The 114,480-nt window shown below is 57.4% G+C and carries 107 protein-coding genes (1 of these 107 cut by a window edge); 78 read left to right on the top strand and 29 right to left on the bottom strand.

What is annotated here, in order from left to right; genetic code table 11:
• The first annotated feature begins 99 nt into the window (after nt 1-99).
• Together GFN93_RS13625 and nqrM are read left to right on the top strand one after the other, a co-directional pair.
• Complete coding sequence (locus GFN93_RS13625) at nt 100-1,110, top strand: FAD:protein FMN transferase (RefSeq protein ID WP_153501575.1); 1,011 nt, start codon at nt 100-102, stop codon at nt 1,108-1,110.
• A 1-nt stretch (nt 1,111) separates the two neighbouring features.
• On the top strand, nt 1,112-1,348 hold the full coding sequence (gene nqrM, locus GFN93_RS13620) for a (Na+)-NQR maturation NqrM (protein ID WP_194285804.1): 237 nt from the start codon (nt 1,112-1,114) through the stop codon (nt 1,346-1,348).
• Between the two features lie 192 nt (nt 1,349-1,540).
• On the opposite strand, the gene GFN93_RS13615 is transcribed toward nqrM, so the two are convergent.
• Nucleotides 1,541-2,638, bottom strand: a complete 1,098-nt coding sequence (locus tag GFN93_RS13615; protein ID WP_153501574.1) for a GNAT family N-acetyltransferase/peptidase C39 family protein — start codon at nt 2,636-2,638, stop codon at nt 1,541-1,543.
• A 224-nt stretch (nt 2,639-2,862) separates the two neighbouring features.
• On the opposite strand from GFN93_RS13615, the gene GFN93_RS13610 reads away from it, so the two are divergent.
• Entirely contained in the window at nt 2,863-4,071 is a 1,209-nt protein-coding gene (locus tag GFN93_RS13610) for a patatin-like phospholipase family protein (RefSeq protein ID WP_153501573.1), read from the top strand.
• Here the strand turns inward: GFN93_RS13610 and GFN93_RS13605 are convergent.
• On the bottom strand, nt 4,041-4,850 hold the full coding sequence (locus GFN93_RS13605) for a glycerophosphodiester phosphodiesterase (protein ID WP_235901848.1): 810 nt from the start codon (nt 4,848-4,850) through the stop codon (nt 4,041-4,043). The two genes, GFN93_RS13610 and GFN93_RS13605, sit on opposite strands and share 31 nt — an antisense overlap.
• A 147-nt stretch (nt 4,851-4,997) precedes the next feature.
• On the opposite strand from GFN93_RS13605, the gene GFN93_RS13600 reads away from it, so the two are divergent.
• From GFN93_RS13600 to GFN93_RS13585, 4 genes are all read left to right on the top strand, one after another.
• On the top strand, nt 4,998-6,158 hold the full coding sequence (locus GFN93_RS13600) for a sulfotransferase (protein ID WP_328594663.1): 1,161 nt from the start codon (nt 4,998-5,000) through the stop codon (nt 6,156-6,158).
• 86 nt (nt 6,159-6,244) lie between these two features.
• Nucleotides 6,245-7,408 carry a glycosyltransferase gene (locus tag GFN93_RS13595; protein WP_153501571.1) on the top strand — a complete coding sequence of 388 codons (1,164 nt, stop codon included), beginning with the start codon at nt 6,245-6,247 and terminating at the stop codon, nt 7,406-7,408.
• A complete protein-coding gene (locus GFN93_RS13590; protein WP_235901846.1) occupies nt 7,401-8,147 on the top strand; it encodes a polysaccharide deacetylase family protein in 747 nt (248 codons plus the stop codon). Before GFN93_RS13595 ends, GFN93_RS13590 begins: the two co-directional genes overlap by 8 nt.
• A 213-nt stretch (nt 8,148-8,360) precedes the next feature.
• Nucleotides 8,361-9,617 (top strand): hypothetical protein, encoded by a 1,257-nt coding sequence (locus GFN93_RS13585; RefSeq protein WP_153501570.1) that lies wholly within the window; start codon nt 8,361-8,363, stop codon nt 9,615-9,617.
• 112 nt (nt 9,618-9,729) lie between these two features.
• Here the strand turns inward: GFN93_RS13585 and yecR are convergent, their stop codons facing one another.
• The 4 genes from yecR to GFN93_RS13565 are packed head-to-tail and all read right to left on the bottom strand — an operon-like array spanning nt 9,730 to nt 13,046.
• Nucleotides 9,730-10,053, bottom strand: coding sequence for a YecR family lipoprotein (gene yecR / locus GFN93_RS13580; protein WP_153501569.1), 324 nt, complete (start codon nt 10,051-10,053; stop codon nt 9,730-9,732).
• A 41-nt stretch (nt 10,054-10,094) separates the two neighbouring features.
• Nucleotides 10,095-10,988, bottom strand: a complete 894-nt coding sequence (locus GFN93_RS13575) for a carbon-nitrogen hydrolase (RefSeq protein WP_153501568.1) — start codon at nt 10,986-10,988, stop codon at nt 10,095-10,097.
• 35 nt (nt 10,989-11,023) lie between these two features.
• Nucleotides 11,024-12,031, bottom strand: a complete 1,008-nt coding sequence (locus GFN93_RS13570) for an agmatine deiminase family protein (protein WP_153501567.1) — start codon at nt 12,029-12,031, stop codon at nt 11,024-11,026.
• A 43-nt stretch (nt 12,032-12,074) separates the two neighbouring features.
• Nucleotides 12,075-13,046: a hypothetical protein gene (locus GFN93_RS13565; protein ID WP_153501566.1), complete on the bottom strand. Its 972-nt coding sequence runs from the start codon at nt 13,044-13,046 to the stop codon at nt 12,075-12,077.
• A 180-nt stretch (nt 13,047-13,226) separates the two neighbouring features.
• Here GFN93_RS13565 and GFN93_RS13560 point away from each other — a divergent pair, with 180 nt between their 5' ends.
• Entirely contained in the window at nt 13,227-14,462 is a 1,236-nt protein-coding gene (locus tag GFN93_RS13560; RefSeq protein ID WP_153501565.1) for a lipoprotein-releasing ABC transporter permease subunit, read from the top strand.
• The gene (gene lolD, locus GFN93_RS13555; RefSeq protein WP_153501564.1) at nt 14,455-15,144 is read left to right on the top strand and encodes a lipoprotein-releasing ABC transporter ATP-binding protein LolD; all 690 of its coding nucleotides are present in this window, start codon (nt 14,455-14,457) and stop codon (nt 15,142-15,144) included. The genes GFN93_RS13560 and lolD overlap by 8 nt, the downstream gene beginning before the upstream one ends.
• Before the next feature lie 10 nt (nt 15,145-15,154).
• On the opposite strand, the gene GFN93_RS13550 is transcribed toward lolD, so the two are convergent.
• Nucleotides 15,155-15,757 (bottom strand): DUF2062 domain-containing protein, encoded by a 603-nt coding sequence (locus GFN93_RS13550; RefSeq protein ID WP_153501563.1) that lies wholly within the window; start codon nt 15,755-15,757, stop codon nt 15,155-15,157.
• A gap of 249 nt (nt 15,758-16,006) precedes the next feature.
• Here GFN93_RS13550 and GFN93_RS13545 point away from each other — a divergent pair, with 249 nt between their 5' ends.
• From GFN93_RS13545 to GFN93_RS13505, 9 genes are all read left to right on the top strand, one after another.
• A complete protein-coding gene (locus GFN93_RS13545) occupies nt 16,007-18,238 on the top strand; it encodes a DNA internalization-related competence protein ComEC/Rec2 (protein ID WP_153501562.1) in 2,232 nt (743 codons plus the stop codon).
• A gap of 48 nt (nt 18,239-18,286) precedes the next feature.
• The gene (locus tag GFN93_RS13540; protein WP_328594660.1) at nt 18,287-18,916 is read left to right on the top strand and encodes a MotA/TolQ/ExbB proton channel family protein; all 630 of its coding nucleotides are present in this window, start codon (nt 18,287-18,289) and stop codon (nt 18,914-18,916) included.
• Nucleotides 18,913-19,338 (top strand): ExbD/TolR family protein, encoded by a 426-nt coding sequence (locus GFN93_RS13535; RefSeq protein WP_328594658.1) that lies wholly within the window; start codon nt 18,913-18,915, stop codon nt 19,336-19,338. The genes GFN93_RS13540 and GFN93_RS13535 overlap by 4 nt, the downstream gene beginning before the upstream one ends.
• On the top strand, nt 19,335-21,077 hold the full coding sequence (msbA, locus tag GFN93_RS13530) for a lipid A export permease/ATP-binding protein MsbA (RefSeq protein WP_153501561.1): 1,743 nt from the start codon (nt 19,335-19,337) through the stop codon (nt 21,075-21,077). The genes GFN93_RS13535 and msbA overlap by 4 nt, the downstream gene beginning before the upstream one ends.
• 39 nt (nt 21,078-21,116) lie before the next feature.
• A complete protein-coding gene (lpxK, locus tag GFN93_RS13525; RefSeq protein WP_153501560.1) occupies nt 21,117-22,115 on the top strand; it encodes a tetraacyldisaccharide 4'-kinase in 999 nt (332 codons plus the stop codon).
• 156 nt (nt 22,116-22,271) lie between these two features.
• Nucleotides 22,272-23,036, top strand: coding sequence for a 3-deoxy-manno-octulosonate cytidylyltransferase (kdsB, locus tag GFN93_RS13520; RefSeq protein ID WP_194285803.1), 765 nt, complete (start codon nt 22,272-22,274; stop codon nt 23,034-23,036).
• Nucleotides 23,037-23,040: 4 nt separating this feature from the next.
• Nucleotides 23,041-23,514 carry a low molecular weight protein-tyrosine-phosphatase gene (locus GFN93_RS13515; RefSeq protein ID WP_328594657.1) on the top strand — a complete coding sequence of 158 codons (474 nt, stop codon included), beginning with the start codon at nt 23,041-23,043 and terminating at the stop codon, nt 23,512-23,514.
• On the top strand, nt 23,511-24,533 hold the full coding sequence (gene murB / locus GFN93_RS13510; RefSeq protein ID WP_328594656.1) for a UDP-N-acetylmuramate dehydrogenase: 1,023 nt from the start codon (nt 23,511-23,513) through the stop codon (nt 24,531-24,533). Before GFN93_RS13515 ends, murB begins: the two co-directional genes overlap by 4 nt.
• A gap of 32 nt (nt 24,534-24,565) precedes the next feature.
• On the top strand, nt 24,566-24,763 hold the full coding sequence (locus tag GFN93_RS13505; RefSeq protein WP_153501558.1) for a hypothetical protein: 198 nt from the start codon (nt 24,566-24,568) through the stop codon (nt 24,761-24,763).
• A gap of 150 nt (nt 24,764-24,913) precedes the next feature.
• Here GFN93_RS13505 and rne read toward each other — a convergent pair whose 3' ends face one another.
• Entirely contained in the window at nt 24,914-27,997 is a 3,084-nt protein-coding gene (rne, locus tag GFN93_RS13500; protein ID WP_153501557.1) for a ribonuclease E, read from the bottom strand.
• A gap of 766 nt (nt 27,998-28,763) precedes the next feature.
• Here rne and GFN93_RS13495 point away from each other — a divergent pair.
• The 3 genes from GFN93_RS13495 to sppA are packed head-to-tail and all read left to right on the top strand — an operon-like array spanning nt 28,764 to nt 31,380.
• Nucleotides 28,764-29,720 (top strand): RluA family pseudouridine synthase, encoded by a 957-nt coding sequence (locus GFN93_RS13495; protein ID WP_153501556.1) that lies wholly within the window; start codon nt 28,764-28,766, stop codon nt 29,718-29,720.
• Nucleotides 29,721-29,727: 7 nt separating this feature from the next.
• On the top strand, nt 29,728-30,399 hold the full coding sequence (locus GFN93_RS13490; protein WP_153501555.1) for an HAD family hydrolase: 672 nt from the start codon (nt 29,728-29,730) through the stop codon (nt 30,397-30,399).
• Nucleotides 30,400-31,380 carry a signal peptide peptidase SppA gene (gene sppA, locus GFN93_RS13485; RefSeq protein WP_153501554.1) on the top strand — a complete coding sequence of 327 codons (981 nt, stop codon included), beginning with the start codon at nt 30,400-30,402 and terminating at the stop codon, nt 31,378-31,380.
• A gap of 125 nt (nt 31,381-31,505) precedes the next feature.
• Here the strand turns inward: sppA and GFN93_RS13480 are convergent, their stop codons facing one another.
• On the bottom strand, nt 31,506-32,096 hold the full coding sequence (locus GFN93_RS13480) for a Maf family protein (protein ID WP_153501553.1): 591 nt from the start codon (nt 32,094-32,096) through the stop codon (nt 31,506-31,508).
• Between the two features lie 221 nt (nt 32,097-32,317).
• Here GFN93_RS13480 and GFN93_RS13475 point away from each other — a divergent pair, with 221 nt between their 5' ends.
• From GFN93_RS13475 to GFN93_RS13405, 15 genes are all read left to right on the top strand, one after another.
• A complete protein-coding gene (locus tag GFN93_RS13475) occupies nt 32,318-32,833 on the top strand; it encodes a YceD family protein (RefSeq protein ID WP_153501552.1) in 516 nt (171 codons plus the stop codon).
• Between the two features lie 33 nt (nt 32,834-32,866).
• Nucleotides 32,867-33,058 (top strand): 50S ribosomal protein L32, encoded by a 192-nt coding sequence (rpmF, locus tag GFN93_RS13470; RefSeq protein WP_153501551.1) that lies wholly within the window; start codon nt 32,867-32,869, stop codon nt 33,056-33,058.
• Between the two features lie 175 nt (nt 33,059-33,233).
• Entirely contained in the window at nt 33,234-34,265 is a 1,032-nt protein-coding gene (gene plsX / locus GFN93_RS13465) for a phosphate acyltransferase PlsX (RefSeq protein ID WP_153501550.1), read from the top strand.
• An 83-nt stretch (nt 34,266-34,348) separates the two neighbouring features.
• Complete coding sequence (fabD, locus tag GFN93_RS13460) at nt 34,349-35,275, top strand: ACP S-malonyltransferase (RefSeq protein ID WP_153501549.1); 927 nt, start codon at nt 34,349-34,351, stop codon at nt 35,273-35,275.
• A 24-nt stretch (nt 35,276-35,299) separates the two neighbouring features.
• Nucleotides 35,300-36,031, top strand: coding sequence for a 3-oxoacyl-ACP reductase FabG (gene fabG, locus GFN93_RS13455; RefSeq protein ID WP_153501548.1), 732 nt, complete (start codon nt 35,300-35,302; stop codon nt 36,029-36,031).
• Between the two features lie 187 nt (nt 36,032-36,218).
• Nucleotides 36,219-36,452: an acyl carrier protein gene (gene acpP, locus GFN93_RS13450; protein ID WP_035233967.1), complete on the top strand. Its 234-nt coding sequence runs from the start codon at nt 36,219-36,221 to the stop codon at nt 36,450-36,452.
• A gap of 200 nt (nt 36,453-36,652) precedes the next feature.
• Complete coding sequence (gene fabF, locus GFN93_RS13445; RefSeq protein WP_328594652.1) at nt 36,653-37,891, top strand: beta-ketoacyl-ACP synthase II; 1,239 nt, start codon at nt 36,653-36,655, stop codon at nt 37,889-37,891.
• A 29-nt stretch (nt 37,892-37,920) separates the two neighbouring features.
• The gene (pabC, locus tag GFN93_RS13440) at nt 37,921-38,736 is read left to right on the top strand and encodes an aminodeoxychorismate lyase (protein WP_235901844.1); all 816 of its coding nucleotides are present in this window, start codon (nt 37,921-37,923) and stop codon (nt 38,734-38,736) included.
• 264 nt (nt 38,737-39,000) lie between these two features.
• Nucleotides 39,001-40,059, top strand: a complete 1,059-nt coding sequence (mltG, locus tag GFN93_RS13435) for an endolytic transglycosylase MltG (RefSeq protein ID WP_153501546.1) — start codon at nt 39,001-39,003, stop codon at nt 40,057-40,059.
• On the top strand, nt 40,056-40,682 hold the full coding sequence (gene tmk / locus GFN93_RS13430) for a dTMP kinase (RefSeq protein ID WP_153501545.1): 627 nt from the start codon (nt 40,056-40,058) through the stop codon (nt 40,680-40,682). The genes mltG and tmk overlap by 4 nt, the downstream gene beginning before the upstream one ends.
• A complete protein-coding gene (locus GFN93_RS13425; RefSeq protein ID WP_153501544.1) occupies nt 40,673-41,674 on the top strand; it encodes a DNA polymerase III subunit delta' in 1,002 nt (333 codons plus the stop codon). Before tmk ends, GFN93_RS13425 begins: the two co-directional genes overlap by 10 nt.
• Before the next feature lie 78 nt (nt 41,675-41,752).
• Complete coding sequence (locus GFN93_RS13420; RefSeq protein ID WP_035233973.1) at nt 41,753-42,100, top strand: PilZ domain-containing protein; 348 nt, start codon at nt 41,753-41,755, stop codon at nt 42,098-42,100.
• A 225-nt stretch (nt 42,101-42,325) separates the two neighbouring features.
• Nucleotides 42,326-43,117 carry a TatD family hydrolase gene (locus GFN93_RS13415; RefSeq protein ID WP_153501543.1) on the top strand — a complete coding sequence of 264 codons (792 nt, stop codon included), beginning with the start codon at nt 42,326-42,328 and terminating at the stop codon, nt 43,115-43,117.
• Nucleotides 43,114-44,427, top strand: coding sequence for a DNA recombination protein RmuC (gene rmuC / locus GFN93_RS13410; protein ID WP_153501542.1), 1,314 nt, complete (start codon nt 43,114-43,116; stop codon nt 44,425-44,427). The genes GFN93_RS13415 and rmuC overlap by 4 nt, the downstream gene beginning before the upstream one ends.
• Before the next feature lie 491 nt (nt 44,428-44,918).
• A complete protein-coding gene (locus GFN93_RS13405) occupies nt 44,919-46,565 on the top strand; it encodes a S1 family peptidase (RefSeq protein WP_328594651.1) in 1,647 nt (548 codons plus the stop codon).
• Here GFN93_RS13405 and GFN93_RS13400 read toward each other — a convergent pair.
• Nucleotides 46,524-47,372 carry a hypothetical protein gene (locus tag GFN93_RS13400; RefSeq protein WP_153501541.1) on the bottom strand — a complete coding sequence of 283 codons (849 nt, stop codon included), beginning with the start codon at nt 47,370-47,372 and terminating at the stop codon, nt 46,524-46,526. The genes GFN93_RS13405 and GFN93_RS13400 overlap by 42 nt on opposite strands.
• Before the next feature lie 40 nt (nt 47,373-47,412).
• On the bottom strand, nt 47,413-48,534 hold the full coding sequence (locus tag GFN93_RS13395; protein ID WP_153501540.1) for an aminotransferase class V-fold PLP-dependent enzyme: 1,122 nt from the start codon (nt 48,532-48,534) through the stop codon (nt 47,413-47,415).
• Between the two features lie 218 nt (nt 48,535-48,752).
• On the opposite strand from GFN93_RS13395, the gene GFN93_RS13390 reads away from it, so the two are divergent.
• Together GFN93_RS13390 and GFN93_RS13385 are read left to right on the top strand one after the other, a co-directional pair.
• Nucleotides 48,753-49,388, top strand: a complete 636-nt coding sequence (locus GFN93_RS13390; RefSeq protein WP_153501539.1) for a TetR/AcrR family transcriptional regulator — start codon at nt 48,753-48,755, stop codon at nt 49,386-49,388.
• Entirely contained in the window at nt 49,385-49,927 is a 543-nt protein-coding gene (locus tag GFN93_RS13385; protein ID WP_153501538.1) for a DUF1285 domain-containing protein, read from the top strand. Before GFN93_RS13390 ends, GFN93_RS13385 begins: the two co-directional genes overlap by 4 nt.
• Before the next feature lie 166 nt (nt 49,928-50,093).
• Here the strand turns inward: GFN93_RS13385 and GFN93_RS13380 are convergent, their stop codons facing one another.
• Entirely contained in the window at nt 50,094-51,818 is a 1,725-nt protein-coding gene (locus tag GFN93_RS13380) for a bifunctional protein-serine/threonine kinase/phosphatase (RefSeq protein ID WP_153501537.1), read from the bottom strand.
• 59 nt (nt 51,819-51,877) lie between these two features.
• A complete protein-coding gene (locus GFN93_RS13375) occupies nt 51,878-53,347 on the bottom strand; it encodes a NarK family nitrate/nitrite MFS transporter (RefSeq protein WP_153501536.1) in 1,470 nt (489 codons plus the stop codon).
• Nucleotides 53,348-53,957: 610 nt separating this feature from the next.
• On the opposite strand from GFN93_RS13375, the gene nirB reads away from it, so the two are divergent.
• Genes nirB through GFN93_RS13350 form a run of 5 tightly spaced genes read left to right on the top strand, consistent with a single transcriptional unit; the run spans nt 53,958 to nt 61,601 of the window.
• A complete protein-coding gene (nirB, locus tag GFN93_RS13370; RefSeq protein ID WP_153501535.1) occupies nt 53,958-56,486 on the top strand; it encodes a nitrite reductase large subunit NirB in 2,529 nt (842 codons plus the stop codon).
• Nucleotides 56,487-56,488: 2 nt separating this feature from the next.
• Complete coding sequence (gene nirD / locus GFN93_RS13365; RefSeq protein WP_153501534.1) at nt 56,489-56,839, top strand: nitrite reductase small subunit NirD; 351 nt, start codon at nt 56,489-56,491, stop codon at nt 56,837-56,839.
• Nucleotides 56,840-56,858: 19 nt separating this feature from the next.
• The gene (locus GFN93_RS13360) at nt 56,859-58,091 is read left to right on the top strand and encodes an NAD(P)/FAD-dependent oxidoreductase (protein WP_153501533.1); all 1,233 of its coding nucleotides are present in this window, start codon (nt 56,859-56,861) and stop codon (nt 58,089-58,091) included.
• Complete coding sequence (locus GFN93_RS13355; RefSeq protein ID WP_153501532.1) at nt 58,088-60,703, top strand: nitrate reductase; 2,616 nt, start codon at nt 58,088-58,090, stop codon at nt 60,701-60,703. The genes GFN93_RS13360 and GFN93_RS13355 overlap by 4 nt, the downstream gene beginning before the upstream one ends.
• A gap of 55 nt (nt 60,704-60,758) precedes the next feature.
• Nucleotides 60,759-61,601, top strand: coding sequence for a peroxiredoxin family protein (locus tag GFN93_RS13350; RefSeq protein ID WP_153501531.1), 843 nt, complete (start codon nt 60,759-60,761; stop codon nt 61,599-61,601).
• Nucleotides 61,602-61,866: 265 nt separating this feature from the next.
• On the opposite strand, the gene GFN93_RS13345 is transcribed toward GFN93_RS13350, so the two are convergent.
• On the bottom strand, nt 61,867-62,694 hold the full coding sequence (locus tag GFN93_RS13345; protein WP_153501530.1) for an ion transporter: 828 nt from the start codon (nt 62,692-62,694) through the stop codon (nt 61,867-61,869).
• A gap of 107 nt (nt 62,695-62,801) precedes the next feature.
• On the opposite strand from GFN93_RS13345, the gene GFN93_RS13340 reads away from it, so the two are divergent.
• Together GFN93_RS13340 and GFN93_RS13335 are read left to right on the top strand one after the other, a co-directional pair.
• Complete coding sequence (locus tag GFN93_RS13340; protein WP_153501529.1) at nt 62,802-63,803, top strand: alpha/beta hydrolase; 1,002 nt, start codon at nt 62,802-62,804, stop codon at nt 63,801-63,803.
• 335 nt (nt 63,804-64,138) lie between these two features.
• Nucleotides 64,139-67,051, top strand: a complete 2,913-nt coding sequence (locus GFN93_RS13335; protein WP_194285802.1) for a hypothetical protein — start codon at nt 64,139-64,141, stop codon at nt 67,049-67,051.
• A gap of 356 nt (nt 67,052-67,407) precedes the next feature.
• Here GFN93_RS13335 and GFN93_RS13330 read toward each other — a convergent pair whose 3' ends face one another.
• Together GFN93_RS13330 and cobB are read right to left on the bottom strand one after the other, a co-directional pair.
• A complete protein-coding gene (locus tag GFN93_RS13330; RefSeq protein ID WP_153501528.1) occupies nt 67,408-68,481 on the bottom strand; it encodes a 3-deoxy-7-phosphoheptulonate synthase in 1,074 nt (357 codons plus the stop codon).
• A 277-nt stretch (nt 68,482-68,758) separates the two neighbouring features.
• Nucleotides 68,759-69,469: a Sir2 family NAD+-dependent deacetylase gene (gene cobB / locus GFN93_RS13325; protein ID WP_153501527.1), complete on the bottom strand. Its 711-nt coding sequence runs from the start codon at nt 69,467-69,469 to the stop codon at nt 68,759-68,761.
• A 27-nt stretch (nt 69,470-69,496) separates the two neighbouring features.
• Between cobB and GFN93_RS13320 the strand changes: the two genes are divergently transcribed.
• The 7 genes from GFN93_RS13320 to GFN93_RS13290 all read left to right on the top strand — a co-directional run bounded on the left by GFN93_RS13320 (nt 69,497) and on the right by GFN93_RS13290 (nt 74,280).
• Nucleotides 69,497-69,871: an NUDIX hydrolase gene (locus tag GFN93_RS13320; protein ID WP_153501526.1), complete on the top strand. Its 375-nt coding sequence runs from the start codon at nt 69,497-69,499 to the stop codon at nt 69,869-69,871.
• 156 nt (nt 69,872-70,027) lie between these two features.
• Nucleotides 70,028-71,554 carry a bifunctional GNAT family N-acetyltransferase/carbon-nitrogen hydrolase family protein gene (locus GFN93_RS13315; RefSeq protein ID WP_153501525.1) on the top strand — a complete coding sequence of 509 codons (1,527 nt, stop codon included), beginning with the start codon at nt 70,028-70,030 and terminating at the stop codon, nt 71,552-71,554.
• Nucleotides 71,555-71,570: 16 nt separating this feature from the next.
• The gene (locus tag GFN93_RS13310; RefSeq protein WP_153501524.1) at nt 71,571-72,116 is read left to right on the top strand and encodes a hypothetical protein; all 546 of its coding nucleotides are present in this window, start codon (nt 71,571-71,573) and stop codon (nt 72,114-72,116) included.
• Nucleotides 72,117-72,141: 25 nt separating this feature from the next.
• Nucleotides 72,142-72,534 carry an MAPEG family protein gene (locus GFN93_RS13305; RefSeq protein ID WP_153501523.1) on the top strand — a complete coding sequence of 131 codons (393 nt, stop codon included), beginning with the start codon at nt 72,142-72,144 and terminating at the stop codon, nt 72,532-72,534.
• Between the two features lie 15 nt (nt 72,535-72,549).
• Nucleotides 72,550-73,161, top strand: a complete 612-nt coding sequence (locus GFN93_RS13300) for a DUF2442 domain-containing protein (RefSeq protein ID WP_153501522.1) — start codon at nt 72,550-72,552, stop codon at nt 73,159-73,161.
• A gap of 25 nt (nt 73,162-73,186) precedes the next feature.
• On the top strand, nt 73,187-73,804 hold the full coding sequence (locus tag GFN93_RS13295) for a DUF1287 domain-containing protein (protein WP_235901840.1): 618 nt from the start codon (nt 73,187-73,189) through the stop codon (nt 73,802-73,804).
• A gap of 59 nt (nt 73,805-73,863) precedes the next feature.
• Nucleotides 73,864-74,280: a GFA family protein gene (locus GFN93_RS13290; protein WP_153501521.1), complete on the top strand. Its 417-nt coding sequence runs from the start codon at nt 73,864-73,866 to the stop codon at nt 74,278-74,280.
• A gap of 77 nt (nt 74,281-74,357) precedes the next feature.
• Here the strand turns inward: GFN93_RS13290 and GFN93_RS13285 are convergent, their stop codons facing one another.
• Nucleotides 74,358-74,798 (bottom strand): hypothetical protein, encoded by a 441-nt coding sequence (locus tag GFN93_RS13285; RefSeq protein ID WP_153501520.1) that lies wholly within the window; start codon nt 74,796-74,798, stop codon nt 74,358-74,360.
• A 12-nt stretch (nt 74,799-74,810) separates the two neighbouring features.
• Between GFN93_RS13285 and GFN93_RS13280 the strand changes: the two genes are divergently transcribed.
• The 7 genes from GFN93_RS13280 to GFN93_RS13250 all read left to right on the top strand — a co-directional run bounded on the left by GFN93_RS13280 (nt 74,811) and on the right by GFN93_RS13250 (nt 80,545).
• Nucleotides 74,811-75,662 carry a metal-dependent hydrolase gene (locus GFN93_RS13280; RefSeq protein WP_153501519.1) on the top strand — a complete coding sequence of 284 codons (852 nt, stop codon included), beginning with the start codon at nt 74,811-74,813 and terminating at the stop codon, nt 75,660-75,662.
• A gap of 14 nt (nt 75,663-75,676) precedes the next feature.
• Entirely contained in the window at nt 75,677-77,197 is a 1,521-nt protein-coding gene (locus GFN93_RS13275) for a flavin-containing monooxygenase (protein WP_153501518.1), read from the top strand.
• 132 nt (nt 77,198-77,329) lie between these two features.
• Nucleotides 77,330-77,833: a hypothetical protein gene (locus GFN93_RS13270; RefSeq protein ID WP_153501517.1), complete on the top strand. Its 504-nt coding sequence runs from the start codon at nt 77,330-77,332 to the stop codon at nt 77,831-77,833.
• Nucleotides 77,809-78,795, top strand: a complete 987-nt coding sequence (locus tag GFN93_RS13265; protein WP_153501516.1) for a metallophosphoesterase family protein — start codon at nt 77,809-77,811, stop codon at nt 78,793-78,795. The genes GFN93_RS13270 and GFN93_RS13265 overlap by 25 nt, the downstream gene beginning before the upstream one ends.
• Nucleotides 78,796-78,815: 20 nt before the next feature.
• Nucleotides 78,816-79,208 (top strand): DUF4345 domain-containing protein, encoded by a 393-nt coding sequence (locus GFN93_RS13260; protein WP_153501515.1) that lies wholly within the window; start codon nt 78,816-78,818, stop codon nt 79,206-79,208.
• 153 nt (nt 79,209-79,361) lie between these two features.
• The gene (locus GFN93_RS13255) at nt 79,362-79,838 is read left to right on the top strand and encodes a hypothetical protein (RefSeq protein WP_153501514.1); all 477 of its coding nucleotides are present in this window, start codon (nt 79,362-79,364) and stop codon (nt 79,836-79,838) included.
• Nucleotides 79,835-80,545: a pseudouridine synthase gene (locus GFN93_RS13250; RefSeq protein ID WP_153501513.1), complete on the top strand. Its 711-nt coding sequence runs from the start codon at nt 79,835-79,837 to the stop codon at nt 80,543-80,545. The genes GFN93_RS13255 and GFN93_RS13250 overlap by 4 nt, the downstream gene beginning before the upstream one ends.
• Here GFN93_RS13250 and GFN93_RS13245 read toward each other — a convergent pair.
• Nucleotides 80,542-81,426 carry an oxygenase MpaB family protein gene (locus GFN93_RS13245; protein ID WP_153501512.1) on the bottom strand — a complete coding sequence of 295 codons (885 nt, stop codon included), beginning with the start codon at nt 81,424-81,426 and terminating at the stop codon, nt 80,542-80,544. The genes GFN93_RS13250 and GFN93_RS13245 overlap by 4 nt on opposite strands.
• Before the next feature lie 347 nt (nt 81,427-81,773).
• Nucleotides 81,774-83,429 carry an electron transfer flavoprotein-ubiquinone oxidoreductase gene (locus tag GFN93_RS13240; protein ID WP_328594647.1) on the bottom strand — a complete coding sequence of 552 codons (1,656 nt, stop codon included), beginning with the start codon at nt 83,427-83,429 and terminating at the stop codon, nt 81,774-81,776.
• A gap of 517 nt (nt 83,430-83,946) precedes the next feature.
• Here GFN93_RS13240 and GFN93_RS13235 point away from each other — a divergent pair.
• From GFN93_RS13235 to GFN93_RS13225, 3 genes are all read left to right on the top strand, one after another.
• On the top strand, nt 83,947-84,696 hold the full coding sequence (locus GFN93_RS13235) for an electron transfer flavoprotein subunit beta/FixA family protein (protein WP_153501511.1): 750 nt from the start codon (nt 83,947-83,949) through the stop codon (nt 84,694-84,696).
• On the top strand, nt 84,696-85,625 hold the full coding sequence (locus GFN93_RS13230) for an electron transfer flavoprotein subunit alpha/FixB family protein (protein ID WP_153501510.1): 930 nt from the start codon (nt 84,696-84,698) through the stop codon (nt 85,623-85,625). Before GFN93_RS13235 ends, GFN93_RS13230 begins: the two co-directional genes overlap by 1 nt.
• A 370-nt stretch (nt 85,626-85,995) precedes the next feature.
• Complete coding sequence (locus tag GFN93_RS13225) at nt 85,996-86,787, top strand: SDR family NAD(P)-dependent oxidoreductase (RefSeq protein WP_153501509.1); 792 nt, start codon at nt 85,996-85,998, stop codon at nt 86,785-86,787.
• 103 nt (nt 86,788-86,890) lie between these two features.
• Here GFN93_RS13225 and GFN93_RS13220 read toward each other — a convergent pair whose 3' ends face one another.
• Complete coding sequence (locus GFN93_RS13220; RefSeq protein ID WP_153501508.1) at nt 86,891-88,000, bottom strand: NAD(P)/FAD-dependent oxidoreductase; 1,110 nt, start codon at nt 87,998-88,000, stop codon at nt 86,891-86,893.
• Between the two features lie 190 nt (nt 88,001-88,190).
• On the opposite strand from GFN93_RS13220, the gene GFN93_RS13215 reads away from it, so the two are divergent.
• From GFN93_RS13215 to GFN93_RS13200, 4 genes are read left to right on the top strand one after another with little or no spacing between them, the layout of a single operon-like run.
• Complete coding sequence (locus GFN93_RS13215; RefSeq protein ID WP_153501507.1) at nt 88,191-89,636, top strand: circularly permuted type 2 ATP-grasp protein; 1,446 nt, start codon at nt 88,191-88,193, stop codon at nt 89,634-89,636.
• A complete protein-coding gene (locus GFN93_RS13210) occupies nt 89,630-90,559 on the top strand; it encodes an alpha-E domain-containing protein (RefSeq protein WP_153501506.1) in 930 nt (309 codons plus the stop codon). The genes GFN93_RS13215 and GFN93_RS13210 overlap by 7 nt, the downstream gene beginning before the upstream one ends.
• Nucleotides 90,556-91,353, top strand: a complete 798-nt coding sequence (locus GFN93_RS13205) for a transglutaminase family protein (protein ID WP_153501505.1) — start codon at nt 90,556-90,558, stop codon at nt 91,351-91,353. The genes GFN93_RS13210 and GFN93_RS13205 overlap by 4 nt, the downstream gene beginning before the upstream one ends.
• 32 nt (nt 91,354-91,385) lie before the next feature.
• Nucleotides 91,386-92,108: a peptidase gene (locus GFN93_RS13200; protein ID WP_153501504.1), complete on the top strand. Its 723-nt coding sequence runs from the start codon at nt 91,386-91,388 to the stop codon at nt 92,106-92,108.
• Between the two features lie 265 nt (nt 92,109-92,373).
• Here GFN93_RS13200 and GFN93_RS13195 read toward each other — a convergent pair whose 3' ends face one another.
• Nucleotides 92,374-94,413, bottom strand: coding sequence for an LTA synthase family protein (locus tag GFN93_RS13195; RefSeq protein ID WP_153501503.1), 2,040 nt, complete (start codon nt 94,411-94,413; stop codon nt 92,374-92,376).
• Nucleotides 94,414-94,602: 189 nt separating this feature from the next.
• Between GFN93_RS13195 and GFN93_RS13190 the strand changes: the two genes are divergently transcribed.
• The 3 genes from GFN93_RS13190 (at nt 94,603) to GFN93_RS13180 (ending at nt 96,447) form a co-directional block, all read left to right on the top strand.
• The gene (locus GFN93_RS13190; protein WP_153501502.1) at nt 94,603-95,388 is read left to right on the top strand and encodes a thioesterase family protein; all 786 of its coding nucleotides are present in this window, start codon (nt 94,603-94,605) and stop codon (nt 95,386-95,388) included.
• A gap of 10 nt (nt 95,389-95,398) precedes the next feature.
• Nucleotides 95,399-96,040, top strand: a complete 642-nt coding sequence (locus tag GFN93_RS13185; RefSeq protein WP_153501501.1) for a 1-acyl-sn-glycerol-3-phosphate acyltransferase — start codon at nt 95,399-95,401, stop codon at nt 96,038-96,040.
• A 140-nt stretch (nt 96,041-96,180) separates the two neighbouring features.
• Nucleotides 96,181-96,447, top strand: a complete 267-nt coding sequence (locus GFN93_RS13180) for an acyl-CoA-binding protein (protein ID WP_153501500.1) — start codon at nt 96,181-96,183, stop codon at nt 96,445-96,447.
• Here the strand turns inward: GFN93_RS13180 and GFN93_RS13175 are convergent.
• Both GFN93_RS13175 and GFN93_RS13170 read right to left on the bottom strand, forming a co-directional pair.
• Entirely contained in the window at nt 96,424-97,623 is a 1,200-nt protein-coding gene (locus GFN93_RS13175) for a tetratricopeptide repeat protein (RefSeq protein ID WP_194285801.1), read from the bottom strand. The genes GFN93_RS13180 and GFN93_RS13175 overlap by 24 nt on opposite strands.
• A gap of 209 nt (nt 97,624-97,832) precedes the next feature.
• A complete protein-coding gene (locus GFN93_RS13170) occupies nt 97,833-98,768 on the bottom strand; it encodes a DMT family transporter (protein ID WP_328594645.1) in 936 nt (311 codons plus the stop codon).
• A 139-nt stretch (nt 98,769-98,907) separates the two neighbouring features.
• On the opposite strand from GFN93_RS13170, the gene GFN93_RS13165 reads away from it, so the two are divergent.
• Together GFN93_RS13165 and GFN93_RS13160 are read left to right on the top strand one after the other, a co-directional pair.
• Nucleotides 98,908-99,663 (top strand): M90 family metallopeptidase, encoded by a 756-nt coding sequence (locus GFN93_RS13165; protein ID WP_153501499.1) that lies wholly within the window; start codon nt 98,908-98,910, stop codon nt 99,661-99,663.
• Entirely contained in the window at nt 99,660-99,968 is a 309-nt protein-coding gene (locus GFN93_RS13160; protein ID WP_153501498.1) for an antibiotic biosynthesis monooxygenase family protein, read from the top strand. Before GFN93_RS13165 ends, GFN93_RS13160 begins: the two co-directional genes overlap by 4 nt.
• Here GFN93_RS13160 and GFN93_RS13155 read toward each other — a convergent pair.
• A complete protein-coding gene (locus tag GFN93_RS13155) occupies nt 99,965-102,322 on the bottom strand; it encodes a hybrid sensor histidine kinase/response regulator (protein WP_153501497.1) in 2,358 nt (785 codons plus the stop codon). The genes GFN93_RS13160 and GFN93_RS13155 overlap by 4 nt on opposite strands.
• A gap of 84 nt (nt 102,323-102,406) precedes the next feature.
• On the opposite strand from GFN93_RS13155, the gene GFN93_RS13150 reads away from it, so the two are divergent.
• The gene (locus tag GFN93_RS13150) at nt 102,407-102,574 is read left to right on the top strand and encodes a hypothetical protein (protein WP_153501496.1); all 168 of its coding nucleotides are present in this window, start codon (nt 102,407-102,409) and stop codon (nt 102,572-102,574) included.
• A gap of 70 nt (nt 102,575-102,644) precedes the next feature.
• On the opposite strand, the gene minE is transcribed toward GFN93_RS13150, so the two are convergent.
• The 4 genes from minE to GFN93_RS13130 all read right to left on the bottom strand — a co-directional run bounded on the left by minE (nt 102,645) and on the right by GFN93_RS13130 (nt 107,337).
• Nucleotides 102,645-102,902 (bottom strand): cell division topological specificity factor MinE, encoded by a 258-nt coding sequence (gene minE / locus GFN93_RS13145; protein WP_153501495.1) that lies wholly within the window; start codon nt 102,900-102,902, stop codon nt 102,645-102,647.
• 2 nt (nt 102,903-102,904) lie between these two features.
• On the bottom strand, nt 102,905-103,720 hold the full coding sequence (gene minD, locus GFN93_RS13140; RefSeq protein WP_328594643.1) for a septum site-determining protein MinD: 816 nt from the start codon (nt 103,718-103,720) through the stop codon (nt 102,905-102,907).
• 32 nt (nt 103,721-103,752) lie between these two features.
• On the bottom strand, nt 103,753-104,484 hold the full coding sequence (gene minC, locus GFN93_RS13135; RefSeq protein WP_153501494.1) for a septum site-determining protein MinC: 732 nt from the start codon (nt 104,482-104,484) through the stop codon (nt 103,753-103,755).
• 396 nt (nt 104,485-104,880) lie between these two features.
• The gene (locus GFN93_RS13130) at nt 104,881-107,337 is read right to left on the bottom strand and encodes an acyl-CoA dehydrogenase (protein ID WP_153501493.1); all 2,457 of its coding nucleotides are present in this window, start codon (nt 107,335-107,337) and stop codon (nt 104,881-104,883) included.
• A 242-nt stretch (nt 107,338-107,579) separates the two neighbouring features.
• Here GFN93_RS13130 and GFN93_RS13125 point away from each other — a divergent pair, with 242 nt between their 5' ends.
• From GFN93_RS13125 to GFN93_RS13110, 4 genes are all read left to right on the top strand, one after another.
• Nucleotides 107,580-108,449, top strand: a complete 870-nt coding sequence (locus tag GFN93_RS13125; RefSeq protein ID WP_328594642.1) for a tetratricopeptide repeat protein — start codon at nt 107,580-107,582, stop codon at nt 108,447-108,449.
• Between the two features lie 347 nt (nt 108,450-108,796).
• The gene (locus tag GFN93_RS13120; protein ID WP_153501491.1) at nt 108,797-109,135 is read left to right on the top strand and encodes a P-II family nitrogen regulator; all 339 of its coding nucleotides are present in this window, start codon (nt 108,797-108,799) and stop codon (nt 109,133-109,135) included.
• A 10-nt stretch (nt 109,136-109,145) separates the two neighbouring features.
• Nucleotides 109,146-110,432, top strand: coding sequence for an ammonium transporter (locus tag GFN93_RS13115; RefSeq protein ID WP_153501490.1), 1,287 nt, complete (start codon nt 109,146-109,148; stop codon nt 110,430-110,432).
• A 194-nt stretch (nt 110,433-110,626) separates the two neighbouring features.
• Nucleotides 110,627-111,013, top strand: coding sequence for an SCP2 sterol-binding domain-containing protein (locus tag GFN93_RS13110; protein WP_153501489.1), 387 nt, complete (start codon nt 110,627-110,629; stop codon nt 111,011-111,013).
• Nucleotides 111,014-111,380: 367 nt separating this feature from the next.
• Here the strand turns inward: GFN93_RS13110 and GFN93_RS13105 are convergent, their stop codons facing one another.
• Nucleotides 111,381-111,938, bottom strand: coding sequence for a molybdenum cofactor guanylyltransferase (locus tag GFN93_RS13105; protein ID WP_153501488.1), 558 nt, complete (start codon nt 111,936-111,938; stop codon nt 111,381-111,383).
• Nucleotides 111,939-112,025: 87 nt separating this feature from the next.
• Between GFN93_RS13105 and GFN93_RS13100 the strand changes: the two genes are divergently transcribed.
• Together GFN93_RS13100 and tsaB are read left to right on the top strand one after the other, a co-directional pair.
• Nucleotides 112,026-114,053 (top strand): ATP-dependent DNA helicase, encoded by a 2,028-nt coding sequence (locus GFN93_RS13100; RefSeq protein WP_328594641.1) that lies wholly within the window; start codon nt 112,026-112,028, stop codon nt 114,051-114,053.
• On the top strand, nt 114,050-114,480 hold the 5' portion of the coding sequence (tsaB, locus tag GFN93_RS13095) for a tRNA (adenosine(37)-N6)-threonylcarbamoyltransferase complex dimerization subunit type 1 TsaB (protein ID WP_153501486.1). Its footprint extends 256 nt past the window's final position; 431 of the gene's 687 nt are visible here — the first part of the coding sequence; it begins with the start codon at nt 114,050-114,052; its stop codon lies beyond the right edge, outside the window. The genes GFN93_RS13100 and tsaB overlap by 4 nt, the downstream gene beginning before the upstream one ends.

Here is a 114,480-nt window from a genome sequence, read left to right as displayed (position 1 = left end):
AGCCCGGAGGCGCGGGCACTGACTCCCAAAACCGGATATCTCATCCCGTGTTGCAGCTTTAAGCTTGTAGCTTGATTCTCCCACATACCGGACCGAACCATGACCCGCATCCTTTCCCTGTTGGTGCTTTCCCTGACATTGCTGTTGAGCGCTTGTGACGACAGCAAAAACCGGCTGTCAGTGCTCAGCGGTCCGACCATGGGTACCACCTGGAGTGTCAAATACACCGGCACACCGGATGAGAGCATTGATTCGCTCAAGGCCGATATCGAGGCGGCGTTGGAGCAGGTGAATGCAGAAATGAGCACTTATCGTGCGGATTCCGTCCTCAGCCAGTTTAATCAGGCTGCGGCGGGCACGTTAGTGGATTTGCCGGCAGATACCCAAAAGGTATTGAAGGCCGCTTTCTCTCTCTCGGAAATGACCGGTGGGGCCTATGACGTTACGGTTGGCCCGTTGGTGAATTTGTGGGGCTTCGGCCCGGAGTCTGATCGTTTTGAACCACCTCAGGCAGACGAAATTGAGGCGGCTCGCCGTCGGGTCGGATGGCAATCCCTGCTTCTCGATGGGCCACGGCTGCTGCAGCCTGGGGAGGTGTACGTTGACCTGTCCTCTATTGCGAAAGGGTTTGCAGTAGACAAGGTTGCCGAGCTTATGGACAAACATGGTCTGAAGTCCTGGCTGGTGGAAGTGGGTGGCGAATTACGTGCCCGGGGTACCAAACCCTATGGTCAGCCCTGGCGTATTGCCGTTGAGCGTCCCATTCCGGGCGTTCGTGAAGTGGAGCAGGTGGTCGCCCTCAAGGACATGGCGGTGGCGACCAGCGGGGATTACCGGAATTTCTTCGAGTCGGATGGTAAACTGTACTCACACACTATTGATCCACGCACGGGGTACCCTGTGCAACATGCCCTGGCGTCGGTGTCCGTGTTGCACAAGAGTGCCATGATGGCCGATGGTCTGGCCACGGCGATGACAGTGCTCGGACCCAAGGAAGGCATGGCGTTCGCCAAGGCGAATGAACTGGCGGTGTTTTTTATTGTCAGAACAGATGAAGGCGTAAAAGAGTTGTCGACTCCTGCCTTCGATGCAATCGTAGAGGACAAGTGACATGTTGATGACCATTATCTTTGCTGTGGTGTTTATGGGGCTGCTGTTCGCCGGCATGGCCATTGGCGTGATCATGTCCAACAAACCGCTACAGGGCTCCTGCGGTGGCCTTGCCAATCTGGGCCTGAAAGAAGGCTGCGAAATCTGTGGTGGTGATCGCGGTAAATGCGAAGAGAACAGCAAGAAGATCGACAGCGAGAAGGCTGCGGCCCTCGGAAAGGATGTAATGAAGATGTAATGCCAGGCCTTCGGCGTTACAGAAAGAAGCCCGCCTCGTGCGGGCTTTTTTACGCCCGTTGGGTGACATTCTAGTTACGGGTTTCGAGGAGCGAGTGACGAAAGGCAAGACCTTTGCCAGCTTTCGGGGTTAGGTTTTGTTCTTCGAAACTCGCCAGGTTTTCTGGATAGGGGCGCAGAGTTTGCAGACTGTTTACGGACCCAACACCACCGCCGTGCGCAGTTTGGCCTGACCGTACTTACGCATCTTCTCAAATTTTTCCCTGGTGATAGGCACATGCTGGCAGTCCAGCGGAACCTGATCTTCGCCCGGGTCAGGGTCGTGGATGTAGAAGCATTCCTCATCACTGCCGCTGATCGCGATCCAGTGCGGAGCCTTGCGCCCATCCAGGCGCCAGGTGCTGATCATTACCAGCACAATCTTGCCGGCGGCGATGGCCCTGTCCAGGTCGTTTGCCGTGAAATCCTGATAGTTCACCTTGATGCCATCCTTCTTGCAGGTATCGACAAAATACTGGTGCAGGGTGGTGATCACGGTCTTCTTGTCCGGATCGCGCACAGAATCCACAAACAACGGGCCTTTCTGGTTACACCAGACGGAGGCGGATAGCCCGCGGCGTTGGGCGGCTATCGCCAGCCCCATGGGATGACAGCCTCCGTGGCCTGCGGTCATGTAGATGGTGGTCGCTTCTCGCCACAGCAACAGCTCTTCGGTGGTGTCTGGTGTTCTGTCTTTCAAGGCAGCCAATGCCATCAACAGACAGGCCGGCCCACAGGTAAAGGGTGTGCTCTGTTGTACCCAGGGTAAATGCAGACGCGCGTCGTTGGCGGGCTGGTAGTGGAGACGCTTCTGATAGCGGAGGGCGTCTTGATGGTCTTCGTAGTAATCCGGTGTCAGGCCGAACAGCCGGTAGCCTCGCTTTTCATAGAGTGCGATGGCGCAGTGGTTGTCCTTGCGCACCTCCAGGCGAAGATAAAGACGGCGCTCTTCATGGGCATAACGTTCTGCAGCATCCATCAGCTTTTCCCCCAGTTTCTGACCGCGCAGTGAAGGGTCCACGGCGATGGAATACAGGCGCGCCAGCCGGGTACCCGGTTGCAGTAGCACCAGCGCGTAGCCGGCCAGTGTCCGGTCCGCAGTTTCGGCGATGATGAAGCCCTCATGCCTGCGCTTGATCCATTTCTGGAAGCTACGGCGGGACAGTCGATCCAAATCAAAGCAGCGGTGTTCGAGCGCTGTGAGCGCGTCAAGATCAGCAGGCAGGGCAGGGCGGAGGGTGACGGAGCACATGGTCCTTGTTCCTTGAGAGTAGCCCAGCATAAGGCAACTGAGGCACAGGGAACCAGTGGAATATGAAGCGGGCGAGGAATGAGTTTTCAACGACGAAAACATTCCAGATGGCGAGTTTTGAATTATGGAAGCTGCCGAAGCCGGCCAGGGGGCCGTTGGTGTATCGCCGGTGGCAGTTATCTGAACCCCACGGCATACTGAACTTATCAAAAAGGAGGGATGTAATGCCGCAACAGGATCCGGTCAGGGGGCTGGTGCTTTCCGGGGGTGGAGCCCGTGGGGCTTATCAGGTTGGTGTGCTGTCGGCCATTGCCGAGTTACTGGATCGCGGTACTCCCAACCCTTTTCCAATTATCTGTGGTACCTCTGCAGGCGCTATCAATGCGGCGGCCCTGTCTGCCAATGCAGGGAATTATCGCACTGCGGTGCGCGGGCTGGAGCGTGTGTGGTCCAACCTGACTGCGGAGCAGGTATACCGGACAGATCTTTATGCCTGCCTCAAGGGGATTGTGCGTTGGCTGTTCTCCGGTTTCACCACAGGGCGTACCCCGGATCGCAGTGCCTTGCTGGACAATCTTCCCTTGCAGCGCCTGCTGACACTGGTGGTCAATTTTCAGCGCATTCAACAGAATATTGAGCTGGGCCACCTTCGCGCGCTGTCCATTACCGCATCCAACTATGCGACCGGTGAATCGGAAAGTTTCTTTCAGGGGGCCCCGGATCTGGCGGATTGGGTGCGTGCTCGGCGCAAGGGCAAGCGTTCCCGGATTGGCGTAGAGCATCTGTTGGCCTCGGCAGCCATTCCGATCCTGTTCCCTGCCGGTAAAGTCGATGGCGGCTACTACGGTGATGGCGCCTTGCGCCAGCTGGCGCCACTCAGCCCTGCGGTGCACCTTGGTGCTTCAAGGCTGCTGGTGATTGGTGTCTCTGGTAACGCTTCAGCGACCCGGCAAAGGGTGCTCGCTGGCTACCCTTCAATGGCTCAGGTGCTGGGTCATGTACTCAACAGCGTTTTTGTCGATACCCTTGAAGGGGATGTGGAGCGTTTGGAACGTATCAATCATACCCTCTCCGCTCTGGGAGAGCGGGCGCGACGAAAGCATGGCATCAGCCTGAGAGAGGTGGATGTGCTGAAGATCTATCCTTCGCGTCCGATTGATGAGATTGCTGCGGAGCACCTGAAGGAGCTGCCGCGTACCTTGCGTTTCTTCCTGCGCGGTTCCGGTGCTACCCGTTCGCCGGGCGCCAGTGCCATGAGTTACCTGCTTTTTGAGCCCGGGTTTACCCGCGCCCTGATCGAGATGGGGTACAAGGACGCCATGGGGCGCAAGGATGAAATCCATGCGTTCTTCAGCCCTGAGCCCCTACTGGCCAGGGGGAGGGCAGGCGCGGAAAGTGATGATCAGCTCGATGCTCCGCCAAGATCCGCATAACGGTGCTTGCGGCGAAAATGGCTGACAAAGCTGGTGGGGTAGTCAGTGATGATGCTGTCCACTTTCAGCCGCGTCAGTCGATCCGCTTCGGTCAGGTCGTTGACTGTCCAGACAGAGACTCTTAGCCCACGCTTGTTGGCCCGACGCATCAGTGACGGGCTCACCAGTGAAAAATGGGCAATTAGCCAGGTGCATCCCAGCGCCTGAGCCCGTCGAGTGGGTTGCAGGTAGCGATACTGACATACATAGCCCCGTTCGATGTCCGGTGCCATGGTGCCCATCATGCGCAGGAAGCCGGTGTGGCTGGACGTGACCACCACACGAGACTGGAGCTGTTGCTCGTGAATCATATGTGTGAGGTGGTGGGCCAGTTGGTGGAGAATAATCCTGTCGGCGCCTTTGACCTCAAACTGAAAGCGCATTTCAGGCCCGCACAGATCCACCACTTCCTGTAGTGAGGGAATACCGGTAGGGCTATGCCAGCCTGGTGTGTTGCGACGGGCATCCATGACCCCCAGTTGCGCCCGGGTGTATTGCCGCACACTGCCTTTCATGCCCGTGGTACGGGTGATGTCGCTATCGTGCAGGACAATCAGCTGGCCATCTGACGACAAACGAACATCCAGCTCCATTTCCGTCACCCCGGCTTCGATCGCCACCTGAAAACTGGCCAGCGTGTTCTCCGGCGCTTCGCCACGGGCGCCACGATGTCCCACCAGCGCTGGGGCTGAGGGGGTGAGGGGGATGGCTGTAACGGGTTGAGTCATCGCAATATTCATACGAGTAATTCTTTGCCAGAAAGATGACAGCGCTGTGACCCACAGGCAATAGGGGAGGTGTCATTTTTATGACTTGTTGCACTTGTAACCTGCCTGTCATGGCTTCGGGGCTTGGTCAGCAGGGTCGAATACGAGCAGGAGGTTTGGGTGTCGGTGCTATTGCGTTATGTGCAGTGCCTCCTGGTGGGGTGGCTGCCAGACTATCAGGGCACGACCCGTGGTGTGTCGCTGCAGCGTCTGGCGGTGCTGCTGTTGTTCTGGCCCTTGTTTCTACTCGTGCAGGGTATTAATGGAATTGGGTTGTTGCTGGATCATGTTCTGTTTCCTGATTTCCGCCGGGTGCAGATTCGTGAGCCTCTGTTTGTGGTAGGCGTGCCCCGTAGCGGCACCACCTTTCTGCATCGACTGCTGGCGCTCGATGAGCGCTTTACTACCACGGCGCTCTGGGAGCTGCTGTTTGCGCCTTCCATTACCCAGCGCTATTTCTGGACTGCGTTGGCCTGCCTGGATCAGAAGATTGGCCGCCCGTTGGGCAGGCTGTTGTCATGGAGCGAACGCCGCTTGCTGGGTGGGCTGGATGGTATCCACAAGACCGGCCTGCTTGACCCGGAAGAAGATTATCTCGGGTTGATTCCCGTATGGGGCTGTTTCCTGTTGGTGCTGGTGGTGCCGGCTCCAGCGCTGTGGCGCCTGACGTTTCTGGACCGTGATGGCAGTGACAGAGAAAAAGCCCGATTGATGAAGGCTTACCGTCGATTCGTGCAACGCCATCTGTATTTTCATGGCCAGCACAAGCAGCTGCTCTCGAAGAACCCGTCGTTCACGCCCTGGTTGCAGACGCTTTCACATACCTTTCCCGATGCGCGCTTTATCGGCTGCCTGCGTAACCCCAGTCAATCGGTGCCTTCACAGATCAACTCGATCCTGATCGGTGCGCAGATCTTTGATGGGCGGGACACCACCGCCTACTGGCGTCAGGGTTTCCTCGCCATGCTGGATTACTACTATCGGCATCTTCTTTCTGCTCTGGTCGCAATGCAGCCTGAGCGCCAGGCCATTTCGGTGATGGAGGTGCTGGCAGTAGAGCCTGCGGAGACGGTGCTGAGGTTTTATCAGCAGTTTGGCTGGGAGGCGGATTCGGCTTTCCGGGAGCGGTTGGAAATGCAGGACCGCCAGGCCAGGCAGTACCAGAGCGGGCATCGCTATTCCCTTGAAAACCTAGGGGTGGATGCCGACACACTGAACGAGACGTTCGGGTGGGTCTACGACCGCTTTGATTTCCCCCGCCCACGGGACAGTGTGGCCTGAGCGGCTGTTACATTCTGTCGCACATTCAATTCTGGCCACCCAGGAAGTGTCACAATTTGGACATCCTGCGCGTTGATACTCGCCCCATGGATACCAAAACGCTTCGTGTACTGTTTGTGGTGGATGCGATCAAGGGCCGGAATGGCGTCGGTGCCTATTTCCAGGATCTGGTCTCGCATCTGGAAAGTCAGGTGGAACGGGTTGAACTGGTCCAGCCGTGTCTGCAGGATCCACACCCTTGCCAGGGGGCTTCCATGCCGATTCCAGGCGATCCTACCCAGCGACTGTTCTTTCCAAAAGTCAGAGAGCTCAGTGCGCTGGTCTGGGAGATGAAGCCCCATGTGATCGTGATCCCGGGGCCGGGCATTTTCTCCATGATTGGCTACTGGATCGCCAGGAAATGGGGTATCCCGGTGTGTGTGACATTCCAGACCGACTATAACCGGCTGGTAGAGCTTTACTGGGGCAGACGGCTGGCAAAATGGGCGGGGGGCTTCCTTAACTGGGTGAACCGTACCCTGTTCCAGGGCAGTGAAACTGCCGCCACCATCTGCGAATCCATGATTGCCCAGGCTCGGGCTGCGGGCGCCCGTAATCCTCAGCTGGTAGGCACCCCGCTGGCGCGGGAGTTTGTACAGACTCCGGTCGCGCCGCTGGCAGAAAACGTTTCACGGGTCTGCTATGTGGGACGTTTGGCTGCAGAAAAGAACATCGAATCCTTTCTGGAGCTGGCCGCAACTCGTCCGGACTTGCAGTTCGAAATTGCCGGTGATGGCCCCTTGCGTGGCAAGGTAGAGGAGGCATGCAAACGCCACGGGAATCTGACCTTGCTGGGCTGGTGCAGTCGTCAGCAGGTTGTAGAGCTGATTGATCGCAGTGAGGTGCTGGTGTTGCCGTCAGCTGTGGAGGCTTTTGGTACCGTGGCTCTCGAAGCCATGGCAAGGCAGCGCCTGGTCATCACTACACCTGCCTGTGGCATCAACGAGTGGCCCGGGCTAGCCAGAGGGCTGTGGGTCATGGAACAGGGCGAGAGCCTGGCTGCGACCCTGGACCGGCTCATCGCTCTGGCGGCACCGCAACGATTTGCCAAGGCGGTGGACGCCCGTGAGGCTGCACTGACTATGAATAGCGATGCCATTGGTCACTGGGGGGCGGTGTTGGCCCATTGTGCTGCCATGAAGCCCATGGGGGCGAATCTGCCGTCACCCACCCTGGCGCTGCTGCGTCGCCTGAGCAGTCATCATGTCTGAACTGGTGGTTCGCAAGCCCGGTGCTCTGCAGGCACTGGTCAGCATTCATGATGTGATGCCGGACACTCGACCACAGGTGACGGGCATGCTGGAAAGGCTGTCGTTGCCTGCAGAGGTGGTGACCCTGCTGGTGGTGCCGGGCAAGCACTGGTCCAGTGATGATCTGGACTGGCTGCGCCGTTTGCAGCAGGCCGGGCACCCGCTGGCTGGGCATGGGTGGTCTCATCGTTGCCAACCGCCTGTCACGCTCTATCACCAGTTGCACAGCGCCTTGCTGTCCCGTCAGGTGGCTGAACACCTGTCTTTTACTGGTGCGGGAATTGTTCAGCTTGTGCAGCGGTCTCACCGCTGGTTTGACGAGCAAGGGCTGGCTGTGTCCTCTCTTTACGTCCCTCCCGCCTGGGCGCTGGGCAAGGTGAGCAAGGCTCAGTGTGCTGAACTTCCCTTTGAGCAGGTTGAAGTGCTGGGCGGGTTGCTGAATACCCGAAATGGGGCGCTGACCCGTCTGCCGCTGGTGGGTTTCGAAGCCGACACGGTCATACGGGCGCTGTTCCTGGCCGTGTTCAATCGGATGAATGTGAACCGTGCGCGCAAGCAGAGCTTGCCCCTGAGGATTGGCCTGCATCCGTTCGACTTCTCCTGGCGACTATCCAGCCAGATTGATGAACTGCTGAAGCAGGTTGACGTTTTTCGACGTTACGATGGCGTCATGAATGCGGCTGCGGGGGTGGCTGTGTGATTCGAATGCTCAGCCTTCGGCCACACGAAGTTCCTTTTGACCCGGTCTAAAAACAAGAAAGATGTTTACTTGAGCTGCCCGGAGACCAATTTGCAGGGCCGTCTGGTCGATGATGTCATTCTGAGATAATTCCGAACATTCATTCTCTTCTGTGGACGCGCTACTTTTGCCGCGGTGTCACCCATCACCATAACAATAATGCGGAAAGGGATTATGAAGCGTCATGTTGGGATTACTCTGCTGGCCTTTGCCGGGGTCGTCATCTCGGGTCAGGTGCTGGCGAAAAAGGATTACGAGGATTACAGCCGCAGTGAGCTGCGAGCGATGGCAGAACAAAGCCGCAAGTCTGTTGAGGAAACGGATGGTTGGCAGACCGACAAGGTCGCGGTAGATGAAGGCGCCATCAAGGGTGCCTGGAGTCCGGTGCCATTCCAGCCCCGTTATTTTGATTACCCTCCGGAGAAGCTCAAGGCCAAATGGGGCGAGTTGACCCGGGCGATTCGGGTTCCCTTTCCCTCGGCTGACTATCTGCAAGAGCGCATTGAGCGATTCCCATTGCTCAAAGAAGAGTTGGGGCCGGACTTCGATGGAGACTACGAAGCCCTGTCGCAACAGATCCTGCATACCTGGCGATTGTTTTTCCGGGGAGATTTCCGGGATGCCAAGGACTACGGTGCTCAATTGGGTGCCTTTGGCAAACTCCCCGCCTACCTGGCACAGAGTATCCAGGCGCTTTACCTCACTGAGAGCCGTGAGAAGAAACTGGATATGCTTCAGGACGTGGCTAACCAGATTGCTGACTATGTGGATGTCCTCAAGGAGATGAAGGAGGAACCCAGGTTCAAGGAAGACTATATGGTGTTGCGCCTTGGGTATGCCTTTGCCATCGGTCGTCTGGCAGAGGAGGCCACACCGTTGGAGGCGCTGAGAAAGAACTACTTGTTCAAGGTCAGCAATGCGCTGGACGATGCGGTGGACATTGATCCCGATCATCCCGTGGCGCTGGCCATGCAGGCAGCCAAGGATGCGAACATTATTCGTGTGGTGGGCAAGTTGCTCGGACGTCTGACTTTCGGGGCGAGACTAAGCCGGGTGGAAGATGGCTTTGCGGCTTCCTTCCAGCAGGTGGACGATCTGGCCATTGTCCACTATGAGTATGCCAATTCATTGATTTACGTGAACCGTAACCGTGATATCTATCGGGCCTTTGATCAGTTCAACACTGCCATTGGTATTCACCCCAAGTCGGCCATGGAAGCGCTGGACTCCATGTATGCGGCCAAGCGTTTCAAGGAGATTCAGGATTATTACCTGAACTACAAGCAGAGCTTCCGCTCTTTTGAGCGTGAGCGTCGTGAGTACATGGAGGTCAAAGATGAAAACCTCTACAACGTTCTCAAGCCGCCCTTCCTGGTGAGCGAATACATCAAGCGCAAGGAAGAGGGGCATGAGTTCAGCATGGTGGATTGATGATAGAACCGCTTCACGCGAATCGCATCTTGCAGCGCACGTAAAAAAGCCCGCCCGGGTTACCGGGCGGGCTTTTTCGTATCAGGCTTCATGCCTCTGACGTCAGGCAGCCTTACTGCTGCTGTGCCGGTGCCGTGCACTGGAAATCGGCACTAATGGTCCAGCCGATGCAGTCGCCGTCCTGGGTTTCAGTCTTGCAGGACTGACTGGGTTTGCCGGCAGGAATGGCGCCATTGTAACCCCAGCGCTGGCACTGGCCGGAAGCGGCCTGCAGGCCTTGCTGCCAATCTACTTTCGGGCTTTGCATCAGGCTGTAGTCATAGGCCATGACCACGGTGCCCTGGGACTGGTCTCCACCGGCGACGCGGACGGTGGACGGGGTGGCGCAGGCGGTCATCAGGGCCGCACTAGCAACGAGTAGCAACGTAGAACGCATGGTTCTGGCTCCGGTTGGTTTATCGGTATGAGTTACCGGGATCAATCCCGGTAGCGTTTGGTCAGGTCCCGGTAGGCGTCTACGCGACGGTCGCGAAGGTAGGGCCAGATGCGGCGCACGGATTCACTGCGGTCCATGTCCACATCGGCAAGCAATACCTGTTCACTATCGCTGTCAGCCTGGGCAAGGAACTCACCCTGAGGGCCACAGACAAAGCTGTTACCCCAGAACAGGATACCGCTTTCATCGGCAGGGCTCTGTTCGAAACCTGTACGGTTGGCGACCAGAACCGGTAACCCATTGGCCACCGCATGGGCGCGCTGGATGGTGATCCAGGCGTCCAGCTGGCGCTGTTGCTCGCTCTGGTCATCACTGGGGTCCCAGCCAATTGCTGTGGGGTAGAGCAGCAAGTCTGCCCCTGCGAGGGCCATCAGGCGAGCGGCTTCCGGGTACCATTGATCCCAGCATACCAGCAGCCCGAGTTTTCCCACGCTGGTGGGGATTGGGCTGAAGCCGCTGCGGCCGTCATTGAAATCCGCATCGCCGGGTGTGAAGTAAAACTTCTCATAGAACCCTGGATCATCCGGAATATGCATCTTGCGGTAGATGCCGGCCAGACTGCCGTCCTTTTCCAGCACCACTGCTGTGTTGTGATACAAGCCCGTGGCGCGTTTTTCGAACAGGCTGCCGACAATCACAATGCCCAGCTCTTTGGCCAACGCACCCAGTCGCTCGGTGCTTGGGCCGGGAATGCTCTCGGCCAGATCAAACACCGAAGTGTCTTCGGTCTGGCAAAAATACAGGCTGCGATGCAGTTCTTGCAGCAGCACCAGTTCAGCGCCTTTATCGGCAGCCTGGCGCACCAGGGACAGGGAGTGATCCAGGTTGGCGGCAAGATCCGCACTGTTGGACTGCTGGATAACGGCAACTCGCATTGGCGATCCTTCCTGAAGGAATTGTGGCAGGGCGCCTAGAGTGCGCCCTGGGGCAGCTGCATGGTGACACAATGCAGGCTGCCATGTTGTTCGATCAATACCCGGCAATTCACCGGTGTCACTGTGCGCTCCCCGGATACCGCCTTTAACGCATCAATGGCGGCCTGGTCCGTCTCGCAGCCGTACACGGGCAGCAGAATCTTCTCATTGGTAATGAGGAAGTTGGCATAGGTGGCAGGGAGGCGTTCACCCTCGCGGCTGTACTGCGGGGTGGGCAGCGGTAGCGGCACCAGTGTCAGGTGGTGGGTGTGGGCAAGCACCTGAAGTTCTTGCTCCATACGTTGAAGCGACGGGTAATGACTGTCGCTGCTATCCAGGCATTGCACATAGGCTATGGTACGGGCATCCACAAAGCGGGCCAGGGTGTCCACGTGGGCATCGGTATCATCGCCCTCGAGTTCACCGTGATCCAGCCACCAGATCTCTTTCACGCCGAGCTGCTCCTTGAGCAGATCACTGAGTTCCTGTTCGGAAAGGGACGGGTTGCGATTGGGATTACGCAGGCAGTGACGAGTGGTCAGCAGGTGGCCGAGACCATCAGTATCCACTGCCCCCCCTTCCAGAACCAGGTCATGGGTCTGTAAAGGGAGAGACCAGGGTAGAGAGGCATTCAGGGCATTGTCCCTGTCGGCGTCGAATTTGCCGCCCCAGCCGGTAAAGGTGTAATTGAGCAGCTCGACAGCGTTGTTTTGCTCTACCGCCAGTGGGCCGAAGTCCCGTGCCCAGGTGTCGTTATAGTCTGCAACTTCCAGGCGCAGTCGTTCAGCAGGGATGCCGCGTTGGGCGACCAGTCGCTGAATACGATTTTGCAGAGTGTCATTACGGCAGACCAACAGAACATGCTCGTGGTCCAGCAGTGCAGCAAGAAGATCCAGGTAGCATTGTTCGGCTTCGGCGAGGTGGTCAGCCCAGTCTGTATCCGGGTCTGGCCAAGCCAGTAGCACCCCCCATTGGGGGTGCCATTCAGGAAGAAATCGGCGCATGGGCGGGCGGTTCCATCAGGGCAGTCACATGCGCGCGAGTGTGCTACTGACTGGCGCCCCAGTCAATATAGAAACCACCGCCTTCTTCGGCCTCGCTGCTTGCATCCTCGGCTGCCTTTGAGGTGGCTTCAGCAGCGTCTTTAACTTCTTCTTCTGCCTCATCCATTGCCTCTTCGGCGGCGGCTTTGCTGTCCGCTGCGGCTTCTTCAGCTGAGGCTTTTGCTGCCTCTTCCTTTGCCTTGGCAATGGTGGCTTCGGCTTCGGCCTTGGCGGCAGCTTCTTCCGGAGTTTCTTCCCCTGCAATGATGATACGGCCGGTGATCGGGTCGAAGCGGAATTCGCTGTCATCGGCGGGTGCGGCAGGCTCCGCCGGGGCAGGGGCCGGGGCCGCTACAGGTTCCGGAGCCGGCTGGGGAGCGGGCTCTGGCTCCGGTTCCGGTTCCGGAGCTGGCTCTGGCGCGGGGGGTTCTTCTGCTGCTGTTGATGTAGTTGTGGTTTCTTCGGGCGCAGCTTCTTCAGCGACAGGTTCAGCCGGGGCCGCTTCTGCGGCGGGCTCAGGTGCAGGCTCCGCTTCCACGGAGCTTTCTGCGGCTGCAGCCTCTTCGGCGGGTAAGAAACGACCGCTAATGGGGTCAAAGGCCATATCGCCCTGAGCGGCGGGCGCACTGTCGGTCTGTGACGCGGCTTCACTCGGAGCGGATTGTGTGCTGGCCTCCTCTTTGGTTTCGATCGGGGGCAGGGCTTCAGTACCGGAAATCACATTGGGGGCCTGCTGGACCGGACGATCGACCACAGTATGCAAACTGACACCATTCTCGAAATAAACGGTGAAACCGTTGTAGTTCCAGCGGGTAATTGCAGGGGAGCCGACCGGGCCGCGGGTAGAGCTGGGCGCGCCAAATTGACTACGGACCTGTGATTCTGTCAGGCCCCGTTGGGGGACCTCAGCCGACAGGGCTGCAGCGGGCATCACCAGCGCTGCAAGGGCCAGCAGCGGCATTATTCTCGTTTTCATTCTTTCCCCCGGTGATAGGTATTTTCTTTCGATATTAGAAAGTTAGGCTCACTTATTCAACCATTTTGCCAGAAGGCGGACGCAGACCGGGTTCACAAAGACGAATGCGCTAGCCATTCTGGCCTGCAAGCCACTGTCAGGGCGTAGTATTTGTGTCGGGATTCGGGTTAAATGCGCTCCATGTTCAGACCTCTATCTCTATACATCGGACTGCGCTATACCGGCGCCAAAGCCCGAAACAACTTCATTTCGGTGATTACACTGATCTCCGCCCTTGGCCTGATGCTGGGGGTGGCGGTACTGATCACCGTGCTGTCCGTCATGAATGGTTTCGATCGGGAGTTGCAGACGCGCATTCTCGGTATGGTGACCCACCTGACAGTCCATGGCCGGGAGCCGGTGCAGGACTGGTCTGCGCTTGCCCAGCGGCTGGATCACCATGATGAGATCAAAGCCATCTCTCCTTTTGTCCAGTTGGAAGGCATGCTGACCCATCGTGGCGAGGTGGCCGGTGCCCTGATTCACGGCATTGACCCGGCAGCGGAACGCAAGGTTTCCATTGTGGGTGACTACATGGACCAGGGCGAGTTGGAGTCGCTGCTGCCCGGTGAGTTTGGCATGGTCATTGGCTATGGTCTTGCCCGTCGCCTGGGGCTGGAGATGGGCGACAAGGTGACACTGGTGCTGCCTGAGGCCACGATTTCACCGGCTGGCGTGATGCCGCGTTTCAAGCGCTTCACCATTACCGGGATTTTTCGTGTACGTGCTGAAGTGGATTCCCTTTATGCCTATGTAAACGTGGATGATGCCGCCAAGCTGGCGCGTCAGTCTGGCAGCGTCCAGGGTCTGCGTCTGCGTCTGGACGATCTGTTCTCCGCACCGTCAGTGGGCTGGAAACTGCAGCGTGAGCTTGGGCCTGGCTATTACACCAGCGACTGGACCCGCACCCATGGCAACCTGTTCCAGGCAATCAAGATGGAAAAGACCATGATGACGCTGCTGCTCAGTTTTATCGTGGCGGTGGCTGCTTTCAATATTATTTCCAGTCAGGTGATGCTGGTGACGGAGAAGCGCGGCAATATTGCCGTGCTGCGTACTCTTGGCGCTTCGCCGGGTGCAATCATGCGTATTTTCATGGTGCAGGGCACCTTGATCGGCGTGGTGGGCACCCTGTCGGGGACCCTGCTTGGCGTGTTGCTGGCCACCAATGTCAGTAATCTGGCCGAATGGATAGAGAAGACCTTCAATACTCGTTTGTTCGATGCCTACTTCGTCAATTATCTACCGTCGGAATTGCAGTGGGGCGATGTCACGACCATCGTTTCCATCGCGCTCTTCATCAGCTTTGCGGCGACCCTTTATCCTTCCTGGCGTGCCAGCCGGGTGCAGCCTGCGGAGGCCCTGCGTTATGAGTAATGCCGTCGAGCCGGTGCTGCAGGCAGTGCAGCTGGTCAAGTGTTACGAGGAAGGGCCCAGCGAACTGGAAGTGCTGCGAGGGGTGAATCTCACGGTAGAGAAAGGGGACATTCTGGCGATCATCGGTGCATCAGGTTCAGGCAAGTCCACGTTGCTGAATTTACTGGGTGGGCTGGACAGTGCAACCCGCGGCAAGGTGATGATTGCGGGAAATGACCTGAGCACATTGAATGATCGTGGCACGGGTCGCCTACGCAATCGCTACCTTGGGTTCGTTTACCAGTTTCATCATTTGTTGCCTGAGTTTACTGCGCTGGAAAATGTGGCCATGCCGCTGTTGATCCGCGGCGACAAGCCGGCGGACTGTCAGGCGCGTTCAGCTGCCATGCTGGAGAAAGTGGGGCTGGGTCATCGCTTGACCCACAAGCCTTCTGCGTTGAGTGGTGGTGAGCGTCAGCGTGTGGCTATCGCACGTGCATTGGTAACTGAGCCGGCCCTTGTTATGGCTGATGAGCCCACAGGGAATCTGGATGAGCGCACTGCAGAACAGGTTCAGGCGTTGATGCTGGAACTGAATGCATCACTTGATACGGCATTCATGATTGTCACCCACGACCGTGAGTTCGCCGCACGTTGTCCCCAGCAGTATGAATTACACGATGGGTTGCTGAATCGTCTCTAACAGGGGCGTTTCAGTACTTGTCGGATGGGTTTTCCCGAGCGGCAGCTTTCTCTTGTTCTGCCCTGATTTTCTGCTGTTCCTTCTCTGCTTTTTTCGCTTCCCTTCGCAGCAGTCGCGCGCGATTGCGTGCACGCAGATTCCAGCTGCGAATGACCGCCAGCCGCCAGGCAACTTTTACGGTGAGGTACGCTGCACCGCCAAAAACCACAGCACACACCACTGAACCCAGCCACAGCGGCACCAGCTGCTCGACAAACCAGGCAACGGTAATGGCATCGCCGCTGTGGGGAGGCATGCCCAGCATCCATGCCCCGATACGGTAGTTGAAATAAAAGATCGGCACATAAGTGACGGGGTTGGAAATCCACACCAGCACGATGGAAAGGGGCAAGTTGCAGTGAAAGCGCACGGCCAGCAGGGCTGCGAGCCCCATTTGCAGAGGAATAGGCAGCAGACCAGCAAAGATGCCAATAAAGGCAGCACCCGCCAACGACCGGCGGTTGATGTGCCAGAGATTGGGATCAGAGAGAACCTCACCCAAAAAACTTAACGACTTATGCTCGCGCAGCCGTTCCGGTTTGGGCAGGTATTTACGAAAAATCCTTCTAGGCATGAATTCGCATCTGCTGGCCGTCACTGTCGGGTGTCGGCGTTCCGGTTTGTGGGTCCAGACTGTCAGAGAATCTCTCTTTAGCCTATCAGACCTTCGTTGTGTTGCCGTGAGGATGTCGCGGCGTTGTAGCGAAAGGCTGGCATAGATCGGGGAAGGAAGCTTACCCGGCGGATGCCTGCGGCTGGCTATTATGCCCACTCGAAATGAAAAGGCATACACCTGCAGAGGGATTCGTTTCCGGGAGTGATAATGCAACGATGGGGCATGGCGCTCGCCATCATGGCGGGGTGCTGGTGGGGCGTGCTGTGGCCAGTGCTGGTTTGCCTGCTGCTGGCTCTGGCGGCGGGCCGGGGGAGGGCCAGTGCATGGCTCTGGATGCCAGTGGCGTGTCTTTATGGTGTATGGCAAATGCAGACGGGCCTCGCGCAGCGACTTCCCGACGATTTGCAGGGCAAGTCGCTGACCTTCACAGGACAGGTGATTTCTGTGCCTGAAAACCAGGCTCGAATTCGATTTGGCCGCCGGCAGCAGGAGCAGCATTTCACCTTTGAGACCGACGACCACCCGGATTGGCCAGGCTCTCACCGGATTCGTGTCAGTAGTTATGACCCGCCGCGGGCGGTTAACGGCGGTGAGCGATTGCAGGTTCAGCTCAAGCTAAAGGCGGGAAGGGGGCTTTATAACGCCACCGGGCTGGATCTTGCCCGTCATGATCTGGCGCAAGGGGTGGCTGCCCGGGCGACGTTGAAAGGCGTCGAACTGCTGGAGCCTGGCGCAGGGCTGAGCCATTGGCGTCAACGCTTTGCCGGTGCAGTGCAGGACGCCGTGGCCTCGTCTCCCATTGCAAAGGGGGTGCTGCCTGCATTGGTGGTCGGTGACCGGTCCGGTCTGGACAACAGACTGCTGGCTGATTTTCAGGCCACGGGGGCGGCTCATCTGTTGGCCATCTCCGGCTTGCACGTGGCAATTGTGGCGGGGGCAATCTGGTGGTTGGGCCGGCTCCTGTTGGTGCCTTTGTGCCAGTGGCTCTGGCCTTTTACCCGCCGCTTCACCCAGCAGCAGTTGGCCTGGTTACCTGCGCTGTTCGTTGCCGCAGGTTACAGCGCCCTGGCGGGCTTCAGTCTGCCAACGCAACGAGCTTTGGTCATGCTGTTGGTTTTGGCCGTGGCCAGTTTGCGCAGACGTGAGGTGAGTGTATGGAACAGCCTTGGCTGGGCGTTACTGGCGGTCTTGCTGACCCAGCCCTTGTCTGCCCTGTCGCAAAGCCTGTGGTTGTCTTTTGCTGCCGTGGCGGTGATTGCTGCATTGATGATGGGGCACAGTGGGCGCCGTCTCATGTTGTTGCTGCCGGTCCAGATCATGCTGTTGTCGGCAGCATTGTTCTCCCAGTGGTCATTGCTGGCGCCGGTGGCCAACCTGGTGCTGATCCCGCTTTATTCATTACTGATTATTCCGCTGACGTTGTTAGGTGTCCTCTCTGGCCTGGACGGGCTGTTGGAAGGGGCGGGAGCGGCGGTCGAGCTGTCGGTGCTGATCATGCGTTGGCTGGCAGAGCTGTCCGCCCCGATGGGGGCCAATCTCCCCTTGCCGACGGTGACCAGTGCGCTTTGCCTGATGGCGGGGCTGTTCCTTTGGCTGCTGCCCGCGGTGCCATTTCCAAAGCGATTGCTGCCTTTCTGGCTGTTACCCTGGCTGACGCAGTCTCTTGCGCCATTGGAGGAAGGCCAGTGGGAGCTGACGGCGTTTGATGTGGGGCAGGGGCTGGCATTGGCGGTACGGACACGGGATCACCTGCTGCTGTATGACACCGGGGCTTCCTGGTCGGAAGGGAGTATGGCGCGCTCGATAATCCTGCCCTGGCTCTCAAGAAACGGGGTGGTCCCGGATCGTATGGTGATCAGTCATGGCGACAATGATCACGCCGGCGGCAACCGGGATTTTGCCGGATCGATTCCGCGACTCAGCGGTGAGCCGGACCGGGTGCCAGGTAGTGCAGCCTGTGTCGCCGGTGATGCGTGGAACTGGGACGGTGTTCGTTTCTCTGTATTATGGCCGCCTGAAGACCGCCCCGCAGGAAATGATGCCAGCTGTGTGGTGTTGGTGGAGGGTAAGGACTGGCGCCTGTTGTTGCCGGGTGATATCAGCCGGGATGTGGAATATCGCATGCTTGGACAATGGCCCGAAGTGGATCTGCTGGTGTTGGCGCATCATGGGAGTCAATCCAGTACTTCGGCGGCACTGTTGCGGGAGGTGAGGCCGGACTGGGCGCTGGCCAGTGCGGGGTATCAACACTATTTCGGCCACCCGCATCGGGCTGTTTTGTCCCGGTTGGCGTCGTCGGGCGTCACAGTTCTGCGTACAGACGAGGACGGCATGATTGTGTTTCGCGGGGACGGCCACGATAATGTCCCGCTTATAACAAAATGGCGCCAACAGCATGCCCGGCCCTGGCAACAACCGGCCGGTTGGCGTTTCTGGTAACCCGACTGTGCCCAAACGGGCAGCGTAGTGAGTAAGGGGAGAGTCAAGGTGCAGGATCTTTTGCAGTCCGGGGGCTGGATGATGTTCCCGATCCTGATCTGTTCAGTGGTGGCGCTGGCCATCGTGGTGGAACGTTTCTGGACATTGCGTCCCAGCAAGCTGGCACCGGCGGATACGGTTCCGCAAGTCCAGACACTGCTCAAGCGAGGTTTGTTGAACAGCGGCAACCTGATCAAGCTGCGTGACAGTTCTCCGCTGGGGCGAATTCTGGCCACGGGCCTGGCCAACGCCAAACATGGTCGTGAGATCATGAAGGAAAGCATTCAGGAGTCCGCCACCGGTGTGATTCATGAGCTGGAAAAATTCCTCAGTACCCTGGGGTCGATTGCTGCGATCACACCATTGCTGGGTCTGCTGGGAACGGTGGTGGGCATGATTGATGTGTTTGCCGCGATCATGATTCACGGTACCGGTGATGCGGCTCAACTGGCGGGAGGGATTTCCCAGGCGCTGTTGACCACGGCGGCGGGCCTGGTAGTGGCGATCCCGGCCATCTTCTTTCATCGTTTCTTCGTGCGCCGTGTGGAAGAAATCACGGTGGAGCTGGAGCAGAGCGCGGTACACGTCGTCGATCTGGTGCATGGTGATCGTGAAGCCGAGCCGGGAGAGCAGGCGTGAAGTTCCCGCGGCCCAGTCAGGAGGAGATCAGCGTCAATCTGACGCCTCTGATTGATGTGGTGTTCCTGCTGCTGATCTTTTTCATGGTGTCCACCACCTTTAATGACAAGACGCAGCTGTCCATCACTTTGCCGGAAGCCGATGGGGCGGCTCTGGCCCAGTCAGCGGATCAGGTGACAGTCACGGTAACGTCCACCGGCGATTACCTGGTTAACGGGGAGAAGCTGGCGGCGTCAGACAGCAAGACCCTGCGTACCGCCTTGATGGCGCTAGGGCAGGAAAAGGCAGACTTGCCGTTGCAAATCTATGCGGATGCCAACGTGGCTTACCAGTCCGTTGTCCGCGTCTATGATGTGGCGGGGCAGCTGGGTTTTGTTAAGCTGTCGCTCACCACCCGCGAATCCCCCAACGAGGCACAATGAGTCAATCCAACGATGACGTCTGGCCAACCTACAAACGGTTGTTGTCCTACGTCCGCCCTTACTGGTTAATGCTTGTGATCAGTGTGCTGGGCTACGCCCTGTATGCGGCTACCCAGGCCGGGGGGGCACAACTTGCCGGTTACCTCGGTGATACCATCGTCAACCCAACGGATTTCCGGGTCATGGTAGTGGCCATTGCGCCACTGGTGCTGGTGTTCTTCCAGGGGCTGGGCCAGTTCATGGGCAGCTACAGTATGAACTGGGTCGCGCAGCAGCTGGTGTATGTGCTGCGCAATGATGTGTTTGGCCATGTCCTGAAGCTGCCGCAGTCGGAATATCATCGCAATGCGTCAGGTCGGATCATGTCCAAGATCATCTTCGATGCGCAGCAGGTGACCAGCGCGGGCACGGACGCGATTATTGTGATCGTGCGCGAGGGGCTCACTGTCATCGGGCTTTTCAGTTTCCTGCTCTGGCAAAACTGGAAACTGACCCTGATTCTGGTGGCTGTGGCCCCGCTAATTGCGCTGGTGGTGAATATCACCAGCAAGCGCTTCCGCAAGATCAGCCGCCGCATCCAGTCCTCCATGTCGAACATTACACACTTTCTGGGCGAGGCCATTGAGGGGAGTGGTGAGGTGAAGATCTTTGGTGGCCAGCACCAGGAGGCTAGCCGCTTCCACACGGTCAGTCGCAGCTTTGCCAAACAGAACGTGAAGCTCAATGCCAGCAAGATTGCCAGCACAGTTATCGTGCAGTTGTTTGTGGCGGTGGGGATTGGCGCGATCACCTATCTGTACATTCATCTGATGGGCGAAGACCTGACGGTGGGTGGTTTCCTTTCCTATATTGCGGCTGCCGGCATGATCCAGAAGCCACTCAAGCAGCTTACTGATGTGAATGTGAAGGTACAGCGTGGCGTTACCGGTGCCTCAAGCCTGTTCGAGCTGCTCGATACGCCTGAAGAAGTGGATACCGGCAGCTATGTTCCGGCCCAGCGAGTGCGCGGGGATGTGGAGTTTGCCGGTGTGACCTTCGGGTATGAACCGGAATCTCCGGTGCTACGCAACCTGTCATTCTCGATCAAGGCCGGTGAAACAGTGGCCTTGGTGGGGCGCTCGGGTGCAGGCAAGAGCACGATCAGTGCCATGCTGCCGCGCTTCTTCGATCCCGATCAGGGCCGCATTCTTCTTGATGGTGTTCCCCTGACGGAGTACAGCCTGACTGAACTGCGCCACCAGATTGCCATGGTCAGCCAGCGTGTGGTGCTGTTCAACGATACCGTGCGCAATAACATCGCCTACGGTGAGCTGCGCACTGCGGACGATGCCACCATTGAGGCTGCCGCTCGCGATGCTCATGCCTGGCGGTTCATCGAGCAACTGGAACACGGACTGGATACCCGGCTTGGCCAGGATGGTGTTCAGTTGTCCGGTGGTCAGCGTCAGCGTATCGCGATCGCCCGTGCCTTGCTGAAGGATTCGCCACTGCTGATCCTGGATGAGGCCACCAGTGCGCTGGACACTGAGTCTGAGCATCACATTCAGCAGGCGCTGGAGCGGGTGATGGCGGGGCGGACAACGCTGGTGATTGCGCACCGCTTGTCCACCATCGAAAAAGCGGACCGGATTCTGGTGCTCGATCAGGGGCAGCTGATGGAGCAGGGTACCCACGAAGAGCTATTGGCCCAAAACGGCATCTACACCCAGCTCTATCGAATGGATTTTGCCGAAGAGTGATCGATTCAGGCGAACATGGCAGTAGAGGCAGACAAGCCCATGAGCAAGGTTAGCGACTGGATTCAACGGGGCTGGTACAAGGGTAGCCCCTGGCTCTTGCCGTTGCGGCCCCTCTCCATGCTGGTGTCATTGGAGGCGAGTCGTCGCCTCAATCACTTTAACCGGTCGCGGCCGAAGCCTCCGGTGCCGGTGCTGGTAGTCGGCAATATTACGGTGGGCGGTACTGGCAAGACGCCCCTGGTCATCGCTCTGGTGCAAGCCGCACAGAAGCGCGGCCTGAAGGTGGCGGTGGTATCCCGCGGTTACGGTGGCAAGGCGGGTCAGTACCCGGTTACGGTAACGGCAGAAAGCGCGGCTCTTGAGGTGGGCGATGAGCCGGTACTGATTGCACGTCGCACCGGCGCGCCAGTGATTCTCGATCCGGATCGCCGTAACGCCCTGGACGTGGCGATCAACACCTGCAACCCGGATCTGGTCATCAGTGATGATGGTTTGCAGCATTATGCCTTGCCGCGCAGTGCCGAGGTCGTGGTGGTGGATGGCCAACGTGGCCTTGGCAATGGCCGTTGTTTGCCTGAGGGCCCGCTGCGAGAACCGGCTTCTCGTCTCAAGGAAGTGGATTTTGTGGTAAGTACGGGTGGGGGCTGGAGTGGCGCGCACCCGATGGTCATGCGCCCCGGGGCCATCGAGAATCTTGCCGATGGTCGCACCCTGGATGTCCATGCTTTTCTCCGTGAATATCCCGATGTCCATGCTGTTGCCGGTATCGGTAACCCTCGTCGTTACTTCAATCTGCTGAGCATTATTGGGCTGAATACCCAGCCCCATGTGTTTCCGGATCACCATGCCTACCAGCCTGCCGATCTGGCTTTTTCTGATGGGCTGCCGGTGTTGATGACGGAAAAGGATGCAGTGAAGTGTGCTGCCTTCGCCGAGCCGAACTGGTGGTACTTGCCGGTGACTGCTGATTTGCCCGAGGGCCTGCTGGATCGGATGCTGGATCGTGCGCTTGGGGCTGACGGCAATGAGAGCAGTTGAAGGTCAACGTTGAAAACGCGGGAAAGGACGATTGTTAAGGCTGTACCGTGCCTGCAAGTAGCCCCGCGCATTCCCACTTTGGACTTTCAACCCGCTCGGGATTGGCATTACTGAATGCACCGTGGTGTGTGAGGCGTTTCATTAACGAGGTTGTTCATGAGTTTTTATGTGGTGGTGCCGGCGCGCTATGCGTCAACCCGTCTGCCCGGCAAGCCTCTGGCGGATCTGGCTGGCAAGCCCATGGTGGCGCGGGTGGCGGAGCGATGTCAGCGGAGTGAGGCAGGCAGCGTTTATGTAGCTACTGATGACCAGCGGATTGCCGATGCGCTGCAAGGGCTGGTGCCCGTGGTAATGACCCGTGATGATCATCCTTCCGGGACCGATCGTCTTCAGGAAGTGGCGGCCAATCTCGGGCTCGCCGATGACGACATTATCGTTAATGTCCAGGGGGATGAACCCCTGATTCCCGCGGCAGTAATCAATCAGGTAGCAGCTAACCTGGCGGCAAATCCTGATTGTCAGATGGCCACCTTGTGTGAACCCATTGAGCACGTTGAGGGTGTTTTTAATCCCAATGTGGTAAAGGCGGTTTTTGATGCCAATGGCAAGGCGTTGTATTTCTCGCGTGCTCCTATTCCCTGGCATCGTGATGCTTTCGCTGAAGGCGGACGGGATACGTCCGGTGGACAGTGGTGGCGTCATATTGGTATCTATGCCTATCGGGTGTCCTTTCTGCATCGCTATGTGACCTGGGCGCCGGCAGCCCTTGAAAAGCTGGAGTCACTGGAACAGTTACGTGCCATGGCTAATGGTGTATCCATTCATATCGCGCCGTCCTGTGAGCCTGTGCCCGGCGGCATCGATACCCCGGAAGACCTGCAGCGGGTTCAGGCCTTGCTGGCATCAGGACAACAGGAGTGACGGCGTGACGGTATCAGTGCTGTTTGTTTGTCTTGGCAATATCTGCCGCTCACCGACGGCGGAAGTGGTATTTCGTGACAGGGTGAAAGCAGCGGGCCTGGAGGATCATATCCTGATCGATAGCGCCGGCACCGGAGACTGGCATATTGGTCGTGCTCCGGATCCTCGCACCCAGGATGCCGCGGCCGGGCGAGGCTATGACATGAGCCGTCTGCGCGCGCGTCAGGTGACCGTGGCTGACTTCGACAAGTTCGATGTGGTGCTGGCTATGGATGATGCCAACCTGGCGGATCTGCAGGCCATGCAACCGGCCAATTCTTCGGTCACACTCAAGCGCTTTCTGGATTACGCGGCCCACCGCCCGGAGCGTGAGGTGCCTGACCCCTATTACGGTGGCGAAGACGGTTTTGCCGAAGTGCTGAATCTGGTGGAGGAGGGCGCAGAGGCTCTTCTTGAAGCCCTGCAGGAGCGTCTGTGAGTTTCCCCCTGGCCGAGCGTAATGCTGATTTAACGGCGTTTAATACGTTGGCACTGCCTGCAAGAGCGCATTGTCTGGTGCGACCGACCACGCTGGACGAGCTGGAGCAGGTGCTGGCCGGGCACGACCCGCAAGAGCCCATTCATGTGATCGGAGAAGGCAGTAACCTGGTTATCGAGGATGATCTTCCCGGTCTGACCGTGGTGCTGGCACTGGATGGCATGATGAAGGTGCGCGAGACCAGTGAGCATGTCTGGGTGGCAGCGGGTGCCGGGGTGCACTGGGATGACCTGGTGGCCTGGACGGTAGAGCAGGGCTGGCAAGGGCTGGAAAACCTGTCCCTGATTCCCGGAACCGCCGGTGCCGCCCCGTACCAGAATATTGGTGCTTACGGTGTTGAGCTGGCCCAGGTTCTGGAACAGGTCACGGTTATGGAGTTGGCTACGGGTACAGTAAGTCACTTCAGCGCTGAAAATTGTGACTTTGGCTATCGCGACAGTCGTTTCAAGAGCCGGGACAAGGGGCGGTATGTCATCACCGGTATTGAGCTGAAACTGAACCGGCAGCCCCACTGCAATATCAGCTATGGGCCGCTCAAGCAGCACTTCGCCGGCCAGGATGCTGACGCGGTGACTGCAGCGGCTGTTCGCAAGCAGGTCATTGCCATTCGTCAGAGCAAGTTACCGGACCCTGCGGTTCTGGCCAACGCGGGCAGCTTTTTCAAGAACCCGGTGGTGGATGTGCAGAAAGCCGAGTCGCTAAAAGCCGCTTATCCGCAGTTGGTCTCATATCCGCAGCAGGATGGCGTCAAACTGGCTGCAGGCTGGCTGATCGAAGCGGCAGGCTGGAAAGGTAAGCGTCTTGGACCTGTGGGTATGCACAGCGAGCAAGCCCTAGTGTTGGTGAACCACGGTGGCGCGACCTCCGCCGATGTGCTGGCGCTGGCAGCGGCCGTGCGAGCCGATGTGTGGCAGCGCTTCGGTGTACAGCTGGAGCAGGAACCGGTTGTGCTACCCTGAAATTAGTCAGATTGCTGAAGTCGGAGAGTGCCATGAGCGAGCGTGATCGGGTCTTTCAGGTGTCCAGCAACCGTGGTGGTAGCCGCCACAGTGTTCGTTATGTGGAAGGCTCGGCACCAGAGGCGGGTGAGTGTCGGCTCTGTGTCGGCAGTCTGGCTGATCAGCCCGAGATTCTCTTCACCCGATTGCCCCAGAATCATGATCCGCGCCCGCTTCTGATGCAGGTTTAAGGCGGCCCTCGCAAATCACCATCTCTATTCTGGCCATTTACAGGCGCGCTTGGCGAAATGTTCCCACAGCCTTTCCCTTGTATTTGACTTGAGCAGGCACAAAAAAAGCCCCGCATAAGCGGGGCTTTTTTTGTGCTCGTCAGCTTGCGATCAGCTGTCTGAGGACACGTCCTCGGACGGGCTGTCTGCAGCTTGCTCAGCTGCCTTGGCGGCAGCCTCTGCCTGCTGCTGGCGGCGGCGAGCGCGCGGGTCATTGGACGCGCGGCCTTGCTCGGCGGCAGCGGGCTGAGCCTGGGCAGTTGTCGGCTTCACCTCCACCGCGCGGCTTGGCAGCGCATTGGCTTCTGGTGCCGGCTTCGGCTTTTCCGCTTTCTGGCGCGGTGCATGCTGCTGCGGCTTGTAGTTCGGTGAGCGTGGGTCATTGCTCGCCCGGACGGGCTCCGCCGGGTTGGCTGGCACTGGAGCGGGTTGCTCTTCAATCTTGACCTGCTGCGGCGCTGCTTCAACGGGTTGCGACGTCTGCTGAGGTTCTGGCTTGGCTTCAGCCTGAACCTCAGCTTTCGCTTCAGTCGGGGCTTCGGTTTTGGCCTCGGCTTTCACTTCCGCTGGCTGTGGCTGGGCTTCTTGCGCTGCGGCAGCTGGCTTCTCGACAGCAGGCTGGGCGACCGGTGTGGTGTCGGCTTGCACCGGTTGCTCGGCTTTCTCTACCGGGGCTGTCTTGGCAGAAGGCTGTTCCTTCACTTCCGCCTTGGCCGGTGCAGGGGTGGCCTGTTGCTGGCTAGCTGCAGGTTTCTGCTCTGCACCCGCTACCGGCTCTTGCTCAGGGACCAGCTTGGCAGGCGGATGACTCTCGGCTCCCTGCATCTGGTGGTTGTCTGCGACAGGTGCGGCCGGTGGTTTTTCCGCTTGCGGTTTGTCCTGCTTCGCGGGGGATTCGGCAGCGCCTTGGTCGCCAGCCTGCTGCTTGTTCGGGCGCTTGCGCTCACGCAGCGGACGGTCGTCCTTGGCGTCAGTGCGACGCGGAGCCTTGGGCCCCTTGTCATTGCTCTTGTCGCTGTTGCCACCCTTGTTACCGCTCTCGGACTTGTCTGACTTGTTGCCGTCAGACTTGTTGTCCTGGGGCTTGCGGTTGCGGTTGTTGCGGTTATCCCGGTTGTCGTTCCGGTTATCACTGCCGTCGCCGCCCTTGTTGCCGTCCTGCTTGTTGCGACGGTTGTCGTTGCGGCCGCGACGTTGCTCATTACCGCTGTCATCGCGGGCATCGTTGCGTCTGTTGTCGGACTGACGCTCATCCTTGCGGTTATCGTCTCTGTCCTGCTGTGGCTTGCGGTTGCGAGTGTTGCGGTTGTCCTTGTCGCCCGCCTTGTTGCCGTTACGGCCACCGTCCTGTTTGTTACGGTTGTCGTTACGGCCGCCACGATTTTCGCTACGGTTACGGGTGTTGCCGCCGCGGTTACGATTGTTCTGCTGGCCTTTGTTGCCTTTCTGTTGAGGCTTGGCTTTCTTTGCCGGCTTGGGCTGAGCGGTGAACACCTGAGCCAGCCAGGTGAAGAAGCGCGCCAGCAGGCCCAGGTTCTGGACCGTGGCCGGGCTGGCTGCTACCGGAGCTGCAGGCTTGGGTGCAGGCGCTGCGGTATCCGGGGCCATCAGCTTCACGGCCGGTTCCTGCGGCTTGGCACCAAGGTCCTGGCTGTTCGGCGCTTCGGCTTCAGCGGCGCCTTCCATCAGATCCATCTCGTGGCTCAGCTGGGATACCACCTGGTCGTCACGGATGCGCTCCACTTCGAAGTGCGGGGTTTCCAGGTTCGGGTTGGGGATGATGACCACACGAACCTTGTGGTTCTGCTCGATGGCGCGCAGCGGTTCACGCTTCTCGTTCAGCAGGTAGGTGCCTACGGCAACCGGTACCTGGGCCTGGATTTCACCGGTACGCTCTTTCATCACCTCTTCTTCGATGAGGCGCAGGATGCTCAGCGCAAGGGATTTCACATCGCGGATATGGCCCTGGCCGTCGCAGCGCGGGCACACGATGCTGGACGTTTCACCGAGGCTCGGGCGCAGGCGCTGACGGGACAGCTCCAGCAGGCCAAAGCGGGAAATGCGGCCCAGCTGGATGCGTGCTCGGTCGGCTTCGAGAGCGTCACGCATGCGGTTTTCAACTTCACGCTGGTTACGTGCCGGACCCATGTCGATGAAATCGACCACAATCAGGCCGCCGATATCGCGCAGACGCAGCTGGCGGGCAATTTCTTCGGCCGCTTCCAGGTTGGTTTGCAGGGCTGTTTCCTCGATATCCGCACCCTTGGTGGCACGGGAGGAGTTGATGTCGATGGACACCAGCGCTTCCGTGGGATCGATCACGATGGAGCCGCCTGAGGGCAGTTTCACTTCGCGCTCGAATGCGGTCTCTATCTGGGATTCGATCTGGAAACGAGAGAACAGTGGGGTTTCATCGTTGTACAGCTTGATCTTGCTCTGGAAGTCCTGCATCACCTGCTGGACAAAGCCCTGGGCTTCCGCGAACACCTTCTCGGAGTCAATCAGGACTTCGCCGATGTCCTTGCGCAGGTAGTCCCGAATCGCACGGATGATGACATTGGATTCCTGATAGATCAGGAAAGGCGCCTTGCGCTGCTGAGCCGCTTCGTCAATCGAGCTCCACTGCTTAAGCAGGAAGTCCAGATCCCATTGCAGCTCTTCTGCACTGCGACCAAGGCCGGCAGTGCGGACGATCACGCCCATCTCATCCGGGACCGTGAGAGCGCCCAGGGCCTCTTTCAGCTGGGCGCGTTCCTCACCTTCAATGCGACGGGAAATGCCGCCGGCGCGGGGGTTATTGGGCATCAGCACCAGATAACGACCCGCCAGGCTGATGAAGGTCGTCAGGGCGGCACCCTTGTTGCCACGCTCTTCCTTGGCAACCTGGATGATGACTTCCTGACCTTCCTTGATGACTTCCTTGATGTTGATGCGACCCTGGATATCTTTCGGGTCTTTCTGGAAGTACTGACGGGAGATCTCTTTCAGGGGGAGGAAACCGTGACGCTCGGCGCCAAAGTCCACAAAGGCGGCTTCCAGAGAGGGCTCTACGCGGGTGATCTTGCCTTTGTAGATGTTGGATTTTTTCTGAATGCGTGTTCTGTGCTCGATATCCAGGTCATACAGACGCTGGCCATCCACAAGTGCCACCCGAACCTCTTCAGGGTGAGTGGCGTTGATAAGCATACGTTTCATGGTGCTACCACACGTTAGTGGTGGCACTGGGCAGGGCCGGGTTATAACCGGTAGCAGACCAGGGGGAGGGCTGGAGGCCTGTCACGGCCAGGGCGCACGCGGTGCGTGGGTTTTCGCATTCCTGGGTGATGTCAGTGCCTGAGCAGCTTCTCTCCGAGTTGTTTTGCAATGTTTAGTGCGTAATTGTGGCTGGCAATGTGGCCAGCGGGTAATACTTCACGCGATTGCTGTGGCGGTGGGAGACTGTGTTCGCTCCAGGGCTGCACAACAATATGTAAACTCTTGTCTGTCTGTTTTCCAGGTCATTTGACCGGCGCTGCAGGCCACCATTGTTAATGTTCAGGGTCCAAATCAGGACGCTGTTTAAATGGGTTTCTCTGCAGCGTTTCAGCCTGGCTCTTGCCCTTGTGGGGAGAGGGGCAGGCGGGTAACGCTATCTGTCAGACCTTGATGAGGCGGGGCCCATGTCGTTCTCGGCTGTGCCGGAGCGGGCCACACGGCGAATGTTCGCTGCGCGTCGCCGTTGCCTTACTTCAGATCCACGCTTGACTATAGCAACAAAAGGTTTGCGGGATCAATTAGTTGTGGCAGTGAACAGTTAGCAGTGAATCGTGAACAGTTCGCGGGGGTGACGGGACGGCTTCGGGTATTCAGTGCCTGCGTCACTGGTCTAACAGGTTATGCTTGGGTTTATTTTTATTTCTTTTGGCTATTAGCTGTTCACTGTTAACTATTCACTGTCTGACGCTTTCTATAGAATCGCCGCATGCCAAATGATGCCCCTGCGGCGGATCGTGTCAGCTTTGTCACTATTGATGAGGGCCGCCACGGTCAACGCCTAGACAACTTTCTGTTTACCCATCTCAAAGGGGTGCCCAAATCCCGTATCTACCGGATTATCCGCTCCGGTGAGGTGCGGGTGAACAAGGGGCGCGCCAAGCAGACTACCCGTCTGGCCACCGGCGATGTGGTCCGAATTCCGCCGATCCGCACCAGTGAATCCGATGCGCCCCCCAAGGTCAGTGATGGACTGACTGAGCGCCTGTCCCGTGCCTGTGTCTATGAAGATGCCAATCTTTTCATCTTCAACAAGCCGGCGGGTCTGGCTGTGCATGGGGGGAGCGGGGTCAGCCTCGGCCTGATCGAGGCCCTGCGGGTGATCTACCCGGAAGAGCGCGAGCTTGAGCTGGTGCATCGTCTGGACCGGGATACCAGTGGGCTGATCATGGTGGCCCGGCGCCGCTCGTTCCTGCGCAAGCTGCAGCGGCTGATGCAAAGCGGCAAAGTAGAGAAGCGCTACTGGCTGATCTGTCAGGGCTTCAAGGGGAATGAGCGCACGATGGAGGCGCCCCTGCTGAAGATGCAGAACGGTAATGAGCGTGTCGTAAGGGTTTCCCGCGAGGGCAAACCCTCCGTGACCCATTTCCGCATGCTCGAGCGTTTGCAGGATGCCCAGCTGGTGGAGGCGTTGCTGGAAACTGGCCGAACCCACCAGATCAGGGTGCATAGCCAGTTTGGTGGTTTCCCGCTGCTGGGAGATGACAAGTACGGCACGGCCAAGGGTGCTGCCCTGCTGGAAAAGATCGGTCATCGCCGGCTCTGCCTGCATGCTCGAAGCCTGAGCTTCCCCCATCCGGATACCCAAAAGCGGATATCGGTGACGGCCCCCCTTGATGAGGATTTCGACGCTATTTTGGCTGCTTTGAGAAAGAAAGGAGCATAGGGCCAGGATGAACTATGACCTGGTAATTTTCGATTGGGATGGCACGGTGATGGATTCCACCGGGCGTATTGTCAGCTGTATGCACCTGGCGGCCGACGATCTGGCGTTACCTTCACTCCCTGATCAGACCGTGCGAGACATTATCGGGTTGGGCTTGCCTGAAGCGATTGCGACCTTATATCCGGTACTGGGTGCAGCTGATATTGACCGGATGCGAGATCGTTATGCTTTTCACTTCATTGAAGCGGAAAGCACCCCCAGTGCCCTTTACCCCGGTGCGGAGACCGTGCTGTGCCGGTTGCTGGAGCTGGATATGAAACTGGCTGTGGCAACGGGCAAGAGTCGCAAGGGGCTCCAACGGGTCTGGAGTAATACAGGATTGGACCGGTATTTTCATGCCTCCCGGTGTGCGGATGAAAGCCGTTCCAAGCCTGAGCCGCACATGGTTCTGGAGCTGCTGGATGAAATGGCCATACCCGCGTCACGGGCCATCGTAGTGGGAGATACTACCTTCGACCTGGAGATGGCCCGTAATGCCGGAGTGGATAGGGTGGCGGTCAGCTACGGGGCGCACCCGGTAGACCGGCTGTTGCCTTGTGAACCCTTGGCAGTGATTGATAAATTGAACGACTTGCTGCCGCTTTTAGGGGTGGATGAATTGATCATGGAGAGTCAGTAGATGGAAAACCAGAGTCCTTCTCAGCGTCCTTCTAGCGATAAAGAGTGGAAGCTCATTGAGAAGCTGCTGGGCCAGGCCCAGGAAGAACACCGCAAGTCTCGGCGCTGGGGCATTTTTTTCAAGGCCCTGACGTTTGTGTACCTGTTTGCCTTGTTGAGCATGATGGTGGCGGGTCGCACCGCTTCAACGGGTCTGTCTGCTGTGGAAGATCATGTGGCTGTGGTGGTAGTGAATGGTGTGATCGCCCCGGACCAGGATGCCAGTGCGGACCTGATCGTGACCGGCCTGGCACGTGCGTTTGAGGCCGAAAACAGCAAGGCCGTGCTGCTCAAAATCAATAGCCCCGGTGGATCCCCGGTACAGTCCAATCAGGTGTACAACGCCATCAAGCGTTTGCGTGCCGAGCACCCGGACAAGAAGCTTTATGCTGCGATCACCGACGTGGGTGCATCCGGTGCTTATTATATTGCGTCTGCCGCTGATGAAATCTATGCCGACCCGGCCAGCATTGTCGGTTCTATAGGTGTGATCATGGCAGGCTTCGGCCTGGAAGAAGCCGCTGACAAGCTGGGAGTGGAGCGGCGCGTGCTGACCGCAGGCAGCAACAAGGCGATCATGGATCCGTTCTCTCCGGTACGTCCTTCTGACCGTGAGCATATGAAAGCTATGCTCAACGAAATCCATCAGCAGTTCATCACCGCCGTGCGTAACGGCCGGGGAGAGCGTCTGAAGGAAGCCGAGAATCCAGAAATTTTCACTGGCTTGTTCTGGACTGGCGAGCGCGCCGAAACAATGGGGCTGGTTGATGGTCTGAAGAGCCCCGGCGATGTGGCTCGGGATGTGGTGGGTATCGAAGATATGGTCAACTACAGTGTCGGCCGCTCACCTTTTGAAGAGTTTGTGCGCCGGTTTGGGGTGTCCATTGGCGAAGGCGTTGCCAGCCAGATCGGGCTGGATGCGTTGGTGCCAAGTATTCGGTGAGTAAGCTGCCAGCCGAGCGCTTCGAGAAATAGCAAAACCCGGGTAACCGGGTTTTTGCTATTCAAGGGTTGCACCTTGTGCTGGCCGTGCCTTTACCCTGCAGGCTCGTAGCTCGTAGCTCGTAGCTAGAGAGGCAACTGGATTCCTTCTGCTGCCAGAAATTCCGTTAACACAATCAGCGGCAGCCCGACCAAGCTGTTCGGGTCGCGGCCTTCCAGTGCTTTGAACAGAACAATGCCCAGGCCCTCAGACTTGAAACTGCCAGCACAGTTCAGCGGCTGCTCCAGATCCACGTAGCGCTCGATCTGCGCAGGCTGCAGGGTGCGAAACTGCACATGAAACGGCTCGCATGCGGTCTGGGTTCTGCCGGTGGCGGTATTCAGCAGACACAAGCCGGTGAGAAAGGTAACCCGTTGACCGCTGGCGACACTCAATTGCTCAATGGCCTTTTCCCGTGTGCCGGGTTTACCCAGGACAGTGTCGCCGAGAACAGCAACCTGATCGGACCCAATGATCAGGGTGTTGGGGTGCTGTTCCGCCAGGGCGGTGGCTTTTTCCTGAGCCAGGCGGATGACCAGCTCGGTGGGTGTTTCACCGTCCAGTCTGGATTCATCAATGTCCGGGCTCTGGTGGGTGAATTCCAGTCTGAGTTTGCCCAGCAGTTCACGACGAAACGGTGAGGATGAGGCGAGTAGCAGGGCAGGATTGGCTGTCATGATTCTGTCTCCGGTCTGAGCGGGCAGAGTGTAGTGATTTTCTGGTGCAGTAAGAAGGTTAATGGGGCCGGATTTCAGGTAAAATACCCGCCGCCGGGCAAAAAATGCCCAAGCAAGCCAAAGAGTTTTTCGCGTTTTGGGAAAAGTCTTTATTGTTCAATTGGTTAACCACTTACATTAACTTTGACAGATGGGCCTCTCAGCCCTAGAATTGCGCGCTTATGTTTTCAGGGCAACTGCCACAGTTCCTCGACCCCCGCAAATACGCGGATCAGGGTCGCGTCGTTGAAGGCCAGCTTACTGTCCGAGACCTGCCACGCCTGCAGGATTACGAGGAGAGTCTGGACCAGCCGGTAGCAATATCGCTGGCGTTCGGCCGTGACGAAGAGGGGCATCGGCGTATTGAGGGCGAGGTCAGCACGACATTGGTGCTGCCATGTCAGCGCTGCCTGGAGCCGGTGACTTGTGAGGTCAAGGCCACGATCGATGTGGCACTGGTCTGGAATGAGGAACAGGCCAAGGCGCTGCCGGAGCGACTGGACCCCTGGCTGATTGATGATGAACCCATGGTTCTCACCGATCTGCTTGAAGAGGAGCTCTTGCTGGCCATGCCGTTGGTGGCACTGCATGACCCTTGCCCGACAGCTTTACCGCATGACAGCGGTAAACCTGAGAAACAGGAAAACGCGGATAATCCTTTTGCCGTGCTGGCCCAATTAAAGGGTCAAGGCAAGTAAATTCAGGCTGATTTAACGCCCGAGGAGCTCGAGATGGCTGTTCAACAGAACCGTAAAACCCGTTCCAAGCGCGGCATGCGCCGTTCACACGATGCGCTGACTGCAACTGCGCTGACCGAAGACACCAACACTGGTGAAGTGCATCGTCGTCACCACATTTCTCCGGATGGCATGTACCGCGGCCGTCAGGTGATTCGTCAGGTTGAGACTGACGACGAAGAGTAAGATCTTCATGCAAACGGGAGCCTAGGCTCCCGTTTTGCTATGGCCCCTGTGGCCAGCAGAAATCCTCCTTCGGGAGGATTTTTTGTAAGCGGATACGAGGAATCCTGTTTCCCCGCGTTTTTTTTGTCAGAATGTCGGCCTCGAATTCACTAATCGCATAATAAGGAAGCAGCCCATGTCGGTTGTGACGCTGGCGGTTGACGCCATGGGGGGCGACCACGGTTTGTCCGTGACAGTGCCCGCCGTAGCGCGGATGCTTTCCCGCCATGATCATCTCAACATTATTCTTGTAGGCCAGCCGCAAGCACTGGCTGAGGCCATGCAGAAGCATGGCCTGCAGGACCATGCCCGCATTATTGTTCAGCCTGCTGCCGAAGTGGTCGAGATGGACGATTCTGTGGCTGTTGCCATGCGGCAGAAGAAAGACTCGTCCATGCGTGTGGCGATTAACCAGGTCAAGGAAGGCAAAGCCCAGGCTGCGATCAGCGCAGGGAATACCGGCGCATTGATGGCGGTCAGCCGCTTTGTCCTGAAGACGCTTCCTGGCGTGGATCGCCCTGCGATCTGTACAGCCATCCCGACCTCCACGGGCCATTGCCACATGCTTGATCTGGGCGCCAATGTGGATTCCGAACCGGAACACCTGGTGCAGTTTGCCTTGATGGGGCAGGCGCTGGTGCGCGCGGTGGACGGCATTAAGAGCCCCCGTGTTGCCTTGCTGAATATTGGTGAGGAAGACATCAAGGGGAATGAACAGATCAAGGAAGCTGCGGCGCTGCTGCGAGAAACCGGAGACATGAACTACGTCGGTTTCGTGGAGGGCAACGGTATCTTCGCCGGTGAGGCGGATGTAGTGGTCTGTGATGGCTTTGTGGGTAATGTGTCGCTGAAAACCATGGAAGGCGTGGCCAAGATGATTGGCAACATGATCCGGGAGGAAATCGCTCATTCCTGGTTGCGCAAACTGAGTGGTTTGCTGGCTCTGCCGGTGATCATGGGCCTCAAGAAGCGTATGGATCCGGACCGTTATAACGGTGCCAGTCTGGTGGGCCTGAAAGGGGTCGTGGTGAAGAGTCATGGTGGCACCAGCATTGAAGGCTTCATCAGTGCGCTTGAGGTGGCGGAGCTGGAGGCTCGGCGTAATGTGCCGGCTCTGATCCGCGATGCACTGGCCCCGACAGATTCCCCCGAAGCGGCTGACGCCTGATTTTGGCAATACTTTGTTGCAGCCTTGCCCGGACAGTGTTGGCTAAACCGGGCATACTGCGGCGCGTGAAAAGAGGATAAGAGATGTCCAAAACTGCTTTTATTTTCCCCGGTCAGGGTTCTCAGTCACTGGGAATGCTGGCGGACTTCGCTGATCGCCCTGCGGTCAAGCAAACCTTTCAGGAAGCCTCCGGCGCTCTGGATCTGGACCTCTGGGCCATGAGCCAGGATGGTCCGCAGGAATTGATGAACCAGACCGAAAATACCCAGCCGTTGCTGCTGACCGCCGGTGTCGCCTTGTGGCGTCTGTGGGAACAGAGTGGCGGGCCGCGCCCGCATTATCTGGCCGGCCACAGCCTGGGTGAGTACACCGCACTGACCTGTGCCGGTGTAATCAACCTGGGCGTTGCCGTGCGTCTGGTGCGCACCCGAGGCCAGCTTATGCAGCAGGCGGTTGCGGAAGGTGAGGGCAAGATGGCAGCAGTGTTGGGGCTGGATGACGAGCAAGTGCGTGCTGCTTGTGAAAAGGCCGCCGATGGTTCTGTGGTTGAAGCTGTGAATTTCAATGCGCCGGGTCAGGTGGTCATTGCCGGTGCCGCTGATGCGGTCGAGCGTGCCATCGCGGCCTGTAAGGAAGCGGGCGCCAAGCGTGCCATGCCGCTGCCGGTCAGCGTGCCTTCGCACTGCGCCTTGATGAAGCCTGCGGCCGACAAGCTGGCAGAAGCGCTCAATGCCACTAATTTCCATGCCGCTGAAATTCCGGTCATCAACAATGTGGACGTGGTGGCAGAAAGCGCACCGGAGCAAATCCGTGATGCACTGGTGCGTCAGTTGTATTCCCCGGTTCGCTGGGTAGAGACCATTCAGGCGCTGGGCGCGGAAGGGGTCACCAGTGTTTACGAGTGTGGTCCGGGTAAGGTGCTGTGCGGCTTGATCAAGCGTATTGATCGCGAAATGGTTGCCAGCCCGCTTGAAAGCGGCGACGCCTTTGAAAAGGCGTTGGGCCTGTAAAGATTTCTGTCAGGAGAAAACAGAATGACTGATAAAAAAGTAGCGCTGGTGACCGGTGCCAGCCGCGGTATTGGCCGGGCAATTGCCAACAAGCTGATCGAAGACGGTTTTTTTGTTGTGGGTACGGCCACCTCTGAAGCCGGCGCCGCTGCTATCGGCGAGGCGCTGGGTGCCAACGGTGCTGGCAAGGTGCTGAATGTGGCAGATCGCGAATCCGTTGAAACCACGCTGAAAAGTGTGGCGGAAGAGTTCGGAGCGCCGCTGGTGCTGGTGAATAATGCTGGCATCACCCGTGACAACATCATGCTGCGTATGAAGGATGATGAGTGGGATGATGTGATTAACACCAACCTCAATTCCCTATACCGTGTCAGCAAGGGCTGCCTGAAAGGCATGACCAAGGCTCGCTGGGGACGGATTATCAATATCAGTTCTGTGGTGGGCACCATGGGGAATGCGGGCCAGGCCAACTATGCGGCCGCAAAAGGGGGGGTAGAAGGATTTACCCGCGCACTGGCCCGTGAGGTGGGTTCGCGTAACATCACGGTTAACTCTGTGGCTCCTGGCTTTATTCAGACAGACATGACGGATGCTCTGCCGGAGGCGCAAAAAGCGTCCCTGTTGTCAGGGATTCCTTTGGGCCGTCTGGGGCAGCCGGAAGAGATTGCCAGTGCCGTTGCCTGGCTGGCCAGCGACGGTGGCGGCTATGTAACTGGCACGACTTTGCACGTGAATGGCGGTATGTTTACCGGCTAGCGCCAAAAGCGGGCACAAGAGTGAATCTCTGTGGTGCAGTGTAATTGACTGTTTTTACAGAGAAAAATATTTGGAAAAACTTGAAGAAACCGCACCGGGTCAGTTCGCTTGCAAGCGCAAACGGCGTTCACCTAGAATAGCCGCTGACAGGTGCTAGCACACCATCAATCAGGAGAGTTATAGGATCATGAGCAGCATCGAAGAACGCGTACAAAAAATCATCGTGGAACAACTGGGTGTTAAGCCGGAAGACGTAAAATCTGAAGCGTCCTTCGTTGAAGATCTGGGTGCAGACTCCCTGGATACCGTTGAGCTGGTGATGGCTCTCGAAGAGGAATTCGAGACCGAGATTCCGGACGAAGAAGCTGAGAAAATCAGCACTGTTCAGTCCGCTGTAGACTACATCAAAGCCCACAGCTAAGTTTTAGTTGTTGAGCACTACAAAAGGGCCGCAGGTTCCTCGAGCTTGCGGCTTTTTTGTGGCTGGATTTCAGGTAATCTCACTGCTGAAATCCTAACAGCCGCTTACATAATCGCGGCGTGATATGCGCGGCTTTGTAGTAATCTTGTCGCATTCAATAGAGTTAATGCTCCACATTTGAGCGTACTGGAGGAATTCGGGTGACCTTACGGCGAGTTGTAATCACAGGGATGGGAATGCTTACCCCGCTGGGTACTGATGTGGCCTCCACCTGGGAGGGCATCAAGGCAGGCAAGAGCGGTATTCGCAATATCGAGCATTTTGATACCGAGGCCTTTTCGACTCGATTCGCCGGCCTGGTGCCGGAGTTTGATATCTCTGAATACCTCTCTCCGAAAGATGCTCGCAAAATGGACATCTTTATCCAGTACGGTCTGATTGCAGCCATTCAGGCAGTTCGTGATAGTGGCCTGGATATGGAGAAAGAGAACGCTGAGCGTGTGGGGGCGGCTTTCGGTTCCGGTATTGGTGGTCTGACCAATATCGAAGAAAACCACGTGAAACTACTCGATAGCGGTCCTCGCAAGCTCACTCCTTTCTTCGTGCCCGGCACGATCATCAACATGATCGCCGGTAACCTGGCCATCATGTATGGCATGAAAGGGCCGAACTTTGCCACGGTGACCGCCTGTACAACCGGGACTCACAACATCGGCTTTGCTGCCCAGCAGATCCAGTTGGGGCAGGCGGATGTGATGGTCGCAGGTGGTGCCGAGAAAGGCTCTACTCCGTTGGGTATGGCCGGTTTCTCTGCGGCTCGTGCGCTTTCAACCCGTAATGACGACCCACAGGCGGCCAGTCGTCCCTGGGACAAGGACCGTGACGGTTTCGTGCTGGCCGATGGCGCCGGTGCCGTTGTGCTGGAAGAGTATGAACACGCCGTCGCCCGTGGCGCGACCATTTATGCTGAAGTAGCAGGTTATGGCATGAGCGATGATGCTTTTCACATCACCGCGCCTGCAGAAGGCGGCGATGGCGCCATGCGCGCCATGCGTAATGCCCTGCAGAACGCGGGGGTGGCGCCGGAGCAGGTGGATTACATCAATGCGCACGGTACTTCTACCCAGATGGGGGACCTTGCCGAGGTGGCCGCAGTGAAAACCCTGTTTGGCGATCATGCTCATTCGCTTTGTATGAGTTCCACCAAGTCCATGATCGGCCATTTGCTTGGGGCAGCCGGTGCGGTAGAAGCGATTTTCTCTATTCTTGCCATCCGTGACTCCATTGCGCCGCCTACCATCAATCTGGAAAACCCGGATGAAGGCTGCGATCTGAATCTGGTAGCCAACGTGGCGCAAGAGCGCAATATCGACTATGCGCTGTCAAACTCCTTCGGTTTTGGCGGAACCAACGGTTCATTGCTGTTCAAGAAGCTGTAAACCCATGCGCCTGGATCAAGGATGAAGGGATGAGCCAACGGCAACCTGCCATGCTCGATAGCCGTGACAGGGGCCTTGCCTACGGTGACGGCCTCTTCGAAACGATGCGTGTCGCTGCTGATGGCACCATTCCCTTGCAGGCGCTGCACCTTCAGCGCCTGGGCCGCGGCGCCCGAGCGTTGGCCATTCCTTTGCCGAATCAGGCCCAACTGCAACAGGCGCTGAATCAGGCAACGTCCTCCCTTGCTGGCCCGGGCCTGATCAAGCTGATCCTCACCCGTGGCACCGGCGGAAGGGGGTATTTGCCTCCCGCCAGTGCGACCCCTTCCTTGCTTTGGCAGACAGCGGATCTGCCTGCCTGGAGCGACAACGATCGTTGTTATGGGATTGAGATGGGGGTCTGTTCTCAGCCGCTTTTCCCGGATCCGTTTGCCGGGCAAAAACATTTGAACCGTCTTGCCCAGGTGCAGTCCCGGGCCGAGGTGGCTCGTCAGGGTTGGCAGGAAGGTTTGATGCTCTCTGCTCGTCGCCAGCCCCTGGAAGCTACCGCCATGAATCTGTTCGCCCGATTTAAAACCGGTTGGTGGACACCGGATCTGGCCTTGGCCAATGCCGGCGTGGCCGGGGTAATGCGCGAGTGGCTGCTGACACAACTGCGCTCCCGTGGCGAATCAGTCCACTGCGATTTGCGGCCGCTGTCACAGCTTCGCGATGCTGAGACGGTGTTTCTCACCAACAGTGTTGTCGGTGTGCTCCCCGTGCGTAAACTGGCTCAGTGGCGATGGGGGGTGCCGGATACGGTATTGGCCCTGCAAGCCGAGGTGGATTCACTGTTTGACGCCTGACGCCGAAACTGGGCCATTCCTTTCTGGAATCTCCTTTGCAAACTTTGGGTTTAAATGGATTAAATCCGGGAGGCAGGGTGGGCTGGCTGTCACAGGCAGGCCCATCAGAAATGGGCCTGGGGGGCATCATGCATCCGGCGTCTGGCAAGGCGTGCCCGGTGGCGACAATATCGCCAAACGGTGGGAGCGTGGTTTTCACGCTAACCTGCGAAGAACCCTAACATTCCCGGTAGCTTTCCTGTTAACAGGCCCTACAATTCCCTTATGCGAAAAAAAATTCGAGTGTTTGGACTACTGGTCCTTCTCCTTGTGGCGGGTGTTCCCCTGGCGGGTGCCTGGGTCAGTAGCTATCTTCATCGTCCCCTGGGGGTCACCGAACCCAAGGTTGTGGTGGTCGAGCAGGGCGCTGGCCTGAGCCGTGTGCTTTACAACCTTCAGCGGGAGGGGCTGCTGGGCGATGGGCACAATGCCACGCTCCGTCGGCTTGGTGCGCGCCTGTACAGCGGCTTTACTGGCATGGATGGCCGTCTGCATGTGGGTGAGTATCAGCTTGAAGAGGGCGACTCCCTGCTCGCACTGCTGGAAAAAATGGACCGTGGCGAAGTGTTGCAGCGCAGCGTCACGCTGGTGGAGGGCTGGAACTTCCGTGAGCTGCGCGCGCGACTGGCGGCGCAGGAAACCCTGACGCATACCCTCGATGGTCTGACCGATCAGCAGATCATGGAGAAGCTGGGCCATCCGGATCGCCACCCTGAGGGCTGGTTTGCACCCGAAACTTATTTCTATACCCGCGGCACCTCTGACCTGACCTTGCTGCAGCGCGCCATGGCCCGTCAGCAGCAGGTACTGGATGATGCCTGGGCTGATCGGGCGGACGACCTTCCCTATGATGAGCCCTATGAGGCGCTGATCATGGCATCCATTGTGGAGAAGGAAACCGGTGTCCCTGAAGAGCGTGGCGAGATCGCAGGTGTGTTCGTCAATCGCCTGCGCAAGGGTATGCGCCTGCAGACCGACCCCACGGTTATTTATGGCATGGGAGACAGTTATCAGGGCAATATTCGCCGTTCGGATCTTCGCCGGCCCACGCCCTACAATACCTACACGATTTTTGGCCTCCCTCCCACGCCGATTGCCATGCCCGGCAAGGAAGCTATTCTTGCTGCGGTGAACCCGCAGAGCACCGAAGCACTGTATTTTGTGGCCCGCGGTGATGGCAGCCATTATTTTTCCAAGACGCTTGCCCAGCATGAGAAAGCCGTACGTGAGTATCAGCTGCGTCGGCGCAACGGCTACCGATCTTCGCCGGGTGCCGCTCAATGAGTGGACGCTTCATCACTCTGGAAGGGGGCGAAGGTGCCGGCAAATCCAGCAACATGGAATGGTTAGCGGAACGGCTGAGGGCCGCGGGAAAGACGGTTTTGCTTACCCGTGAACCGGGTGGAACCCCGTTGGCTGAGTCCATCCGTGAGGTACTACTGGCACCCTCTGAAGAGACCATGGCGGACGATACCGAGCTGTTGCTGGTTTTTGCGGCCCGAGCCCAGCACCTGGCCGAAAAGATCCGCCCGGCGCTGGCGCGCGGGGAATGGGTGTTGTGTGATCGCTTTGTGGATGCCACCTGGGCCTATCAAGGGGCAGGGCGTGGGCTGGACCGGCAAGCCATCGGATCCCTTGAGCAATGGGTAGTGGCCAACAGTCAGCCGGACATGACGATTCTCTTCGATATTCCTGTGGAGGCCGGCATGGCCCGGGCAGGCAAGCGTGCGGCGCTGGATCGAATTGAACAGGAAGACATGGCTTTCTTTGAGCGGATCCGCGAGTGTTATCTGCAACGGGCGAATCAGCAGCCCGGGCGATTCCGGGTGGTGGATGCCTTGCAGCCGCTGGAGGCAGTGCGCGACCAGATTGCGCCTTTGATCGAGGAGATGCTGTCATGGCCGTAACCGCAGCCCGTGTGCAGGTGCCGTTGCCCTGGCATCAGGACGAAATGGCGCGCCTGCTGGATCAGCACCGTCAGGACAGATTGCCCCATGCGCTGTTAATCAGCGGTCCCAGAGGCATTGGCAAGCTTCGCCTGGCTGAATCCCTTGCCCAGACGCTGCTGTGTAACAGCGGTAGCGACTTCCCCTGCGGAAAATGCCAGGGGTGTCAGCTGAGTACAGCGGGTACGCACCCGGATTACCATCGCCTGAGCCCGGAAGAGGGCAGTAAGGTCATCAAGATTGATCAGGTGCGTCAACTGGTCAACTTTGCCACCCGCACCGCCCAGTATGACGGTTACCGGATCGCTATCCTCTCGCCAGCGGAAGCGCTTAACCGTAACGCCCAGAATGCCCTGCTCAAAACCCTGGAAGAGCCAGGTAACAAGACCCTGCTGATGCTGATCAGTGATCAGCCAACCCTGCTGCTGCCGACCATTCGCAGCCGTTGCCAGCAGCGCACGCTGGGGCTGCCTCCCCGCGAGCAGGCGCTGGAGTGGCTGCAAGGGCAGGCCAGTGACCCTTCGTCACTGCTTGATGCTGCTCAGGGCGCGCCGCTGCAGGCGCTGGCGCTGGAACAGGCAGACTGGTTCGCTGACCGGGCCCGATTGCTTGAGACGGTGGTGTCGGTGGCGGAAGGGCGGCAAACGTCTGCCCAGGCCTCCTCGGTACTGGCCAAGCATGACCCTATTGAGATGGCCGCAGTGATCTATGGCTGGCTGGGGCGTAGTCTCAAACAGTCTGTGGCTGAGGAAGAGATTGCGGATCCGCAGCTGGCACCGCTCTTGAAACGACTGGCGGCGGCGGTGCCCGCGGCACGGCTATTACGGGCCGCGCAACGGGTGCTGGAGGGGCGCCGGGCACTGTTGTCAGGAGCCAACCCCAACAAGGAGCTGCTCTACGAGCAGTGGTTACTGGTACTGGTAGGCGTTGACGCTGTGCCGGTGGGCTACTAACCTTTATACAACTTTAATAATAAAGTCGTACTGGCTGGCGTTCCGATGACGCGCCAAATCGACCATGAGGCAAACCCTATGAAGATGCCCGGCGGACGTAGCGGGATTCTTTCTCTGTCCATCAAGGACAAGGCGGTACTGTACTCGGCCTATATGCCCTTTATTACCAACGGCGGCCTGTTCATCCCGACTGACAAGCAGTACAAGCTGGGTGAGGAGATTTTCCTGCTGCTCAACATCATGGATGAGGCGGACAAGATTCCGGTGGCCGGTAAGGTTGTCTGGATCACTCCCAAAGGTGCCCAGGGCAACCGCAGTGCCGGTATCGGCGTGCAGTTCTCGGATCAGGATGATACCGCCAGGGTGACCATCGAGAATCATCTGGCCGGCTCGCTGGAATCAGATCGACCTACGCATACGATGTGAGGCGCCTGACGCCTGACGCCTGACGCCTGACGCCTGACGCTAAAAGCTAAAAGCTAAAAGCTGGAAGAAATAAACAATGCCGAAACAGAGCTGATGCGTTTCGGACACGAAAGCGGCAATTTCCGGGAGGAGGTTGCCGTTTTTTGCGTCTGGCATCCGGCGTCAGGCGTGTGGCCCACCGCATATCTGCTACACTTGCCACCGTTTCATGCTTTGGAGCTATTCATGTCTGTTGCCACTTTTGTGGATTCTCATTGTCACCTTGATCGTCTGAACCTGGATGCCCATGACGGTGATTTTGCGGCCATGATGGCGGCCTCTGAGGAGGCGGGCGTCAGTCATATGCTGTGTATTGGCGTGGACCTTGAGACCTTCCCGAATGTGCAGGCGTTGGCCGAGCAGTATCCGCATGTCTTTGCCAGTGTGGGCGTGCACCCGCTCTACAAGGAATCCCGTGAGCCGTCGGTGGCAGAGCTGCTGGAACGGGCTGCTCATCCCAAGGTGATTGCCATCGGTGAGACCGGGCTGGATTACTTCTATGCCAAGGAAGAGCGGGATTGGCAGAAACGCTATTTCATTGCACACATTCAGGCGGCAAGGGAAACCGGGCTGCCGCTCGTGGTGCACACCCGGGGCGCTAAAGACGATACCCTCAATCTGCTCCGAGAACACGGCGGGGGGGAAGTGAAGGGAGTCTTGCACTGCTTTACCGAAGATCTGGATATGGCGCTGCAGGCCATTGATCTGGGGTTTTATATTTCCATTTCCGGCATCGTCACTTTCCGCAACGCGCAATCACTGCGTGACACGGTCAAGGCGCTGCCCATTGAAAAGCTGTTGATTGAAACCGATTCTCCCTGGCTGGCGCCGGTACCCTTTCGCGGCAAACCTAATGAGCCCCGCTTTGTCGCCAATGTGGCCGAGTGTGTTGCTGAGCTGAAAGGCGTCACAGTGGAACAGCTTGGCCAGATTACCGCCGACAATTTCTTTACTCTCTTCGAGAAGGCACAACGATGAATCAGTTCCTGATCCCGGGTCTGGCTGCTCTGGCGGGCGCGATCCTGGCAGCATTGCTTGTATGGCTGTTGGAGCGCCGCCGCCAGAGCCATCTCGCCTTGCAGTGGCAGGAAGAGAAACACCAGCTTCGCGAGCCGCTGGCTCAGTTACCGTTGCTCAAGGAGCAGCTTCAGGTCGCCGTACAGCAGCATCGTGATGCTGAGTCCCGTGCCCAGCAGCTCGCCGCTGAAAAGGCGCGCCTGGAAGAGCGCCTGGCAGGGCAGGAAGAGAAGCTGGCGTTTGCGGAGAAAAGCCGTGAGCTACTGAAGCAGGAATTCGAGCACCTTTCGGCAAAGATCTTCGAGCAGCGCAGCAAGCAGTTGCAAGAACAGCAGCATCAGGGGCTGGACGGGGTGTTGAAGCCTTTCCGGGAGCAGCTGAACGACTTCCGGCGTCGGGTGGATCAGATCCACAGTGATGAAACCCGTACCCAGGCTACCTTGATGGAGCAGTTAAGCCAGCTTCGCGGGCTGAATCAGCAGATGCATGAGGACGCCAAAAACCTCACCGATGCGCTCAAGGGGCAGGTTAAAACCCAGGGTAACTGGGGGGAGATGATTCTCGAGCGGGTGTTGGAGTCTTCCGGACTCACTCGCGGCCGCGAGTATGAAACCCAGGTGGCTTTCAAGGATGAGAGTGGCCAGCGGCGCTTGCCCGATGCCATTGTGCGTTTGCCGGAAAACAAGGATGTGGTGGTCGATGCCAAAGTGTCGCTGATAGCCTATGAACGCTTGTCTTCAGCAACCACACAGGAAGAGCGAGAGCAGGCTCTGCGCGAGCATCTGGCGTCGTTGCGGAGTCATATCAAAGGGCTGGATATCAAGGATTACAGTGGTCTGGAGGGTATTCAGAGCCTGGATTTCGTGCTGCTGTTCATCCCCATTGAAGGTGCCTTCATGGTGGCCATGGAGCAGGACTCCAGCCTGTATACGGACGCCTTCGCACGCAATATTGTACTGGTGAGTCCCACAACGCTGTTGGTGACGTTGCGCACTATTCAGAATATCTGGCGCTACGAATACCAGAACCGTAATGCGCTGGATATTGCCGACCGGGCCGGCAAGATCTGTGACCAAGTGTCCCTGATCGACGAGTCACTTGGGGATCTGGGTGACAAGCTGAACAAGGCCCATACCGCATGGGAAACCACCCATAGCCGACTTACCCAAGGCAGGGGTAACCTGCTGCGCCAGGCGAACCAGCTGATGGATCTTGGCGCCAAAGCCCGCCGTGCGTTACCTCGGGCGGAGGATGACGAGATCGACGCCTGACCTTTCTGCCGCCCGGTCCCGGGCGGCGATTACCTGGTATTTTCAGCCAGACACTGGCGGGTTACCGTAACGAGTTGATGTAACGGCAATTGCCCAGAGGACATGAAACATCGAGCAAAGGCCATACAGTCTTCCCCTGAATGCCAATCCCTTTCCTTTCTCGTGTCTCGACTAGTCGTATTGACTCCTGGAGAACCCGGCTTTGGACTCCTCCGATACCGGTCCTGACAGCTTGTGGACCCAAGTTCGCTGCTACTTCCATTATGCGCTTTGACTTGTCAGGTGAGGGCCAGAGCAACATGCGCGAACTCCGTTAAAAATAAACGCATATGCATCAAAATTGCTAAAAAATGACGCTGACTAACTGGTCATAGGTAATTTTTACTAATAATTTCATCTTGTCATTCTAATACCTGAACCAAGTCACACAGTACTTTGGTATTAGTTGGTTAGTATCTCTGCGTAATGTTTGAGTAGAGAAAGGTGTCCTTATGTATCGTTTGATGTTGGTTCTGTGTTTTTGGACGGGGCTGGTTCAGACGGTAACGGCGTCAGAGGCCCAGCCCCGAATCATCGGGGGACAGGATGTAACAACAGTGAGGCCCTGGATGGCCGAGGTGGAAATCAGCCGTTCCGGTGATCCAACAAGGTCTTCAACGCTGTGTGGTGGCACCCTGATTGCCCCTCAGTGGGTGGTAACAGCGGCCCACTGTGTTGTGGGGGATGGAGAAACATTGACGGCAGATATCCTGTTCGTTTCTCTCGGTGGCACCAACCGGTTGAATAGTGCACTGGAGCATCATGGTATCTCTTCTGTATTGGTGCACCCTTCCTATCGGTCTGACAACTATCATAACGATATCGCGCTGTTGCGCCTGGATTCACCCAGTAAGCTGAGCACCATGGACCTGGCCAAGGTCGAAGTGGTTGAGCAAATCACAGCCAGCCCCAAGGAGTCCCTGCTTGCCCTTGGTTGGGGCTATACCAACAACAGTGACCAGACACTTTCCGATACCTTGCAGCAGGTACAGCTGGATTACGTTTCCTATAGCTACTGTGCCAGCCAGTGGAGCCAGATCTGGAGTGGCCAGATCTGTGCCGGTGAAATGGACCCTGCCCCAAAGGCGCAGGACACCTGCCGTGGTGACAGCGGAGGCCCACTGATTTACAGCCAGGACGGCCAGCAATGGCTGGTGGGGATCACCAGCTACGGGCACGACACCTGTGCCACCAGCGGTGTTCCAGGTGTGTACACCCGGGTCGACAGCTATCTGGACTGGCTGGAAAGCGCCACCTCCGGGCTGCTGGTGGATCTGGAAACCCAGGGGTTACCGGAAAAGCATTATCAGGCACCGGGAACCGCGCTGAGTGTCAACGCCAGTCTTATCAACCGCAGTGTGATCAATAAAGCGACCAATGTGGGGCTCACGGTTCGTCATGAGGCAGGTTTGGCGGTCTCAGTGTCTGGCTGGAGTTGTTTAGCTGCAAGCGCGAACGAAACCCGTTGTACCGCTGGCAAGAACCTCTACGTAGGTGATGGCCTGGGCTCTATCAACCTCAAATTCAGTAATGGTGGGCAAGAATGGGCCGGCGACGTTAACGTGCGACCTTCCAGTGATGGCTACGACTATTTCAGCCTGCCTTCCGAGAGCTTCAAGCTGGTATTCAGCGACCAGCCAGACATAGTTCTCAGCGTGTCCAGCCAGCGCCGTTCTGATGGCAGGGTGGTGATGACTGCCCGGGTGGAGAATGCGGCGACTCACCGTGCAGCGTCACGAGCTCGACTGGGCTTCCAGATGCCCGATGGCTGGCAGGCGATTGTGCCGGATAGCTGTTATGGCTCTGAACTGGTGCAGTGCGGTCTTGGGGACATGGCACCAGGTGAAGTGGCTGTCCAGCAGTTGGTTATGGAGGGCAGTGGTTACGGCGTAGTGTCTGTCAAAGTGTGGACCGACAACGGTGATTTTCCCAGCGGTGACAATCAGGCGGCCAGTTATCCTGCGTTGGCACGCAGTGTCGCCACCACCAGCGCCCCCGGCCCGGCAAGCGATTCCGGTGGTGGTGGGGGCGGCGCTATTGCGGGGCTTGCTCTGCTATTACTGGCCGGGGGTGCTGTTCGCCGGCGGCTCAACCAGTGACAGGTGGCGTTGGCGCTCAGGTGCCAACGCACCCTGGTTCCCTTTCCATGGTACCGCATCCATCCCTTTGGGAATGGTATTGAGCTGGAAGGGCGCCTTGACGATGTCAAAGTAAGGCGAGTGATCAAAATCGGCAGCAGTAATGGCGCGGGGCTGCAGACGAAGCAGCCTTGCTCCGGCACCATCTTCCTTTACCAGTGGTAATACCGGAAATTGAACAAAGCTGAATGCATCAGAAATCACGGTGCCGCTGAGTGCCTTGACCAATTCACCTGCCCAGCGCCTGAACAGTGCTGTACGCCAGCGTAGTGGCAGCCAGCGCCAGGGCACCAGGGCCATCAGGCAAAGAGCAGCCCAGGAGCGCCCGCCGCCTGCACCAATCCGGCTAATCGCATAACGCAACACATCCTGTGCTTCGCTGTCACTCAGGCCCTGAGCGCGGCATACCCGTAGTTGCTTTCCTTCCAGCGCTGATAGTGGCTCCACGATCAGCCCTCGCTCCAGGCTGGCATCAATGACCAGCTGGGTGTCCGGCTCGCAGGGAGTGTAATCCGCCAGCAGGGCTCGCAGGGCGGGGTCGGCCACGTCGTGCAGGCGGCCCACATAAAGAACCGCCCTGGCATACCGGCTGTCGCCAATCACCTTGAAGGTGCGGTCGATGTTGCTGTGACCAGCAACGAGGAGCACATCGCAAGGGCGGATGACGGTGCGCAGGCTGTCCAGGTCCGCACTGGGCTGACCGCTGTGGCTTTCGTCACGCTGGAGCTGTTGACAGCACCATTCATACACCGCCCGCTGTTTACTCATCTGTACTCGCTGTTCTGGCTTGTTACTGGTTGCAGGGAGCTTACAACAGGGCCAGCGCCCGGTCGATGACAGAAAATGCCGTGTAAAAGTGGGGAGAGAAGCGCACGCCGCCGCCCCGTTCAGCACAGACCACGCCACCTTGTTTGAGACGCTGGAAAGTCTCGGAAGGCGACTCGTCAGGAAGCCGGAAGGTGACAATGCCGGCTCGTCGCTCTGGTGCCATGGCGCTAATCAGCGTTGCGCCTCTCTCTTGCAGCCCGTCAATGAGGTACTGCACCCGTGCCTGAAGTTCACGCTCTACCTCAGCCATGCCGATGTCCTGAAGTAACGACAAGGATGCCTCCAGCGCATGAATACCGAGCATATTGGGGCTGCCACATTCAAAACGTTTGGCGTTATCGGCTACCTGCCACTCATGTTCGCTATAGTCGCCGGCGTTGGCGATCATATGCCAGCCGTGCTGGCGCAGTGTGAGCCTGGGTTGTACTTCCTTGCGGCAGTAAAACAGCGCAAGGCCTTCGGGCCCCAGCATCCATTTGTGACCGTCGGCGACCACAAAGTCTGCGCAAGCTTCATTGGCATCGAAGGGCTGGGTCCCCAGAATCTGGATAGCATCCACACAAAAGAGGATATCGCGCGCCCTGCAGGCCTGACCAATTCGCGTCATATTCATTTGCAGGCCGCTACCGTATTGTACCGCGGACAGCGAGACCAGGCGGGTACTTGGGGTGATGGCATCAATGACCGCTTGCTCTGGATCATCCACCCCTAGCCCAACTTCGATCACCTCGACGCCTTGATTGGCCAACGCCTGCCAGGGGATGCGATTGGAAGGGAATTCCTGGTCACTGATCACGACCTGATCGCCAGGTTGCCACGGTAGTCCCTGAGCGATAACGGAGAGGCCTTCAGAGGTGTTTTTCAACAAGGCAATTTCGTCAGTGGCAACGTTACCGATCAGCCATGCCAGGCGCTCCCGCAGACGCTGCTCGACCTTTAGCCAGTGCGGGTAATCACGGGCGCCCACCTGGCAATTCGCATCCGCAAAGGCTTGCACCGCGCGGCGAGTGCGCTCAGGCCAGGGCGCAACGGCGGCGTGGTTAAGGTAGATAAGGTCATCCTGCTGGGGAAACTCGGGGTGATCCGAGGCTGGCGTGCTCATGGTGACTCCTGTCCGGGTGGCAAAATTGCTGCCATGCTGATGGCTGGTTAACAGGGTAAACAGTTTCGAGGTAATGCGCCGCTGTCGTATGCGTAAAAAAAAGGAATACGTTAGAATCACACGTGCAGAACACCGGGAACCACAGGCAGTATCATCTTGCCTGAACCGGGATGGTTTCAGGGCTATCAGCCAGCCCTGTCATGCTCAAGGAGAAATGGATGGGTGACCTGGAGAAAGCCACGCGTAAAGCGCAGGAGTTTCGTCAGCGTGAACGGCAGATTCTTGATGCCGCTCTGGAGTTGTTTCTGGAGGAAGGCGAAGACCGGGTAACGGTGGAGATGATTGCCGACCGTGTAGGTATCGGTAAGGGCACCATCTATAAGCATTTTGAGACTAAAAACGAGATCTACCTGCTATTGATGATCCGCTATGAAGAGGATCTGGCAGAAGTGTTCAAGCAGATCTCGGACGCAGACAACAAAGAAAGGCTGGTGCGGGAGTATTTCCGCTTCCGCATTTCCGACCCCAAGCGTTATCAGTTGTTTGACCGTCTGGAAAACAAGGTGATCAAGGATCATGCCTTGCCGGAACTGGTGGAGAAACTGCATAGCATTCGCGAGGCCAACTTTGCCCGGCTGACCGAAATTGTGGAAGCCCGGGTGGCGGAGGGCTCGCTGGAAGAGGTGCCGCCAATCTACCATATCTGCTCAGCCTGGGCGCTGGCACACGGTGCTGTGGCCTTGATGGAGTCGCCGTTCTACAAGCGCCTGATTGATGACAAGGATGATTTCCTCGACTTCCTGATCGAGATCGGCATCCGCATGGGCAACAAGGGACAGCGGGGCCCGCGATGAACAAGGCCGACGACCTGCTTTCCCTGTTGGAAAAAGCGGGAAAGGACGAGCAGGGGTTACCACCGGTGGAGCAGTGGAAGCCACAACGCCATGCCGACATCGACATGCGTATCGCCCGTGATGGGACCTGGTATTACGAGGGCTCACCCATCCAGCGGGAGCGGATGGTGGCACTGTTTTCTACGATTCTGCTGCGTGAGGGAGAGGACTATTTCCTGATCACGCCGGTGGAAAAGTTGCGTATTCAGGTCGACGACGCCCCCTTTGTTGCAGGTGAGGTTCAGCAAGTGGATGGCAAGCTGGTTTTCACCACCAATGTGGGCAGCCATGTGGTTGCCTCCGGCGATCACCCCATTTGGGTCGAGATCGATCCGCAAACCGCAGAGCCGTCTCCCTACATTACCGTGCGCAAGAACCTGCGTGCTCTCATCGGACGCAGCGCCTTCTATCAGTTGATTGATTGGGGAAAGGAAGTCGATGGCAAGCTGGTGGTTGAGAGTGGCGGGGAGAGGTTTGAGCTGGGCGCGCTGGAAGAATGAAGAATGAATAATTAATAATGAATAGTTAATAACGTTGCAAGACGGGTTTTCGTGTTTTGAAACGCATGAGGCCGCGCCCAGACTTTGGGCGCGGCCTCATTGCTTGGGATGAAGACAGTCGCTGCACGCGCAGCTATTAATTATTAACTATTCATTATCGTGTTGCTCACTGATTCAGGCTGACGCTAATCATCAGCAGCATGAGCAAGACGACACAGGCGCCTTTCCAGAGGCGTAATTCATTGACGCTGGTGTCCTTGATTTGTCTCACGCTGCGCACTGGACGGCGCAGGGCGTCGCGGAATTCGGCGGCGTCGGCAAAGCGCTGGTTGGGTTGCCGTTGCAGCGAAATCTGCAGCACATTGTTGATCCACAAGGGAATGAAGGCATTCAGCCCCTGCAGTGGCGGCAGTGGCTGGTGGGAGGCTTTCTCATAGCGGCCCTGCCAGGGTAAGGCGCCAGTGAGCATTTCATGAATAATAGCGCCCGCTGAGAACAGATCGCTCTGTTCGGACGGCGTCGTCCCCTCTACCAGCTCCGGTGCACTGTAATCCCGTGTGCCCAGGGGAATGCCGGCATTGGCTTGCTCCATACCCCGGCAGTGGCAACTGCCGAAATCCACGATACGCACCAGGCCATTGCTGTCGACCATGATGTTTTCCGGCTTCAGGTCACCATGAATCACGTCGGCACGGTGCAGGGCACGGATACCGTTCAGCAACTGGTCTGCCAAATAGAGTTTTTCTTCCACCGGGGCGTCAGGGTGATCTTTAAGCCAGCGCTTGAGCGTGACCCCGTCGATGAACTCCAGACGCTGATAGAGGCAGCTGGGGTTTTCGGGAATGGGTAAGTAGCGTAACAGATGCGGGTTGCGTAACCGATTGCCCACCCAGCCTTCCATGACAAAGCGCTCGAGAGAAAAACGGTCGTCTTCAAGGTTGACCGAGGGGGTTTTCAGAACAGAGCGTTTTCCCTCCTCATCTTCGATCAGGTACAAGTGGCTTCGTACACTGGCATAGAGTTCGCGAAGTACGGTGAAGCCATCGACACGAACTCCGGGGCTGAGAGGTGGGGGTAAGGGAAGATTGCCTCGTTGACGTAACACTTCATCGGCACTGGCATCTGGCAGTGCATCGACCACCAGTACCTGGCAGCTCAAGTTGTCATCGCTGCCGTTGGCCAGAGCTGCTTCTACCAAAGCCTGGGAGCAAATTTCAGGCTTAGAACAACCACGCAGGATGCCTTGCATGCGGGAGCGGCTGAGAAAACCATGCACGCCGTCGCTGGTGAGCAGAAAAATATCACCCACCTGCAGATCACTACTGCTGTAGTCCACATCCAGACGAGTATCTCCTCCCATCACTCGGGTCAGCACCTGGCGGTTATCCCCCAACATGCGGCTGTGATCGCGAGTGAGGCATTCCAGCTTGTCGTTACGCAGGCGCCATATACGTGAGTCGCCCACCTGGAACAGGTGAGCTGTCTGTGATCGAAGTATTAGCAGGGACAGCGTGCAGAGGTGACTTTCGCCAGCCAGGGTTTGGCGGCAAAGCCAGCGGTTCAGGGCTTCCAGTACTTTCTGTGCAGACCGTGGCACGCTCCACAGTGCTGGTGTGGAATAGTAATCGGTGATGAAACCGAGCACACAGGACTCGGCCGCTTCACGCGCTGCGCCAGCGGTGGACAGCCCATCCGCCAGTGCCGCCACGATACCCTTGGTTCGCAACAGGGTACCTTCAGGGATCTGCATGGCCAGAGCATCCTGGTTATGCAGCTTGGGGCCACTGTCGGAGTATTGCCCGATGCGAACTCGAGGGGCCAGATCCGGATCCTTGCCGGTGCTTTGCAAGGGAGCGCTGGCAGGTGAAACCGGTGCAGTGGAAGCGTCCATCGTCAAATCCTGTGTTCATTCCTGAACGAGCCGGCCAGAATCGGCCGGCCCTGTTTGGTTCAGCCCACTTTGATAAGCTGAACTTCCCCTTTTTCGTCGATTTCTGCAATGTGCCCTTTGGGCTCATCGAGAAACTGGACGGCAGCCAGAGCAACGGCGGCGCTGGCAGCAATCACCAGGAAGAAGGTGCTGGGATCCACAAAGGTCAGCACGGTCAGGAAAATCACGGCGCCGGTATTGCCGTAGGCTCCTACCATGCCGGCAATCTGGCCGGTGAGACGGCGCTTGATCAGCGGTACGGTGGCAAAAACCGCGCCTTCACCAGCCTGAACAAAGAAGGAACAACACATGGTGGCAATAACAGCCAGTGCCACGGGCCAGGTGCTGCCGATCTGACTCATCAGACCATAACCCACCATCAGGCCGGCGAGCAGGATAATCAGGGATTTCTTGCGGCCAAACTTGTCAGAGAGCCAGCCGCCACCGGGACGGGCCGCCAGGTTCATGAAGGCATAACCGGAGGCGAGCAGGCCTGCCATTACTGGCTCGAGCCCAAAGGTGTCGGCAAAGAACAGGGGCAGCATGGACACTACGGCCAGCTCCGAACCGAAGGTCACCAGGTATGACAGGTCAAGAATGGCAACCTGCTTGAAGCTGTAACGGTCGTGTTCATCCACCCCTTCCTTGAGGTGCTCGCGGTTAACGCGCCACGCCTGACCGATCTGCACGATGCCAAGAGCCAGGATGAGGGCAATCAAGACGTACTGGGGTGTAGTGCCAAACAGGGCCAGGTTGGACGGACCGAGACGCCATACGATGACCAACAGGGCGGCATACAGCGGTACGCTCATGGCGAGATAGAAGTACAGGTCACGCTTGGTACTGACTTCCAGCGCCGCGCTACGCTTGGGCTTGAAGTAGGAAGAACCCTTGGGGGTATTGCGTGCACGCCACAGGAAAACCAGGCCATAAAGCAGGGCGATCAGGCCGGTGCTGGCAATGGCCCAGCGCCAACCATCATCGCCACCAAACATCATGGCGACAGTCGGGAGGGTAATCGCTGCGGCGGCAGAGCCGAAGTTGCCCCAGCCACCGTACACACCTTCAGCCAGACCCACTTCGTTTGCCGGGAACCACTCACCAATCAGGCGAATGCCGACAACAAAGCCCGCTCCGACAAAACCCAGCAGCAAACGGGTAATGGCCAGCTGTTCAAATGTCGTGGACATGGCAAATGCCCAGCAAGGGAAGGCGGAGATGATCAGGAGAGAACCGAATACCTTGCGGGGACCGTAGCGATCTACCAGCGAACCGATGATGACGCGGGAAGGAATCGTCAGGGCGACGTTAAGGATCAGCAAGGCCTTGACCTGCTCAGTGGTCAGATCAAAGGCCTCACGCAGATGCCCCATGAGCGGCGCATGGGAAAACCACACAACAAAGGTAATGAAGAAGGCGATCCAGCTCAGGTGTAGCAGGCGGATGCGCGGTGCAGAAAAATTAAGAAGGTTCAGCTTGTCGGCGCTCATGATGGCTCCATCCACGGGCGGTTGGTCGATGCAGCGGTTAAAGCAATCGTCGTGCCAACATTTAAGGTATTGAATTTAAAGGGTTTGTTTCTGTTTTGGGCTAAAAGTGAGAAAGTTTGTGCAGGATAGTGAGGCTTTTGGCTGCATCATGGGGCGAAAATGATGCGCTCCATGTGTGCAAAAACGGGATTTCCGGAGTTTGCTGCAAATGAGTGCTTTGGGGCTGCGTCGAGGTTGTGCTCTCCATGTGCCGGACAGGGGGTAGAGCCTGTATGCAGATAAAGGCTGGGTGGTGTTTGGTGCTGATATTGTTGCGCCTTCCTTATACAGGAAAGGCTGGGTGCTCGAATGGGGCATTTTTCAGCAACGGGAGAATGCAGCTGCAGAAAGGCTGAAATGTGAGCAGTGCGCATCGTTGGCGCGCAATTATGACTCATGGAGGTGCACGAAAAGGTGCATCGTCGTCGTGCATTAACGCATTAAAAAAATGCATTGAAATGCGCTTCTTCGCCAAATAATCAATAAAAGCTTATCAAAAACAGTGGGTTAACAAGTTGGCACAGCCCTTGCTGTATGTCGGTGTCAGTTACGCACCGCGAGGGTGAGCCTTATGGCCAAGCAACAACTTCTTTTGATCGGACACGGGATGGTAGGTCAGCGTTATCTGGAAGCGCTGGTTGCCCAGGGTGGCCGTGAGCAATTCGACATTACCGTACTGTGTGAAGAGCCGCTGCCGGCTTACGACCGTGTCGGGTTGACCAGTTATTTTTCCGGCAAGACTGCCGATGACCTGTCGCTGGTACCGCAGGGCTTCTTTGAAGAGCACAACATTGCCCTGAAGCTCAAGACCCGCGCAGACAGCATTGATCGTGCGGCGAAAACCGTCACGACCAACACCGGTGAAACCCTCTCTTACGACAAGCTGGTACTGGCCACCGGTTCTTATCCTTTCGTGCCGCCGATCCCGGGTAACGATCGCGAAAACTGCTTTGTGTACCGCACCATCGACGATCTGGACGCCATGATTGCCGCCAGCAAGGGTGGCAAGGTGGGTACCGTCGTGGGCGGCGGTCTGCTCGGGCTGGAAGCGGCCAAGGCGCTGCACGATCTTGGTCTGGAAACCCATGTGGTGGAATTTGCTCCGCGTTTGATGGCCGTACAGGTCGATGATTTTGGTGGCGCGCTGCTCAAGGACAAGATCCAGGAGCTGGGCGTGAAGGTCCATACCAGCACCGGCACCCAGGAAATTGTCGATGGCGAAAGCTGCAAGCACCGTATGGTGTTTGGTGAAGACAAGCATCTGGAAACCGACCTGATTGTGTTCTCTGCCGGTATTCGTCCCCAGGATGCACTGGGTCGCGCCTGCGAACTGGAGCTGGGCGAGCGGGGCGGTATCGTGGTCAACGACCACTGCCTCACCTCCGATGCCGATGTCTATGCCATAGGTGAAGTGGCGCTGTGGAATGGCCGCATCTTTGGTCTGGTGGCGCCGGGTTACCAGATGGCGGAAATCGCTGCCGAACACCTGATGGGCAAGGCTGACAAGTCCTTCCAGGGTGCTGACATGAGCACCAAGCTCAAACTGATGGGTGTCGACGTGGCCTCCATCGGCGATGCCCATGGCAGCACTCCGGGCTGTCGCAGTACCGTATTCATGGATCAGACCGCAGGCGTTTACAAGAAAGCGGTGATCAGTGAGTGTGGCAAGAAGCTGCTGGGTGCGGTGCTGGTCGGTGATGCCGCCGATTACGGCAACTTGCTGCAGCTGTGCCTGAACGAAATGGACTTGCCGGGTGATCCGGCTGCCCTGGTGGCACCGGTATCCGATGGTGCGCCGCTGCTGGGTGCCGACGCATTGCCCGACACCGCCCAGATTTGTTCCTGTAATAACGTGTCCAAAGGTGATCTGTGCGCCGCGATCGATGGTGGCGCCATGACCGTGGGTGACCTGAAAGCCTGTACCAAGGCTTCTGCGACCTGTGGTGGTTGTTCCGCCTTGGTGAAGCAGGTACTGGACAGCGAGCTGGAAAAACGTGGTGTGGAAGTGAACAACCACCTCTGCGAACACTTCCCGTATTCCCGTCAGGAAATTTATCACCTGGTGCGTGTTGGTCAGATCACCACCTTTGACGAGTTGCTCGAGAAGCACGGCACAGGTGACGGTTGTGACATCTGTAAACCGACGGCAGCATCAGTACTGGCGTCCTGCTGGAACGACTATGTGCTGAACAAGCCCCACGCCGGTTTGCAGGACACCAACGATTACTTCCTCGGCAACATGCAGCGTGATGGCACCTATTCCATCGTACCCCGTGTGGCGGGTGGTGAAATCACTCCCGACAAATTGATCGTGCTGGGTGAAGTAGCCAAGAAGTATGACCTCTATACCAAGATCACGGGTGGCCAGCGTGTTGATCTGTTCGGCGCACGCGTGGAGCAACTGCCGGAAATCTGGAAGATCCTGGTCGATGCTGGTTTTGAGACCGGTCACGCCTACGGCAAGTCCCTGCGTACCGTGAAGTCCTGTGTCGGTTCTACCTGGTGTCGCTACGGGGTGAAAGACTCTGTCGGCACTGCCATCCAGGTAGAAGAGCGCTACAAGGGCCTGCGTAGCCCGCACAAACTGAAGATGGCCATCAGCGGATGTACCCGTGAGTGCGCCGAAGCGCAGAGCAAGGACGTGGGTGTCATTGCCACCGAGAAAGGCTGGAATCTGTACGTGTGTGGTAACGGTGGCATGCGTCCCCGTCACGCCGACCTGTTTGCCTCTGACCTGTCTGATGAAGAGCTGATTAAAACCATCGACCGTTTCCTGATGTTCTACATCAAGACGGCAGATCGTTTGCAGCGCACCAGCGTCTGGCTGGAAAACCTGGAAGGTGGCCTGGACTACCTGAAGGAAGTCATTCTGGAAGACTCGCTGGGCATCGGGGAAGAACTGGAAGAACAGATGAAGCACGTGATCGCCACTTACCAGTGTGAGTGGAAGACCACGGTGGAAGACGAGGAAGCGGTTAAGCGCTTCAAGCATTTCGTCAACGATGAGAGCGCCGACGACAACCTGCAATACGTGCGTGAGCGCGGTCAGCGTCGTCCGGCTTACGATCATGAACGTATCGAACTGGTTGAGGAGGCATAAGCATGAACAGCGCTCTGGCAGTGGAATGGAAAGCCGTGTGCAAGGTAAGCGATGTGCTGCCGGGTACCGGAGTAGGTGTGCGTTTGCCAGAAGGTCAGGCGGCATTATTCTGCACCCGCGATGGCCACTTCTTTGCACTCGATAATATGGACCCGTTCAGCCATGCGAATGTGCTGAGCAGGGGGCTGCTGGGATCACTGGGAGGCCGCAAAGTGGTCGCTTCCCCGATCTACAAGCAGCACTTTGATCTGGAGACCGGTCAGTGTCTCGAAGATGAAACCGTCACCTTGAATGTCTATCCGGTTCGGGTGGAAGGCGACGTCATCGAAGTTGCCACCTCGGCAACAAACTGACCATAAGGGTAGGGCAGTAATGAAGAAACTGGTGGTAATCGGTAACGGCATGGCGGCCATCCGTCTGCTGGAGGAGGTCACTCGCCTGGCGCCAGATCTGTATCAGATCACCGTCGTCGGCGAGGAGCCCTTTGCCGGTTACAACCGGGTCATGCTGTCCCCCTTGTTGGGTGGTGGTACGGATGAAACCGCCATCACCACCCACCCGCACCAGTGGTACCGGGACCGGAATATTCGACTCATAACCGGTTCACCGGTGGTGGCTATCCGCCGCCACCGTCGTCAGGTGGTCACCGCCGCCGGCCACAAGCTGGACTACGACCGCCTGGTGCTGGCTACCGGGGCTGCGCCCCGCAAGCTACCCGTTGAGGGTGTCGAATTACAGGGCGTCATGAGTTTTCGTGACCTTTATGACGTCCGCAAGTTGTTGTCGCTCTCGGCCGCCCGTGTAGTGGTCGTGGGCGGCGGCTTTTTAGGGCTGGAGGCCGCCGATGCGCTGGTGAAGCAGGGGCACGATGTGACCCTGATACACAGTCGCGGCCATCTGCTGAATCAACAACTGGACGAAACCGCGGGCCATCGTTTGCAGGCCGACCTGGAACAGCGTGGCGTGAAATTCGTCATGCAGGCGCGCACCGCGTCGTTGCAAGATGACGGTGAAGGAGCGATATCCGCGGTGATTCTTGGCGATGGTCAGCGCCTGCCAGCCGACTACATGGTTCAGGCCGTTGGGATTGTTCCGCGCACTGAACTGGCCGATCAAGCAGGCTTAACCGTTAACCAAGGTGTCCGTGTGGACGATACCTTGCAAACGTTTGACCCTGCCATTTACGCCATTGGCGAATGCGTGGAGCACCGTAACCGCACCTTTGGCCTGGTCGCGCCGTTGTATGAACAGGCAGCGGTCTGTGCCAGCCATCTGGCAGAGCTTGGGCACCGTCGTTACCTGTTTGCCGATAGTGCTACCCGTCTCAAAATTTCCGGCATTGATCTGGTGTCCCTTGGGGATTTTGAAGGGGAAGGGGAAACCCTGCAGCTCAATCTGCCGGACAGTTATCGCCGCTTGCAGGTGGTGGATAATCGCATTGTCGGTATGGTGCTGTATGGGGATGTCACTGATGCAGCCTGGTATGAAAACCTGTGGCGGGAGCGTACCGACATCACGTCGTTGCGCGAGGTCCTGCTCATGGGGGAGGCGTTCTGCAACGCAGCTGGCAAGCGTGGTGACAGCGAGGAGGAAATCGCCGCATGAGTAGTATCTGTACCACCTGTCCATATTGTGGTGTTGGTTGCGGTATCCGCACCGATGGCAAAACCCTGCAAGGTGACGAAGTTCACCCTGCCAATGGTGGGCGCTTGTGCGTGAAGGGTTCTTCTGTGCTGGAGACCCTGGGTGATCAGGACCGATTGCTTTACCCGGAAATTGACGGTCAGCGAACCAGCTGGGACCAGGCTCTGGATGAGGTGGCCAGCCGTTTTCGTCGTATTGTGGATGAACATGGCCCTGATGCAGTGGCGTTCTATGTGTCCGGTCAGTTGCTGACGGAAGATTATTACGTTGCCAACAAATTGATGAAGGGCTACATCGGCAGCGCCAACATCGATACCAATTCCCGCCTGTGCATGAGTAGCGCGGTCGTGGCCCACAAGCGCGCTTTTGGTGAGGATGTGGTGCCGGGCTGTTATGAAGACCTGGAAGTTGCCGATCTGGTCATCCTGACCGGTTCCAATACCGCCTGGGCGCACCCCATCGTTTACCAGCGTATTGCCGCTGCCAAAGAGGCTCGCCCGGAAATGAAAGTGGTGGTGATCGACCCCCGTCGCACCGCCACCTGTGATTTGGCCGATCTGCACATTGCTATTCGTCCCGGGCAGGATGTGCCCTTGTTCAACGGCCTGCTGACCTGGCTGGATGATCACAACGCTCTCGATAACGAATACATTGCGGCGCATACCAACGGCTTTGACGCGACCCTTGCCACGGCAAGGGAGCAAGGCAATAACTGGGATGAGCTGGCCGACTTCATGGGGGTGTCCAAGGTAGATCTGACCACCTTCTATCACTGGTTTGCCACCTGCGACAAAACCGTCACAGTCTTTTCCCAGGGGATTAACCAGGCGCGTAATGGCTCCGACCAAGGCAACGCAATCATCAATGCACACCTGGCCACTGGCCGGGTCGGCAAGCCTGGCGCCAGTCCGTTCTCCATTACGGGGCAGCCCAATGCCATGGGTGGCAGGGAAGTAGGCGGACTCGCCAACCAGTTGGCTGTCCATCTGGATATTGATAACCCCGAGCACCATGCCGCCGTGGCGGATTTCTGGCAGACCGACAAGCTGGCCACCCAGAATGGCCTGACGGCCGTAGACCTGTTCAACGCGGTGGAAAGCGGCAAGGTTAAAGCCGTCTGGATTATGGCCACCAACCCGGTGGATTCACTCCCTGAAGCGGATCGCGTACGCCATGCGCTAATGGCCTGCGATACCGTGGTGGTCTCTGACTGCGTGGCCAGTGGCGACACCCTGGCCTGCGCAGACATCCGCCTGCCGGCGCTGGGCTGGGGGGAAAAGTCCGGCATGGTGACCAACTCCGAGCGTTGCGTGTCCCGCCAGCGGCCCTTCGTGCCTGCACCAGGGGAAGCAAAGGCAGATTGGTGGATCATTACGGAAGTGGCGCGCCGCATGGGTTACCCGCAGGCGTTTGCCTATCAGCACGAACATGAAATTTTTTCCGAGTACTCGGCGCTCACCGCACTGGCTGGCCGGTTTGGCAAGCGGCTTGACCTGACAGCAGCGGCGGAACTGAGCGCCGACCAATATGAAAATTGGGCCCCGCAGCAGTGGCCCTTGCAGAGCGATCCCCGCTGTTTCGGGGATGGCCACTTTGCTACGGCGGATGGCCGTGCCCGCTTTGTCGTGTGCAAAAATCCGGTGGTTCACAAGATCGGTGAGGCTTTCCCGGTCATCCTCAATAGCGGCCGTATCCGGGATCAGTGGCATACCATGACACGGACCGGCCGGGCCGGGCGCCTGTTTGCTCACCTCAGTGAGCCCTTCACAGCACTGCATCCGAAAGATATTGAGCGTTATCGACTCAAGGATGGTGGCTTTGTCCGCCTGACCAGCAAAGTCGGTGATGCCCTGGTGCGGGTAAAAAGCGATGCCGGGCAGCGTCCGGGTACGGCTTTTATGCCCATGCACTGGACTGATCAGTTTTCTCGTCGGGCCAGGGTGGATGCCCTGGTGCCGGCACGTCTGGATCCGCATTCCGGTCAGCCTGCGTTCAAGCATACGCCGGTTCATGTCAGCGACTGGCAACCCCGCTGGCATGGCTGGTTGTTCACGGCGGCAACCCCGCCCGCCGTGGAGTACTGGGCCCGAGTTCCCGTCGATGCATTTTTGCAGGCGGGCCAGGTACAACGCTATCGGCTGGCCGGCGATGCGGACCTAACCGAACAACAGCTTCATGAATGGATGCCGGAGGCGGCGCAGTGGCTGGCGCTGAATGATCCCTCCACCGGTCATTACCGTCGCGCAGCACTGGATCAGAATGGCAAGCTGATTGCCTGGCTGGCCATTGGCGAGAATCTGCCGCTGTGCGATGTGGAATGGCTGGCCAGCTGCTTTGCCGATGAACAGGACGTGCAACCCTTGTCCATCCTGGCAGGGCAACCCGCCGATGCTGGCCCGGATCTCGGGCCAGTGATTTGCAGTTGCCATCAGGTTCGCCAGAAAACCATCGAAACGGCAGTCGAAGAGGGCGCCGATTCCGTGGAAGCTATTGGCCAGTGCTGCAAGGCAGGAACCAACTGTGGTTCCTGTATTCCGGAGCTGAAGGGGCTGCTGGTTGCCACCATGGCGTGATGTGTAACAGCCTTCCCCGTAATGCATCCAAGAACGAATGCATTACGGGGTTCCCATGAAAAGTCTCAAGTCTCTGTTTATTTCAGCACAGATCACCCTGGCGGTGATCACGGTCGTTGTGGCGTCCTGGCTGGCCGCAACCAGTAATCCTTTTGCCGTGACGCTGCTCATTCCCGCGCTGCCTTTTCTCATTTTCCTGGGGCGGCTTTTTCTTTCACCCACGGCTCGAACCAGTGCCAACCTTCCCTGGGTCTTCTGGCCCACGGTGATGGGTACAGTTGTCGTGCTGGCACTGTTTGCTGCCGGTAAGGCCTGCTGGTTGATGAGTAGCCTGGCGGTCATGAATCTTCTTGGTGTGTTTCTTTATATCCGCTGGTATAGCCGCTACCAGGAGCGCCCGCTCAAAGCTGAACTGGGCAAACCTTTCCCTTCAGTGCGCTTTACCAGTCTTGAAGGAAACGAAGTGACCACCGATATTTTCTCTGGCTCCCCGGCGATCCTGATGTTTTACCGTGGTAACTGGTGCCCCCTGTGTATGGCGCAGATTCGGGAAATTGCCGAGCAGTATCAGTCGCTTCAGGAAAAAGGCGTGCGGGTGGCGTTGGTCAGCCCGCAGTCACATTCACAGACGGCCTCCCTGGCCAGGCAGTTTTCGGTGCAGTTCGATTTTCTTCGCGATGACCACAATCGAGCAGCCACAGCACTGGGTATTGTGGATAGCGGCGGCACACCGGCGGGGCTGGAGGCATTGGGTTACGACAGTGATACCGTCATGCCAACCGTCTTGATTCTGGATAAAGAAGGGCGGCTGGTTTACCAGCACCTCACCGATAACTATCGCATCCGCCCCGAGCCTGCAGTGTTTATAGGGGTGCTGGAGGAGAAGGGGCTGATTTGAGGAGGCGCTGAAAATTTAAAGTTGAAATAGCGCGAGGGTGTGTCGTGTAAGCGTTGAGCTCTTCGCTCCGCCTTGCCCGGTTTGATTCTGGTTTTTGTGGGAGGTTCAGCTTGTCAAACGAAGAACCCGGGACTGTATTCGTTGAGCAAGCTGAACCTCCCATGCCTTCTGGAAACTATCTTCTAAACAGCCAGTAAGGTGGCATTGCACCAGCCCATTGGCACGGCGGCCCGAGCCCCGCACTTTTCAGCTTTCAACTGATCCGCTAATCCTTCCCCTTCAATGACAACCTTGGCAACTTGCTACCACACTGCTTGCAGAACCGCGCATCCGGATCATGGGAATGCCAATGGCACTCGGTGCATTCACGCTCGTACTGCATGCTGGTGCGCGCCGCAGAGATTTCGGCGGTAACGATGCCGGTGGGGACAGCAATGATGGCGTAGCCGGTAATCATGGCCAACGATGCGATCAACTGGCCGAGCGGGGTTTGCGGGGAAATGTCGCCATAGCCCACCGTGGTGATGGTCACGATGGCCCAATAGATACTGCGTGGAATACTGGTGAAGCCGTTTTCCGGGCCTTCCACCACATACATGACGCTGCCGAAAATGATGATCACCACAAACACCGAGAACATGAAGATGGCGATCTTGCGGCGGGTGCGTACCAGCGCCAGGCCCAGCTGGTTGGCCTCGCCCATGAACTTCACCAGCTTCATTACCCGGAACACTCGTAATACCCGCAGGGCACGAATGGTCAGCAGGTAGTTTGAGCCCGCAAGCACAAGACTCAAATACGTGGGAATGATGGCTAACAGGTCTACGACGCCGTAGAAGCTACGGGCATAACGTAACGGTCGCTCACTGACCCATAGGCGTACCGCATATTCCAGAGTGAACAGGAGGGTGAAGAACCACTCTGCAGCGTACAGCCAGGTTCCATAGTCACCATGCAGGCTGGCAACACTGTCCAGCATGACGGCAACCACACTTCCCAGGATCGCCACGATCAGGATGACATCGAACAACTGTCCGGCCGGAGTGTCTGTGCCGAAAATAATATGACGCCATCGCTGCCTCAGACTTTCCATATCCCGTCCTGGTTCTCTTATCATCAACAAAGCTGAGCGTATTGTGGCTTGTTACGAATCGGATGACCACTTAGTCTGAATAACAGGAATCTTGAGCGCATTCGAACATGAACAAAAACAACAATACGGTGTTTCCTGGCACCAGCTGGCAAGGCAAGGTGGTGATTACGGCCATGAAAACCCTGGTCAAGCCGGTGGTGAATCGTCTCCGTTTCAGTCGCCGCTTCATGAAGTTTTCCCAGCTGGGTTTTGATACGGTCACGCTGGCGCTACCGGTGCACTCGGATGTGCATATTTCCCCCGCGCTGGTGGGAGGGGTGCCCGGTGAATGGCTGATTGCCGGGCGTGGGGTGCGTTCAAACCGGGTGGTGCTGTACTTCCACGGCGGCGCCTACTTTTTTGGTTCCCCCCGTTCTCACCGGGCAGTAACCTGGCGCATGAGTCAGCACTGCAAGGCCAAAGTCCTTGCGCTGGATTATCGGCAGCCGCCGGATTGGGCTTATCCTGCCCCCATTGATGATGCGGTCCGTGCCTACAAGGCATTGCTGGAGCTGGGTTACGACCCCGACCATATCGTGTTTGCCGGCGATTCCGCGGGCGGTAACCTTACGCTGGTGACCATGCTGCGCCTGCGTGATCTTGGCTTGCCGCTGCCGTCCTGTGCAGTCTTGATCAGCCCCTGGGCGGATCTCACCTGCACGGGAGAGAGTATTGTCAGCAACGCCAATCACGACCCCCTTATTCCCATGGATGCCCTGCGGTTTGTCTCTGGTTCCTACAGCCGTGAGCATGATCCCGCATCACCATTGATCTCTCCGGTATATGCGGACTACACAGGCTTGCCTCCGATACTGGTTCAGGTCGGCAGCACCGAAGTCTTGCTCAGCGATGCCGAGCGCGTGGCAGAGCAGGCGGAGAAAGCCGGGGTACCCTGTGAACTGCAGGTGTGGGAGAACATGCCCCATGTGTTCCATGCGTTGGCATCATGGATTCCTGAGGCAGGACGAGCCCTGCAGGAGATTGGCGCCTTTGTGCATGATCACCTCAGTCAGCGCGACGATGATAGCCATGTACGTGCCCACGCCAGGGTAGTGCGAGGGCGCCAGTGACGGGAATACATAATTGAGATCCGCCCGTCTTGTTCCAAGTACTGTTTTAGCTTGAAGGATGGCCCTTGGCGTTCCGCCGGGTAGCTTCCGGCACAACACAGAGCCCCCTCACAGCTTTCCCTCAAGGCACCCCTGGCCACCCTAACTTACGCTTTTTTGCAGTGTGTAGTTTTCGCGTCTGTTTGGACACTAACCGTTTACGCTGGCTACGCGAAGTTACAGAGCGTCAACCTCCTTGCTCTACAGTAGATTGCACATCCCTCTCATAGTCCGACATGCACTTTCCCGTAATACCACGGAAGACATAACGACAAAGCACGATGGAGGGGTTCATCTTGGCCAATCAATTCAAACTCATGGTCGGCACCAGCGCCCTCGCGGCATTGCTGACAGCCTGTGGCGGAGGGGGCAGCAGCTCTCCCGCAGCAGAAGCCAGCGGTCCAACCGCTCGCGCGCTGCCGCCTGAGATCGCAGCGATTATCGATCAACAAAATCCGCTCACCGATGCTCTTTGCCCGCTGACCAGCGCGGCACCTGACGAGTTCGGTAATATCAGCCCGGAAGCTTGTCTCGAAGAAGGCGAGGAAGGGGCTGAGGAAGACGGCGGTGAGCAACTGTCTCTGGAACCAATCGTTCAGCAATTCTGTCCTGAAACTGTCCAGTCGATCGACGATATGGCCAGCTTCCCGGCGGCCTGTTTGCAGGAGGCCGCGGGTAACTTTGGTGACTTCGGCAACCTGATCGGCGGTGCTAACCCGATTACCGATGCCATCTGTCCGGAAGAGTCCGCAGACGGCGTGGTCGATCCGGCAAACTGTTTCGCTGAAGCTGCCGCCAGCGGCAATCTGCCAGGTGGTGGCGACGGTGGAGAAACCGGCGATCCCATTGCCGAACAACTCTGTCCGCAAACGGGATCCAGCACCCCCGATGCTGACGCGCCCACAGCCTGTCTGGATGAAGCCAGCCGCGTTTACATGACCATCGTGGACATGATCACGGCAACCAACCCGCTGACCGAACAGCTGTGCCCCATGGAGTCTGCCAGCGGCCGCTATGACCCGGATGACTGTTTTGCCGAGGCCACCATGGGCGCAGGCGGTTTCCCCGGTGACGGCGGAGATGGTGGTGATGGCAGCAACCCCTTTGCCCCGTTGATGGAACAGTTCTGCCCGGAAACGGCTGCGGCACCGTTGAGTGAGAGCACGGCCATTGTTTGCCTGTCAGAGGCGGGCGGTAACTTCCAGGAGGTTCAGGACCTGTTGACCGGCCCGAACCCGCTGACCGAGAACCTGTGTCCGGAAGCGGCACAGACCAGCCCGATTGATCCGGCTGGCTGCTTCATGGAAGCGGCGGGCGGTGGTTTGCCGGGCGGTGGAGGTGGTGGTAATCCGCTGGCTCCGGTCATGGAACAGTTCTGCCCTGAAACTGCGGCGGCTGATTTGGGCCCGACCACACCGATTGATTGTCTGACCGAAGCCGGTTCTGCCTTTGGTGATGTGGAAGAGCTGATCGGTGGCGCTAACCCGCTGACCGAAGCCCTGTGTCCGGAAGCGGCCCAGAACAGCCCGATTGATCCCGCCGCGTGCTTCATGGAAGCCACTGCGGGTGGTGCTCCGGGTGGCGGTGAGAACCCGCTGGCGCCGGTGATGGAGCAGTTCTGTCCAGAGACTGCGCTGGATGGTCTGAGTGAAACCACCGCCATCGACTGCCTGACTGAAGCAGGTAGCAACTTCCAGGACGTGCAGGATCTGCTGCTCGGCCCGAACCCGCTGACCGAAAACCTGTGCCCGACTGCGGCCCAGACGTCACCCATTGATCCGGCTGCCTGCTTTGAAGAAGCCGCAGGAGGCTCAGGTGGTGGTGGCGAAAATCCGCTGGCCCCGGTACTGGAGCAATTCTGCCCGAATACCGCTGGTGCGGCAGTGGGTCCAACCACGCCTATCGATTGTCTGACCGAAGCCGGTGAAGCCTTCGGCGATGTCCAGGATCTCATTGGTGGCGCTAACCCGCTTACCGAGCAGTTCTGTCCTGAAGAGTCGGCTGATGGTGAAGTTGATCCGGCAGTGTGCTTCGAAGAAGCGCTTTCTGGTGGTGCTCCCGGTGGTGGCGATAACCCGCTGCAACCGGTGCTGGATCAATTCTGTCCCGAAACCGCAGCAGGTGAAGTGGGCCCGACCACGCCGGTAGATTGTCTTGCCGAAGCGGGCAGCAACTTCCAGGACGTGCAGGATCTGCTGCTCGGCCCGAACCCGCTGACCGAAAACCTGTGCCCGACCGCGGCCCAGACGTCTCCCATCGATCCGGCTGCCTGTTTTGAAGAAGCGGCAGGTGGCTCCGGTGGTGGTGGCGAAAACCCGCTGGCGCCGGTCATGGCCCAGTTCTGCCCGGAAACGGCCATGGCGGACCTGGGGCCAACTACCCCCATTGACTGCCTTACTGAAGCCGGCGCTGCGTTCGGTGACGTGGAAGAGCTGATTGGTGGCGCAAACCCGCTGACCGAGGCCCTGTGTCCGGAAGCGGCCCAGAGCAGCCCGATTGATCCTGCCGCATGCTTCATGGAAGCGACGGGTGGCGGTACCCCGGGCGGCGGCGAGAATCCGCTGGCGCCGGTGCTGGAGCAGTTCTGTCCTGCCACTACCGAAATGGAAGTGGGCCCGACTACCCCGATTGACTGTCTGGCTGAAGCCGGTAGCACCTTCGGTAACATCGAAGATGTGCTGGGTGGCAGCAACCCGCTGACCGAGGCGTTCTGCCCGATGGAATCGGCTGATGGTTCCGTCGATCCGGCCACTTGCTTCGAAGAAGCGATCGCGGGTGGTGGCGGCGGTGGCGGTGAGAACCCGCTGGCGCCGGTGATGGAACAGTTCTGCCCGGTCACTGCGGGAGCCGAGCTGGGCCCGAACACCCCGTCAGACTGTCTGATGGAAGCCGGCGCCAACCTTGGCGCGCTGGAAGAGCTGCTTGGTCCGCTGAGCGAGCCGAACCCGCTGACCGAGCAGGTGTGTCCCGAGACCTCTGCTACTGGTTTGGTGGAGCCGACAGCGTGTTTCATCGAATCGCTTGAAGCCGTCGAGTTCCTGGACATTCCATTGTCCCCGGAATGTTCACTGCTCAGCGGTGCCAGTGACGAGGGTGATATTTCCCTGACTCTGGGTCTCGGCTGTTTGCTGGAAGAACTGAGTTCTACGGATGGTGACAGCAACCCGCTCACCGATCTGTTTGACTCTCTGCTGGGCGGACTGCTGTAAAAAGCGGCCTAACCAGAAACAAAGAAGCCCGGCTGATGCCGGGCTTTTTTGTTGCCGCTCCGCGGCTGCATCACGCCTCACGCAACATGCTCCACGCAAACACCAACTGCGCAAACCTTTGCCGTGGGAGCTCTCTGTACCCTTCAGGGGATGTCTGCAAGCGATCCGGGTCACACCGAGGTAAGGGGTAGAAGCGAGGAGCGAGTTACGAGTTGCGAGTTGCGAAAAGCGGACAACCCGGTTTTGCTCTTCGAAACTCGAAACTCGAAACTCGAAACTCGAAACTCGAAACTCGCCAACCAACTACCCACAAAAAAGCCGCCCTAAAGGCGGCTTTTCCTACTGCGCTGCGCGACTCAGGCGTTGCGCTTGGGCAGTACGTCTCGCAGCTTGTCGGCCATGCTGCGGATGGCTTGTTCGGTGGTATCCCACGCGATGCAGCCATCAGTGATGGACACGCCGTATTCCAGATCGTCCAGATTGGCCGGTATCTTCTGGTTGCCGAACTTGAGATGGGATTCCACCATCAGGCCAACAATGGACTGGTTACCTTCCAGAATCTGGTTGGCAATGTTCTCCATCACCAGCGGCTGCAGGCCAGGATCCTTGTTGGAGTTGGCGTGGGAGCAGTCCACCATGATGTTGGTGGAGACACCGGCTTTCTCCAGTGCTTTCTCGGCCAGCGCCACAGACACGGAATCGTAGTTCGGCTTGCCGCCGCCACCACGCAGTACCACGTGACCGTATTGGTTGCCCTTGGTGGTGGTCAGCGCCACGCGGCCTTCCGGATCGATACCCAGGAAACGGTGCGGAGACTGGACACTCAGCATGGCGTTCACGGCCACGTCGAGGCTGCCATCGGTGCCGTTCTTGAAACCCACGGGGCTGGACAGACCGGAGGACATCTCGCGGTGGGTCTGGCTTTCGGTGGTACGGGCGCCAATGGCGTTCCAGGAAATCAGATCCTGCAGGTACTGGGGGGTGGTGGGGTCCAGCGCCTCAGTGGCGGCCGGCAGGCCCAGTTCAGCTACATCCAGCAGCAGCTGGCGGGCAATGTGCAGACCATCCTGTACCTTGAAGGAGTCGTTCATGTAGGGGTCGTTGATCAGCCCCTTCCAGCCGGTGGTGGTTCGCGGCTTCTCGAAATAGACACGCAGCACCAGGTAGATGGTGTCTTTCACTTCCTCGGCCAGCGCTTTCAGCTTCTGGGCATAGTCCATGGCCGCCTTGGTGTCATGGATAGAGCAGGGGCCAATCACCACGAACAGACGGTGGTCCTTGCGGTCGAGGATGTTACGAATGGTCTCGCGCCCTTCGATCACGGTCTTGCGCGCATTCTCGGAAAGCGGCAGCTCTTCCTTCAGTGCGTTCGGGGTGATCAGCAGTTCCTGGGAAGCGATATTGAGATCGTCTACCTGTTTATCGGTCATGATGTTCCTGACTACCTGTCGTTGCGGGAGTCCCCGACCCATTCTGTGACGGGCTGCAAAAGCGGGCACTCCTATATATAGAGGTTCAGGAGTCTAGCGGAAACGGGCCGTCAGAGAAATACAGGCGGGGCTGTTGGTGGGATAGGTAACGGTGATGGGCCGGTGTTTTTTCAGCAGAGCCCACTTGTTGGCCGAATCGGGCCTGAATCACCCTCCGCGCAATCCAAAAAGGCGTTCGGCCAACAAGTTGCCTCTCTCACAGGGGCAGGCTTTACCGTTACAGCAGGGCAATCAGCTCCTCCACATAAGCTGGCACCAGCTCGGTGGCCAGGCCATGACGGTGCTTGGCAAAGGCAGTGAGGCGCTGGGAGGGCTCCAGGTTCAGTTCGATGGAGTGCGCGCCATGGCGATTGGCTTCCTCCACAAACCCGGCAGCGGGGTAAACGTTGCCGCTGGTACCAATGCTGATGAAGCGATCGCAACGGGCCAGGGCTTGATATATGGTCTCCATTTGCAGTGGCATTTCGCCGAACCACACCACATGGGGGCGCAGGCACCCCTTCTTGCCACAGAGCGGGCAGGGCATGGCCGGGCTCAAGTCATGGTCGATGGCCACCAGACCGCCACTGGACTGGCAGCGGCCTTTGAGGATTTCACCGTGCATGTGGATCAGGTTCTGGCTGCCTGCCCGTTCATGCAGGTCATCAATGTTCTGGGTCACCACCAGCACACTGCCATTGGGGTAGGCTGCTTCCAGCCTGGCCAGCGCCTGATGGGCCGCATTGGGCTGAATCTCCGGCGTCAGCAGCTGGGCCCGGCGCTGGTTGTAAAAATTCTGCACCAGCAACGGGTTTCGAAAGAAGGCTTCCGGGGTCGCCACGTCTTCCACCCGGTGGTTTTCCCATAACCCGTCAGAGGCCCGGAAAGTCTTGATCCCGGATTCCGCCGAGATTCCCGCGCCGGTAAGTATTACAATGTTTTCAGCCATTTATTTGCTCTCGGAAACGCTTATTCCATGGATACCATCATCGAAAACCAGGAAAACCTGACGCTCAACGGACGTGGCAATGTCACCCTGCTGCATTTTCATCAGGGTATGGTATTGCTGGTGGGGGAAGACGCGGTCGGCCTGTACCGTGACCGTATCGCCATCGACGATCCCCTGGCTAATGGTGTCATCGGCTACGAAAGCATTCCAGCGCCACTGCAGCCGCAGTGGGGGGAGGAATGTGGCTATGTGCGTGAACATCAGTCCGGCTATGTGGGCCTGAACGAGGGCGGGGTCATCTTTATTCGCCCGGATGGGGTGGCCCTCTATCCCTGCGGGCCGGATGCATTGCAGAATCGGCACATGAGCTGGCTGATCCCGTTTCCGCCGTTGAATGCGTAGAGCAGCCTCAGGCAGCACGCTGCACGCAACAGGCAAAACCAACACCGTCGTAAACCCGAAGCCTTGAGGCGCGGGCGCGGCATTGAAGAGAATCGCAGACCTTTATCGCGTTGTTGCGTGTCGTGTGATGCGTGCAGCGTAAAACGGAGTTTTAGTATGGCTGAAGAAACCACCCGCCTGCGTCTGAGAACCCTCACTGAAGACGATTATCCAGCCCTGGCCAAGCTCATGGATCAGGTCTACCACGATATTGGCGGCGCCTGGCCGGAAGACACCATTCGCACCCTGATCCGCATTTTTCCGGAAGGGCAGCTGGTTATCGAGGACAACGGCGAGCTGGTGGCCACGGCACTCACCATCAAGGTGAAGTACGACCGGTTCTCCAATCCGCATCGCTATGAAGATCTGATCACCGATGACAAGGTGCGCTCCCATAACAAGAGCGGGGATGCGCTGTACGGGCTTGATGTGTTCGTGGACAAGGAATACCGCGGTTACCGTCTTGGTCGTCGTCTCTACGAAGCCCGCAAGGAACTGTGCCGGGAAGAAAATCTGCGCGCCATCCTCGCCGGTGGTCGTCTGCCGGGGTACACCAACTACGCAGACCAGATGGAAGTTACTGAGTACATCGAACAGGTAGAAGCCCGCGCCATTTATGATCCGATCCTGTCTTTCCAGCTGGCCAACGGTTTCGACGTTAAGCGCCTGATGAAAGCCTACCTCCCGGAAGATGAAGATTCCCATGGTTACGCCACATTGCTGGAGTGGGACAATATTCTCTATGAACCGGAAGACGACGATGCCGAGTGGCCACGCCGGACTGTGGTCCGTGTGGGTGTGGTCCAGCGGCGTATGCGCGCCGCCCGTGATGTGCAGGATCTGCTCAACCAGGTGGAATTCTTCATTGATGCGCTGTCCGATTACCGTGCGGATTTTGCTGTACTGCCGGAGTTTTTCAGCGCGCCGCTCATGGGCTTGCGCCCGGAACTGAACTCCGTGGAAGCGGTACGCTTCCTGGCCAGCTTTACCGACGAAGTCCGCGATGCCCTGGCGGACATGGCAGTGAGCTACAACATCAATATCGTTGGTGGCTCCATGCCGGTGATTGAAGATGACAAGGTCTACAACGTAGCCTATCTGATGCGCCGCGATGGCTCGGTCGAATCCCAGTACAAGATCCACATCACTCCCCACGAACGCCGTGACTGGGTGATTCAGGGCGGCAACAAGGTGCAGGTGTTTGATACCGACGCAGGTCGTGTGGGCATCCTGATCTGTTATGACGTGGAGTTCCCGGAACTGGGCCGCCTGCTGGCCGAAGAAAAAATGGACATCCTGTTCGTCCCGTTCTGGACCGATACCAAGAATGGCTACCTGCGCGTACGTCACTGCGCCCAGGCCCGTGCAATCGAAAACGAATGCTACGTGGCCATCGCCGGTTCCGTGGGCAACTTGCCGCGAGTGGATGCCGTCGACATCCAGTACGCCCAGTCTTCGGTATTTTCACCCAGTGACTTCTACTTTCCCCACGATGCCATCATCAGTGAGTCGGTGCCCAATACCGAAATGTTGATGTTTGCCGATGTGGATCTGGAGAAGCTGAAGTTGTTGCATCGGGAAGGGTCAGTTACCAATCTGCGGGATCGTCGGGATGATTTGTATCGGGTGGAGTGGAAAAAATGATCAATAAGAACAGTAAGTGAATATTGGGGATAATATGTCTGAATTAGGTGGCGCAATTTTTCATGCGGCTGATTTGATGGCGGCATTATCCTCCATTGTCGTTGCAATTTGGGTCGGTGACTCAGTTGTAAAAAGTCGGCGTGACCAGAGAGAGCACAATAAACTTAGTGTTAAGCCGCTAGTGCATTTATGGACTCACCATGAAGATAGATCCTTAACTGTTCGTTTAGAAAATAACGGGGTGGGACCAGCGGTAATTAAGTGTATTACCCTGATAAAAAAAGGAGATAATAAAAATAGATCACCATTCGGTGATCTAGAAAATTTTCTAATCGACTTTAGGGGCGATGTTTTTGATATTGTCTCTTTAAATCAGATTAAATTAGCGGATAGCTATTCTCTGCCAGCAGGAAAAGCCATAGATCTTGTTCATCTTACCTTGAATGAACCAAATAAGAATTATCTCATAAAGGCTCTGTTTCAAAATTTGGAAAGTAATGTTTTGTTCGAAGTAAGGTATGAATCAATCTATGGTGATGAAGTGATTGCAATCAATCCATAACTTTCATGAGTAACTTGAAGCTCCGATGCCCATCATCCTCTATGTGCTCTTCGCCATCTCCTTCCTGCCCATCTTCCTCGCCTGGGCTGGCGTCTATTTTCGCATCAAGCAATTCAAGCGTTTCGATAATCACCATCCTCGCCAGCAGCAGGCTGCGCTGGAAGGAGCGGGTGCGAGAACGCAGGCGGCGCAGGCGAATGCCTGGGAGGCGCTGATTGTTTTTACCATGGTGTGCTTTATCGCCTATGCCTCCGGGTTGGATCTGAATCGGCTGGATGGGGTGGCGCTACTGTATCTGGCGGCGCGGGTTCTGCACCCGATCCTTTATATCGCCAATCTGGCCTGGTGGCGTTCCGGGGTGTTTGTGGTCGGGATGTTCTGTTGTCTTTACATCGCGATTCTGGCACTGACCCAATAGGGGCAGATGAGCCGCATGGCACAGAGTATCAAGCGGGTGGTGCCGCTGGAGCAGTTCAAGCTGATTATCGAATTCGATGATGGCAGCCTGCGTCAGTTTCCCCATGCCCGGGTGACAGACACTCCGCTGTGGTTTCTGGCCTTTCCCTCCAAACTGCGTACCTGCGAGGTGTCACCTTCAGGCCTGCAATGGCAAGCTGTCGACCAGACCCTGATGTGGGGTGGGCAGAATGTCTGGGCACAGCATGCGTCACTGGATATCCCGACGCTGCAGGAGTGGTCTTCTCCCATCACGCTCGATGAGCTTTCCATGAGTTTGCTCAATGTAGCCATGACCAACCAGGCCCCCACCGAGCAGGATGCGCGTCATCATGTCTATTTTGTCGGGATACGCCCTTTCTGTGAGGACAACTGGGTTGTGCTCGGAGAAAGTATTGGGGGTGGTTTCGCGGAGCGGGGCGGTTCCGTGGCGCTGGCGGTGGAGAATCTGGACAGTTTCAGTGACTGGCGCGGGCACTGTGTCCTGGCCGGGTGTGACTGGATGGTGGCGCTACTGGAAGCGAATGTCAGCGATGCGCAACGCAAGGCGTGCATTCTGGAACGATACGGGGCATCGCTAACGGCCTGACCGGACGGCAAGGAGAGCCAGAAGCATGATCAAGGGATGGGCTGGAGCGGGTTTCGGTATGGTCGTGCTGTTGCTGGCCAGTGCGAGCTGCCGGGCAGACAGCTTCGACAGCCAGCTGGTCGCCGCTGCCATGGAGCGTACTCAGCACAACGTGACTTACAACGGCGCCTATTACCGGCTGGCCTACCCCAACGGCGATGTGCCGGCGAACATCGGGGTCTGTACGGATGTGGTGATCCGATCCTATCGTGCTCTGGGTATCGACCTGCAAGTGCGTGTGCACGAGGACATGGCTGCCCATTTTGAAGCCTATCCTTCCCAACGCATCTGGGGGCTGACCCGCACCGACCGCAATATCGATCATCGCCGGGTACCCAATCTGCAGACCTTCTTTACTCGTCACGGCGAGTCGTTGCCCGTTTCGGATGCCCCCGCAGACTACCAACCGGGGGACCTGGTGACCTGGATGTTGCCCGGCAACCTGCCGCATATCGGTATTGTGAGGGATACCGTGTTTGCCAGGAGTGGCAATCCGGGCATCGTTCATAACATTGGGGCGGGGCCTCGCCATGAGGACATGCTGTTCGATTACCGGATCACCGGCCACTATCGTTATGCCGCGGAGGCAGGACCGCTCCGCTAGGAGCACATCGGCATTGACTGCCAACCAGCCCTGATACAGGGCCATACAAGGAGAGCAATATGGATATTGAAATGAATCAAGGTGGGACTTGCCTCTGTGGAAACGTCAGTTTGAGCGCCAAACCCAAGAGCCGTCATGTGGGGGCATGCCACTGTGCCATGTGCCGAAAGTGGGGCGGTGGTCCGTTGCTGGTGGTGGATTGCGAGGCGTTAACGATCGAGGGTGATGAACATGTGGGGGTGTACTCCTCGTCCGATTGGGCAGAGCGGGGCTTCTGCAAGGCATGTGGCACCCATCTGTTCTATCGATTGAAAGAGGGGGGGCTGTACGCGGTGCCTGTGGGCGTCTTTGACGGCGACAACGACTGGGAATTGGTCCAACAGGTTTTTATCGACAGCAAGCCGGACTATTACTCTTTTGCCCAGCAAACCCGGAATCTAACTGGAGAAGAATTGTTTGCCCAATTCGGGGCATAGCCGGGTTGAGTATAGGGGCCAGCCCTGCAAGTCTGCTCCCCCAAGGGGGAAGGGGAGCAGGCGAGCAAGGCTGGCGTTTACTCGATCTGCTCGAGCGCTTTTCGGGTCTCGGCGTTCTGTTGATCCGCCAGACTGTTGATTTGCGCTTCGAACGCCTTGAGTTCTTCCGCATTGCGAGGAGCCTGGGTCGGCACACCCTCGGGAGCCTGTTCTGCGCTGAGCGCGGTGGTCGGCGTGCTTTGCAGCTGTGTTTTAACCAGCCAGCCCACCGCGAGCAGGGCGACCAGCAATCCAATCAGGCGCATGTTTCTGTTTTCCTCATGATGATGCGATCCATTGACGATGTCAGGCTGCTCCAGAGTGGTCAACAACAGGGGGGCGTGCGGTCGCAATTCGGGGATATATGCGTTGGCCTGCCTGGCAGGCTTGATCTGGGTCAATAAACAGTTACATTGCTCAATGTAACCATTGATGGTGTCATCAATACGCCTCAGGATCGGGTCATTCCGATCTTGCAAAGGGGCATGAAAATGACAATCCAGGTTGATCCTATCCGCCGAAATCTTCGATTCGGCCTACCCAAGGACAAGGCCATTAGCTGGAACCCGGCTGGCCTGCACGTCACCCAGTTCTTCAACACGCTTTCTCTCTTTTTCCCTGCGGGGGAGCGGTTCTTCATTCAGAGCGTGCGCAACTATCGCCAGGAAATCGTCGGCGACGATCTGAAAGAACAGATCTCTGCCTTTATTGGCCAGGAAGGCTTTCATACCCGCGAGCACGAGGAATACAACGATGCGCTGGTGGCGGCGGGAATGCCGGTCGAGGCGATGGACAGGGTCGTCGTCGAGCTGCTTGAACTGGTTAAGAAAGCGCCTCGCTCATTTCAGCTGGCGGCAACGGTCGCACTTGAGCATCTCACCGCGGTGCTGGGCGATGTGCTGTTGCGAAATGACTCCTTGCTGAAGGAAGTTGAGCCACATTTTTCGGCGGTGTGGCGTTGGCACGCTATTGAGGAAACAGAGCACAAGGCGGTGTGCTTTGACGCCTATGAACAGGTGCTGGGCAAGGGGATCAAGGCCTATAGCTTGCGGGTTGGCGCCTTTGTGATTGCCAATCTGCTGTTCTGGAGTCTGTACGTACCGTTCTACACCGTGATGGTGGCCAAAGGCGGTGGTCTGTTAAACCTGAAGGGTTGGGGCAAGGTGCTGAACCTGACGTTGGGCCGGCCGGGCGTGCTGCGCCGGGCATTGCCCGACTGGCTGGATTTCTTCCGTCCGGGTTTTCACCCCTGGATGCACGATAACCGACATTTTCTGGACCTGGCGGATGCGCTCGTCGAGGAAGTGGCCAATTTTGATGTGAACCAGGCCAAGGCCGCCTGAGCAGGGAGCGACACATGAACAGCAAAGTCAAAATCAGTACGAAAACAATCAACAAGGATGTGGCCATTGTTGGGGCTGGCTTCGGCGGCTTGTGTATGGCCATCAAACTGTTGGAATCCGGCAATGAAGATTTCGTGATTCTTGAAAAGGCAAAGGAAGTTGGCGGGGCCTGGTACTTCAATGGTTACCCTGGCGCGGCCTGTGATGTGCAGTCGCATCTCTATTCCTTCTCCTTTAATGGCAAGGCTGACTGGAGCAAGCGTTACGCGCCACGAGACGAGATTGAAAATTACATTCTCGACACCGTGGAGAAATATAACTTGCGTCGCTTTATCCGCTTTGAAGAAGAAGTGAATGAAGCGCATTTTGAAGCAGATACCGGTAAATGGATGGTGCGCACGGCGGCAGGATCCTCAATCGTCTGTCGGCACTTTGTGCTCGCATCGGGCCCTCTGCATGTGCCTAACAAGCCAAACATTAAAGGCCTCAAGCGTTTTAAGGGAAAGGTGATGCATTCCGCCGAGTGGGATCATGGCTATGACCTGGTTGGCAAGAAAGTGATTTCTATCGGAACCGGAGGCAGCGCGATTCAGTACTGCCCGGAGATCGCGCCGAAAGTGAAACATCTGTCAGTGTTTCAGCGCTCTGCAGCCTGGGTGATTCCCCGTGATGAACGTGGCTACCCCGCGATACAGCAGCGACTGTTTGAACGCTTCCCGGGATTGAGGAAACTGCATCGCGCACGCTTGTACTGGAGCAATGAATCCCGAGTGGCACCTGCATCGAGTACCCGGGCGGCGAAGTTGCTGGGAAGCCTTTGCAAGCAGTTCATTCGCTTCCAGGTGAAAGACAAGACGTTAGTGGAAAAGCTGACGCCGGATTATGCATTCGGCTGCAAGCGGGTGCTGATTTCCAACAAGTGGTATCCCATGTTCAATCGCAAGAATGTGGAGCTGGTGACCGCAGGTATTCAGGAAGTGAAAGCCAATAGTGTGGTGACAGACGATGGCGTGGAGCATGAAGCGGATTGCATCATCCTGGGTACAGGGTTTGTGGTTGACCCGCGCATCTACATGAAAGATTTCCCGCTGACCGGTTTGCCGGGACGTGATCTTCACAAGGACTGGGCGGACTCCTCAGAGGCCTACTACGGGATGACAGTGAGCGGCTATCCCAACCTGTACATGCTGGTGGGCCCTAACACAGGGTTGGGCCATAACTCCATCGTGTTCATGATTGAGTGTCAGGTGAACTACATCCTGCAATGTATGACGCTGTTGAAAGCCGAAGGGGCAGACTACCTGGATGTGAAGCCTAATGCCCAGCAGGCCTACAATGATGATGTACAACGCCGCCTTCAAGGCACTACCTGGACGTCGGGTTGTACCAGCTGGTACCAGCAGGAAGACGGCAAGAACTTTGCGCTGTGGCCTGGCTCCACCTGGCGGTACTGGTTGAAAACGCGTCAGGTGCGCAGTACCGATTATGAGTTTGTACATGTGGAGGAAGTCGAGAAGAGCGCTGTTTCTGCCTGAGTGTGTTTGAAAAATTGAGCAGTACGTATCAGAGGGGCTTCGGCCCCTCTTTTTTTCCCTTATGAATACGGGCAATCTTGATTCCCATAAAAAACATATAAATGGAAGAACATTTCAGGGAAGAGGTGGGGAATGACGCTCAGTTTGAATACCAATAAGGGAAAATGGTCACTGGCGGTGTTGCGTGTCACGCAGACCACGGCGAAGGTATGGGTTGGAACGCTGTTCCATACCTTGAGAAAGCCCGAACAGGCCTGCGTGGAATTGATCAAGCCGGATGGCACTCGTATCCGCAAGGATATTGTGAGCAAGGACTGGCAGCGGCCTTTCCGTTATGTGTATCAGCGATTCTACACCACTGTCGAGTTTGAGGATCTGGAGCCCGGTACTCACTATGAGGTGGAGTTCATCCGTCGCATGGATTCAATTTACCGGGAAGTGGAAGAGTGGCAGGTGTTGCGCCACGGCCAATTTGATACCTTGCCTGCAGCTCTCCCCGTGGCGGGGGAGCGGCCTTTTACTGTCGCCCTGGCAGTTGTTTCTATTCCCACCGTGATGGTGGCCAGGCCGCCGGAGCCTATCGGGCGTTGTATGAGCGTGGTCCGGAAGCCGTGCGCCCACATGTCACCTTTCTGACCGGCGACCAGGTGTATCTGGATATCGGTTTCGACTCGTTATCTTTTGTACGCAGCGAAATTCGTGAGCGGGTGGCGGATGATTACGCCCAGCATTGGCAGTTGCTGGGCAGTATTCTCAATCGTGGTGCTACCTGGATGCTGCCTGATGATCACGAATACTGGAACGATTATCCCTTTTACGATTCCCTGATTCCCACGCTGCTGGCACTGAAGATTGATGATGTGCGTGAAACCTGGACCAAGGCGTCAGAGGATGGTGTGCGGCGTATTCAGCAGAGCCCGCGGGTAGACACCTTCGAGATAGATGAATTGTCGTTTTGCCTTGCGGATCTGCGTTCTTACCGGGATGAAGATCGCTTTCTTCCCGAACCGGATTTCAACCGGCTCACCAGGTGGGCAAAAGGATTGAATGGCCCGGGTGTTCTGGTGATCCCCCAGCCTCTGATCGTGGCGCCCAATCCACTGGAGCGAAACCTGCTGAGCTATCGCGGTCAGTATGCCCGTTTGCTGGAAGCCCTTGGTAATACGGGGCATGACGTGGTGGTGATGAGTGGTGATGTACACTTTGGCCGTATTGCCACCACTACCCTGGGTCCCAAGGGGGGCAGGCTGGTGGAAGTGATTGCATCGCCACTGTCCAACCTGACGTTCCTGGACGGGGTTGCCACGTCCACTCCCGAGCTGAATCCAGGCCCCTTCCCCCACGCTTCTGTGCGTCCGGATGGCTGGTCACCGGCCACTGTGCAGTGTTCCGAGTCGGCCGCGGTGAGTACCCGACGTGGGTGGCTGCTCTCTGCCTACCCTAAAGATCGTACCACCGAGCATTTCATGACCGCGGCCTTTCATCGTAATGCAGAAGGAAAGGTGGCACTGAAGGTGGATGCCTGGCGGGTGCGTGAGCGCGATGAAGCGAATCTGCCGAAACGCGATTTTGCTACCTTTGAGGTAGAGTTGTCCTGACAAGACAAAGGAGTGCTCCTATGCAGGTGTGGCTGGTCAGGGTAGTGGCGGTGGTGTTTCTGGGTTACGGCGCTGGGTTCGTGTTTGTTCCGGAGCCCTTGCTAAAGGCTGTGGTCGGCGAGGTGCCGGTCGCGGCATCGGCGTGGATTGATATGCGAGCCACCTATGGTGGGTTGTCGTTGGGGGTGGGGGCGCTGCTCTGGGTGCTGTCGGTGAATCATCAAACACTGAGATCCGGTGTGCTCGGGGTGGTGTTGCTCATGGCGGGTATGGCCTCAGGGCGTGCCGTTGGCATGGTGGTGGATGGCACTCCCAATGGCTATATGGTGATCTATCTGATTCTTGAAGTTCTGACAGCGATGTTGGGGCTTTGGGCATGGCGTAGCCTTCCACGAGATGTTGGTCGTGATTGACAGATCATGGCTGTGAACCCCGGACACCTTTCTCATACGGATACTGCAAGGGGGAGGGCGGTTCAAAGCACTATCGAGAATGCCTCTCTCTGAGTTCTCCGGGGTATGATGGTGGCAATCATCCCGTTTCAGACAGGATCGGAGGTCGCCCCCATGGCAGATATTTACCGAGCTCCCAAAGCCCGACGGCTGTTCGATGGGGGCAGTGAGCCCGCCAGTCCCATTCGAGTTGGTGCTGTCACGGCGGTACAAGTATCACTGGCTTACAGCGTCCTTTTTATGTTGGTCTCTGCGTTTGGCGGGAAGCTGGAGTTTTCCGTATTGATTTTTTTCCTGGTGTTCACGGTATTGAGTACGATCGTTGCCATCCTTTTTACGCTTAGCCTCGGGCTGCTCGTCAATAGCCTGCTGCACTGGGCTGGTTATCCCTATCCCCTTTGGTTTTGTGTGTCGGTGCTGTTAGTGGCGGGCCTGCTTACGATGCTTGGAACAGCGCTGGGCGAAGGAAGGGCGATGGGGGTGGTCGCGATTGCTGTCTGTCTCTACGGGTTACCCATTGCCTGGATTGCCAGCTCCCGGTTGCGTCAACAGCAACGTTTATACGAAGCGTCACTTCCCTCTGAGCAATGACAACCCGTTACTTTCGTCTTGATCGTTATTTGAGTCAGGCTCTTCAGGTAAGCCGTCATTCTCTTCGCCCGCTGCTCGCAGCGGGACAGGTGAGAGTGAATGGTGAGGTGGTGCATGATCGGCAGCAACGGGTTGGTCCCTTTGATCGTATCGAGGTGGGTGAGCAGTTGTTGCAGGCACGAAAAGCCTGTTACCTGATGTTGAACAAGCCCGCCGGGGTGGTGAGTGCTACCAGTGATGAGCACCACACCACAGTTCTGGATTTGGTACCTGAAGAGCTCCGGGAAGACTTGCATCTGGCTGGACGGCTGGATTTCAACAGCACAGGCCTGGTGCTGATGACCAACGATGGCGTTTGGTCGAAGCAGCTCAGCCATCCTGACACAGGGGTCTGGAAGCATTATCGGGTGACACTGGAATCTGCAGTGGATCAGAGTGATGTGTCGGCGTTTGCGGCGGGGATGCGCTTTGCATTTGAAGATCTGACAACCCGACCTGCCAGATTGGAAATTCTGGGTTCACACGAAGCGGATGTGTGGCTGCAGGAAGGCCGCTATCACCAGATCCGGCGCATGTTCGCGCAACGGGGCAACAAGGTGAAAACCTTGCACCGGCTGGCGGTAGGGAACGTGCAGCTGGATAGAACGTTAGCGCCCGGCGAATGCCGGGCGCTAACGGAACATGAAATCAGCTCAATCGCTGATTAGATCAGCGGCTTCCCCTTGGCCAGGCGGCGACGGAAGTCGAGTAGCGGCAGCAGGTAGGCCGCCTGACGTATCGGGCGTGGCAGTAACCCCACGGCTTTGCCAAGGCGCCGCACTGACTTTTCAAACTTGCGCTGTCTTCTCTCATCCCAGTCCAGCTTCATTTCCTTGCGCACTTGCGGTGGCAGAAAGCCGGTGGTCATAAAGCGGTTGAATTTCCCGAACAGCAACTGGCTGACCGGGCTCAGGAATTTGAGATCGGCAATGATCATCAGGAACTCGTGAACACGCTCATCAATGTGCAGCTTCTTTATGCCGTTTTGCCAATACGCCTCGAATGCATCCAGATCCTCTGGCCACATATCCTGACGAACTTGCAGGGTGGTGCCCAGAGGGCGTGCCATTTGGTAGAAGTCCGCCTGCTCTGCGCGGGTCAGCGGACGGTGGACCTTCTGATAGGTATCGACAAAACCCCAGTACAGACAGGATGCCACCCAAAGCTGCAGTTCAGGATCAAAGGCGTTGTACTGCACGGGGGATTCATCGGTGGAGTACACCTGGCGATGAGCACCATTAACGGCACGACGATAGGCCAGCTTCTCTTCTGTGGTGCCCATCATGGCAACGGCAAGGTAGGTGAAAGTGGTGCGGCTGCGCTTGAGTGGGCGGTGAAGCACTGAACCGCTGGTGACGCGACTTTCTGCTACACCGTAGCCTACGCCAGGCAGGGCAAGCTGCATGATGATGTTGGCGCCGGCGGACAAAAAGACCGTGGCATCTAAAATGCCGGGGTATTTCTGGTCCAGCTGTTTGGCGGTAAGTGGTTCAGGCCACTGATTTTCAAGCCGGGTTTTATTATCGATAGAAGTGGCTTGTGCGGTCATTCTTGTTCCCTCGGGGCCAGAGAGTCCTGATCATAAGCTCGTTTCATTCATGCTATCGGGCAGCGCCTCATTCCACAATGAGACAAAAATAATAATATGTATCCCTGGTCGCGGTTAGGGATGCCTGGGAGGTTACTACGCTGGTTTGTGTCTGAAATTCAGCGAAATGAGGCCAAATGCGCTTGTTGTTCATGACTAGACAGTCATGAGATTTATGTTCTTCCCCTTGGCGGGAGGGGCTATCGAGCAACGTGAGTAGCGGCAGGCTCGCGGGATACTAAAGGAAGCAGAACATAAAAAAGGCGCCCCGAAGGGCGCCTTTTCAGTGACACGAAGGAAGTGGCGAATTACATGTTCGGGTAATTCGGGCCACCGGTACCTTCCGGAGCCACCCAGTTAATGTTCTGGGTGGGATCCTTGATGTCACAGGTTTTGCAGTGCACGCAGTTCTGGGCGTTGATCTGGAAACGCTTGTCGCCAGTGTTCTCGTCCTCGACCACTTCGTACACGCCCGCCGGGCAGTAACGCTGTGCCGGCTCGTCCCACTTGGGCAGGTTGACCTGCAGCGGCACGCTCGGATCTTTCAGCGTCAGGTGACAGGGCTGATCTTCTTCGTGGTTGGTGTTGGACAGGAATACGCTGTCCAGCTTGGCGAAGGTGATCTTGCCGTCCGGCTTCGGATAGTCGATCTTCTTGCTCTGATCGGCAGGCTTCAGAGTGGCATGATCCGGGGTGGTGTCATGCATGGTGATCGGCAGCTTGCCGTTGAACAGGTTGATGTCCACGAAGGCAAACGCAGAACCGATGAAGTTGCCGAACTTGTGCTGGGCAGGACCGAAGTTGCGCTGTGCATGCAGTTCTTCGTAAACCCAGCTCTTGTCGAAGGCATCCTTGTATTCGGTCAGCTCGTCGCTGCCACGGCCGCCTTTCAGGGCTTCTGCCAGAATTTCGGCAGCAATCATGCCTGACTTCATGGCGGTGTGGGTGCCCTTGATCTTGGCAAAGTTCAGGGTGCCAGCGTTACAGCCCACCAACAGACCACCCGGGAAGGTCATCTTCGGCAGAGACTGCAGGCCGCCCTTGGCGATGGCACGTGCACCATAGGAAACACGCTTGCCTCCTTCCAGATGCTTCTTGATCTCCGGGTTGGTCTTCCAGCGCTGCATCTCGTCGAACGGAGAGACGTGCGGGTTGGAGTAGGCCAGATCGGTAATCAGACCCAGGGCAACCTGGTTGTTCTCGATGTGGTAAAGGAAGGCACCGCCCGGGGAGCCAGATTCGCTCAGCGGCCAGCCAGCAGTATGAATCACCAGACCTTCCTGATGCTTGGCTGGGTCGATGTCCCACAGTTCCTTGATGCCGATACCGTAATGCTGCGGATCAGTACCTTCACGCAGGTTGTACTTTTCCATCAGCTCCTTGCCAAGCTGACCACGGCAGCCTTCGGAGAAGATGGTGTACTTGGCGTGCAGTTCCATGCCGGGCATGTAGCTGTCTTTCTTCTCGCCATCGTGACCGATGCCGAAATCGCCGGTCGCGATACCCTTAACGGAGCCGTCTTCGTTATAGAGGATCTCGGTGGCAGCAAAGCCCGGGAAAATTTCGATGCCCAGACCTTCAGCTTGCTCACCCAGCCAGCGGCACAGGTTACCCAGGGAAATAATGTAGTTCCCTTCGTTGTGCATGGTCTTGGGTACGAACAGGTTAGGTACCTTCTGTGCCTTTTCCGGGCCGGTCAGGTAGTAGATCTCGTCACCGGTCACCTTGGTGTTCACAGGTGCGCCCATCTCTTCCCAGTTGGGGAACAGTTCGTTCAGGGCGCGCGGCTCGAGTACCGCACCAGAGAGAATATGGGCGCCAACTTCGGAGCCTTTCTCTACAACAACAACACTGATTTCCTGACCGGTTTCCTGGGCGATCTGGCCCAGACGGCAAGCGGTTGCCAGACCGGAAGGACCGGCGCCGACGATGACTACGTCGACTTCCATAGATTCGCGTTCCACAGCCTTCTCCTCGCTATCGGATTGCGTTTCGGCCCGGAAGCCACTGAGAAAGCTATTCTGAAGGGGATCAATTTCCCGTGAGCCAGAATTGCTTTCTCAGCAGCCGACCGTGGCCAGCCTTGGGGTGGCGCGGAGTATATAGAGATAGCGGTATCCGCACCACTGCCTGGGAGGCTCTGATTGACCCAGATGCCGTGACGCGATGTCAGGATGGGTACATATATAAGGAAGCAGCAGGGGGCTGCCGCTCCCTTGGTCAGAGCGCTTTTCAAACAACTGTTTGGATTATCCCTTGCTAGATGCTTGATTTTCAACAAAATGGCCGACCGGGAAGTCACAAAAAACTGACATTTTATGTTGCCTATTTGCAGCAAAATCATCTGCTTACGGATTTTCGGCCTATTGACCTGATGTGGCCGAGCGTTCAAGATAGCGGCTCTTTCGCGGGGGTGGACCCGGCAACGGCGTCATGTCGCCTCCTTCTACAAGTCACCCAATGGAACATTCCGAGGATCCTATGAAGGTTCTTGTACCCATCAAGCGAGTCATTGACTACAACGTCAAGGTTCGCGTGAAGGCGGACAACTCTGGTGTTGATCTCGCTAACGTCAAAATGGCCATGAACCCCTTCTGTGAAATCGCTGTAGAAGAAGCGGTGCGCCTAAAAGAGAAGGGTGTGGTTACTGAAATCGTTGCTGTCTCCATCGGTCCCAAGACCGCTCAGGAACAGCTGCGTACTGCCATGGCTCTGGGCGCTGATCGCTCTATCCTGGTAGAGACTGACGAAGACGTTCAGCCGCTGGGCATTGCCAAGGCGCTGAAAGCTATCGTTGATGAAGAGAAGCCTGAGCTGGTTATTCTGGGCAAGCAGGCCATCGACGGTGACAACAACCAGACTGGCCAGATGCTGGCTGCTCTGACCGGCATGCCGCAGGGTACCTTCGCTTCTGAAGTGAATGTGGCTGACGGTAAAGTGAAAGTAACCCGTGAAATCGACGGTGGTCTGCAGACTGTTGAACTGACCCTCCCGGCCGTGGTTACCACTGACCTGCGTCTGAACGAGCCGCGTTACGCGTCTCTGCCGAACATCATGAAAGCCAAGAAGAAGCCGCTGGATACCAAAACCGCTGCTGATCTGGGCGTTGACCTGACTCCGCGTGTGACCACTGTAAGTGTGGAAGCACCGGCCGAGCGTCAGGCTGGCATCATCGTTGGCTCCGTAGACGAGCTGGTCGAGAAACTGAAGAACGAAGCGAAGGTGATCTGATGAGTGTATTAGTTTACGCCGAACACGATAACGCCGCGCTCAACAAGGTCACCCTGAGCGTAGTAGCTGCTGCCAAGGCTATCGGTGGCGACATCACCGTACTGGTTGCTGGTAAAGGCTGTGGCGCTGTTGCTGAAGAAGCTGCCAAGATTGATGGCGTTTCCAAAGTACTGTGCGCTGACAACGATGCCTACGAGCATCAGCTGGCCGAAAACGTTGGTGATCTGGTGGCTGAAGTTGCTGCCGATTACACCCACGTTCTGGCTGCGGCCACCACCACTGGCAAGAACTTCGCTCCGCGCACCGCTGCTCTGCTGGACGTGGCTCAGATCTCCGAGATCTCTGACGTGGTCGACGCTGATACCTTCAAGCGTCCGATTTACGCAGGTAACGCTATCGCTACCGTCAAGAGCTCAGACGCCAAGAAAGTGATCACCGTGCGTGGTACTTCCTTCGATGGCGTTGCGGCCGAAGGTGGTTCTGCTGCCGTAGAGAGCCTGGACGCTGCCAAGAACGCCGGTACCTCCGCGTTCGTTGGTGAAGAGCTGGCCAAGTCTGACCGTCCTGAGCTGACTTCTGCCGAGATCGTGATCTCCGGTGGTCGTGGCATGGGTAACGGCGAGAACTTCGAAATCCTGTACAAACTGGCTGACAAGCTGGGCGCTGGCGTGGGTGCATCCCGTGCTGCGGTTGATGCAGGCTTCGTACCGAACGATATGCAGGTAGGTCAGACGGGTAAAATCGTTGCACCGAACCTGTACGTTGCTGTGGGCATCTCCGGTGCCATCCAGCATCTGGCCGGTATGAAAGACTCCAAGGTCATCGTTGCGATCAACAAGGACGAAGAAGCCCCGATCTTCCAGGTGGCTGATTACGGTCTGGTTGCTGACCTGTTCGAAGCAGTACCGGAGCTGGACGGCAAGCTGTAAAAACAGCGCGCTTTCCGCACCAACAAAAAACCCGGCCTTGTGCCGGGTTTTTTGCTTTTAGCTACAAGCTACGTTTGATCGGAAATAAGCCCCAAAATAGTTGCCCGTTTTTTTGGTTAATAGAAACGCCTTCCAAATCGTCGAGTTCGGCGACAGGCAGGATCTGATGCCCCCTGTAGGAGCTATGCTTGCATGGCGATCCTCGTCTCAGCGAGGCAAGGGTTCCAGAGACGCCGTTCGAATGGTGGGAGATTCAACTTGATGAACGAAGAGCTTTCCGATGGCATGGCCTTTCCAGAATGACCCGCCCCATTCGGGCAACAAGTTGTCTCTCCTGCAGGGGGCTCGTACTCATAGAAACGGAGGTTGTATGTTTTCAGGAAAAACCGCCCTTATCACTGGTGCTTCCAGTGGCATTGGTGAAGAAATGGCTCGTCAGTTGGCGGCGATGGGCTGCAACCTGATTCTGGTGGCACGGCGGACTGAGCGTCTTGATGCGCTGGCAGCCCAGTTGGCTGAGGTGAGCGTGGGTGTGATTACCCTGGATCTGGCTCTGCGGGATGCACCTCAGATGCTTTTTGATGAGGTTCAGCGGCGAGGTTCGCAGGTGGATATTTTGATCAACAATGCGGGTTTCGGTTATCAGAAATCGACGCTTGAGATGTCCCTGGAAGAACAGCTTGGCATGGTGGATGTGAACGACCGCGCTTTGCTGGCACTGATCCGTCTTTTTGCCGAGCCCATGGCTGGCCGTGGTGAGGGCTGGATCCTCAACGTGAGTTCGGTTTCTGCCTGGTTCCCGATTCCGGGGATGGCAGCCTATGCGGCGAGCAAAGCGTTTGTGCAGACATTGAGTCGGGCTTTGCATGAAGAGCTGAAACCGTCAGGCATTACCGTGACCACGCTGAGTCCCGGTGGCACCCGGACAGAGTTTTCTGCCAAGGCGCGTGGCCAGATGGACCCCTCATTGGAAAAGGCCATGATGCCTGTGGAGCCAGTGGCGAGGGCCGGTCTTGAGGGGCTGGCAAGGGGGAAGGCCGTAGTGGTGCCTGGAGGGATGTATCGAGCCATGACCTGGATAACACGTTGCCTGCCGGATAGCGTGGTAGTGCGATTGGCTGGCTCGGTGATGGGGAGGAATAATAGCTGGGCAGACGTCTGAAGACTGATGCGAAAGGCAGAAATTAACCGGCGGCGAGAGATCACCGCTTCTCCTTTATCGTGACCGGGTTGATCAGCAGGCTGGACTTCTGCCGGTCAGGGCCTCACGCAAGGCGATTTCTTACCTCGTCTGCAATTGCCAGGGCGGCAGTCAGGCCCGGTGATTCGATACCCAACAGATTGATCATGCCGGCCAGCCCGTGCTGCTCCTCATCCTGAATCAGAAAGTCCGTGACGGGCTTACCGCCGCTATACAGTTTGGGTCGAATACCGGCATAGCTTGGCTGCAATTGCCCCGGATTTACATCAGGCCAGTACTCGCGAATGGCTTCCAGAAATCGCAGCTTGCGATCTGCGTTGACCGCGTAATCTGGAGGTAGATCGTTGTCGATCCACTCCACATCCGGGCCAAAGCGTGCCTGACCTATCAGATCTACGGTGAGATGTACGCCCAGACCATGACTTTCCGGCATGGGGTAGATCAGCTTTTGAGTTGGGCTGCGGCCAAGCAGCGAAAAATAATTACCACGTGCCTGGCGCTGTTCCGGGATCCTTCTGGAAGGAAAGCCTGATGCATTTTCCAATAGGCGGGTGGTGAACAGCCCGGCGGCGAGGATCAATTGTTGGCAGCCAAGGTGAAAGTGCTGGCTGTCGCTATCAATCACCGAGAGGGTGAAGTGATTTGATTCGCATGTGATGTTCTCGACTCTGTGGCGCAGGGTTAGCATGGCCCCGTTGCGTTCGGCATCCCAATTGAGCCGGGCAAGAAGGGCGTGGCTGTCTATGATGCCTGAGTGGGGGCTAAGCAATACCTCACTGGCGCGCAGCCAAGGTTCCTGTCGTTGCCACTCAGCTCTGGCAAGGAGTTGAAGGGGAAGAGTCCCCGCGGCTGTGGCATTGTGTTGCAATTGGTGAAGTTGTTGCTCCTGTCCCTGTTGTGCCACCAATAGCTTGCCGCACTGTCGGAAAGGTACGCCTGTCTCTTCACAGTATCGATACAGTGCTTCATTGCCAGCCAGGCATAGCTGCGACTTGAGTGAGCCGGGAGGGTAATAGAGTCCGGCGTGAACGACCTCGCTGTTGCGCGAGGAGAGGTGAGTACCAATCCGGTCTTCCTGCTCCAGAATGATGACGGAGCGGTCCGCGGATAATGCCCGTGCCACGGCAAGGCCGACCACACCGGCGCCAACGATAACGGTATCAACGATTTCCATGTCTATGCCCGAATCCGGGCGCAATTCGCACCATGCACTTCGTCTTGCCCTGTTTTGGATCCTGAGTCCGGCAAAGCCGTGTCAAATGGCCTTTCTGCTATGCCCATTCTGGCACAGGACTTGCTGAAGTGTTGAGTGAGAAGTGCTCAGGGGCATGCCTGTAGCGTGCCCCAGGACCAAGGAATTCGCCATGCGGTCATTAAAGTTGCCGGCGGTGTCCGGTTTCGACGAAATGATAGCGCCGGGCGGTGGGGTGCGGCCTCACTATACGAGTTATCACGATTGGTTGCTGCAGCAGGATCGCGGTCTGTTGCAACGCAAGCGCAAGGAAGCGGAACTTCAGTTTCATCGGGTTGGTATTACCTTTAACGTTTACGGCGAGGAAAGCGGCACGGAGCGCCTGATTCCGTTCGATACCTTGCCACGTGTGATACCCGCCAGCGAATGGGCGTTGCTGGAGAAAGGGGCGATCCAGCGCGTCAATGCCCTTAATCTCTTCCTCCACGATATCTACCACGACCAAAACATCATCCGCGACGGTCGTATTCCCGCCGAACAGATCTTTGGCAACAGTCAGTACCAGCCTTGCATGCAGGACGTGGACCTTCCCAATCAGGTGTATTCGCAGATCAGCGGTGTGGACCTGATTCGTGATGGTGAAGGGGACTGGTATGTACTGGAGGACAACCTGCGCACGCCCTCTGGTGTGAGTTACATGATCGAGAACCGGCGCATGATGATGCGTCTGTTTCCGGAGCTGTTTGCTGAACAGACTGTGGCACCGGTGGAGCATTACCCGACCTTGTTGCTGGAAACCCTGCAGCAAAGTGCCAGTCACAGTCACCCAACAGTGGTGCTTCTGACGCCTGGACAGTTCAACAGCGCCTATTTCGAACATGCCTTTCTGGCTCAGCAAATGGGCATCGAGCTCGTGGAAGGGGCCGACCTGTTCGTCAAGGATGGCTACGTGTACATGCGCACCACGGCGGGCCCGCAGCGGGTGGATGTGATTTATCGGCGTATCGATGATGACTTTCTCGATCCGTTGGCCTTTCGCTCTGATTCCATGCTGGGCGTGCCGGGCCTTCTGTCAGTTTACCGTCAGGGTAATGTGGTGCTGGCCAATGCGGTGGGCACTGGCGTCGGGGATGACAAGTCCATCTATCCTTACGTACCGGACATGATCCGTTTCTATCTGGATGAAGAGCCTATCTTGCACAACGTGCCCACCTGGCAGTGCCGCAAACCTGAGGACCTGAAAGAGGTGCTGGGGCGCTTGCCCGAACTGGTGGTTAAAGAAGTCCACGGGGCGGGGGGCTACGGGATGCTGGTTGGGCCGGCGGCAAGCAGTGCAGAGATTGAGATGTTCCGTGATCGTCTGTTGGCAGACCCGGAAAACTATATTGCGCAACCAACCCTGTCGCTGTCCACCTGCCCGATATTCGTGGAAGAAGGTATTGCCCCTCGTCATATCGATCTTCGTCCTTTCGTGCTCAGTGGTCATGACACCCGGGTGGTACCGGGGGGATTAACACGGGTGGCAATGAAGGCGGGCTCTCTGGTGGTGAATTCCTCACAGGGAGGCGGCACCAAAGACACCTGGGTGCTGGAAGGCGGGGAGGAGGACGCATGCTGAGTCGTACCGCTTCGGACCTTTACTGGCTGTCCCGCTATTTTGAGCGGGCAGAGAATACGGCGCGGATGCTGGACGTGGTCTGGAACCTGTCGCTGATTCGCTTTGCGGTGGATACCCAGGCAGAGATGGCGGCGCCGTTAGCGATTACCGGGACTGCGGATCACTATGGGTCTCGCTACGGAAAGATCACCATTCAGAACCTGCTGTTCTTTTTCACCCTGGATGCGGATAGCCCTGCCAGTATTTACTCCTGCCTGCGTCAGGCCCGGGCCAGTGCCCATGCAGTGCGAGGCAAGATCACCTCTGAGATGTGGGAAAGCGTCAACAGCACCTGGCTGGAATTGAAGGAGATCCGCCAGACGGGCCTGCAGGCTTACGGCGAAACCGCGTTCTTTGAATGGGTAAAAAATCGTTCTCACCTTTTCCGCGGAGCGACTTACGGCACCTTGATGCGTAGTGATACCTTCCGATTTCTGCGTTTGGGAACCTTCATCGAGAGGGCTGACAACACGGCCCGTATTCTGGATGTGAAACATCGCGAGGGACAGTCGGAATCCAATACCACGCTGGACTATTACCGCTGGCATGCGCTGTTACGATCGGTGGGCGCCTATGAGGCGTTTCGTGAAATGTTCAGTGAGACCATTAATGCAGAGCGAGTGGCGGAACTGCTGATCTTGCGACCGGAAGTGCCGCGCTCGTTGCTTTCGTGCCTGCAGATGCTTTGTGATCTTTTGCCAGCCATTGAAGGCAATGCGGGTTTGCAATCAAAACGCCTTGCCGCGGTGCAGCTGGCTCGCCTGCAGTACGGCGATATGGAACATATCGTTGATATTGGCCTGAATGATTATCTGACGGACTTTCTTCGCCGCATCAATGAGCTGGCGGACACCATTCAAAGTGAATACCTGGAGCTGGTATGAAACTGTCCATTCAACACAGCACGGAATACCGTTATTCGGAACGGGTGAAGCACAGCACCCAGTACCTGCGGCTGACGCCGCGGCCCTCGGCGCGGCAGCGGGTATTGAGCTGGGAGCTGGATCTGCCTGAGCAGGCAGATGAAGGATCCGATAGCTATAACAACATTCTGCATGTGCTGACGCTGGACAAGCCACACCAGCAAATCTCGCTGACCGTGAAGGGTGAAGTGGAGATTACGGATGAAGACAGTGAGGATAGCGATCATCGACTGTCACCTTTGGTCTTTACCCGGCCCACGTTTTTGACGGAGTGTAATGAAGCGCTGGAGGAGCTGGCTCACCGGTACGACTCCATGGCGAATGCCGGGCGGCTTGAGCGGTTAAGTGAATCCATTCTGGAGGGCATGCCGTTCACGCCCGGCGTGACCAGTGTTGCCAGTAATGCCCGAGAAGCCTGGAAAATCGGAAAGGGGGTGTGCCAGGATCATACCCATGTTTTTCTGGCCTGCTGTCGTGCTTTGGGGATGCCGGCCCGATATGTGAGTGGCTATTTGTACAGCAAGGATTCCGAGCATGTGGCCAGCCATGCCTGGGCGGAAGTCTGGCAGGATGACAGCTGGAAAACCTTTGATGTCACCAACCAGATCTGTCAGCCGCGCCATCACCTCAAGCTGGCGGTGGGCATGGATTATATGGATGCATGTCCGGTCCGTGGTGTACGCTTCGGCGGTGGAGTCGAGTCACTGGAAGCGGTGGCACAGGTCAACCGGACCGTGTCCGAAAGCATGCAGTGAACCGGCGGGGATCTTGATCGGAGCTGAACAGCATGACCTATTGCGTGGCCATGTCCCTGGAGAAGGGACTGGTGTTTGCTGCGGATTCGCGCACCAATGCGGGGGTGGACCACATTGCCACCTTCAGAAAACTGCACAAGTTCATGATGGATGGCGAGCGTTCCATTGTCATACTGAGTGCAGGTAATTTGGCGACCACGCAAAGTGTAATCAGCCTGCTCAATATGCGTCTCAACAGCGATCAGCCTAACCTGTTCGGTGCCCGTTCGATGTATGAAGTGGCAACCATCGTGGGCAGCACCTGCCGGGAAGTGATCCGTCGGGATGCGGGGCAGAGCCAGGGCAATGTGGATTTTGGCAGTAGTTTCATCGTTGGCGGCCAGATCCATGGTGAAAGGCACCGTCTGTTTCAGGTGTACCCTGAAGGCAACTTTATAGAGAGCACATCGGACACGCCTTATTTTCAGATTGGTGAGATCAAATACGGCAAACCGATTCTGGATCGCGTGGTGGATTATCACCTTCCCCTGAAGGATGCGGCCAAATGCGCCCTGATCAGTCTGGATTCGACGATCCGTTCCAACCTGTCAGTGGGATTGCCGCTGGATGTGCTGATTTACAAGTCAGACAGTTTTGACTTGTCCAATCACCATGATGTGACGAATGAAGACAGCGGCTTTCGCGCACTGGGAGAAGCCTGGTCACAGGGGCTGAGAGAAGCGTTTGCGAAATTGCCGGATGTGGAGTGGGAATAGGAAACGCGGTACGCAACACGCTTCATGCAACATGCGAAAACCTTCAGCTCGGGATTGGCTTGCAAGCGAACCTTGCATGGGTGAGGTATGCGGTTTCGAGAAGCGAGTTTCGAGTTGCGAAAGGCAACAATCCATGTGTAGAGGGCGGAGTTTGAGATTTTGATTTTCGAACCTCGCTTCTCGAAACTCGAAACTACTCTTTCGTCAGCACCAGAGCCTCGCCCATCGCCGAGGCCCCGGTTTGCGTGTTGCGTGTAGTGTCGCTTCAATTATCCACGTTGTCGTACATCATATAGCGTGCGGTTTCATACTGGGCGCGTGCGAGATTGAACAGCTTCTCGAACACGTCAGGGTGCTTCGATGCGACATTTTCTTTCGGGGTGTCGCTGTGCAAGTCGTGGAGGGTGGCGTTGCTGCCATCGTCATCCATGCGTACCAGAAAATCCCGGGTGACAATGCCATAGATCGGATGGGGCCCTTCCAGCAGCACCACAAAGGTGGCTCTGTCGCCTTCATGGGCCTGGATCTGGAAGTCCCGCCCCAGTGTGGTGTTGCGATAGTCGAGACCGAGCAAGCCAGCCACGGTGGGCATCACATCCACCAGACCCACCGCCTGGTCGATTACCCGTGGCTTGAGGTAACGGGGGGAGTAGATCACGTGGGGTACGTGATTGCTCTCCAGACCCAGTTGCTCCATGGCTGGCGGCATGTGGGGCAGGGTAGTGATGCGGTTATTGTGGTCACCAAAGAACACGAAGAGGGTATTGTCGAAATAATCACTCTTCTCCGCCATCTTCATGTATTCGCCCACGTTGTAATCCAGCAGGCGAACAGCATTGAACTGGGCGGCGCTGCGGAAGCCATGCTTGGCCAGTTCTTCATCGGACAGGTCGGTACGGGCTTTGAAATCACCATTGTTTTCCGGAATGGTGAAGGGGCGGTGGTTACCTGCTGTCTGGATAAAGGCAAAGAAAGGCTGATCATCCGGCAGATCATTCAGGATCTGGTTGGATTCCTTGAAGAGGTCCAGATCGGAGATGCCCCACACATCCACATTGGGGGATTGCCAATCGCCTTCCTGGTGCAGTTCCAGGCCATCAATACTTTGCTGAACGAGGCCGTCCAGATTGGCCCAGCCGGCATTGCCGCCGATGAAGTAGAACTTTCGGTAGCCTTTAAGCTCATTGACTACCATGCGTTGATGACTGGTTAGTGGATTGCGGCTGGCGCTTTCCTGGGGAGCCACATCAGGAATGCCCGTGAAGGTCGCCCAGATGGTTTTCGCGGTACCGGTGACCGGTACATAGAAGTGCTTGAAGCGCCAGCCTTCACTGCCGAGCCGGTCAAGGTTGGGCGTGCTTTCAATGGGGAGGCCATAGCTGCTCACACGGCTGGCTCCCAGGGACTCCAGCATCACAAACACCACATTGGGTGGGCGCTCATAGTCCAGCTTGTGGCTCTTTACGTCGACAATGCGCGAGAAGTTGAGGTTCTCTCGCTGATCTTCAGGAATGTCCAGATAATCCGCCATCAGCGGGTAATAATCCTTTACCTGTTCCTTGTCATAGGGAGAAACGGGAATCAGCAGGGTATCGCGAAAATACAGCACCGGGTTCAACCCCAGGGCGCCAATGGCGCGATCGCCTGAGATAAAGGCCTCGCTCCAGCGCAACGGAATGGGGTTAAGAAGATTGATATTGGTGACGCGCCCCAGAATGGCAAAGAAGAACAGCGCGAAACAGACCAGGAAACCCACAGTGGCATTCGGCCAGCTGATACCGGCTGGTGCGCGCTGCAGCAGCTTGCGTTCCGCCACCCGAGCCAGCCAGTAACTCGCGGCGACACTGGTGATCAAGCCGATCAGGATCCAGATTACAGGGTAGCTCTCCCACACCATCAGGGTAGAGTCACGGGTATCCTGAAGGAAGCGCAGGGCGGTCACGTTCAGCCGCTCGCCCAGATAGGCGTAATGGCCAAAATCAAAGATATAGGTCAGCCCCATGAGAGCCAGAGCGATCACCAGATAAAGGTGGCCGAAGAAGCGCATCAGTGCGCTGTTGAGAAGGTTCATGAATGGCAGGTAAGCCATGGCCGCCAGAGGCAGCATCATCAGCAGCGCAAGGCGCAGGTCAAAACGCAGGCCAACGGCCAGCGCATCCAGCACCGCAGCCTGATCTACGCCCGGTGTCACAGGCACTTCTGAAAATCCGAAGTAGAAGATCGCACGCAGTATGACCATCAACCCGAAAAACAGGGCGGTGATGGCCAAAAGGTACTGCAGGCGACGGGATTTCAACCAGGTCATTCTTCTCTCCAACTGGCGAAACAGGAAAAATTGGCGCCTATGCTACCGTCTGGACGGCTTTTGCGCATGGCAATTTCGTTTTCTCTGGTAATTCGTCGCAGTTAGCCAATGGTTTGTCCTGATTATGTCTTTCAGCCCGCTTTCGGCAATGCTATTAATCGCATCCTATGAAAACAGCGGGATGGCGATATGACGTTTGATGATGTGCTGGCGACGGTAGACGGGATGGGCAACGGCATGCTGCCAGAGGGCTGGGGGCAGGGGCGTGCCCTGTTTGGAGGCCTGGTGGGTGCTGTGTTGTTTGATCACCTGGACAAGACGGTGGCAAAAGACCGTGTTCTGCGCAGCTTCTCCCTGTCGTTTGTGGCGCCCGCAGCTCCTGGGCCAGTCTCCTTGCACAGTGAAGTCTTCCGGGAAGGGAAATCGGTTATGCAAGCCATGGTTACCGCGCGACAGGAGGGCGCTGTGGTCGCAGCCATGATGGCCAGTTTTGGCGCCGCCCGACACTCCTCTGTCACTATTGCCGTGCCGGGGGCTCCCGATATGCCCGCCCCGGCGGACAGTCTGGTGATGCCGCTGATCAAAGGGGTCACACCGGACTTCCTTGAACACTTCGATATTCGCTATGCCACCGGCAAGCCGCCTTTCTGCGGCAGTGAAGAGGCTAACTTCAGCGGCTATATGGGTTTTCGCTGTGCCCCGCAAAGGATGAGTACGGCGGCACTGATTGCCCTGGTGGATACCTGGCCGCCATCAGTGTTGTCGATGCTACGCACGCCTGCCCCTGCCAGTTCATTGACCTGGACCATGGAGCTGCTCGACGATCCGGCAACCCGGCCTTCGGACTCCCTGTGGCAGTATCAGGTCCACACGGACCAGTGCAGTGATGGTTATGGCCAGAGCCAGGCCACCATCTGGGACGCCGAGGGCAAGGCCGTGGCCTTGAGTCGACAGACCTTTACGGTATTTGCATAACGGTATTGGAATGAAGCAGGAATTACCGCCAATCACACCCACCACGCCGGGTGCGGCCGTGCCACGCCGTGGCCACTGGTTGCTGGCGGGGTTAGGGCGCCTGATCCTGAAACTGATGGGCTGGCGTATTGTGGGTGAGCTACCCAATGTTGAGCGTGCCGTGTTGGTGGTGGCCCCCCATACCTCCAATATCGATGGTGTGATTGGGCTCAGTGCCATTCAGGCGCTGCGCATTCATGTCAAATTCATGGGCAAACACACCCTCTTTGAGGGGCGGTTAGGACGGTTGATGTACTGGCTGGGCGGTATACCGGTAAACCGGGATAGCGCCCAGGATCTGGTTGAGCAAACCGTTACGGCAATGCAGCGCCAACCCTGCTGGCTAGGCATCGCCCCGGAAGGTACCCGCAAAGGCGCGCATCGTTGGAAGACGGGCTTCTACCGGATCGCTGAGGAGCAGGATATACCGGTGGTGGTGCTGGGGTTCTGTTACCGCCGTCGCCAGGTCAGAGTGGTGGGGAGCGTCATGCCAACAGGGGATTTGGAGGCTGATCTGCAATGGATGGTGCACATGCTTGGCGATATCGTGCCACGTCATCCCGAGTTGCTGTCGACGCCGTTTTTGGCCCAAAAAGCGGATTCAGATCTGTAGTAAAAGGGTTACCAGCGGACCCATTGCTTTGCAGGTATGTTGATAATGCAAAGAACACCGCGCACTATTTCCTTCATCCGGGCCATGTATGCCGGTCCGTGATGGTTTACTTTCCACGACCCGTGATAACAGGAACAACCATGACTGATACTGCTCGTTTTGAACAAGCCCAGAAAGATGTTCAGACCCTGGACCGCAAACCTTCCAATGACGATCTGCTGTTCTTGTATGCGCACTTCAAGCAGGGTAGTGAAGGGGATGTGTCCGGCAAGCGTCCGGGCATGCTGGATATGGTAAAGCGCGCCAAGTACGATGCCTGGGCCAAGCTCAAAGGCACTGACCCAGACACCGCCAAGCAGAAATATATCGAGAAAGTAGACGCCTTACTTGTATCCCACAAGGGATGATTCGCTACGGCGTTCACTGTTCTGCAGCAACTGGGCAATGCCCAGTTGCGCCTCTCCTGCCAGATTGCGGTAGTAGCGCTTGAGCTCGGGAACTTCGTCTTCCAGAGCGGACCGAACCTGCTCCCGTGCAGCCATAATGCTCTGATCCAGCGCTTTCTTGTCAACGTCCATTTTTAGCTTTCGCTGCTCCAGCTCCGGCGGTAAGGCGGTGGAACCGAGTGAATCAAGACGTTGCGCCAATCGCGCCAGTCGATCCCTGGCATCGTCAAGTCGCTGTTGCAGCTCTGCCATTTTGGGCGCATTGACCAGAATCCGTTCCAGGTCAGCAATTTCCTGTTCGGTCGCTTTCTTTTCAAATTCTGCCGCTTGGCGGAAAGCACCATTGGAGAGATCCCGTGCGGATGCGTGCTCAATAGCGGCGTTAAGACTTTCCTCTTCGCTTTGCAGGCAGCGCAGCTGACTCTTGGCATGGATCAGCTGTCGCGTTGCGTCGAGAACGCGGCTGTCACTGTCTCGCACCAGGGCCAATACCAGCTGATCCATGACCGTCGTGCTGTTACCGGCCACGCTGTTGGTGAGGGCACGGTAAAGACGGTCCGGGTTGTTTTCCAACTCTTCAAGCGCTTTCATGTTCTCAGCAGCCTTGGTCAGGGCCAGGTTATATACCGGCAGAGCCTGCTCTGAGGCTCCCTGCTTGCGCCAGTCATCACCGGCCAGCACCAGACCGGACACGGCGCGCGGATTACCGGGGAAGCGTGCTGCAATACGCAAGAACCAGGCTCGGGCGCGCTCCCGATCCCCATCCTTTCGATAACTTTCAGCCAGCAGCAGGGCGGCATCCACGGCGGCTGGGCTGTTTTGTTCGATCTGGGTGAGCTGCTGGCGGGCGAAGGTCGTGTCGCCATCCTGCAATGCCAGGGCGGCGAGGCGCAGCCGGGCATAATTGCCGAGGATGGGCTTATTGATGCTGGGCGTGGTGCTGCTGTATTGAAGCAGGATAGGGGCTTGCTGATCCGCAGCAGGTTGATCCAGCAGGCTCACCAGAGTTCGGTCTGCATTATGCAGGGTGATCGACGAATGTGAGCCTTCCTGGCAGGTGGTCCCGTAACTATGGCCGCTAAAGGCGATCATCATGGCCGTAATCAGGCCTTTGACAGGCAGTCTGGTAGCATCCATGGCGCAGCTTCTTGTTGTGTTTTTTGGTGGGCTGATGTTGCGCCATGTCAACGCCAAGAAAAGGAACTGTGTCACACAGTTTGAGCTGTTATGTACACCTTGTTGAATATTGGTACCTGAGTGGGTGCGAGCCTGTGATCCGGCTGGCACCAACAGGTGCTGAGCCTCATCGCCACTGATGAAATAGACTGATATTACGGTTAATACCGTTAACCGATCCGAATCAGCTTGCGCACAGCTCGCCAACGGTTGACCAGCAGGGACAGGAATATCAGGCCACAGCCAAGTAATTGCAGAGTGCTCATGCCTTCGCCGAACCAGGCGGCAGCCATGAGTGCGGTCCACATGGGTTCCAGCACCATGATGACGACCCCGTGGCTCTGCAGCGACAGGCTCTGGGCATAGGTCTGGACCAGAAAACGCAGGGCTGTGCCGACAGTGGCACTAAGCACAATCCACATAATCAGGGTGCCCGTCAGGTCGGAGAGAGCGCTTTGCCAAGGTTCGAAGCAGAGTGACAACACCCCGGTGACGACACCAACAACGGCCAGCACCACAGTGGTCAGAGCGAGTGCGGGTATGCGGGTGTGCTCAACAATTTCGCCATTGGCACGTCGGATGGCGATAGTGTTGGCCGCGCGGGTATTGAGATTGAAGTAGAGCGCAAAGATGGCCGCAGCGGTGATGAACAGGAGCTGTCCAGCTTCCAGATGCAGCCCCTGTTCCAGTGATAACAGGGCGAGTCCTGCCACCGCCACCGGTAGCGCCAGCCAGGTGCTGCCCGGTACGGATTCGGCGAACACCACTCGTGCGATGACCGGGACCAGCACCACGCCAAGGCTGGTCAGGAAGGCGCCTTCTCCCACATGGCTGGCGAAGGCCAGGCCCAGCACCCAGAAACTCATGGCGATGCCGAACACCAACCCAACCCGAACACAGCGCCAGAGCTGCCCGACATCCAGTTTAGCCAGCTGGGGAAGCGCCACCAGGCTGAGCAAAAACGACGCCAGCAGAAAGCGCAGGGACATGAACAGCAGCGGTGGCATGGCCAACACGGCCTCACGGGAAAACATCCAGCTGATGGCGGCCAGCAGGGTGACCACCAGCAGCAGAAAATCGGCTTTTTGTGCTCGGCTGAAGGGCACGGCGAGGCGCTTCCATAGGTGAGGGTAGCGGATGTTAGCATGGCAGGCAGATGAGAGTGGATTCACTCGGCGCCATAACCATGGCGAATCTGGACAGGTCTTGTCAGGTTCGCAGACAAGAAAGATCAGGGAGGAGTGGATGTTGGCTGCGTGGCGTGACTGGCGCGATACCCGACGGGTAAGAAAGATGGGTTTTACCCAGGCTCAGTGGCAAGCGGCAGTGGCTGGCTGGCCTGTGCTGAACCGTTACTCGGACCAGGAGCGTCAGTCCCTGATGGCGTTGTCGTTCCGGTTTCTGGCGCGAAAAAGTGTGGTGCCGGGTGGTGACTTCCAGATTACCGATGCCATGTGCCTGAAGGTGGCTACCATGGCCTGTGTACCGATCCTCAAGTTGGGGCTGGACTGGTATAACGGCTGGTACACAGTGATTCTCTATGAAAGTGCCTTTGTGCCAAATCGCCCGCATCGTACCCCTGATGGCGTTGTCCACCCTTGCGGCCCGGTGCTGTCTGGTGAGGCCTGGCAGCAGGGGCCAGTGATCCTCTCCTGGGAAGCTGTGTGCCATTCGGGTGGGGCCAGTAATGTGGTGATTCACGAAATGTCTCACAAGCTGGACATGCGCTATCAAGGCGCCAATGGTGCGCCACCACTGCATCAGGGCATGCGGCCACAGAAATGGCATGACATCTTTTCAAAAGCGTTTGGCGAATTACAGGAAGACTATCGTCATCATCGCCCCATGCCGGTGGATGCCTACGCGCTGACCGGTCCTGGAGAGTTCTTTGCTGTCTGCAGCGAGGCCTTCTTTGAAGCGCCGGATCAGCTCTATCAGGACTGGCCGGACCTCTACAACCTGCTAGCCCGGTTCTATCGGCAGGGGGAGAAGTCATTATGAAGTTCATCTTTGAAGTCACCATGAAGCCGGGTTTCAGTGTGGAGGAGTATGCGCAGGGCTGGGTGGAAGCCAGTGAAATCATTCAGCAGTCTGAGGGGGCGCTCGGGACATATCTGCATCGCAAGATAGGGCACCCGGATACCGTGTTAGCCATTGCCCATTGGCAGACCAAGGCGCACAGGGACGCGAAGGACGACTCGCGCAGCGAGAGGGTCAAGGCCATCCTCGCCCGACATGCCCAGGTCGTGACGGTGAAGGTGATCGGAGAGTATGAAGACCCTGAATGGCAGGTGATGCCACCCTAGCGGGAAGTCCACTCCAGTAATTTTTGTCGCAGCTGCTCCAGCGTTACCGGCTTGGAAATATGGTCGTCCATACCACTGGCAAAACAACGTTCGCGGTGTTCTGTGGAGGCATGGGCAGTCAGCGCGAGAATGGGAATACGGCGACGTTTCTCCCGGCTTTCCAGATCGCGGATCAGCTGTGTGGTCTGATAGCCATCAAGGTCTGGCATTTCACAGTCCATCAGGATGAGATCAGGACAGAAGGTCGGCTCTTCCAGCAGCTTGAGAGCCTCCGCGCCGCTGCTGGTGAGGGTGGTATTGATGGCTAGCTGCTTGAGCAGGGCCCCGATGACCATCTGGTTGACCGCATTATCCTCCACTACCAGCACTTGGAGTGACGCCGTGTCCTGGAGGGTTTGCGGTTTGTTTTCCGCCGGGTCCATGACGCTTCGCTGGAGGGGAATACTGAGGGAGAAGGTCGAGCCTTTTCCTCGCACGCTATGGGCCTCAAGCCGCCCCTGCATCAACTCAGCCAGCTGCCGCGAAATCGCCAGGCCAAGCCCGGTACCGCCGTATTTTCGTGATGTGGAGCTGTCTGCCTGCTGGAAAGACTGAAACAGCATGCTGACCTCCTCATCGGTCATGCCGATACCCTGGTCTACAATCTGGCAGTGCAGAAGCAGCACCTCAGGGTTACGGGTTCTGCCGGCTTGTGCACGCAGGGTGACCGTGCCCTGTTCGGTGAATTTCACCGCATTGGAGAGCAGGTTCAGCAGAATCTGGCGTAGTCGTGTCGGGTCTCCCTTTACCCACTCTGGCAAGCTGGCATCCCAGTCACTGACAAGCCTGATGCCTTTCTGTTCGGCAGTGGCATGGAAGATCATCAGGCAATCTTCCAGTAGCCGGTGCAGGTTGAAGCTGCTGACTTCCAGTTCCAGTTTGCCGGAGCTGATCTTGGAAAAATCCAGGATATCGTTGATCACATTGAGCAGGCTGTTGCCGGCGCTATAAATGGTATCCATATAGTTGCGCTGGGTAGCATCAAGGCGAGTGCCACGCATCAGTTCGGCCAGACCCAGTACTGCATTCATTGGTGTACGAATCTCGTGGCTCATCTTGGCGAGAAAGTCGCTCTTTGCATCGTTTTCGGCTTGGGCGCGGGCAATTTCCTTTTGCCGCTGCAGGGTTTCCTGCTTCAGGCTGCGCAGGCGGTAGGCGAGTCCGAATGACAGCAGCACCTGCTGGAGCACCAGACCGAGCTGCACACCGATAATGTTGAGAATGCCGGGGAGGGTGATGACACCGTAGGCACCCAGTGCCAACAACCCGACAGTGACCAGAAACATGCTCCAGGCAAAGACAAAGATGCGCGCCTCCGGGTGACCGCGATAGAGACTGAACAGCCCAATGAACAACAGCAGCACCAACGTCAGCAGCGCCACTACACCCTGCAGGGAGGCAATGGTACCCATCGGTGTGGCGAGCATGATGATGATGATGCCCACCTGGATTGCCACAGCAGTGAGCAACAGGCGGTCCAGCCAGCGCCATTGCACGGTATTCAGAAAGTCCCGGGCGAACAGTAGTCCAGACAGCAGGGTGAGATAACCGAACAGGTGATTGGCGGCTTGGGGAAGTACGGTATCGGGAAACCATAAACGGTGTGCAACCCCCTGAAGGCAGGCAATGTAGAAAGTGGAGCACGCCACATGCAGCACATAAAAGCGGCTGCTACGCTCCTTGCCTCCCAGCCACAGCACCAGATGATAAAAGAACAAGCCGATGGCAATGCCGTAAAAGCCACCCATCAACCATTCATGACTGCTTTGCTGTTCAATGAAATTATCGCGGCCGCTCAGACTTAGCGGCACTGTCATGGCGCTGCTGATGGTGTGAATTCGCAGATACAGGGTGCTGCTGCCCTCTGCCGGAAGGGTAAAGGGGAGGGTGAAGGTACGCAGGTGAACCGGACGGCTGCTGAAGGGAAGAGTGTCGCCCATATGCCATGACTGGATGTCATCGCCGTCGATCAGGTAAAAGTCCACGTTGTCGAGTACGGCATAATCCACCTGCAGCCATAATGGCAGTTCGACAGCGCTGGTATTTTCCAGCTCTACCCGAAACCAACAGGCGTCCTTGCGGTAGCCGAAGTTGATACGGCTGCGTTGCAGTGGCTGGTATTGTTGAGTGCGTGCCTGTGCAAGTGTGGATTGGCCATTGCTGTCGCACCAGCTCTGGATATGGGGGCCAAGTTCGATGGTGGCAACCGGGTTCTTTACCTGAAGATGGCCGCTGGTAACGGCATGGGCGGGCAGGGCCATTGCAATTAGCAGGCTTGCCAGCAGAAACCTGATCAGTGAAATTCCGATTGCCAAGTTCTCTCCCTGGATCTCCACCGGGCCTGGTAGCGCCTCGATAGCGCTGGAGCAAAAGGCCCTGTTTTTTATTATGGTAACGAGGTGCCGTTTCGCCGTTCGGTAAAAATGACGCTGCTCGTCGGGGTGACTAACAATTCAGGCGCCACCATCAAGGAGAATAATCCTGTCGATGGGGCGGCGCAAAAAAACCCGGCGGTTTTTTGGCTGCTGATTGTAAAGCTGGACTGCATGGTCAGATTAGCGGTGTGAACGGGGTTCTGGACATAAAAAAGCGAACCATGTGGTTCGCTTTTTTGCATTCCCTGTTGCGGTGAAGGCGTTACGGTGCCCCTTCCGGCAGAGTGATATTCAGCTCGAGAATCTCACAACCTGATTCCCTGTCCAGCTGAATGTTGACCGCATCCTGATCAACAGGAACATATTTGCGTACTACCTGTAGTAGCTCTTCCTGCAGTTGCGGAAGGTAGTCTGGCCCGCCACGAGTGGAACGTTCACGGGCAACAATAATTTGCAACCGCTCCTTGGCGACTGACGCGCTCGTCTGCTTCTTGGGAAGCAGATAACTGAAGATGCTCATCCTTAGCCCCCAAACAGTCGGCCCAGTAGACCTTTCTTGTTAACAGTAGTGAAGCGGTGAGGCAGCTGGTCTCCCAGGAAACGCGCGACAGCATCGCTGTAGGCCTGACCCGCATCAGAATCCGTATCCAGAATCACCGGGTTACCGGAGTTACTGGCATTGAGAACGGCCTGGGATTCCGGAACCACACCCAGCAGTTCAATGGCGAGAATTTCCTGCACATCTTCCACTGACAGCATTTCGCCTTTCTCGACACGCTCTGGCGAATAGCGGGTCAGCAGCAGGCGGGCAGGGATGTCCCCCTCACCGAGTTCGGCACGGCGGGTCTTGCTCGCCAGGATGCCGATCATGCGGTCGGAGTCCCGTACGCTGGACACCTCCGGGTTGGTTACCACCACCGCCTCATCAGCGAAGTAGGCGGCCATCAGGGCGCCTTTCTCGATACCGGCCGGGCTGTCACAGATGATGTAGTCCATCTGCATGTCATCACGCAGTGCATTGAACACACCTTCCACCCCTTCCTGGGTGAGGGCGTCCTTGTCACGGGTCTGGGAGGCAGGAAGGATGAACAGGTTGTCCACCTTCTTGTCCTTGATCAGAGCCTGCTTGATGTTGGCATCGCCATTGATCACATTCACCAGATCGTAGACCACCCGGCGTTCGCAGCCCATGATCAGATCCAGGTTGCGCAAGCCCACATCAAAATCGATAACGGTGGTTTTAAAACCGCGCAGGGCAAGCCCAGTAGCCAGTGCCGCACTGGTAGTGGTTTTGCCGACGCCACCCTTGCCGGATGTCACGACCACGATCTTTGTCACGCTCTTCTCCTTACCTTTTCAGTCCCTGAACGCTATTTAAGCGCGGTAAAATGCATCGCCTCGCCCTGCAGGGACAGGTGCACAGGCTGGTTTCGGTGTGCGTCGGGTAGATCTTCTGCTACCCGATAATGCCCTGCGATCGACACCAGCTCTGCGTTGAGCTGCTGACAGAAAATTCGGGCACTGGTATCGCCCCTGACCCCGGCCATGGCTCGGCCGCGCAGGTTGCTGTAAACGTGGATATTGCCTTCTGCCATCAGTTCGGCCCCGGTGCTCACCGGTGCCAGTACAATCATGTCCCCGCGGCTGTAAACCTGCTGCCCGGAACGCACCGGCTGATCAATCACCAGGGTTTCCACCTTCTCGGCCGCGGACGGGGCGGATTCTTGCTGGGCACTTTCCTGTCGGGGGGCTTCGCTACGGCGGGGGATATCGCGTCCGCCGCTCAGACTCAGAGTACCCAGACCAACCATGGCAGCGGTGGCTTCATCAATGCGCTCATTGCGAGCCAGAGCAACCAGATTGACGCCCAGATTGCGCAGGGTATCCACCGCAGGCATCAGATCTGCGGTATCGATCTCCACGCTTGCGGGGATATCGATGACCACGGGGGCCTGTTGCAGCCACTCTGCCGCGTCATCCAGACGCTGGCTGATTTCCTGATGCAGCTTGTGTGCGTCCAGGGTGTTGAGCTGCAGGACCGTCATCATCAGCATGCGGCCCTTGAATTCGAGTACAGATTTTTCTTCTACGACTGCTGTCATTCCTGACCTGTGTAGCTGGGGCGAGGCGCTGCGAGCGCGGGTAAAACCCGGAGGGGCAGAATTTTGGCAAAGCGTAGACCAAAGGCGCGGCGCGGGAAAGCGCCAAAAGGGTGATAAAAATGTTAAATCTGCATGTACAGGGAGTGACGATGATTCAACTGCTGGAAAAATCAGCAATTGGCTAAAAAATAGCCATTGTGATTTTTTGTTGGATTGTGAGCTGGTTGGAATTTGAACGACCCGCTTGAGAGGAGCGGAGAGGGGCGAGCTTCGCGTTGCGAAAACCGGTGCGCCGAACAAGGCTCAGATTTTTGCTCTCCGAAACTCGCTTTTCGTTACCCGAGAATGATGGGGGAAATCCAGGCGGAGCACGACTGTGCTCCGCCATGGACGGGACTACATCACCGGTCTCTCCGCGTGGACTTTCACCTTCTTCAGATTCTTGTCAAAGGCATCGGTGAGCAGACAGTCGTAACGCATGGCATCGTACTCGTTGATGGCATCCACCTGGGACTCGCTGATGATGCCCTTGGCGGCAGCGTCCTTGAGTTTGTCCAGAACGCTGCTGCCCTCCAGCTGCCCCTTGCCATTGGCCTTCAGGTACGCCAGCCAGCCCGGTTCCACTTCCAGCAACTTGTTGAAGGTTGTCTCCACCCGACCGATAGCGTCTTCCGGGTCCTGGGAAATGTAGGCCGGTTCTGCCAGTGCATCACGCACCGAGCTGGGTTCCATGATCATTTCACCCAGTTGGCGGATCTGGTCATCTCCCGGCGCTTGTGCCTTGCAGGGGCGACCAAACGGGAAGAAAAGCCCCTTCAGGACATGGCCAATGCCATAGAAACCAAAGTTGCGATAGAACGCTTCCAGGGCGTCGTGTGCACGGCTGAAGGCCCGGCGCAGTGCATAGCTCGCATGGGCATCGTTGGCCTCATCCCGAGGCAGGGTGGCGTGGTATTTCAGGATGGCACAGGCAATCAATAATTGACTGTGGACATCACCGAGACGAGCCGACAACAGCTCGCGCCGCTTGAGGTCCCCGCCCAGCAGGGCAAGTGCCATGTCTGCGGTACTTGCCAATACCGCACTGTAGCGATTAACCAGGCGGTACCAGGGGGCACTGAAGGCATCTGCATTTGCCGGTGCATCGGAGAGATACTGGCCCGCAAGCGCCTGCAGTACAGCGCTGCTTATGTTGCCAAGCGTGTGCCCAGCATGCGTAAAGAACAGGGCATCAAACGCCTGGAGCCCTTTTTCCTTGTCCTCGGCCTGAATAGCCTGCAACTCGTCATACAGGTACGGATGACAGCGCATGGCGCCCTGGCCAAAGATCATCAGGGAGCGGGTGAGAATGTTTGCTCCCTCCACGGTAATGGCGATGGGGGTGGACTGGTAAGGAAGTGCGAGGAAGTTTCGCGGACCTAACTGAATGCCACGGCCACCAGCGATATCCATGCCATGGTTGATCAGCTCGCGCATCATTTCGGTGGAGTGGTATTTGGCCATGGCTGTCACCACGGATGGCGCACCGTCTTCAAGAGAGCGGGTCACCAGGTGACGATATGCTTCCAGAGTATAAGCAATGGCAGCCACTTCTGCGGATGCTTCCTGCACACCTTCAAAATCGCCCACGGAGGTATTGAACTGACGGCGGATACGACCAAAGGCGCCGGTCATGCGATAACCCATTTCACCGCTGGCGGTTGCCAGGGCGGGCAGGGAGACACCTCGACCCGCACCAAGGCACTCGATCAGCATACGCCAGCCTTTGCCGGCCATATCCGGGCCACCAATGATGGCGTCCAGTGACACGAATACATCCTTGCCATTGATGGGACCGTTCATGAACGGAGAGCCGGGGTAATGACGACGGCCGATTTCCACGCCTTTCGTGTCGGCGGGAATCAGGGCACAGGTAATGCCCAGCTCTTCCTTATCCCCAAGCAGGTGATCCGGATCGTACAGTTTAAAGGCAAGGCCAACCACGGTAGCCACCGGGGCAAGGGTAATCCAGCGTTTGGCAAAGTTCAGGCGCATGCCCAGCACTTCTTTACCGTCAATCTTGCCTTTGCAGATCACGCCGGTGTCGGGAATGGCGCCCGCATCAGAGCCGGCCTCCGGTCCGGTAAGACCAAAGCAGGGAATTTCATCGCCTTTGGCCAGGCCCGGGAGCCAACGGTCCTTCTGCTCCTGGGTGCCGTATTCCGCGAGGAGCTCACCAGGGCCGAGGGAGTTGGGCACCATGGCGGTCACGGCGGCGGTGAGTGAGCGGGTGGCAATCTTGCTCATGATGCGGCTCTGCGCATAGGGCGAAAATGCCTTGCCGCCATACTCCCGGGGAATGATCAGGCTGAAAAAGCCCTTGTGCTTGAGAAAATCCCAAACCTCGGGGGGAAGATCCTTGAGTTCATGAAAAATCTTCCATTCATCCAGCATGTCGCACAACTCCTGAACTTCGTTGTCCAGAAACGACTGTTCCTCATCATTGAGCGTGGAGAACTGGATATGCGAAAAGTTTTCCCAATCCGGGCGGCCAGAGAACAGATCTGCCTCGAACCAGGTGGTGCCGGCTTCGATGGCCTCCCGTTCGGTATCGCCAATGGCAGGCATCACTTTGCCCAAGGCGCCATAAACTGGTCGGGAAATGAACTTCTGACGCAGGTCAACATGATTGAGAAGGGTAACACCTGCAGCGAGGACCACGAGGGCTAGCGGGTTCACCAACCAGGGAGCGAGAAAGGCACTTAATAACCAGATGACGACAAATACAACACTGCCAATCCCCCTGCTGACCCGTTGATAAAACAGGGTCATAAGGGTGGCAATCAACACTACAATAGCCAGAAGGCTAAGCATGGCGGTCTCCTATGCCTGAATGAATACAGTCCAGCGTACTCAAGGCCCATGTAGACAGCGTGAAGCCGGTAGATTTGACCTGTGGCTGTACATGAACCACACCCAGTCTAACGCTTCTGTTCTTCAGGTTGCACATAAGCATTCAAGAACGGGTTGGGTTGTTGATGCGACAGGACAACATCGGATTTTGTTCACCGCTTGCCTTACAATGCGCGCAAAGCGACAGAATCAGGAGTGCATCTGTGCAACCGAACAGTTACATCATTGACGCCACCGAGCAGAACATTCAGCAGGTTCTCGAGCAGTCACGGCAGATTCCGGTGCTGATCAGTTTCTGGTCCAGCAGAAGCCAGCCCAGCATGGAAATGGCGCCTGCTCTTGAGCGCATCGTCAACGAGTACCAGGGAAAGTTGGTGCTGGCCAAAGTGAATGTAGATGAACAGCAGATGTTGGCCAGTCAGTTCGGGCTGCAGGCACTGCCGAGTCTGAAATTGGTCTTTCAGGGCCAGCTGGTCAATGAGCTGGAGGGTGCCCAGACTGAGCAAAGCTTGCGCCAGTGGCTGGCACCCATCGTGGATCCCGAGGCAGCAGAAGCCCAGCAGGAAGAAGGGTTCATAGAGCAGGTACGAATGGCGATTGAAGCCGGCCATGGCGAGCAGGCTGAAGCTGCCTTGCGACAAACCTTACAGCAAACCCCTGACAAGCACGCCATTCGGGCCTTGCTGGTAGAATACCTGTTGGGGCAAGGGAGCCTGGATGAAGCGCAATCGGTGCTGGCGGAAGTCACCGAAGATGCCGAGCCGCTGAGACCCTTCCGTGCCCGATTTGCCTTGCTCGACAAGCTGGAAGGAGAGGGGCAAAGCCTAAAGGATCTGGAAGTGCGCATCAGTGATGCTCCGACTCCTGAGGACCTTTATGCCCATGGTCTTCAGGCCGCCGCAGCGGGTCAGTTTCGTGCCGGGCTCGAATCTCTGCTGGTGCTGCTACGCGACCACCGGGATTACAAGGAAGGCATTGCCCGCAGTGCCTTGCTGGAAGTCTTTGAATGTCTGCCGAAAGGGGACCCGTTGGCCAGTGAGTACCGCCGCAAGATGTTCAACTATCTTTATTGATCATCTGATCGCTATACCCCAAAGAAGGCGCCGGCAGGCGCCTTTTTTCTTTATTGGCCGGCTCTTGTGTATTGGAATGGTGCACAGATGAGACAGCCGATATTTTTTCAGCACGCAAGGCACCATTTCGTAGCGAAGCCGGCCTGGTTAGTGCTCCGAATGGGTGCGTAATCGTGGTGCGCCATGGATTATTTGCATCTCTATGGTGCATATTTCGCCTTCCCTAGCCATAACTAATTGATTATCAAGGGTGAAGGGTCTGGCCCAATTCTTGTATGCACTTTGCCGGTGCAAATTACCGACACCGCTTTGTGTTGGTGCAAATTGTTGAGGACCAGGAGACAACCATGAAAATGCTGACTGCGGTGATCAAGCCGTTCAAGGCAGATGAAGTGCGCGATGCGCTGGCCCAGATTGGGGTGCAGGGGCTGACCATCACTGAAGTGAAAGGCTTTGGCCGCCAGAAGGGACACACCGAGTTGTATCGGGGGGCGGAATACGTTGTGGACTTTGTTCCCAAGATAAAGATGGAGCTGGCGGTGCGCGAAGACCAGCTGGATCAGGCCATCGAAGCGATCATGAGCGCAGCGGGAACCGGCAAGATCGGTGACGGCAAGATTTTTGTCCACGACCTTGAACAGGTTATTCGTATTCGCACCGGTGAAACCGGCCAGGAAGCCATTTAAGGGGATTATCATGAAGAAGTTGCTTGCGGTATTGCTGATGTTGCCCTCGCTGGCCATGGCGGAGGGTCTTGATACAGGGGATAGCGCCTGGATTCTCACCGCCACTGCGCTGGTGCTGTTCATGACCCTGCCTGGTCTGAGCCTCTTCTACGGCGGTCTGGTGCGCAGCAAAAACGTACTGTCCGTCCTGATGCAGTGCTTTGCTATTACCTGTGCAGTGTCACTTGTCTGGCTTATTGGAGGTTACTCCCTGGCGTTTTCCGATGGCGGCAGCATGAACGCCTGGATTGGCGGGCTGCAGCATGTGTTTTTTGACGGCATCACCCGTGAAACCCTGGAAGGAACCCTTCCGAAGAGCCTGCATGGTCTGTTCCAGATGACCTTCGCCATTATCACCCCGGCCCTGATCATTGGTGCCTTTGCCGAGCGTATGCGCTTCGGCCCCATGCTGGTGTTCTCGGTGCTGTGGTTGCTGGCGGTCTACATTCCGGTTTGTCACTGGGTGTGGGGCGGTGGCTGGCTCGCTGAGCTGGGTGTGTATGATTTTGCTGGTGGTATCGTGGTGCACATCACGGCCGGTGTGGCTGCGCTGGTGGCAGCCAAGGTGCTGGGTAACCGCAAAGGCTTCCCCAATCAGGGGATGATGCCACACAACATGACCATGACGGTGACCGGGGCAGGCATGCTGTGGGTAGGCTGGTTCGGCTTCAATGGTGGCTCCGCTCTGGCGGCCAACGGCGATGCGGCCATGGCCATGCTGGTGACTCATATTTCCGCGGCAGCAGCTTCTCTGGCCTGGATCACCATGGAATGGAAGAAGTTTGGCAAGCCTTCGGCGTTGGGTATTGTCACCGGCATGGTGGCAGGGCTGGGTACGATTACGCCGGCGTCAGGCTTTGTTGGTCCGGCGGCTGCACTGGTGATTGGTCTGACGGCTGGGGTGGTGTGCTTTTACGCGGTGATCTTCATCAAGCATAAGCTGAAGATTGATGATTCCCTGGATGTGTTCCCGGTTCACGGGGTGGGCGGTATTCTCGGCACCCTGTTTGCCGGTGTATTTGCTTCTACCGAACTTGGCTTGTTCTCCGGTTATGGTTTCGCAAAGGCGGAATATACCATGATGGATCAGCTGGGTGTGCAGGCATTGGGCGTGGTGTCCACGTTTGCCTACACGGCCATTATCACCTGGGCATTGCTCAAGCTGATTGGTCTGTTCGCCAATCTGCGTGTTGAGAGTGACGAAGAAACCCAGGGCCTGGATATTGCCCTCCACGAAGAGCGCGGTTACGACCTCTGATATCGTCTCAGACGTGCTTGCAAAGACCCGGCCCAGTGCCGGGTTTTTTGTCCCGGAGCGACCCGTTTCACACTATTGCCACCCTCTGGGGGATTCTATAAGGTACAGGTAAGTTTCGAACGCTCGTTTGAATTGGCCCCATGGTCTCCTGCGAGGCGGCGTCGAAGCCATAACGATATTTAGGAGAAATAATAATGAGCCTGGAATTTCTGTCTGAAGAGTGGTTTGCGAAGGTTAAAGAACTGCGTGATGCAGCCGGTGAGATCGCAGCGCCGGGTGCGCTGGCTGAGCTGGTGATCAACATCACCGTGTCTCACGATCAGGGCGAAAAACTGTTGGCTTTGGTTGCCGGTATGATCGAAGAAGGCCACCACGACGCGGCTGAAACCACCATGATCCTGCCTTCCGACCTGGCCAAGCGTATCTTTATTGAAGGCGACCAGTCCGCCGGTATGCAGGGCTTCATGAGCGGCCAGATCCGCATCGAAGGCGACATGAGCAAGCTGATGCTGCTGCAGACCGCGCAGCCGTCCGCTGATCAGGTTGCCCTGATGAAGCAGATCCAGGAAGTGACTGCCTGATTGTTGTACGCCTGACGCTGGACGAATGAGGCCTGACGCCTCGTTTGGCCGGCGACGAAAAAGCCCGCCCGGTTCCCCGGGCGGGCTTTTTTGTGTCTGGGCATTGGGAGGATGCGCTGTAGGAGCCTGCCTGCAGGCGATCCGAGCCTTGGCGAGGTAAAAAGATTCGAGTTTCGAGTAACGAGTTTCGAAAGGCAAAAACCAGAATCTAGAGCCTGCCCGCCGGTTTTAGATTTTCGCAACTCGTTACTCGAAACTCGCTTCAGGAATCCTTACCTCGCTGAGGCTCGGATCGCCTGCAGGCAAGCGCCTACAGCAGGCTCCAGCCAAGGTTTTATCGATGCCAAAAGCCATCAGGCATCAGGCATCAGGCATCAGGCATCAGGTGTTCCGCATGATTCAGATTCTGTACCGGTGTTGCTACGGCGACCTCCCGAACGGGGAGTTGTTCCAGCCATCCGTAGGCGCTGCGACCCCCATCATCAAGGTAGTGGCTCAGGTTGTCGCGCCACGGCTCTGCATGCAGTGCCAGACACAGGGGCTGGCGGCGGATGGGATCCCGGGCGACACAGACGTACTCGGGGCCGGACCTGTGCAGCAGGTCAGCAGCCAGTGTGGAAGGGGGCTGGACCAGATCGCAGGGAAGGCAGAGACATAGCCCTGAGGCCGCCGTCAGCGCGGCTTCCAGGCCGGCCATGGGGCCCGGAAAACCAGGACGCAGATCTTCAACCACCTGATCCGCCCAATGACGGTAGATGGACGGGTTGCGATTGGCGCTGATGATGATGCGGGCAGGGCGGGGCTGCAGATGCTCCAGCAGATGAGCCACCAGCGGTCTGCCCTCCAGCGTCATGAGCCCCTTGTCCGCACCGCCCATTCTCGAGCCTTTTCCGCCTGCCAGGATGATCAGGGTATAGTCTTTCATCTGTGCCACTTTCGTTGGGTTCCAACAATGAATGGGCTATGCTTCCCGCGCCGCTAATTTATGGCGAATACTGATTCAGGATTGTTTGTGACGAGTGCCCGTTCCCATCTTACCGATTTGACGCGTTTCGCGCCGCTGTTGCCCGGCTATCAGCCCCGTGAGCCCCAGCTGGAAATGGCTGAGGCCGTTGAAAAGGCGATCCGTGGTGGTGGCACCCTGATGGTGGAAGCGGAAACGGGCACTGGCAAGACGCTGGCCTATCTGGTGCCAGCGCTGCTGTCTGAGGGCCCGACCCTGGTCTCTACTGGTACCAAGAGCCTGCAGGACCAGCTTTTTTTCAAGGACCTGCCCCTGGTGCGCAAGGCGCTGGGCTTGCCGCGCAAGGTGGCATTGCTGAAGGGCCGGGCGAACTATCTGTGTCCTTATCGTCTTGAGCTGCATCAGGAAGAGGCTCGTTTTCTGACCCGGGAAACCGTAGAGCAGATGCAGATCGTCGCCCATTGGGCAGGCCGAACCCGTACCGGTGATATTGCGGAACTGCAGCAACTCCCGGAAGACGCTCCAATCTGGCCCTGGGTTACCAGCACCGCGGATAACTGTCTGGGCACCGACTGCCCAAGTTATCAGGAGTGCCCCCTGATGAATGCCCGCAAGGAAGCGCAGGAGGCGGATCTGGTGGTGGTCAACCATCACCTGTTCTTCGCCGATGCGGCCCTGCGAGGCAGTGGGGCGGGAATGGAGTTGCTGCCCAGCGCCAATACGGTGATTTTCGATGAGGCCCATCAGCTGCCGGAAATCGCGGCTGCCTTTTTTGGGGATACCCTCAGCACCCGCCAGGTACAGGAACTGGGTCGTGACAGCCTGTCTGAAGCTGGGCAGACCAGCGCAGATCTGGCTACGCTGAACCAGCTTATCGCCAGCGTAGAGAAAGGCTGCCTGGATTTCCGGCTGAGCCTGGGCGAGATGGAGCGACGCGCACCCTGGTCTGACGTCTGGGAGAACGAGGCGGTGATGCAGGCAGGCGAAGACCTGCTGGAGGCATTGCGTCAACTGGATGTGTTTCTAGGCCCTCTGGGTAAGGCCAGCCGTGGCATGGAAGCCTGCTCTCGGCGTGCCAGCGAGCATGTGGACTGCCTGGCGGCCTACCTGAAGGGCGATCAACCTAACCGGGTGTACTGGTTTGAGACGTTCAAACGGACCGTGGTGCTACACAGCACGCCCTTGTCCGTGTCGGCCCAGCTGCGCGCCCAGAGGGAGCGCAACCCTTGTAGCTGGATCCTGACCTCCGCGACGCTGTCAGTGGGTGGGCGCTTTGAGCATATCCAGAAGCGCCTGGGCCTGGATTCGGCAGACACCCTTCGTCTGGAAAGTCCTTTCGATTTCAAGAAGCAGGCGGTGTTTTATGCACCCGACGGATTGCCACAACCCAATGATCCCGATTACACCCGTGCCCTGACCGAAGCCATGGTGCCAGTCATCAAGGCCGCAGGCGGGCGCACTTTCTTTCTCTTTACCAGTCATCGTGCTCTGCGTGAGGCCGCGGCTATCCTGCGCTCTGCGGTGGATTATCCCCTGCTGGTGCAAGGCGAATCGGGTCGACGTGAACTCCTGGATACGTTCAGGGACAAAGGTAATGCCGTGCTGTTGGGTACCAGCAGTTTTTGGGAGGGCATTGATGTCCGGGGTGAGGCGCTCAGCTGCGTGATCATCGACAAGCTGCCATTTGGCTCACCAGGTGACCCGGTGGCGGCAGCCCGTATCGAGCACATCAACCGCAATGGCGGTAATGCATTCCGGGACTACCAGTTGCCCCAAGCGGTACTGGCATTGCGTCAGGGGGCCGGGCGCCTGATCCGTGACCCCCAGGATACCGGCTTGCTGGTGGTGGCAGACCCTCGTTTGTTGACCAAGAGTTACGGCAAGCTGTTCGTCAACAGCTTGCCCAACATGACCCGCACTCGAAAGCTGGATGTGGTCCAGCGTTTCTTTGCCTACCTGGCCCGACAGGGGCAGACATCACAGGCAGGTGTGCCGTCTAACGAATCTGCTCCGGGTATTCCTGCGGCCGCTAACGAGCAGCCCTCCGGAGTCTCAACAGGACAACGCGAAGCATGACCCGAATTCTCGCTCTGGAGACCGCAGGAGAATCCTGCTCCGTCGCCTTGCTGGACGACAGCCTGCCCGTCGGCCAGCACATTCGTGAATCCTTTGAAATTGCGCCTCGTAAACAGACCGAACTGGCGCTGCCCATGGTCGAGTCGTTGTTGGCAGAGTCTGGCGTGACACTGAAAGAGGTGGATTGCCTTGCCTTTGGTCATGGCCCCGGCGCTTTCACCGGCGTGCGGGTGGCGGCGGCGGTTGCGCAGGGTCTGGCATTTTCTGCTGATCTTCCCGTGGTGGGGGTTTCCACGCTGGCGGCTTGTGCGCTGAGCGTGCCCCCGGAGAATAACGCTGGCCAGGTGATTGCCTGTTTTGATGCACGCATGGGAGAGTTGTACCTGGGAGCCTATCGCATCGAGGGTGAGCAGGTGGCGACTGTGCT

This window comes from Alcanivorax sediminis, assembly GCF_009601165.1.
Classification (GTDB): Bacteria; Pseudomonadota; Gammaproteobacteria; order Pseudomonadales; family Alcanivoracaceae; genus Alcanivorax; species Alcanivorax sediminis.
Note: the sequence above shows the minus strand (reverse complement) of the source record. Positions and strands in the feature narration are given on the sequence as shown.

Bases quoted from the DNA above. Each gene is read 5' to 3' on its own strand.
- GFN93_RS13180 (WP_153501500.1), top strand. From the start codon at position 96,181: ATGACTGATACTGCTCGTTTTGAACAAGCCCAGAAAGATGTTCAGACC.
- GFN93_RS13295 (WP_235901840.1), top strand. From the start codon at position 73,187: ATGATCAAGGGATGGGCTGGAGCGGGTTTCGGTATGGTCGTGCTGTTG.
- GFN93_RS13420 (WP_035233973.1), top strand. From the start codon at position 41,753: ATGAAGATGCCCGGCGGACGTAGCGGGATTCTTTCTCTGTCCATCAAG.
- GFN93_RS13185 (WP_153501501.1), top strand. From the start codon at position 95,399: ATGAAGCAGGAATTACCGCCAATCACACCCACCACGCCGGGTGCGGCC.
- GFN93_RS13320 (WP_153501526.1), top strand. From the start codon at position 69,497: ATGGATACCATCATCGAAAACCAGGAAAACCTGACGCTCAACGGACGT.
- GFN93_RS13495 (WP_153501556.1), top strand. From the start codon at position 28,764: ATGCCAAATGATGCCCCTGCGGCGGATCGTGTCAGCTTTGTCACTATT.
- nirD (WP_153501534.1), top strand. From the start codon at position 56,489: ATGAACAGCGCTCTGGCAGTGGAATGGAAAGCCGTGTGCAAGGTAAGC.
- kdsB (WP_194285803.1), top strand. From the start codon at position 22,272: ATGAGTTTTTATGTGGTGGTGCCGGCGCGCTATGCGTCAACCCGTCTG.
- GFN93_RS13570 (WP_153501567.1), bottom strand. From the start codon at position 12,031: ATGCGCCGATTTCTTCCTGAATGGCACCCCCAATGGGGGGTGCTACTG.
- GFN93_RS13205 (WP_153501505.1), top strand. From the start codon at position 90,556: ATGAAACTGTCCATTCAACACAGCACGGAATACCGTTATTCGGAACGG.
- yecR (WP_153501569.1), bottom strand. From the start codon at position 10,053: ATGCGTTCTACGTTGCTACTCGTTGCTAGTGCGGCCCTGATGACCGCC.
- plsX (WP_153501550.1), top strand. From the start codon at position 33,234: ATGTCGGTTGTGACGCTGGCGGTTGACGCCATGGGGGGCGACCACGGT.
- GFN93_RS13300 (WP_153501522.1), top strand. From the start codon at position 72,550: ATGGCACAGAGTATCAAGCGGGTGGTGCCGCTGGAGCAGTTCAAGCTG.
- fabG (WP_153501548.1), top strand. From the start codon at position 35,300: ATGACTGATAAAAAAGTAGCGCTGGTGACCGGTGCCAGCCGCGGTATT.
- GFN93_RS13490 (WP_153501555.1), top strand. From the start codon at position 29,728: ATGAACTATGACCTGGTAATTTTCGATTGGGATGGCACGGTGATGGAT.
- GFN93_RS13210 (WP_153501506.1), top strand. From the start codon at position 89,630: ATGCTGAGTCGTACCGCTTCGGACCTTTACTGGCTGTCCCGCTATTTT.
- GFN93_RS13130 (WP_153501493.1), bottom strand. From the start codon at position 107,337: ATGCTTAGCCTTCTGGCTATTGTAGTGTTGATTGCCACCCTTATGACC.
- GFN93_RS13360 (WP_153501533.1), top strand. From the start codon at position 56,859: ATGAAGAAACTGGTGGTAATCGGTAACGGCATGGCGGCCATCCGTCTG.
- rne (WP_153501557.1), bottom strand. From the start codon at position 27,997: ATGAAACGTATGCTTATCAACGCCACTCACCCTGAAGAGGTTCGGGTG.
- GFN93_RS13605 (WP_235901848.1), bottom strand. From the start codon at position 4,850: ATGAATATTGCGATGACTCAACCCGTTACAGCCATCCCCCTCACCCCC.
- GFN93_RS13575 (WP_153501568.1), bottom strand. From the start codon at position 10,988: ATGCGAGTTGCCGTTATCCAGCAGTCCAACAGTGCGGATCTTGCCGCC.
- GFN93_RS13550 (WP_153501563.1), bottom strand. From the start codon at position 15,757: ATGCCTAGAAGGATTTTTCGTAAATACCTGCCCAAACCGGAACGGCTG.
- GFN93_RS13190 (WP_153501502.1), top strand. From the start codon at position 94,603: ATGACGTTTGATGATGTGCTGGCGACGGTAGACGGGATGGGCAACGGC.
- GFN93_RS13215 (WP_153501507.1), top strand. From the start codon at position 88,191: ATGCGGTCATTAAAGTTGCCGGCGGTGTCCGGTTTCGACGAAATGATA.
- pabC (WP_235901844.1), top strand. From the start codon at position 37,921: ATGAGCCAACGGCAACCTGCCATGCTCGATAGCCGTGACAGGGGCCTT.
- GFN93_RS13375 (WP_153501536.1), bottom strand. From the start codon at position 53,347: ATGAGCGCCGACAAGCTGAACCTTCTTAATTTTTCTGCACCGCGCATC.
- nirB (WP_153501535.1), top strand. From the start codon at position 53,958: ATGGCCAAGCAACAACTTCTTTTGATCGGACACGGGATGGTAGGTCAG.
- cobB (WP_153501527.1), bottom strand. From the start codon at position 69,469: ATGGCTGAAAACATTGTAATACTTACCGGCGCGGGAATCTCGGCGGAA.
- GFN93_RS13405 (WP_328594651.1), top strand. From the start codon at position 44,919: ATGTATCGTTTGATGTTGGTTCTGTGTTTTTGGACGGGGCTGGTTCAG.
- GFN93_RS13560 (WP_153501565.1), top strand. From the start codon at position 13,227: ATGTTCAGACCTCTATCTCTATACATCGGACTGCGCTATACCGGCGCC.
- GFN93_RS13175 (WP_194285801.1), bottom strand. From the start codon at position 97,623: ATGGATGCTACCAGACTGCCTGTCAAAGGCCTGATTACGGCCATGATG.
- GFN93_RS13425 (WP_153501544.1), top strand. From the start codon at position 40,673: ATGGCCGTAACCGCAGCCCGTGTGCAGGTGCCGTTGCCCTGGCATCAG.
- GFN93_RS13105 (WP_153501488.1), bottom strand. From the start codon at position 111,938: ATGAAAGACTATACCCTGATCATCCTGGCAGGCGGAAAAGGCTCGAGA.
- GFN93_RS13545 (WP_153501562.1), top strand. From the start codon at position 16,007: ATGCAACGATGGGGCATGGCGCTCGCCATCATGGCGGGGTGCTGGTGG.
- GFN93_RS13250 (WP_153501513.1), top strand. From the start codon at position 79,835: ATGACAACCCGTTACTTTCGTCTTGATCGTTATTTGAGTCAGGCTCTT.
- GFN93_RS13565 (WP_153501566.1), bottom strand. From the start codon at position 13,046: ATGAAAACGAGAATAATGCCGCTGCTGGCCCTTGCAGCGCTGGTGATG.
- GFN93_RS13340 (WP_153501529.1), top strand. From the start codon at position 62,802: ATGAACAAAAACAACAATACGGTGTTTCCTGGCACCAGCTGGCAAGGC.
- minE (WP_153501495.1), bottom strand. From the start codon at position 102,902: ATGAGCATCTTCAGTTATCTGCTTCCCAAGAAGCAGACGAGCGCGTCA.
- GFN93_RS13120 (WP_153501491.1), top strand. From the start codon at position 108,797: ATGAAAATGCTGACTGCGGTGATCAAGCCGTTCAAGGCAGATGAAGTG.
- GFN93_RS13610 (WP_153501573.1), top strand. From the start codon at position 2,863: ATGCCGCAACAGGATCCGGTCAGGGGGCTGGTGCTTTCCGGGGGTGGA.
- rpmF (WP_153501551.1), top strand. From the start codon at position 32,867: ATGGCTGTTCAACAGAACCGTAAAACCCGTTCCAAGCGCGGCATGCGC.
- GFN93_RS13165 (WP_153501499.1), top strand. From the start codon at position 98,908: ATGTTGGCTGCGTGGCGTGACTGGCGCGATACCCGACGGGTAAGAAAG.
- GFN93_RS13505 (WP_153501558.1), top strand. From the start codon at position 24,566: ATGAGCGAGCGTGATCGGGTCTTTCAGGTGTCCAGCAACCGTGGTGGT.
- GFN93_RS13590 (WP_235901846.1), top strand. From the start codon at position 7,401: ATGTCTGAACTGGTGGTTCGCAAGCCCGGTGCTCTGCAGGCACTGGTC.
- GFN93_RS13595 (WP_153501571.1), top strand. From the start codon at position 6,245: ATGGATACCAAAACGCTTCGTGTACTGTTTGTGGTGGATGCGATCAAG.
- GFN93_RS13330 (WP_153501528.1), bottom strand. From the start codon at position 68,481: ATGACCGATAAACAGGTAGACGATCTCAATATCGCTTCCCAGGAACTG.
- GFN93_RS13255 (WP_153501514.1), top strand. From the start codon at position 79,362: ATGGCAGATATTTACCGAGCTCCCAAAGCCCGACGGCTGTTCGATGGG.
- GFN93_RS13195 (WP_153501503.1), bottom strand. From the start codon at position 94,413: ATGACCTGGTTGAAATCCCGTCGCCTGCAGTACCTTTTGGCCATCACC.
- GFN93_RS13390 (WP_153501539.1), top strand. From the start codon at position 48,753: ATGGGTGACCTGGAGAAAGCCACGCGTAAAGCGCAGGAGTTTCGTCAG.
- GFN93_RS13220 (WP_153501508.1), bottom strand. From the start codon at position 88,000: ATGGAAATCGTTGATACCGTTATCGTTGGCGCCGGTGTGGTCGGCCTT.
- lolD (WP_153501564.1), top strand. From the start codon at position 14,455: ATGAGTAATGCCGTCGAGCCGGTGCTGCAGGCAGTGCAGCTGGTCAAG.
- GFN93_RS13110 (WP_153501489.1), top strand. From the start codon at position 110,627: ATGAGCCTGGAATTTCTGTCTGAAGAGTGGTTTGCGAAGGTTAAAGAA.
- GFN93_RS13585 (WP_153501570.1), top strand. From the start codon at position 8,361: ATGAAGCGTCATGTTGGGATTACTCTGCTGGCCTTTGCCGGGGTCGTC.
- GFN93_RS13115 (WP_153501490.1), top strand. From the start codon at position 109,146: ATGAAGAAGTTGCTTGCGGTATTGCTGATGTTGCCCTCGCTGGCCATG.
- acpP (WP_035233967.1), top strand. From the start codon at position 36,219: ATGAGCAGCATCGAAGAACGCGTACAAAAAATCATCGTGGAACAACTG.
- mltG (WP_153501546.1), top strand. From the start codon at position 39,001: ATGCGAAAAAAAATTCGAGTGTTTGGACTACTGGTCCTTCTCCTTGTG.
- GFN93_RS13355 (WP_153501532.1), top strand. From the start codon at position 58,088: ATGAGTAGTATCTGTACCACCTGTCCATATTGTGGTGTTGGTTGCGGT.
- GFN93_RS13305 (WP_153501523.1), top strand. From the start codon at position 72,142: ATGCCCATCATCCTCTATGTGCTCTTCGCCATCTCCTTCCTGCCCATC.
- lpxK (WP_153501560.1), top strand. From the start codon at position 21,117: ATGAGCAAGGTTAGCGACTGGATTCAACGGGGCTGGTACAAGGGTAGC.
- GFN93_RS13380 (WP_153501537.1), bottom strand. From the start codon at position 51,818: ATGGACGCTTCCACTGCACCGGTTTCACCTGCCAGCGCTCCCTTGCAA.
- tmk (WP_153501545.1), top strand. From the start codon at position 40,056: ATGAGTGGACGCTTCATCACTCTGGAAGGGGGCGAAGGTGCCGGCAAA.
- GFN93_RS13270 (WP_153501517.1), top strand. From the start codon at position 77,330: ATGACGCTCAGTTTGAATACCAATAAGGGAAAATGGTCACTGGCGGTG.
- rmuC (WP_153501542.1), top strand. From the start codon at position 43,114: ATGAATCAGTTCCTGATCCCGGGTCTGGCTGCTCTGGCGGGCGCGATC.
- GFN93_RS13280 (WP_153501519.1), top strand. From the start codon at position 74,811: ATGACAATCCAGGTTGATCCTATCCGCCGAAATCTTCGATTCGGCCTA.
- GFN93_RS13475 (WP_153501552.1), top strand. From the start codon at position 32,318: ATGTTTTCAGGGCAACTGCCACAGTTCCTCGACCCCCGCAAATACGCG.
- GFN93_RS13415 (WP_153501543.1), top strand. From the start codon at position 42,326: ATGTCTGTTGCCACTTTTGTGGATTCTCATTGTCACCTTGATCGTCTG.
- fabD (WP_153501549.1), top strand. From the start codon at position 34,349: ATGTCCAAAACTGCTTTTATTTTCCCCGGTCAGGGTTCTCAGTCACTG.
- GFN93_RS13245 (WP_153501512.1), bottom strand. From the start codon at position 81,426: ATGACCGCACAAGCCACTTCTATCGATAATAAAACCCGGCTTGAAAAT.
- GFN93_RS13345 (WP_153501530.1), bottom strand. From the start codon at position 62,694: ATGGAAAGTCTGAGGCAGCGATGGCGTCATATTATTTTCGGCACAGAC.
- GFN93_RS13225 (WP_153501509.1), top strand. From the start codon at position 85,996: ATGTTTTCAGGAAAAACCGCCCTTATCACTGGTGCTTCCAGTGGCATT.
- GFN93_RS13230 (WP_153501510.1), top strand. From the start codon at position 84,696: ATGAGTGTATTAGTTTACGCCGAACACGATAACGCCGCGCTCAACAAG.
- GFN93_RS13275 (WP_153501518.1), top strand. From the start codon at position 75,677: ATGAACAGCAAAGTCAAAATCAGTACGAAAACAATCAACAAGGATGTG.
- nqrM (WP_194285804.1), top strand. From the start codon at position 1,112: ATGTTGATGACCATTATCTTTGCTGTGGTGTTTATGGGGCTGCTGTTC.
- sppA (WP_153501554.1), top strand. From the start codon at position 30,400: ATGGAAAACCAGAGTCCTTCTCAGCGTCCTTCTAGCGATAAAGAGTGG.
- GFN93_RS13615 (WP_153501574.1), bottom strand. From the start codon at position 2,638: ATGTGCTCCGTCACCCTCCGCCCTGCCCTGCCTGCTGATCTTGACGCG.
- GFN93_RS13395 (WP_153501540.1), bottom strand. From the start codon at position 48,534: ATGAGCACGCCAGCCTCGGATCACCCCGAGTTTCCCCAGCAGGATGAC.
- GFN93_RS13160 (WP_153501498.1), top strand. From the start codon at position 99,660: ATGAAGTTCATCTTTGAAGTCACCATGAAGCCGGGTTTCAGTGTGGAG.
- GFN93_RS13385 (WP_153501538.1), top strand. From the start codon at position 49,385: ATGAACAAGGCCGACGACCTGCTTTCCCTGTTGGAAAAAGCGGGAAAG.
- GFN93_RS13235 (WP_153501511.1), top strand. From the start codon at position 83,947: ATGAAGGTTCTTGTACCCATCAAGCGAGTCATTGACTACAACGTCAAG.
- GFN93_RS13400 (WP_153501541.1), bottom strand. From the start codon at position 47,372: ATGAGTAAACAGCGGGCGGTGTATGAATGGTGCTGTCAACAGCTCCAG.
- GFN93_RS13290 (WP_153501521.1), top strand. From the start codon at position 73,864: ATGGATATTGAAATGAATCAAGGTGGGACTTGCCTCTGTGGAAACGTC.
- GFN93_RS13200 (WP_153501504.1), top strand. From the start codon at position 91,386: ATGACCTATTGCGTGGCCATGTCCCTGGAGAAGGGACTGGTGTTTGCT.
- GFN93_RS13260 (WP_153501515.1), top strand. From the start codon at position 78,816: ATGCAGGTGTGGCTGGTCAGGGTAGTGGCGGTGGTGTTTCTGGGTTAC.
- GFN93_RS13625 (WP_153501575.1), top strand. From the start codon at position 100: ATGACCCGCATCCTTTCCCTGTTGGTGCTTTCCCTGACATTGCTGTTG.
- msbA (WP_153501561.1), top strand. From the start codon at position 19,335: ATGAGTCAATCCAACGATGACGTCTGGCCAACCTACAAACGGTTGTTG.
- GFN93_RS13315 (WP_153501525.1), top strand. From the start codon at position 70,028: ATGGCTGAAGAAACCACCCGCCTGCGTCTGAGAACCCTCACTGAAGAC.
- minC (WP_153501494.1), bottom strand. From the start codon at position 104,484: ATGACAGCAGTCGTAGAAGAAAAATCTGTACTCGAATTCAAGGGCCGC.
- GFN93_RS13480 (WP_153501553.1), bottom strand. From the start codon at position 32,096: ATGACAGCCAATCCTGCCCTGCTACTCGCCTCATCCTCACCGTTTCGT.
- GFN93_RS13350 (WP_153501531.1), top strand. From the start codon at position 60,759: ATGAAAAGTCTCAAGTCTCTGTTTATTTCAGCACAGATCACCCTGGCG.